Here is a 115,343-nt window from a genome sequence, read left to right on the forward strand (position 1 = left end):
CCGCGTCCAGGTGCTTGTAGCGCCCCCACGGGCACTAAAAGCGCTCGATACCAGCTATATCGCGGTCGTCGATGACGGACCGATCTACAGCTACTATCCGAAATCCGCCTGGGCGGACACGTTGCCGAATGTCGTGCAGATAAAACTCCAGGAAACGCTGCAGAATACCGGGCGGTTGCGCGGCGTCGGGCTCCCCGGTGATGGCCTTCTGATCGATTATCAGCTTCAGACAGAAATCCGCGCGTTCGAGCTTCAAGTCTCCGGGAACCGGGGTGTCGTGGAAATTTCCGCCCGTGTCGTCAACGACCGTAATGGCCGGACCGTTGCGACAAAAGTCTTCCGCGCCGAAACGCCGGCCGGCAGCTCCTCCGTCGACAAGGCTGTTGAGGCCATGAACAGCTCCGCGGACCGCGTTTTCGCCGAAATGGCCGCGTGGACGCTTCGCAACGTTTAGAACGCAACCTCAAAGCAACATCAAGGACAGCCCCGGCACCGCGATCAACAGGGCCAGGCGCAAGATGTCGGCTGCCCAGAAGGGCAGGACGCCCGCGAAAATGGTTCGAAGCGGTATGTCGGTCAGAACAGAGCGCAGAACGAACACATTGAGACCGATCGGCGGGGAGATCAGGCTGATTTCGGTGACGACGACAACGACAATGCCAAACCAGATCAACACCATGTCCGGATCGCTCAGGAGACCGGTACCGAAGTCGAGTGACGTGACCAGCGGAAAGAAGACCGGGACGGTCAAGAGGATCATCGACAGGCTTTCCAGAACGGCTCCGAGCAGGATGTAGATCAAAACCAGCACGAGCATCACGACATAGGCGTTGACGTCGAGCGATTGCACGAAGGAGAGCAGTGCATCGGGAACGCCGGCATAGCTGATGAAGTTGGAGAATACCTCCGCACCGATGATGATGGCGAAGATCATCGCGGTCGTCTTGGCGCAATTGAGACCGGCAGTGAAGAACTTCTCGAAGGTGAGGCCACCGGACAGGAGGGCGATGATCAGCGCAGTTGCTGCCCCGATTGCGGCGGCTTCCGTCGGCGTGAAGAACCCGCCGTAGATGCCGATCATGATCACGGCGAAGAGCCCTAGGACCGCAAGAACACCCCAGACATCCTTGCGGTCCAGCGCGACGTCGACGTGCTCGGACGGGGCGAGCGCGGGTTTCAAACGCACGGTCACATAGACGGCCGCAAGATAGAAAAGGACGCCGAGCAGGCCCGGAATGATCCCGGCAATGAAGAGTTTGCCGATATCGGCTTCCGTCAAGAGGCCGTAGATGATCAGGATCACGCTTGGTGGGATCAGGATGCCGAGCGTGCCGCCGGCAGCGATCGAGCCGGTTGCAAGGCTGTCCGCGTAACCGGCCTTGCGCATCGAGGGCATCGCGACCTTGGACATGGTTGCCGCCGTTGCAAGCGAGGACCCGCAGACCGCCGAAAATCCGCCGCAGGCAACGATGGAGGCCATGGCAAGGCCGCCGCGCATGCGGTGCAGCAGGCTGTGGGCGGTGCTGAAAAGCGATTGGCTGACACCGGATATGGTCAGCAGATTGCCCATCAGTATGAAAAGCGGGATCACGGAGAGCGTATAGGACAGTCCCGTGTCAAAGGCGGCGTTGCCGAGCAGGTTCAGCGCCGCATTCCAGTTGCGCAGAGCGGCAAAACCAGCTGTCCCGACAATGATCATCGCGACGGCGATCGGGACGCGCAGCAGAACGAGGCCGAAGAGGGCAACAAAACCAATCAGGGCTTCAAGCACGTGTCAGGCCTTTTCACGCCAGCGCCGCAGCGTCCAGAAGATGGCTGCAATAGCTGATATAGCGAACGACGCCGTCCCGAGCCAGCCGATCAGATAGAGCGGAATTTCGAGGGAATCGGTTACCTGCTCACGTCTCTGCAGCTTTTCTGCATGTTCGGACAGTTCCAGCGAAACAATTGCGAAGACGGCGACGGTTGCAAACCCGGCGCAGACAGCGCCGAAGACTTTCAGGATCTTGCTCTTCAGCCCGTCGAGCAACTCCACTTCGATGTGTTCGCCTGCAGCCGTTGTGAGCGGCAAGGCTAGGAAAATAAGCGATGCCAGCAGTAACTGCGTCAGTTCGTAGGCCCCGTTGACGGGACTGTTGAAGAGATAACGCGCGACAACGTCCAGGCAGGTGAGGGCGATCATGGCCACCAGGACAAGCAGGCACGCAAGACCGAGTAAAAATGCTGCCCCGCGCCGGATTCCCTGTAACCGGCGCGAAGCTGAAGTGTCGGTTCCTGACGGCATCATTAGTTGCTGATGCCGGTCTGGGAACGCATTTCGGCAAGCGCGGCGGCTCCATCAAAGCCGGTTTCCGACACAGCGTCGGCCCAAGTGGCTTCGTGCTTTGCCGCCAGTTCCCTGATCTTTTCGAGAACCGGTGCGGGTGCGTCATAAACTTCGAGATCCTTGTCGGAGACATATGTCGCACCGCGCGTGTCGGCACCGTCCCAGACGCTGCCGGCAAGCTCTGCAAGCGCAGCCCCGGAGACGTTTTCGATGGCTGCTTTGTCCTCGTCGGAAAGTCCGTCCCAGACATCTTCATTCATCACCATGAACCAGGACGTGTTGTAGATGCCACCGGGCACTCTCATTGAAGACTTGACGTAGTCTGTCAGCTTGAACGCTTGAAGCGCTTCCATCGGGAAGGTGACACCGTCAATAACGCCGCGGGAGAGCTTCTCGTAGACTTCGCCGGGACCCATGAACTGCGTGGTGATCCCGAGATCCTGCGACAGATCGGCTATGTAGCCGCCCGGTGTGCGGATCTTGAGGCCCGAGAAATCCTCCGGCGTCTCAATCTTGCGCTGATTGTTGTGGAACATGCCGGGACCATGGATCCAGAGGCCAAGCAGTTTGGTGCCCTCATGCTCATCATGCGCATTCAGCTTTCCGGCATAGACGTCCCAATAAGCCTTTGATCCGTCGGTCGCTGTGTCGGCAATGAAGGAAAACTGGCCTATGCGAGAGCGCAGGAAGCGGTCGTCGCGTGTAAAGGAGTGCAGGCCATATGTAATATCGGCAACCCCGTCGGCAGCAAGATCGTAATGCGCCGGGGGCGGTCCGAGCGGTTTGGGCAGGATCCGCACGGTGACGCGGCCATCCGTTGCCTCGGCGACCTGTTCGGCCCAGGGCTGCATGACGCCGGTTACAATTGGGTGCTTGGGCGGCAACCAGGACGACAGGACCAATTCGTCTGCATTCGATGTTGCGACAAATCCGGACAAGGCCGTCGCCGTCAGGCCAGCCAATATCGAAAGACACTTGATTTGTTTCACGGATTCCTCCTCCCGTTTGCAGACTGACCGGTGCTTTTCACCAATTTGAATAATTTTCAGCATGCGGTAATCGAAAATAGTTGCATATGAAACTAAGTCAATCCTAAAATCGATTTGCAGTCCTTTGAAAACAATTGAGCGCCCATGACCAAGCCTGAGCACCCGAAAACCGAAGTTGCCGAGCATATGTCAGGGCAGGCTCCAACGCAGGACGACCCCGGTTCCGGTTTTGTGCTCGAAAGATTTTTTCCCTACCTCGTTCGTGTTTTTTACTCCGACGTCACCAGTGCACTCTCGGCCGTTTACCAGCGCGACTATGGAATGATGCCGGCGGAATGGCGGACCATGGCGATCCTGGGTGCGGCCTCCGCCGGTCTTCAGGCGAGCGAAATCGTGGCACGATCCAGTATGGACAAGGTGGTTGTCAGCCGTGCTGTAAAACGGATGGAGGAACGCGGTCATCTCACACGCGAGACAAACTCGGAAGACGGCCGGAGTTATCTGTTGCAGCTTTCAGAAGACGGGCGCGCTGTTTACGCGGATCTGGCGCCCAAACTGCTGGCGGTCGAACGCAAAATGCTGAAGGGCCTCACGGAAGACGACATCTACGGATTTCTGGCAATCGCTCAGCGCATCCGTGACAACCTGGCCGAGGGGCAGGGGCCCAGGAGCTGACATAGGGCGCCCAGTCGCAAACAACTCGTGCTGAACACTATCGCTCTTTTCGTCTCCGGTCACGCGTGATTGGTCCGGCATGACCCACAGACGGTATTGGAAAGGCGCCGCACCTGCCTTTTGGTTATGCAGCACACAAAAAAGGCGGCTCAAGGCCGCCTTTCTGTTCGTTTGCCCCGTCTGTTAGTCCAGACGACCACTGGCGTGGGCCAGCATGGTGTAAACCTTGCCGGTATCGGAGGTCAGATAGGTCTGGCCCAGCATATTGTCGCGATCATTTCTGGACACCTGTGCCAGCAGCTGTTCGAAGTCCGAAACGTAGCGTTCCACGGCTGTGCGGAACTCCGGATCGCGAGAGTATTTCTGACGGATTTCGTCAAAGGTCTGTTGTCCCTGGAGTGTGTAGAGACGGCGGGTGAAAACATTCCGCTCCCCGTCCCGATACCGGTTCCAAAGATCAATGAACGTCTCGTGATCGATCGCACGGGCAATATCGACAGACAGCGAGTTCAGGCTTTCAACTGTCTGCAACGGTGTTCTTGCCATGCTCGTGTCGACACTTGCGTCATCGTCGCGGGAAGCTCTGCGCAGGAGATCGGCGACCCAACCTTTGCCAGCAGGATTGCCGCCTTGAGGCTGAGCCGGCTGCTGGCGCCGGGTTTCGACCGGCCGTTGTTGCGCCGGGCGCGGTTCGGCCGCGGGCGCAGCTTGCTGCGGTGCCGGCGTTGACGGGGCATAGCTTGCCGGTGCCGGTGCGACGGGCTGCGGCGCGGGCGCTGCAGCGGTTGCAGCCTGAGCCTGCGGACGCGAGATATCGAGCGAATTGGATTGCTTCGCAACGATTTCTGAAAGTTCCGTAAGCGCTCGGATCTGCTCGTTGACCACCTTGCGCAGCGCCGCGGAAGATTCTTCCGCCTCGTCCGGCAGGTTCAAGACACCCTGTTTCAGTTCGTTTCGGGTAGCCTCAAGTTCACGATGCACGTCCCGGGCTACGTCGCGCATCCGCGAAGCCGCATCATTGAAGCGATCCGAAGCATCACTGACGGTACGGGTCATCTCAGAGATGATGTCATCCTGGGCCGAGCGAATGGCATCACGGGCCTTCTGTCCTTCCATTCCAGCTGTCATGCGCATGGATTCGAACTGTTCTGCAACCTGATTGGACGCCGCTTCTGCGGCAGCACCAAGCATGTTGGCGGCTTCGCGCGCCCGGTCGTCCGCAGATTCCAGCGTGTCTGACAGGGTCTGAGTGAAGGACCGCATCAGGGTATCGACAGCTTCCGTCTTCGCCAGGAGTGTGTCCGCGACTTCCTCGATCGCCGTGCGGCGGTCGGTAACACGTGCTGCGACGGAGGCATTGGTGTCTTCCAGATGGCGAGCGGCACGTGTCAGCTCCTCGGACTGGTCGCCGAAGCGATTGGTGAGGTTCTGAATATCCGCAAGCGTGGTCTGGGTGACGTCGCGCAGGTTGGAAACCTGCTCATCGATGAGCGTGGTCGTCTGGTTGGTTTCCTGGACCGCGCGATCGACCGCTGACCGGAACTCGCCGGCGCGGCGGGCGAGGTTGCCCTCGACCTCATTGAGGTTTTCCCCGGCGGTCGTAACGATACCCTGAAGATTGGCGTTGGATTCCTCAACCTTGTTGAGAATGTCCGTGACATCGGCTTCAAGACGCCGCTTGGTATCAGTGAGCAGGTTTGCTGCCTGATCGCTGCGCTCACTGATGCTGGCGATAATCCGCTCGCCTGCTTCAACAAGCGTCCGCGTGGCGTCGAGGCCTGTGTGAGCGAAGGTCTCCGTCACATCGCGTCCTTTCACCGTAATGGCGTCAAGGATAGCTCCGTGGACCTCGGACAGCCGACCTGTGAGGTCGTTGGCCCGCGTTTCGATGGCATTGATGAGGTCGTTACCATCCGTCCCGACAATGCGGGCAAGTTCGCCGGACTGCTCGCCGAAGGCTGCGTTGAGCGCCGTCGCCTTCTCAAGCAGGTCGTTGGCAACTTCGTTACCCCGGCCAACCAGAAGTTCCGCCGCTTCCGACACAGCACTGTTGACCCGCGCACGGACCATACCGGCTTCGTTCGACATCTGGCCGCGCATTTCTTCCAGTGTGTTCGAAAGGGTCAGGCGTGCCTGTTCGCTTTCAGCAGACAGGTTCCCGGAAATCTCGGCGATGAGCCCGGAGAGATCGCCGCGGATCTTTTCGCTTTCGCCGGTGAGCGAGCCGGTGAATTCTGCAAGCGTGCCGGCATAAAGCGTGCGGGCCTTCTCGCTTTCCGCCGCCATGGCGCGCGCAGCGTCGCTGACCGCAGACAAGACGAGTTCGCGGATTTTGCCGCTTTCTCCGGACATGGCACCTGTCGCCTGGTGCATGGCACTGCTGACCGTGTCGGCGGCTTTCTGGCTTTCGCCGACAAGAACGCCGCGCGCCTCGCCAACAGAACCGAGAACGATCTGCCGCATCCGGTCGCCTTCGCCTGCCAGCTTCTCGGTGGCCTGGTTGAGGGCCGTGTCCACGATATCAACGGTTTTGGTCCGTTCATCGGAAAGAGATTGCACCGCGGCTGCGACGGCTTCCTGCACAACGTCGCGAAGACGGGTGCTTTCCGTCGACAAGGTCGCTCCGGCCTCCGAAATCACGGTCGTCAGAATGTCGCGTGCGCGCTCACTTTCTCCCGTGAGCGTACCGGAAATGCTCTCAAGCCGCTCGTTCAGGAGTGTTTCGAGTTGCGTCGCGCGGCTGTCGAGCGTTTCGGCAACCTCGAACACCTTCGCGCCGAGCGAGACATTGATTTCGGCAATGCGCTCTGAAAGGGAATCAGTGAGTTGTTCGCTTTGTTTGCCGAGCACGTCGCCGGCTTCCGACAGCCGGTTGTCGAGCGCGCTCGTCATTTCGTCCTGACCCTCGACGAACGCCTTTGCGATTTCCTTCGTTCTGGAGATCAGGGTCTCCGAAATCTGGCGTGCACGCGCATCAAGCGTCTCGTCGATGCGATCCGTGCCGCTTGTCATTGAAGCGGACAGGAGTTCGGCTTTTTCCGCCATGGATGCGGCCGCACCATCGACGCGATCAGAGAGCGTCTGGCCGATTTCCGTCGCCCGTTCGGCGAGGTTGTTGCCGGCGTTCTCAATGCGCTGACCCAGCTGCAGGGTGATGGCATCGGAGCGGTCCGCCAGGACATCGGTGATGTTGCGCGTCTTTTCTTCCAGCGCATCACTGATGCCGGTGGTCCGGTTGTCGATGGCATCTGCAAGGATCTGGGTGCGTGTTTCCAACGTTGCCTCGAAAGAGGCTGTACGCTGGTCAAGCGTCAGATCAAGAGTGTTGATATGGCTGCCAAGCGCCTGATCCATGGTCGTAATACGTTCGCTCATGGAGCGGTCCATCGAGGACACCCTGTTTTCAAGGGTTGCGTCCATCGTCGTGACCCGCGCGCCGAGCGACGTGTCCATGGAATTGAAGCGGCTTTCCAGAGTGGTGTCCATGAAGGAGATCTTCTCTCCCAGAGACATATCCATGGATGCAAAGCGCTGTTCCAGTGACGCATCCAGCGTGCTGATGCGGTCGGTAAGCGTGGCGTCCATGGACGTGAACCGGTGCTCCAGCGAAGTGTCCATGGTGCTGATACGGTCGCTCAAGGTTGCATCGATTGCGCCGTAGCGCTGATCGAGTGATGCGTCCATGGCTGAAATGCGCTCGCCGAGAGCGGTGTCGAGCGAGGCGATGCGATCGCCAAGCGAGGCGTCCAGGGCGGTGCCGCGATCGCCGATCGAGGCGTCGATTGCAGCAGCACGCTCTGCGAGTGTGGCGTCGATTGCCGCAAGCCGGTCTCCGAGAGAAGCTTCGATCTTGGCTGCGTGGCCGCCGAGTGAATTGTCCAGTTCAGCTGCGTGGCTGCCAAGCGTCGCATCGACCGCACCAAGCCGATCGCTGAGAGAGGCCTCGATTGCAGCTGCGTGATTGGTGAGGGTCGCGTCCAGTGTCGCAGCATGACCGCCGATTGCCGCGTCAAGGCGCGCCGCATGGCCGCCGATTGCCGAATCCGCTTCCGCGATCCGGTTCCCCAGTGATACATCCATCGTGTCGATGCGCGTCGCGAATGTCGTGTCGAGAGTGGAAAGACGGGTGTCCATTGCTTCAGACAACAGCAAGGTCTTCGTGCCGAAGTCCTCTATCAGCTGGCCACCGCGATCGGAAACCAATGTCTCCAGCTCGGAAAGCCGAGTTGAAAGGCCTTCGTGCAGTGCACCGCCGCGGATTTCGAGGGTCTCGGCGATCTGGCCGCTGACCTGATTGATGTCGTTGGCGACACGGTCGCCGCGGCTGCCGATAAGTTCGGCAAGCTGTGTGCCGGTTTCGGCAAGCTTGTAGGTGAGGGCATCTGTTTGCTGGCCGAGACCGTAGGCAAACTGGCTGGAGACGCTTTCCAGCGTGTCGCGGAAGCCGACCGTTTGCTGCTCGAGCATGGTCGCCATTTCGTTGCTGCGGGCCGTTAGGCGCTCGTCCAGCTCGGTGCCGTTGATCGAAATCGCGGTGTAGATACGCTCGGAGATGCTGTCCAGCTTTTCTGCGAGTTCGCCGCCTCGAACGGAAATGGTCTGGGTGAGCGACCCGGCGGTTTCGTCGAGTTTGGCAGCGATCTCTCCGCCGCGCAGCGACAGGTCGACCACGATGCTTTCGCCGGTTCCGCGCAGGATTTCGGCAACTTCTGTTGACCGGCCCGACAGTGTTTCGACGATTTCCGCGCCGCGAATGGAGATCGTGTCCGTGACGGTCTGGCCGCGCTCCGAAATGCTTTCAACGACACGCGAACCGGTGGCCGCGAGGGATTCGTCCAGATTGGTGACCCGGGTATCAACCGTGGTGACAAGTTCCTCGGTCCGTGTCGTGATCGTGTCGATAAGCCGTCCGGAGGTAAGAGACAGGTTAGCGTTGATTTCCTCACCGCGCTTGGTGATGACATCACCCACGGTAACGCCGGTGTTCTCAAGCGTTGACCGGAACTCCTCGGCCTTGCTGTTCAAGGTGGAAATAACGGACGTACTGGAAGAAGCCAGCGTCTCGTTGATCTCTGTGCCTCTGTCGGAAAGGGTTTCCACAAAGGCGTTCGCTGTTTCGGCGAACCGCTCGTTGACCTGGTTGCCGCGGGCAGAAAGAGTTTCCCACATGGTCGCGCCGGTCTCGGCGAGATTGTCGACCAGTTCGTGTCCTGTCAGTGACAGGCGGGACACATAGTCTTCCGCGCGCACGGTCAGATTGTCGACAAGCTCGTTGCCGGATGCGTTGAGGGTTGCCCCAAGGGATTCAATACGGGAATCAACGGTGGAATTCAGTTCCGCGACGCGGTTGTTGACGGCTTCGATCATGCGCTGAGAGGCCTGATCAACCGTTTCGCCAAGTTCGCCGGAAGTGCTTGAAAGCTGAGAAGAAAAGTTTTCGTGAGCACCGGCGATCGTCTCGCGGACCCGCTCTGCGTTGATCACGATGGATTCCCGCTGGCTGACCAGTTCTTCGATCAAGGCGCGGATCTTCAATTCGTTGTCGTTGTAAGACCGTTCAAGAGAGGACACTTCGTTATGGACGAGAACTTCAAGTTCACTCGCTCGGGCGATCGCGCGCTCAATGCCGTCACCCATGGCGGCGACTTCGCGCCGAATGGCCTGGCCGACACTGAGGATGGATTCCTTTGCCATGTCTTCAGGTTCGGCAAGACGCAGGGCGACTTCTGTCATGCCGCGGGCGACAATGCGCATTTCCTGCGCGCGCCATATCATCATGGCCATAACGAAGAAGAAGATGATCGGCACCAGAATGGCGACTGCAGCCAGAAGAATTTCAGGAGACGAGAGCAGGGCCTGCGGATCGCTGAAGGAGACGACCTTGTCGGAGAAAGCGGACATGAACAGGCTGCCGCCAAGCGCAGCCCAAACGATGCTCAGCGAAAGTGCTCCCCAAAACGGGGCGGAGGACGGACGGCGCTGCAGGCCGTAAATCAGATTTCCGATATTCCGGCGGTCGTCATTGGCAGCCGGCGGACGGTTGCTGCGGCCACGTCGGCGGGAGGAACGCTGCTCTTCTTTCGGGCTTGCGTTCTGGGGTGATGACTGTGGCTTTTGCTCCGGCTCCGCTTCCGCTTCCGCTTCCTTGTTTGCGGTCGCCGCGGAAGTGGTCTCATCGAAGTTGAAAGTTGCGTCTGGACCGCCAAAGTCCAGCTTAAGCGCTTCTTCAACTGCTGAAAGTGCTGCTTCCGCCGGATCTTTAGCCTTTGTCGGATTTGCCATTTAGGATCGCCTCACGTCCGTACTCATTACACGCCGGTAAACTCGCCTGCTAACACAGGCTATTGTATTCCAAACTCACCGAATGCGTCACCTCGCGGTTACCGCTGGACTTAACTCAACCGCAAAAAATCGTTCTCTGGGAGGGCCGCCGCTGACCGACCGTCCTGTTTTTTCAGACGGTGCTCTTCCCAACCTTGCCGCATCAGCAACTGTAATGGCACAATCTCTCCTAACGAACAAGAAACGGCAATGGCATGAATCACTTAGGGGGCGGTTTCGATGCCGGAATCAAAGAAAAATAACGCAGCGGAAGTTATTTCGGGCCGTGGCGATCAGCCAACCCTGAAAGTCGGAAATCTGACCGCCGCACAAAAGCGATGGTTGAGAAAAGGGTTGGAGCAACCTGGCGGCAAACTTCCTTTGTTCGATGAAAACGGACGCGAGATTCCCGCGCGCACAATCCGGGCCTGCATCGACGCGGGGTGGGCAGAGCCTTGGTTTTCCAACCCAATCAAGCCTGATTGGCTGGTTTGCAAATTGACCCCTGCCGCATTCGACGCGTTTGCCGCAAGGCGAATTCGCAAAAAAAGTTAACGCGACTTCGCATTGCAGCAACCGTTTCGTGAAGTGGAAATGGCGGAAAGACAACGTTTTTTTCTCACGCGACTGGAGCGCGCGAATTGCGTGCGTTAACCAAAAATTCAGTTTTTTGGGGACATTGGCCTGAATCGCCCGATTTGGAGGCCGGTTTAACCGGGCGTTTGGGTCTTCAGCTCACAGTTTTTGACAGTAGAAGCCGACGGCGAGGTGCCGGCCGGTGAATTGTAATCAGTATGGAGTGCCGTCATGGCCCCTTCATCCATGGCCCGCGTCAGCGGCCGCGACGGTCCGGATGCACCGATCGATCTTGTGCAGCTGGCAACAAACACCCTCGGAAACCGGGATCTCGAAGTCCAGGTCCTGCATCTTTTCAAATCGCAATCCTGTTCGACACTCGAGCGGCTTTCGAACGAAACAGACAGTGGGGTCAGGCTTGACCTCGTTCATACGCTCAAAGGATCGGCCCGTGCCATCGGGGCAGGGCGTGTTGCTGAAGTCTGTGAAAATCTGGAAGGGCGCATGAAGCAGACTTCCGACGCGGCGACCGAAGGTCTTGAGGCTGCCGTTGACGAAGCGAACACATATATAAGAGATCTGCTGACCGGCTGACTTATTGTCACATTCGAGCCGGAATTTCCCTCGAATACGTCGCAGTCCTTGACCTTTGCGGTGGAAGCTTTATGTCGGATCAGCTGAAACCCGCAATTCTAGGCTTGGACGCGACTTATGCCGAAAATCACATATGTAAGCTTCGATGGAAACCAGACCGAGGTCGATGCCGCTGAGGGCACGACGGTGATGGAAAACGCCATTAAGAACATGGTTCAGGGCATCGAAGCAGAGTGCGGCGGCGCCTGCGCCTGTGCCACGTGCCATGTCTATGTTGACGATGCCTGGAAGGACAAGACCGGCACGGCAGAGCCGATGGAAGAAGACATGCTCGATTTCGCTTATGACGTGAAACCGACTTCGCGTCTGTCATGCCAGATCAAGGTAACGCCGGAACTCGATGGACTGGTCGTTCATGTGCCAGAGCGCCAGGCTTAAGCTGCCACTTCGTTTTGAAATCCAAAACCCGCCGGTTCCGGCGGGTTTTTTAATACTTTACTCCGCAGGCTGAGTAACCCGTTTGCGGAACCAGAAATCGACCTCGCGCCCGTCTTCCGGATCGCTTGGGATCAGCGAGGCCAGCACGAGGCTGACCGCTGCCATTGCCGCGCCGGCCAGGAAGACGGCGGCAGGAGACACAAGCCAGACAAAACCGAACAGGACAGGAATGAACACCGCCGCGATATGGTTGATCGTGAAGGCAACGCCTGCTGTTGGCGCAATGTCGCGCGGATCCGCGATTTTCTGGAAATAGGTTTTCATGGCGATCGCAACGGCGAAAAACGCGTGGTCGATCACGTAGAGGCCGGCAGCAACCCAGGGGCTTGAGACGAAGGCATAGGCAACAAAGACACCGATCAGACCAATATATTCAACGATCAGCGCCTTTCGTTCCCCAAAGCGCACGATCAGCTGGCCGATTTTCGGCGCAAGGATCATGCTTAATACGCCGTTGATCAGGAAAAGGCCTGCGATTTCATGAACGTCATATCCGAAGCGCTCGACCATGAGGAAACCGGCGAACACCATGAAGATCTGGCGCCGGGCACCGCCCATGAATGTTAGCGCGTAGTAGAGCCAGTATCTTCTTCGCAAGATCAGCTTCTTGTGCTGCGGCACGCCCTCTCTGAAGTGAGGGTAGGCCATCATAAGGAACGCAAGGACAACGAGCGTCAGGCCGCCCGCAATCGCAAAGACCACCGTGAAGGAGAGATGAAAGGCCTCCCATGCAAAGTAAACGAGCCCATAAGCGATCAGGGCAGCGAAAGAACCGACTGAAATGATCTTTCCCATCGTGGCGGCAGCTGTTGCTTTGGGAAGCCATTGAAGCGACAGCGACTGAGCCATGGTTTCGTAGTAGTGAAACCCGATCGACATGATCAAAGTGGTGACGTAAAATCCGATTGTGGTTGGAAAGTAACCGGTAATGGCAACGCCAATCCCCAACAAGAGAAGAGATGCATAGGCGAGCGTTTGTTCGCGCATGGCCAGCAACAGATAGACTGCGAGAAAGCTTAGGAAGCCTGGGATCTCGCGGATCGATTGCTGAATGCCGATCTCGCGCCCGGTAAAATCGAGTTCCTGAACCGCGAAATTGTTCAACAGGTTCCACCAGGCAGCAAAAGACAGCTGCATGGCGCCAGCCATGATCATGAGAAGAACCGCTGGCGACCGCCAGCCTGTCACTTCATTCGGGAGAGCGTTTTGCGTGAAGTAGGTCATTCCGTAGCCATTCTTGAAACACATCCTGGCAGCGCTGTTGTTTGCTTCTAGACGCGATTGCAGCTTGCGTGTTAGCGCTGTTTTGTCATGATATGTCTCCCAGTCGCCAAAATCTGACATGCGACCCCGGATAATGAAGCGAACCAGAGCAAAGTCTCATGAATATCCACCCCGAACTGGCCGAGTTTCCGACAACCGAGATTGCAGCGCCGCTTATCGGCTACGCGAAGTCACAGCCACGAGGGGCACTCAATGACTGGCATGCGCATGATGCGGCGCAGCTTTTTCATGTTGTGAAAGGCTCTCTGGCGATCGACACCGAGCACGGGACATTCTTCGCGCCGCCGGAGCGCGCCGTCTGGCTGCCACCGCGTGTTGCACACCAGACGCGTTATCTGACTGACACCGACCTCAGATATGTCTATGTGCAGATGGACCACACTCACGACTTGCCGCAGACGCCACAGGTGATCCAGGTAACGACACTTCTTCGTGCGCTTATCCTGGAATTCATGTCTTATCCGCGGTCTCAGACGGAGGAGGGACCTGCGGCTCGCATTGCAGCCGTCATCCTGGACCAGCTCAAGATGCTGCCTGCCGCGCCGCTGCAATTGCCCATGCCGCAGGACACGCGGCTGAGAACCTTGTGCGAAGCAATCATTCGCTGTCCAGCCAATATCCCCTCGCTTGATGAAGCCGCGCGCCGCAGTACTCTATCAGTCCGGTCATTCGAAAGGCGCATGAAAGCTGAAACAGGACTCAGCTTCAGAACCTGGTGCCGTCAGGTAAAGCTTTTCAGGGCACTGGAGCTTCTGGCGTCGGGCCGGTCTGTATCGGATGTCTCGCACAAACTCGGCTATGAAGGCCCGAGCGCCTTTGTTGCGACATTCAAGAAAGCGTTCGGCTTGACCCCTGGCCGCTATTTCTCGGATGGTGATTCGAATTCATGATCGTGAACAAAATGAAACCGTCTGGTCCCTAGAAATCCACCTGATTTTCCGTGCTTTCACCCTTTTTAATTTTGAGAGGCCGGATGTCTTTTACTGTGATTTATTTGAAACAAGGCGCGTGTGAAAAATCTAAGTGAACGTAAGGTAAAGCTTGCGCCGCTCTAAAACTTAAATCTGGTCAGACGTTTTAAATCTAAAATTCTGCGAATATTAATTCGAAAAATTGCAATCTACGTGTATTTACGCATTGTCGCGAATTTACCTTGAGTAAGAAAAGTTTCTGTTGATTTTGATTTTGGGTTTTTCAGTCTCTTGAATGCAAATCTCGCTATGGTTGTTCAAGGTTTTCAGAGAATATTTGGCGTGTTTTTGTACTTAGTTTTTTTTAATAAGTACATTTAAGCATCGGCATCACTGTGTGGTCCTGATGAGAGAAAACTAAATGACGATTCAAAACAAGATCCTGTCCGGTGTTGTCTTGATGGCGGTCCTGGCAATTGTTTCTGGTGGTGTCGGGTTGTGGCAAGTCAAGAAGATCGAGGGGCAGATCAACGAAATCTCGGATGTTGTGACGCCTACGATCGAAACGGCCGATGACGTTGTCTACTATGCGACGGAAATGCAAAAACTGATCCTGGAAATCCTGGCGGACGAAGAGCCGGAGGATGTTGCCGAGCTGCACAAAGAATATCAGCAGGCCGTTGGCAACTTTGAACTTGCGGTCGAAGAACTGGACGGGATCATCGTCGACGAAGACCTGCAAAATACGATCGATTCGCTGATAGACGAAAAGCTCGCTCTCTTCGCAGCCGCCGACGCAATGTATGTGTCACATGTCGACGAATTGAAATTCGAAACTCTCGCGGAGTCCCAGCAGGCCGAAATGGACGAACTCGGCGACCGAATTGCAGACCGGCTTCTGAAGCTGTCAGAAAGCAACGAGCAGGAAATGGCCGCCGCTGAAGAGCAGGGCGATACGCTTGTGGCTTCCGGCGAGGCGACGGCTGAGGGCTTGAACAAGATCCTGGGAGATCTGTTTGAGCGCGAATATCCGATGGTCGAAGCTGCTTTGAAACTGCGCTCTCTCGTCAACGCGATCGAAGCCTCCGTCGGCGAAGTGATGGCAGAGGAAGACCCTGACAAGATCGACGAACAGCGCGCTGCTTTCGCTGCCGTCGCAAGCGAGGCGGATCAGTGGCTTGCCGCGCTTGCAGAATATTCCGAGACCGATGCCGATCGTGCCGATATCGCGGACCTGACAGGTGACTTCGCCGACTGGGTTGCCATGGCCACGGCAAAGGACGGGGTGTTCGACATTCACTTCAAGATGCTGACGAACGAAGGCATTGCCGATCTTAAGGCCGAGGAGGTTGACCAGTTCGGTGACGAACTCGTTACTCAGATCAACCAGATCATCGACGTTGCCGATGCTTTGGCTGACGGAGCCGACGAAAAGGCGGCGGTGCTGGTCAATACAGCGACCATGATCCTGCTGGGACTTGGCGTTATTTCGCTGGCAACGGCCGGTATTCTCACGGTAATTGTCATGCGCACGGCGATCCGTCCCCTGAAAGACCTGACGGAAATCATGTCGAAGCTCGCTCAAGGGGAACTGGACCTCTCGGTTCCCTCGCAGGGACGCCCTGATGAGGTCGGGCGTATCGCCGATACCGTTGAAGTCTTCCGCCAGAGCGGTGTGGAGCGTGTGCGGCTTGAGCAAGAAGCTTCAGAAGCCAATCAGGTGCAAAGCGACCGCCAGGCGCGGGTCGATCAGCTGATCAAGCAGTTCCGCGAGAAAATGAGTTCACTGCTTGCTATGATCACGCATGACAGTGGCGATATGAAGAGTGCCGCATTGACGCTCAACCAGATCGCGGAAACGACGGAGACCACGACACAGGACGCCTCCGCGTCTTCAAGCGAAGCCACGGCCAATGTCGAAACCGTTGCCGGTACCACGGAAGAACTGACTGCGTCCGTGCAGGAGATCAGTGGACAGGTCGCCCGCGGACTCAGCCTGGCGAACAGCGCAAGCAAGGACGCGGACAGCGTCAATGTTAAGGTGAAATCTCTGGCGGAAGCCGCGCAGCAGATTGGCCAGGTTATCGGTATGATCTCCGATATTGCGGAGCAGACCAATCTTCTTGCGCTCAACGCGACGATCGAAGCTGCGCGGGCAGGCGAGGCCGGCAAAGGTTTTGCGGTGGTTGCCTCTGAGGTCAAGTCGCTTGCCGAACAGACCGGGAAAGCTACGGAACAGATTTCTCAGCAGATCACGACCATTCAGGGCTCCACGGAAGAAGCGGTTGTCGACATTGGCGGTATCGCGACGTCCGTATCCGAGATCGACAGCTTCATGACGTCGATCGCGACAGCAATCGAAGAGCAATCCGCTGCAACGCAGGACATTGCCCGGAACGTGCAGCAAGCGGCTGAAGGCAACAAAGCTGTTAGTAGCGGCATGGAGCAGGTCAGTTCCGCCGTGGCGGAAACGAAGAGTTCTGCGGACAGTGTTCTCAGCTCATCGGAAAACCTTGCGGAGAGGTCCAACGAGATCAGCGAAGAAGTCGACACTTTCCTGCAGGCGGTGGAGGCAGCTTGACGGTCAAATCTTGACTGCACTTTTTCAATAAACGGCGCACCAATGCGCCGTTTAACGAGGCGTCGGCATTTCGCCGGCGCCTTGTTCGTTTGCACACGGTAGCTGCCGTACGATCGCCGTATCTTCGCGCGTCTCGTGTCGGTGCCCTCCGTGCTCCCCGGGGTCAGTAACTTCGATTGATCTGTCTCATGGCGTGCCCACTCTGCAGGGACCAAGACTAGGGTATGGACCCATAAATGAAGTTGATTTGGTTTGGATCGTTTTGGCCAGATGAAAGGAGCGAAAGCGCAGGAAATGTGGTTCATTTTCAAGCCTTTCGCGACGCTGCAGGTGGCCAAAACGGCCAAATCCGAAGGACGGCAAAATGGCTTCACCTCGCAGCGTCAACGTGCTTGACCGGGCACAAAGCCCGCTCTTCGCACGTTTCCTCGCGAGAATTCGCCATTTCTGCCGCCAAATCAGCTTCATTTATGGGTCCGTACCCTAGGCCAAACAGTTTTGGAGAAATGCCATGTTCAGGAAAATCCTCGTACCCGTCGATCCGGCAGAACCCGGTTTTGCGCAAGAAGCGCTTTCCAAAGCCTCACAGATGGCACGCGATTACGGCGCCAAGGTCCATCTGATGGCTGTCTCCCCGGAAGTTCAAAGCTTTGTCGCCAGCCAATTGCCGGATGGTTGGCAGAAGCGTGCGATCGATCAGACGAACGTCATGCTCGACAAGATCAAGGCGGATCTCAATTTGCCGGACGATGCGGTCGACTCGGTGGTGAAAATGGGCAGCGTTTATCATGAAGTGATCGAGGAAGCCGAAGCATCCGGGTGTGATCTTGTGCTGATGACATCACACAAACCCGGACTCAGTACCTATTTCATCGGTTCGAATGCTGCCCATATCGTGCGGCATGCTCCGTGCTCCGTGATGGTCCTGCGCGGCTGACAAACACGCTGATCAGTCTTTTCTGGTCAACAGCATTTCAATGGCGGCGTAGCGGAAGGGATACAAGTCGGGGTTTGCCCGCAAGAGCTCTTCCGCACGTGCATAGATCCGGTCGAGCAACTTGTCTTTGTCCGGGATCGCCGGCAACGCGTTTGCGAGAACGGTCTCCGTAAACGCCCTGAAAAAATCCGTGTAGGCGCTGGCATAGGCACTCAAGTTGCCGTCTTTCTTGAATTGTTCGACAAAGGGGACGGCAACTTCATATTCGTTTGTGTCTTCGATATCGAAAAGACCGGCGGTTTCAAATTGCGGAGCGACAACGGGTTCCGTCAATTCCGAAAGGCGGCGCATGTAGACCGGCTGATAGTAGTGATCGTAGGCCTCTTTCGGAAATTCGCCCGTTTCGACAAAGCTGAGCACTGCGTCGTTGAGGACGTCGTAAATGCCGTCGCTGGTACAAACGTCCTCCGTTGCACCAAAAACCAGCACGAGAAGCTTGCCGCCCGGAACGAGCTCCTTCGCCCTGACCTTCAAAAAGGCTTCAACGTCCTGTTTGGCCTGCAACGCAAAAGCGTGTCCGCTTTCGCCGGAAACGTAACCGTTGTTGCGGATTTTGCTGGGGCCGTTGGGCTGTATGTAGCCCGGTAAAGACTCCACCGGCCGGGTTGAAAGGAAGCCGATGGCATTAAATGTCATGGCGAGATGGACACTTCTGTCGGGACGGAGCTGATCGTACATGGAGCCGCCGACGGCAGAGGAGAAGACCCGCTCGTTGCCAAACACAGACTGACCGTGGGGGCGCAGGTTCAGGAAAAGCGTTGAAAAATCGTTTGTCGGCAGATCCGAATGGACGGTCTGTATCGGCAAGGAAGTGCGCGGAAGCAGCGTAGTTAGTGCCCTTTCCGTCACCGCAACGGAATTTCGCCCTTCCGAGCAGCCATAGTCGGCAAGCGTGATGACCTGCGCATTCTCGAGCGGCACAGTCTTCGCTGCCAGGTCGAGTGTCGGCAGCACTGCTTCGATCGCATTCCACTGGGTCGTTGAATTGGCGTCGTAGAAGCCATGACCGGTCATTCCCGACGTGGTCGCGTGGCTGTCAGGGTCGATTGCCGGATTGTGCGGCGAAGGGTGTTCGGATGCGCCGTCTGTCATCTTGCCAGTTCCTTCATGGCCTCGCTCAGGCCTTCCACGGTCATCGGGAACATGCGGCCTTCCATAAGTTCGTTGAGCATCTTGATGGAATGCGTGTAGTGCCAATGCTCTTCGCGCACCGGGTTCAGCCAGACAGCGCTTCTGTAAAGGCCGGTCACTCTCTGCATCCAGGCTGCTCCGGGTTCTTCGTTCCAGTGTTCCACCGACCCGCCTGCATAGGCAATTTCGTAAGGGCTCATGGATGCATCGCCGACAAAGATGATCTTGTAGTCGGACGGGTATTTGTGCAGCACATCCATCGTGTCGATGCGCTCGGTATGGCGCCGGCGGTTTTCTTTCCAGACATATTCATAAAGGCAATTGTGGAAGTAGAAGTGCTCCATCACCTTGAATTCGGATCTGGCCGCCGAAAACAGTTCCTCGCAAACGCGGATATGATCGTCCATCGACCCGCCGATATCGAAAAACAAGAGCACCTTGACCGCATTGTGCCTTTCCGGCCGCATCCTGATATCGAGAAGGCCCTTGTGCGCGGTCGAGCGGATCGTGTCGTCAAGATCGAGTTCTTCGGCAGCTCCCGTGCGGGCAAAGTTGCGCAGCCGTTTGAGGGCGACCTGTATGTTTCGTGTTCCCAGCAACTGGGTGTCGTCGAGATCCTTGAAATCCCGCTTGTCCCAGACCTTGACTGCCCGCCGGTGCCGGCTTTCCTTCTGGCCGATGCGCACGCCCTCGGGATTGTAGCCATAAGCGCCAAAGGGTGAGGTGCCGGCCGTGCCGATCCACTTATTGCCGCCCTGGTGCCGCTTTTCCTGCTCCTTGAGCCGCTCGCGCAGGGTCTCCATGAGCTTTTCGAAACCGCCAAGCGCTTCGATCTCGGCCTTTTCCTCTTCGCTCAGGTGTTTTTCAGCAAGTTTGCGCAGCCATTCGTCCGGTATGTCCGTCGCCGGAACCTCGCTCATGAGGTCCAGGCCCTTGAAGACATGACCGAATACCCTGTCGAACTTGTCGAGATTGCTTTCGTCCTTCACGAGAGACAGGCGTGCCAGATAGTAGAAATCCTCAACGCTTCGCTCCGCCAGATCTTTCTCCAGCGCGTCCATCAGGGTCAGGTATTCCCGAAGTGAGACGGGAATGCCGGCGGATTTCAACTCGGTGAAAAAGCTAATGAACATGGGGTGAAAGTAGCGACAGGGCGTGAACGTGTCGAGCGCGGATTCGACGCGGCAATCCTTCAGCCCGAGTGCCGGCAGGCCTTTGTTACGTTGCTTCCTTGTCTCCCTTTTCGGCGCGTTCGGAAGACGCAATCAGCTCTCCCATGAAGTCTTTCACATTCGGGCCACTCGTGTCGATGAAAGGAGACGGGCGGCAAACGGAAATTGCAGCAATGCCGATACGGGCGGTCAGCAAGCCGTTGATCACACCTTCGCCCAAACGGGCAGACAGGCGTGCGGCAAGACCGTGTCCCAGGAGTTCAGAGGCAAGACTGTCGCCTGCTGCCATGCCGCCGGTGACGGCGAGATGGGCAAGAACGTGCTTGGAAAGCCTGAGGAAGCCAAGCGTACCAGGCCGTCCGCCATAAAGCGTCGACAGCCGCCGGATCGTCCTTAAATTTTCAAAGAGAACCATAAGAAGATCGACGAGCGCGCGCGGGCTGACTGCGGTGACAACCGAGACGCGTTTGGCGCTGTTCATGACGATCTTGCGCGCTTCACTGTCAAGCGGCGCCAGAAGATCGCGCTCGGCGAGCTTCACCAGGTCGCGGCCATCGATGACTTCCCGCATGTGCCCCGCCAGGGCCTTTCGTCCCTGAGCGGTTTCCGGTCTGTCGCGATAAAGATCCAGCAGCGCTTTCAAGCCGGTGGTCGCCTGCCGGGCATCATCCTCGTCTGCTGCTGCCTGTATTTTCTCTCTGAGGTGATCGATCTTGCCAAGGCGCATGAGACCGGTCATCTCCCTGATCACAAGCCCCAGAAGTCCAAGTGCGGCGATGGCGGCCAGTCCGATACCAAGCCAGCCGAGCCAGTCAGTGCGCGCAAACAGATCGCGGATCAGGCTGTCGACCGCCAGGCCGATCGACAGCGAGACAAGACCTGTCAGTCCGATCATCAGCCACTTGCCAAAGCGGAAACCGGTTTTCGGTGTGCTGGCATCGCGCGGCAGTCTGGGTTCGTCTTCGTCGAGCGTTGCCCGGGTAATGATGGCTTCGTCCGCGACAGGCATCCTGACTTCGTCCTCGGACATGTGAACCTTGCGGTCGTCAAGCCGGAAGGCAGCCGGTTTTCGGTGTTCACGGGGATCGGTTCCGGTCATGCCAAACGGTCTCCAATCAGGAATTCGAGCGCTCTGTCGAGGCGGATATGGGGGAGGGACAGGGTCAGTCCTTCTGCTGTGGTGTCGAGCTCGGGCGGCCGGAAGCGCAGGAATTGCAGGTTTGATTTTCCGAGCCGGATCTTCGGTCCGGTTACTTCAGAATTTGATTCAGAATCTCGAAACAATGATTCAGGATCTTTCGGCAAGTCACCGGGAAACATGGCGATTTCGGTGTTGCCGTCATAGCGTTCACCGTGGAGTATCTCTCCTGGCAACGGTGTTCCAAGGATTGCAGGGAGCTCTTCTCCCTTGTGTTTCACAGTCGCCTCTCGGGTTGCACGAACGGCCGCCATGGCCAGAACGTCTACCTCGGCACCCTTGAAGCGCGCGCGCTCTTCTGCCCGTGCGACAAGCCGTTTCAAGATCGCCTCCAGACGATCGTGATCCGCGCTGTGCAGATGATCCGCCTTGGTCGCGGCGAACAGGATCCGGTCGATCCTGCGCGTCAGGATGGACGAAAGCCAACTGCGCCTGCCGGGCCGAAAGGCGCTCAGGACCTCGCTCAGCGCGATCTCGAGATCCGCGATCGCATGCGGTCCTGCATTGAGGGCGTTCAGAACGTCGACCAGCACGATCTGCCGGTCCAGTCGTGCAAAGTGATTTCGGAAAAACGGGCGTACAACGTGGGTCTTGTAGGCCTCGTAGCGGCGCTCCATCATCGCCCTTAACGTGCCCTTGCGTGCTGGTGCCGCATCGGCCGGAATGTCGAGCGGTGCGAAAGTCAGTGCCGGCGAGCCGTCAAGGTCACCCGGCATCAGAAAACGGCCTGGCGGCAGCATGGACAAGGCATGGGCATCGTCACGGCAGGCGGCAAGATACGTTTTGAAGTGGCCCGACAGTGTCTGTGCCGCAAGTTCGTTTTCTTCCGCCTGTGGATCTGTGTCCTTCAATGTGCTCAGGAACGGCTTCGCAATCTCAGTGCGGTTTTCCGCACGGGCCCGGGTCAGGGCTTCTGCCGAAAAGGCAGCGAAGTCCTTGCCGAGCAGGGGAAGATCCAGGAGCCATTCACCCGGATAGTCTATCAGATCGACATGCAGGCGGCCCGGCCCGAGCTTGCGGTAAAAAAACGATGCGCTTTCGTAGTCGATCGTGAGCCTGAGTTCGGAAACCTGACGGGTCGAGTCCGGCCAGATCCTCTGGCTGACCAAGGCGCTGACATGTGCCTCGTAATCAAACCGGGGGACCGCATCGTCCGGTTGGGGCTGAAGGCAGGCGGACGTCATGCGCCGTCCGGCGGACGCGCTGAACAGCGGTAGACGACCGCCATGCACGAGATTGTGCACCAGTGCCGTCAGGAAGACGGTTTTGCCGGAGCGGGCAAGTCCGGTCACACCCAGCCGTAGGCTTGGCACTGTCAGTCCGGTCGCCGCATCGGCGAGATTCGCCAGCGTCAGCCGGGTTTCCTCAGTCAGTGAAGTCAATGAATTCAAGAGCGCCTCCAGGGCGTTCATGTAGGCGAGCTTCACGCAGAGTACAATTGGAAGAACCGAATGAAGGCCAATTCGCAGGAGACATGGATAATGCACGACCTGATCGGACGTGCCCATTCCAATCAGGTCATCTTATTGCGAATATTCACCTGCTGCTGCTGTTGCGGACCGGTCGTGTTTGAGCGTCAGAACAGCAGGTCGTCGGCGAAGGCAAACGCGTTGTCACCCAGTTGCGGCAGGTCGAGCACAACCCGCTGAGAAACCTCAAGGCTTCCGACACGTGCGTTCTGGGCAAAGTCGGCAACGCCCAGAGCTGCCTTGCCACCATAGACCACATAGCTACCGCCTTTCAGGGCATCGCTTCCATAGTAGCCGTAGTAGCCGGCAACCGAGAAGTCGGCGAAGCCATCACCATTGGTATCGCCGAGCGCCTTGATGTCGCCGAATGCATCTTCGGAAAGGCCGAATTCCTTCAGGTTCAGACTTTGCAGCGCAACGTCCCGCCCGCCAAACACCAGAATTGCGTCGCCGGGTAAGTTGGGGCCGTAGTACCCGCCGCAGGCTACGGTGAAGTCCATGAAGCCGTCACCATTGATGTCGCCCAGGGCAGTTGCCCCATGGAGTGCTTCATCCGTACCTATGAATGCATTGAGGTTAGATACTTTCTGCGTTCCGTCTGGGTTGCCGAAGAGCACCAGGACATCCTCGACTTCCTGGCCGTAATAGCTGCCGTAATAACTTCCGTAGTAGCTGCCATAGTAATTTGCGGCACCGATGCCGATATCGGCAAAGCCGTCGCCATTGATATCGCCGAGCTCAAAAACGTCGATCGCGGTCCGTTCAGGTCCCGTCAGGTCACCGAGACTGACCGGTTGCTTTTCGTCGCCGCCGATGAACAGAAAAACGTCTGAGATATCAGAGCCGTAGTAGCCGTAATAACCGTAGTAGTGACCGACTTCGGCAACAAAATCAGAAATACCGTCACCGTTGATATCACCAACCGCTTCCGCTCCAACGAAGCTGGACTGCATATCGACCAGCCTGTTGAGGCTTTGTTTCTCCTGAAAGCCGTCTTCGCCGCCGAACAGAATGAACACGTCATCGGTGACGTTGCCGTAGTAGGAAACTTCGTCCGGATCCTGTCCATAATAGCCATAGTAGTTGCCGACTGTTGCAGCAAGATCGACAAAACCGTCGCCGTTCACATCGCCCAGAGCGCTCACATCAAGCACGTTGGCGGCGAAGCCGAGTGCGCCGACACTTACCGGTGAAAGCGACTTGCCGCCAAAAATAATGTAAGTGTCATCGATCGCCTTGCCGTAGTAGCTCGCATCGATGCCACGTCCATAATAGAAGCCGACGCTGGCGGCCATGTCATCGATGCCGTCGCCGTTGATGTCCCCAAGCGACTTCAGAGCGAGCACATTGCCGTCGATGCCATCAAGACTGCTGACGTTGGTCGCATTTTGGCGGGCGCCGCCAAAGGTGATGTAGACATCATCGACGAGCTTACCGTAGTAGCCGACAGGTCCCGCGTCGGGACCACCCCGTCCGTAATATCCGCCACCACCGGTGAATGTGGCAAAGTCGTCGAAACCATCACCGTTGATATCGCCGAGCGAGCGCGTTTCGATGACCGGTCCCTTGATGCCCGTGTAGCGTCCCAGATCCCTGACCTTGGGACCATCGTCTCCGCTCAATATCACGAGATCGCGCTCGATTTCCCTGTTCCAGCTGTAGGACCGGCCGAAGAAGCCTTTGAAGGTGTATTCAATGTTTTTGGTAAGCGACAAGGAATAATCGGTCTGGCCGTCGCCGTTGATATCACCAAGCGAAATCAGCTCGACATCCGCTTCAGTCAGATCCCGCTCCAGGCGTCGGTAGAACCATTTCCAGAAGAACCCGCATCCATCTAAGTCATGATTGTAAAACGCTTTTCGAAAGCCGCGTCCCATAACAAATCCCCCTGAAATTCAAGTGGAAAAGAAAAATAAGTCAAACAATGCCGTAAGGTTAACACTCTTTGTCAAAATCACCAATAGTGTCTTTTAAGACGTGCTGTGTTCCGAAGATTGTTAAAACAGCGACATTATTTGTTCTGCGGCGCGTCGCCCTGTTTTGCCGGCATCATCAGGCGCCCATCTTCTTGAGAATTCTACTGTCGAATCTGTGACTTGCGCTGAAGAACGGACCAACTCGATTGCATGAAGCAGCTGCTCAGGAGATGCATTTCCAACCAGCCCCAATCCGAGGTGACCTTTCGAGAAGGCGTGGGCCATCATGGTCTGTTCGGTATGGTTTGGCAGACCGATCTGCGGGACGCCGTTCATTGCAAAGTTGGTTGCGATGTTTGATGAAGCGTGGCTGACGCCGAGATCGCAGTCCGCGAGCAAAGGGTCCACATTGACTGGGCTCGTAAAGAGGCGCACGGAAGTATCCCGGAGGCGATCAGGCAAGCTTGCCGGTGCACCTGGTGCGGCCAGTATCGCGTCTGTTTCGGCGGGAAGTGACGCAAGCGCCTTGATGGCTGTTTCCAATCTTGTATTTCCGGGCCGCAGATAGGCGAAGATGCGGTAATCGGCGTCCGGGCGCCAGGTGACATCTTGGCCAAAGCGAATGCCGGTGATGGGCCCAAGGTAAGGCGTGTGGGTCGGCTCGATTGCGGACCGGTCGCCATAGTGATCCAATTCCGGCACGGTCACCATCAGATAGCGTTCTACATCCAAGATTTCGCGGAAGGTCTCGATACGCGGAATTCCTCTTCGTTGAAGCGCGACGTTTGCCCTGTCGACAACCGCTGCCTCGCGCTTTTCCAGCTCCTCTTGATCGCCCGGATCCCAGTGCAAGAATCGCGGCATTGGTGTTGCGCGCGGCGGAAGGTCATAGCCTCCGCCCATAGCAACGCGTGGCGTCCCGAACGCCCGCGCGGCAAGCAGTGCGGTCGGCGCCGCCTGCGTCAGCACGACATCGGCCCCGATCTCCCGGATCAGAACCTGCCAGCATTCGAGATATGCCGTCAGGACGTCTGCATCGTGCCAACCAATGAAGCGCAATACGTCAGGGTAACTTAGCCCGACAGCCTCTTTTCTGGTGACTTTGATTTCCGGCGCAAAAGGCGCTGCCATCACCTGAATGCGCGGATCGGGAATGAGCGTGCGAAAGGAAACGGGATCGCGGACGGCAGCAATAATCTGCCAATCTTCCGGAAACCACGGAAGAAGCTGCGAGATTTGTGCCGCGTGTCCGTAGTTCGCCCCGACCTCCCAGCAAATCAGGATCCGCCTGCCAGCAGTCATCCGGATTTCCCATCATGTGCGTCAAGGTCGAAAGGAGCGGGGCGAATGACAAAGCGTAGATCCGGCTGCACAAAGCCGTGGATCATAGGCCTTTTGATATCATGCAAGATCGCAACGTCGTAAAGTTCACTCACGACGCCTTCGAACAGCAGGCTGTGTTCGATTGCCCCGGTTTTCAAGTTCACGATCGCGACGTGACACATTGGTTCAAGACCGGACTGTGCCAAGGTATCCGACAGAGCCAGCCCACCGAAATGGCGTTCGTCTCTTGGTTTTGAAACCCCAATGATCGCAAAATCGCCAAGGATACTCAGTCCCCTGGCAAAGCCCTGCAGACTGCAGATTGATGTGAATTGGCCGCTCGCAAGATCAAGCGTTCCGAATTCACCGGTCCCTGACTGGATCATGTAACAATGATCGCCAACGAGGCGGGGGGAGTGGGGCATTGAGAATCCGCTGGCGACGATCTCATTGCTCTCCACGTCAATGACGATGCCACCGTCGCGCCTATGAGATCGCCACTCGCCGCCTGAATTGGTCGCGGCGACACAGGTCACCAGCTTCGGTACATCGTTTCGCGTTGCCATCCCGTTCAAGTGGCAGCGGTCCTCGGCGACAACAACATCGATGAATTTCGGCATCCAGAGGGGTTTGAAGCTGTTTTCCGCATCCAGTGTCGCAATGCAGTTGAAGCGCGACACGACGAAAAGAGGCGGCTGATCGGGTCTCGGATGGATGTCGTGAATATCAACTTCACCTACCGTGCGGCCCTCTATGGGAACATAGACCGCGTCATAAGGTTCCTTGTGCTCTTCCTGCGAGAGAAAGTCTTCGAACCGCCACAGCTGAAACTGCGACGCGAGCCACAATTGGCGCGCGTCCGGAGACGCGGCAAGGCCCATGGCTCTTGCAAATGTCCGTTCAAAAACAGAAATCCGGCCGGTTTCGCTGTTGTTGCCGACGAGGAAGATCTTGGCCGCCTGATAGGTGGAAATGGCCAGCGAGATCCGCTGGCTTTCGAGCCAATCGGAAAATCCCGCGGAAGCGGTCAGCTTCAGTTGCCCTGCGTCATTGTTGTCCACGTCCTGGAACCTGCATTAATTGCGACTGTACCGAACTCGGTGCGCATTATGTTGGTCAGTCCGTTTGCATATGTCCACCTGCATTGCGCGAGATCTGGGCAGGCACCGCAGGACGACACGTCGCGATTGGGTAGGAGGAAAAGAGGGATTGGCCGGATTTTCGCTCTCCGCTTTCACGTTTTGCCAACCCTTTCGGCAATCTCTCAATTGCCAAAACTGGTACCTTCCGGGTTTGCAACCCGGACTTAAGGATCTTCGGACCAGTTTCTCGTGTGAGATTGCCATCAGCACGAAGTGGCTGTGCAAACCTCGTAGTGCAGAAAGCGGAACAATGATGATCAACGAGATCGAAATCACCAAGACGGAAGCGTTTCGTCCCCGTTTCGACGATATCTCCAAAGATGGCGATCGGCTGATGGAGCATGTGGTTGAACTGATCCATGCCGGGCGATTGGAGAAGAAGAAGGGTGTTTCGGCGTTCGATCAATACATCAAGGCCACGAACAGGCGTCTGATGGAGGCTTATTTCGAGCGGGAGCTCTACGCAGAAATCGAGCGTCACTACAGTTACGATTTCGAAGTCGCCTTCAGCTGGCCGCACCCGGAAATGCTCCAGGATATCGACCGACTGACGATTGCGGGGCAGGGACAACGGACCGTCCGGATCTGGCGGCACTATCTGGCGCTGATGAAGCAGCACTATTGGCAGCTTATCGATGTGCGCAAACGCGGGTTCAAGAAAGCACCGCACCTTCAGGAAAGCGAAGCCTCGCAACGGGATGAGTGGGAGGCGTGGACGGGCCGCGTTCCGCAATACAAACGGGAAATCCTGGCCATGATGGACGCGGCACAGGAGTGCTTTGATCGGTCCGGTGCAACTCCGTCTCAATTTGTTCGCCTGTCGCGGGAACGCGCCGAGATTGAGAGTGAGGAGCGCAGGCGGCCAGAGGGCAAACCTGATGCGCGCAAAATCGACGAAGATGTATTTTGGGAAATCATAGGACTGCCTGGTGAGAGCGGTGGTCTCGGTGACCAGATCGATGCCCTGCCGGACAGGCTGGCAAGGTTCAAGGCAACGGCCATCAAATCTTTTGACGTTCTGCTTCACGAGATGGATGCCCGCGCGTACCGGAGCGAAATCTGGGCGCTGGCCTATCTTTTGAACGATGGCTGTTCAGACGACGAATTTGCCGGTTTCAGGAGCTGGCTCATCCTGCAGGGCCGGGAGTTTTTCGAGGAGACCCTGGCAGATCCCGACGGGTTTGACGTTTCGCTTGTCCCCGGCGGAGGCGGCAGCGCACTCTCGATCTGGAACGCGCCCTTGCTTGCGCACGAGATGCGCCAGGGAAAACCGATGAAACGCAAGACCTTCCGATTACCCGATCTGAGTGAAAAAGACCCGCAAGAAGCGGATTTTGAAGATGTTTTGCCTCGTGTCGCAGCTGCGATGAACCGCCGCTGAGCCTGTTCGATCAGCGCCTGGCAGCAAGTTGCCAAGCGCCGTCCTGTCGCAATTGCAGTTTTGGGGTTTTTCAGTGTCAGATCCCGTTGCACCGACTGTAGGCATCCATGCGGGTTCCGGCATAAACGGGATGTTCCTGCACCGCTTTCATCAGTTTTTCGCAGTGATCTCCGCTGCGGAGAATGACGCAGTGGCCAAGCATCGATCTGGCATCCACGACACGAATGGCTTCATAGTAGATGCGGCCATCCGGCGTGGTCTTGTTTTCTTCCGCCCATGTGCGGATAAAGCTCTGTCCGGCAATCAGGCGATACATGATCTGAACAATGTAGCCCGCTGCTTCGTCGGCGAGAACACGCAAGCTGTGCTGGTTCATGTCCACAATCGCGTGCGCACATTCATGCATGATGACGGCACGGGTTGAGATGGACGAAGACACGTCGTTGGCCGTCAGGCCCGGTTCATAGCCAATGACGTTGGCATTATCGTTGTAGGAGGCCGCCGCTCCTGCCGGCAGTGCGTTGTCCTCGGTCACATCGATGTCACCGTTGTCGATCGCATCGCGAATTCTGGAAAAATTCGAGCGGTTTATGCCGCTGCCATCCATGCTGAAATCGATAATTCTCAAACGATCATCGTCCAGTGCGTCCAATATTGCTTGCTTAACCATTCAACAGTCTCCTTGCAAAAGTCAGATTTGTTAAAATTTCCACTTTCGAAGTTTTTCAGTCCTTGAATGTTCGCGTTTCAATTCAGTCACACTATTTCTCTTTTCAACGTCAATCTGTGACAATTGTCACCCAATTGCTGTGTTTTAAGCTTGTATATACGTAAAATCCGGATGTGGATTGGGAAGAAATATTATTGATCCGGTTGAATAAAGCAGAACTACGGTGAGGAAACTGCGGGTGTTGCCGGCAGAGCGTTGATTCTGAACTGTCAGACAATCGGCTATGAGCGAAAATCATGCCCGGCGCCAGAAGAAGCGCCGGGCAAACTCTATCAACGGTCTTTACAACATCAGTTTTGCGCTGCGAGTTTCATGACAAGATCGACGTGATGTTCGTCAGGTGAGGCGTTCTTGAAGACATCCATCGCTATGTGAGGGCTTATGCCGCGGCCTTCCCAAAATCGGCCTTCCCTGTCGACATGAACTTCGTTCGCCAATGACAGATGCCAGCCATTCGGCAGCGTGCGATCAAGAGAGTCCGAGAGTGCGCCCCGTGTCGGCTCGCCCACATGTGTCACGTTGGGGAGGGCGCGCAGAGAGAGCGTGAGGATCTCGCCGGCATGGACCGTTATGTTGCTGGTCAGCACGAAGACGGGCCCTTCGAACCTGGTTCCGTTGCTTGGCGTCAGGGTGACGTCCGTGCGGACAGGATTTTCGGCATCAGCCGCATATTTCGTATAGGCGACAACTGGCTTCGACGCGAAGCGTTCGGCAATCGCGCGGGCAATGAACGCATATCCGTCAAGGTTGCTGTAACCGCCGTAATTCATGCTGAGATCGATGATCACAGAGTGAACGCCCGCTTCCTGGAAGGTCTGCATGATCTCTTCCATGATGGCATCCGTTGCGGCCATTTCCTCCTGAGGTGAAGCGTCCCTTTGGTCATAAAATCCGACTGTTGCGAGCGCCAGATATCCGGTATCGCCATTTAGGATGCCGTACTGGATCCGTTGGTTTCCGGCGATTTGTCCTTGACCGCCCAAGATTGTTTCTCGGATTGTCTCGAACCAAAGAGGCTGAAGGAAAGCGTCGAGCGCTTCCTGTCCGCGAATGCCCTGCTTGCCGGCTTCCAGGAGCAGCCGTTCGGGTTTTGCTCCCGGATGAGGTTCAAATCTAAGGTAATCGTTTTCGATGCGCGCTCCCAGACCAATGTGTCCGTCCCGCAATGGCGCGATCATGCCCTTGAAGAACTCGAACAGCTCACGATCCGACGTGTCCGGCCTCAATTTTTCACGTGCATTTGTCAGTGTCGTCTGCCAGTCGACACCTTGAACAGCAAAGAATGGGTAATTGTTTTCAAGAAACGCGGAAAACGCCTCGAAGTTGCTCTCAGGTGTGTTTTCGACCGGAGTTTGACAGGCATCCGGGAGTGTATCGAGCCGTTGAGCGCGGATTTCGTGTTGGGCGAACGGCAACCGCACTTTGGCAAGCTGACCGTCCTGCGCCAAAACAAGCTGGCTGTTGTCAACCAACGCGGCAAGTGCATCCGCGGTTGTCGTCTCGGCAATGCAGATTTCGCCAGCGACCTGGTAGAATTTCACCTGGCCGTTTTTAATCTCGGCCAGTGTCCCATAGCCGTCCGTTTTCCAGACGCCGTCGAACTCGGGTGCCAGGTCCGAGAATGACGGCGTCGAAAACAGTATTGCCGACAAGAAAATAATTGAACGTTTCATCTGGTTTACTCCGGTTGAAGAACCGCCGGGTAAACGATCTTTGACCCTCTGGTCGTCCGTTTCAGCTCAAACGGACAAGTTTGACGACAGTCGTTCCGATCCTGTTTCGGCTTTTCGATAGGCGGTCGGCGTCTGGCCCGTAACCTTCTTGAATGCCGTGTAAAACGACGACCGGGAATTGAAACCGGCCTCCAGTGCGATAGCCAGTATCGTCTCGTCGCTCTCGCTCAATCGGGTCTTCGCCGCTTCAATTCGATATCCGTTCACGAAATCAAAGAAATTCTGGCCAACTTCCTCGTTGAGCACCTGTGAAATGTAATTCTCGCTGACGCCTGTATGGCGGGCGAGTGCCCAAAGCGAGAGGTTTGGATCGAGATAAAGCGTGTCGCTGGCCATCGCCTTGCGCAGCTTTGCGGCAATGCGATCGGCGTCTTCATTCGTAAGGGCTGAATTGGCGTATCTTTGCCGGGAAACTGGCTGCACATCGCTTTCAGGCTGCAATCCCGGCCTTTGCCTCAGTCCCCAAACGGCGACAATTGTCTGGACAATCAGATTGAGAACGTAATGGACGATAGTCGGCAATCCGCCATAGCCCGGCATGGCATATGAAAGAAGTGACGAAATCAGGCTCAGGATCCAATACGAGGCACCGATGCCGATGACGACAGTGATCCATCGCAGCTCTTTTTTCTCGGTGCTCGCAAACAGGTCCTTCAGTCGTGACCGATAGGCAACGAGACGGATGTAGATCAGCAGAATGTAAATGCCCCACTGGAGCCTGATCGCAATGTATTCCAGGAACCAGTATGACAGGTTGATTGCCTGCGCCGCCCCGGTCAATCGGTCTTCGGCGAGCCCGAAGATGCGGAATTCGGAGATCACCTGGTAAATCGCGATTGCAAGAAGGGTCAGGATGGCGCCGCCCGGCACCAGAAGATGCGGAAGAAAGCGCCTCGGCAGCGCATCATCTTCTGCTGTGAGTATCCAGACATACAGCCAGATCAGGGGCATGACGCTTGCCATGGCCAGCGCCCAAAGCCCATCCATCAAGGGCACCGTGGCGGGGGAAAAACTAATAAAGTGCAGTGCGGTTGGCAGTTCGGTGATCGCGGCGGCGACAAAAAAGGCGGCAAGAACGCGAAACAGGGTTTGGTTGCTGTCTTGCACCAGGCAGCACAAGGCTGCGAAGAGTGGCACCGTCATTGCCATTGTCGAAATCAACACAAGCAAGTGCTGTGAAGTTTCCATTGAACGCCCTCAGTCCCGCAAATGCTTGAAAAACCGTACCGCATCGTCAATTGCCAAAGGGAAATGGCAAGATCATGTCTTGCCATTTCATAAGGTCAGCGATGACTTGCAGCCTGGATTGAAGGAGCGTTAGAGGTCAACGAGGCTGGTGATTACATCCTCATGATTCCCCGGCCATGAGCTTTTCCGCGTAATCGTCCATTGTGATCGTCCCGCCTTCTGCCTGCGTTTTTGCTCTTGCCTCGGCAGGGAGGGAGTCCTGTACCATGTCGATGCGCTTCCAGGACGGATGCGGCTGCTTGCCTTTTTCATCTGGAACGTAAGGGCTGTCGGCAACCCGCTTGTGCTTGTGAATGTAACGCGCGCAATTCAGAAAACATGCGGTCACGTCGACGCGAACGAGCATGTTCGCTCCCGGATACCGGGCAAGCTCAGGGTCGTCCTCGCTTAAGGTCGCGTTGCCCTGGACCCTTATGCGGTTCGGCGTTTCCATGTCGATGAACAACAAGCCGACTTTCGCAGCAGCCTTGATGTTGCCCATGGATTTGAACATGCCGTTGCCATCGTAACTCGGGAACACAAGCGTTTTCGGGTCAATCACCTTTACGATCCCGACTGGCCCGCCCTTGTAGCTGACCGTCGGCTCGCCGTCCGCGCTGACCGTCGATAAAAAGAAGAAATCCCTGCTTTCGATAAAGGGGATGTGAGGCTCTTCGATCTCGTCCCGCACGATTGCCGCGACGACCGTGTCGGCCAGTTTGCTGGTGCCGAAGCGTTCCTGCAATTCGCGTTGTTGACTGGTATAGAATTCGTCAGATGTCAGCATCCTTGCCTCCGCAAAAGGAGATGAGGGTGTGCGGCGATCACACACCCACAGGGCCAGATCAGCCCGTTACTCTGCCGCGTTCGCGACAACGCGCGCGTCGTCTTCCGCTTCAGGCTCGACAATCGTCCGGGCTGCTTCGTTGTCGAATGCCATCACCGGCGGGCTCGGTTTGCGGTTGAACATCAGCCTGAAGACATCCGGCCTTGAGTAGTGGCCACAAGGGTCGGCAGCTGCCTTGCCGATCGCGATCATGTTCAGATCGATATCGGCAATGACGAGGCCTTCCTGGTCCGGCGGCAGGATTTCGCCGAGCGGTGCGCCGTCAGGTCCGAAGATGCGGGCATGGCCGCCACCGGTTTTGAGCAATTGCTGCTTCACCGGCGTGTCACAGAGAAACTCGGACATTTCCTCCGAGACGGTGGCGCAGGCGGCTATCACAAAACACTGGCCTTCAACGGCATAGATCCGGCTGGCGGCCTCGTTGACTTCCGGCCCGAGGGCATAGGCACCGCCTTCATAAAGCGAAAAGCTCGGCCAGGCTGCGACGTGGATCTGTTCATTTTGCGAGAACATCGCGTATTTGTTGAGCGGCTGGATATGCTCCCAGCAGCAGAGGGCTCCGACCCGGCCCAGTTCCGTGTCATGAACAGACATGTCGCTGCCATCACCTTCGCCGAAAACCGTGCGTTCCACATGGGTGGGCTTCAGCTTGCGCCGCCGTGAAATCACATTTCCGTCGGGGCCGTAGTGCCACTGGCCCATATAAAGCGTTCCATTGACATTCCAGGAAACGCCCATGACGACGTGCATGTCGTTGTCCTTGGCCGCTTGCGCCAGGCGTTTGTCCTGCTCGCTACCCTCCTTGATGGAGTTAGCGGCGTAGCGCGGGACCAGAGGCATATACATGGCTGTCGCATCGAGCCAGATATACCAGGGATATCCCGGCAGATAGGTTTCGGGAAAGGCGATCAGCTTGACGCCCTTTGCGGCCGCTTCCTCGATCAGTCCGATGGCTTTGTCGACCGTCGCGTCGAGATCGAGAAAAACGGGGGCGGCTTGAACGGCCGCCGCCTTGAATGGTGCTGTCACGTCACATCCTCCACAGCTTGATGTCCTGTGCCAGCTTGTCATATCCGGCGTGTCGAGACTTCGCGGTACGCGCGGAAAAACCCGGCGATTTGAGCGCTTCAGCCGCAAAACTTCGCAAAATGAGCGGCCTGTGCTAGTCGTATTTCCGGAGGAGGTGTGCGCAGATGGCGATTTTGCTGAGCACGAAAAGCGTCCGGCAAGATGAGAGTTTCGCTTTCTGGCGCGAAGCGGTCTGCGACGCGTATGTTCTGCTCGATTGTCAGTGCGAGCAGTCCGAAGGTTTCGACGGAGAAATTGTCCTCAACCGGATGTCCCGCCTTTCAGCCTCTTTTGTTTCCGGCAGCCAGCAGTCGGTCTGGCGCCGGCGCAGAGATATCGCGCGTGCGGACGAAGAAAGTTTCCTGATAAGTCTTCAAATGGTCAAAGAGGGCGGCGTGCGCCAGCACGAGCGCGAAACACGCCTTCGCCCGGGTGATTTTGCGCTCTACAGCAGCGTTGACCGTTACAATCTGGAGCTTCCGGACGGTTTTCAGCAGCTCGTCGTGCAAATTCCGCGAGACATGTTGCTCAGCCGGCTTCCGAACGCAGATCTTCTCACGGGGATAGGCGTGTCCGGCAGCAGCGTGATCGGCCGGATCATTCGCGACAGCGCCGTCAGGCTCGTGAGTGCCATAGATCAATCCCCGGAAACAGCGCAATACGCGTTGCAGGACACTGTTGTCGATCTCTTCGTAACCGGTTTGGCATCGTTGCAGGACGCAAAATACGAATTGTCAAAGCCCGAGCAACAGATCCTGCTGCGTGCAGATGCTGCTATCCGGGCCAGTCTGCACAAACCGGAGTTCGACCGGCAGGCGCTTGCAGATACCATCGGCTTGTCGCTGCGCCGGCTTTCGGAAATCTATCAATCCGACGGAAGATCGATTTCCGCTACAATCCGCAATATGCGCCTGAACAGGATTGCCGCCGAGCTGAAGGATGAGCGCTTTGCCCGTCAGTCGATCGGCGAGATTGCATTTCGTGCCGGAATTGCAAGCCAGCAAAGCCTTGCAAGGCTCTTCAAGACACAATTTGGGATGACACCGAGAGAGTACCGCCGCCGCAACTGACGCGCGTCGGCTTCAAGCCAGTTACCCAAACGTCTCAGACTGTTCGGGTGCGGTCGCCCTAGCCGACCGCATCCGATATGTGCGTGATGACGGGGCACGCACGGGCCTGGTTATCTTTTGATCAGGCGTCAGCCCGGCCAGAGTTCAGTGCCGGGGTGAAACTGGGACCAGGCGAACCAGAAGGCCTGATGGCTGCCGAGGTCGGCCCCGTCGGCACTTACGGCCTTGACGCCGCCGGCATCCATCTGAAGACGAATGTTCTCAAAGGCGATCTCTTCGCCCTTGGCCAAAGCCGCGACAGCCTTGCTGCGCTGGAACGCCACCGGCTTGCCGGACGCGGTGACCACACCGATGACGTCTTCGTGGACCGGCAGCCGTGGATCGACGTCGCCGACCGGAAAGATGGGGCCGTTGGCGTCGCGCCCATTGCGGAAGTCAAAGTCTCTGCCGAGTGCCAGGCGTTCAACAAGCACCGTTGTCTCGGGGTGTTCCTTTTTCCAGGTGCCCCAGTCGGTCGTGACAACACTGGCCTGTTCCAGTTGGATGTTCTTGTCCGCAAGCGGACCGGTCACGGCCTTTCCAAGAAAGGTGTCGAAGACGGAATAGGTGTTCACGTCATACATGACCTTGTTGGACCGGATGAGCAGGCCCGAAGTGCGCAGAACAGGGCGCTCAACCCCAGCCGGGAGTTGATCGGTGAAGTATGCCTGCGCCGCACCGCATAAGGTGCAATAAGGAATGCCGAGATCCCGCCCGCCGAGCGTGTCGTTGACCATCTCGCGCACTTCCATGATGCGCCGGGGATAGGCCCTGTACTCACCGTTGACCTCAACGCCGAAGACGATGGCGTCATCTTTCAGCCAGTTGGCTTCCTCGGCGCTGCTGACTTCTGGATTATCGGCGGCGGGGATGCAGTTGCAAACCTCATCGGTCTTGTCGAAGGCGCGATTGTCGATCAGGACACCGCCCCAAGATACGTGCCTCCAGTCGATGTCACCTTCCACGAAGATCTTGTCCCAGCCCGGTACGACAGTGGTGAAGATACCGCGCTTGACCTTCAGATAATCCGGCGGGGCGGGGATATCCCAGGCAATCAGGTGGTCGGTTATTTCGCCCCAGTTGTTTTCGTTCGGAATATCTTTTCCCAGGAGCTTTGAAGCTGCGTCGGTCAAAACCGCACTCAGCTGAGACCCTGCCGTAAAGCGCATCAGATCGCTGATGATCCAGACGAGCCTTGGATCCTTGGAGTCGGCAACTTCGTCGAGGGCGATTGTCTGGTCTCTACCCCATGCCGACTGGGTCAGGCTGTCGACAAACGCGGCTTGAACGGCGGCCTGCAATTGGGGCGAGAGCGGGCCATCCGGGATCGCAGGCGGCTTGCCGTATTGTTCGGTTACGTAGTCGGGCAGGGGGGCCTTGTCCTGGGCTTGTGAAGCGCCGGACCAGAACAAGGATACCGCAACCATCGACGCCATGAGGACGTTGCGGGACTGAGAAGCAATTGCCGAAGCCATGAGCGCACCTTTCGCGTGCCTGTTTCAACTTCATTGGCACAGATCGCCCCGTCAGGACCGGACTGCACCGTCGCACTAATAAAGAGGCCTCGACCGGTTGCCTGGCCAATCACGATGCATCAGCAATTGTTGAAAAGCGTGCGAGAGGCCTTCTCGCTCAGTGTGACGTTAACGGGTGAACGCCGATTAGGGTGTTGACCCCATAACGAAAAACAAGCGCCGACATTAGTTCTCTGACAACGGAAACGCTGTCAGGAGCTGCAAGATGACCAGCAGTCAATTCGATAAGAAGACCACGTTCGCTTTGCTTGGCGAAGCGCACGTGCTTATGGCGGAAAGCCCGCTTCACAAAGACCGGAGCATATCTGAAGTCGGCGCTCTGATCCTGCCGCCTCTGATGCTCGGCCAGTTGCGTATCTGGCGCCGCGGCGGATTGCCGGTCGCCCTTGCGACTTGGGCCTGGCTTGATGAGGCGACAGAAGAAGCGGTCCTTCACCAGGATCACCTGCCGACCCCCGACCAGTGGAACAATGGATCGAATCCGGTCGTCATAGATTTCATCGCACCGTTCGGCGACGGCTTTCAGACCGCGCGGGATCTCAAGCGAACCGTCTTCCCAGACCGCGCCCTGCGGTCGGTCCGCCGCGATGGAAACGGACATGTATTGCGCATTGTCCAGCACCCCGGCCGAGACCAGCACGGCCACCCTGTAAAAGCGCGCGCCTACGCCGCGTAAAACCTGTTTTTTCTCGATTTATAAGGAACTTTCATTATGGGCTCTTCATCCAAAAGTATTCATCAGACCTACAAGCTTTATGGCCTTTATGGCACCAAGGACGCGGGTTCCGGCAACGACAAGCTGTACGGTTATTCCGCGATCAAGAACGATCTGCGTGGCGGGTCGGGCAACGATTTCGTTGGTGGCTGGGCGCCGCTCAACTATCTGCGCGGCGGATCGGGAAATGACACCGTCAAGGCATACGGCGCCAAAAACTACCTCTGGGGTGACAGCGGTCACGACAAACTCTACGGCTACGGCGCCTATAACGAGATGCGCGGTGGCACCGGCAATGACACGATTTATGGCTACGGCGCAAAGAACGTCATGCGAGGTGACAGCGGTTACGACACGCTGAAAGGTTACGGCGCCTACAACGACATGGATGGCGGCAGCTACAACGATAAGCTCTACGGCTATGGCGTCACCAACAAAATGAAGGGCGGTTCCGGCAACGACAGTCTATATGGCTACGGCGCGTCCAACACCATGTATGGCGGCACCGGTCACGACACCCTCAAGGGGTACGGCGCATCGAACGTCATGCGCGGCGAAGACGGCAACGACACACTGGAGGGCCGGGGCGCCTCGAACGTCATGTATGGCGGAGACGACCATGACACCCTTAAGGGGTATGGCGCGTCCAACGTCATGAACGGCGACAGCGGCAATGACAAATTGTACGGCTACGGCGCATCCAATGTCATGCGCGGTGGGACCGGCAACGACCACATGGAAGGTCATGGGCTCTCCAACGTGATGTATGGCGACAGCGGCAATGACACGATGGAAGGCCGTGGTGCGTCCAACGTCATGCATGGCGGAACCGGTGACGACGACATGACCGGGTACGGTGCGTCCAATGTCATGTATGGCAATGACGGAGCCGACCGCATGGAAGGTCACGGCGCTTCCAATGTCATGCGCGGCGGAGACGACAACGATGCCATCTATGGATATGGCGTCAACAATGTCATTCACGGCGAAAACGGAGACGACTACATTGAAGCCAAGGCCGGTGTCACGACCGCTTTTGGTGGTGACGGCAATGATGTGATCAAGGCCGCCGGCGGTGTAAATGTCCTGAACGGCAACGACGGCGACGACAAGATCGAAGCGATCGGTGGCGTCAACGTCGTGCACGGCGATGCGGGCGACGATGAAATGCTCGCACTCGGCGGCGTCAACACGATGTTCGGCGGAACCGGCGACGACAAGATGAAGGCGCTCGGTGTCGCCAATATCCAGTTCGGCGGTGAAGGTGAAGATCTTCTGGCGGCGGCCGGCAACGGCAACCTGCAGTTCGGCGATGCCGGCAACGACCAGCTGTACGGGCTGGGCGTGAATGTCGGCCAGTTCGGCGGCGACGGCGAAGACATACTTGTCGGCGTTGCAGGCATCAATCTGCAGCACGGCGGAGAAGGCAAGGACAAGCTCTTTGCTGTTGGCGGCGCGAACATCCAGATCGGTGGATCCGATGACGATCTTCTGGTGGCGGGCGGCGCCAACAACGTCCAGTTCGGCGACCACCTGTGGAGCGCCATTCCGTCCGACCTTGGCTTCGACGACGGCAAGTTCGCTGAAGTGATCGAAAACTTCGACGAGTATTTCGAAACGGACGGCGCCGGCACCAACGTTCTCATCGGTGGCGGCACCAACAACCTCCAGTTCGGTGGGTCCGGCAAGGACTACGCCTTCGGTGCCGGTGGCATGACCACCCAGATCATGGGTCAGGGCAACGACGTCATGGTCGGCGGCGGCATCGGTGTCGTTCAATATGCCGACGCAGGTAACGACATTCTGGTCGGCGGCGGCCAGGGCGTTGCGCAATTCGGCGGTGACGGCTCGGATGTCATGGTCGCGGCGGCCAAGGTTGTCGCGCCTCAGTACAAGGCAGCCGCGTCCTTCCAGTATGGCGGCGCAGGCACCGATGTAATGCTTGGCTTTTCCAAGGGAGAGGACGGTGCCGCAACCGTCTCGCTCAATGGCGACGGGAACAGTGACGGCAAGACCGGAATTGTCAAAGGCGCATTGCCCTCCGAACTCGTCGTGACCGCGCAGCTTGGCGGCGAAGGTGCCGACCTGATGATCGCAGAGGGGCCAGGCGCTATCGTCCACGGCGGTGCCGACAACGACGTTGCGCTCAGCCTTGCCGATGCCAACTCGCTTGTCATGGGTGGTGCCGGCGACGACCTTGTCCTCACCGCAAACGGTCTGGGTGAAATGGCCAGTGCGCTTGATATGAAGAACCAGATCGAAAACAACGAAGATGTGGGCGTCCTGTCCTTCAGCTTCGGCAATTTCTTTGCCGGCGGGTCCGGTTCCGACGTCATCATGGATGTCATGGATTTCACCAAGATCGTGATCCACGATGCGCTTACTGACGTTCCCTGGGTTCAGGACTTCCGGTCTGCGCTGACGGCAACCATCAACGCGATTGAGGGGATTACGCAGCCGATCGGCGAGTTGATTGATGCGGTCAGTTCGTTCAGCCCGGATTTCGACGTTTCCATGGGACTGGGGGCTTATGAGGTCAAGGCGAATGTCGTTATGGGTGGTATCGGAGCCGATGTTCTGTCCGGCGAAGGTTTCCTGTCAGGTGAGGCCGGAGATGACATTTACACGATCTGGGCCGATGGCGAGGCGACCATCGCCGAACGCGCAACCGACGGTGTGAAATCGTTCCTGGAAAGCTTCGGCGTTGACCTTCCCGTTCTGGACGACATCTCCCAAACGCCGGATGGCAATGACGTCATCGAGTTGCGCAGCTTCTCGCTTCAGGCAATGGATGAGGATGCCTTCCACTTCGTCAAGGCTGACGACAAGCTGCAGATTCAGCTCGACGAGAAGACCGTCGCGACTGTGCATGGCATGGACAACGAGACCACGGCGGTCGAATGGCTAAAGGTCGTTCAGGGTGCCGACAGTTTCATGTTCGATCTGAAGGCAATCTACGATGAGCCGAACGCCATGGATGATTTCAGCTTCGCCGTCGAAGACGTTTCCGCAGGACCGGACGGGCTGGCGTCCGCAAGCATCCTCGACTTGCTTGCGGGTGCCGCCGAAACGCTCGGGGCCTTTGGATCGTCAGAAGGAGATGCCGTCAGTGCTGATCTTGCTGTTGCCCTCGGTCACGGAAATGATGCGACCGGTCTGGCAACCCCCGAAACGGATTTCATCTGATCGAGCGAAGGCGCCGCCTAAAGACCGGGGCTTCGGAAAATAGCTCAGGATCCGGATAGCAAGAGGGCGGCCGAATGGCTGCCCTCGTGTTTTGAGTAGTATTGCGTGGCAGGTATGCCAGACTTATTTTTCGCTCTGCAGGTCGCGCGGCTTGATAAAGCGCTCCAAATGACCGGTTCCCGGTGCAAGTTCCGACCAATCCGTGAAATCGAAATCAATGACGGCGAGGGCGGCTGTCGGATATTTTTCCTGGAGGTCGCTCAGTGCTTCAGGTGCGCTGGTTCCGACAAGATCGAGAGCCGTATCTTCTGTCGCGGGATTGTGCCCTATCACCATGACATTCTGAGCTCTGCCGCCGTGTTTGCTGATAAGTGTGGCGTAGCTGTCTTCGCTCTGCCAATAGAGATCCGTCATCAGTTCGATATGGGCTTCCTGCGGTAGATGGGGCATCAGACGTGCGAGCGTTTCCCGTGTGCGCAGCGCGGTCGAGCACAAAATGACGTTCGGCAGGAGTTTCTGCTCGCGAAGGTAACGTGCCATGGTGACGGCAGCGCTCTTGCCGCGCGAATTGAGGGGCCTGTCAATATCGGCGAGTTCCTGGTCGCCCCAGTCCGATTTGGCATGTCTAAGCAAAAGTAGCCGCATGTCGAGGTTCCGGTTTCTACACCGTCTCAATAAATGACCGGAGTGCTTCTACGCAATTGTCATTTTCAGTTTTGCTGTGCCAGCGACTGTTGAAACAGCGCGAATGCTGGGCCGATGTCGTCTTGCTGCGTTGGCAGCGCATAAGAAAGCCACAAGGTGAAGTCCGCCTTTTCTCCGGAAAAGTGCCAGAGCGTCTCGCACAAGCTTGTCGGTGTCCAGTTGCGCGTTCGAAACGACACGCCCGAAGCAGCAGCACCGCTTAGATTGACGGGCTCAAACCCGGCGGCCTTGTAGCTCCTTGCGAACTTGAGGGCTTCCCTGCGTCCGGTTGCCTGAACGTGCTGGCGGACAACCGCGGTCATTCCGTCACGGCCGGTATAAATGCAGCCGGCCAGGCTGGAGGCGTCGCCCTCCATGACCTTGATCCTGTAGAACGGCCCGATGACATCAGGGCATCTAAGGCCAGTGAAGTGACGCAGTCCCTCGACGTCGCTTTGCCAGCCGGCTTCTTTTTCCGGCGGGACTTGCGCCGAAGCGGGCAGGGCGGCAAGTAAACACGCGGCCGGTATGATCACGTGCGCCCAACTTCGCAATCCGGTAGTCCACTTCGTCAATATGCGCTCCTGGCTGTCATGTACGCTCACGCCGGGACATGAAGGCAAGGCGTTCAAACAGATGCACGTCCTGCTCGTTTTTCAAAAGTGCCCCGTGCAACGGTGGTATCAGTTTGCTTCCATCTTGTTGACGAAGCGTTTCCGGATCGATGTCTTCATTCAGCAGCAGCTTGATCCAGTCGATCAGCTCCGACGTCGAAGGTTTCTTTTTCAAGCCTGGAACGTCCCTCACGTCGAAAAAGAGCCGAAGTGCTTCTGACAAAAGCCGCTTCTTTATGCCGGGGAAATGGACTTCGACGATTTCGGTCATTGTGTCCGCGTCGGGAAACTTGATGAAGTGGAAAAAGCAGCGGCGCAGAAATGCGTCTGGCAGATCTTTTTCGTTGTTCGACGTGATGATTAAGACCGGACGCTGTTTTGCCTTTACCGTTTCGCCGGTTTCATAGACATGAAACTCCATACGGTCGAGCTCGAGCAGGAGATCGTTCGGAAACTCAATATCCGCCTTGTCGATCTCGTCGATCAGCAGAACGGGTTTATCTGAAGCTTCGAAGGCCTCCCAGAGCTTGCCCTTGCGGATGTAGTTGTTGATGTCCTTGACCCGCTCATCACCAAGCTGACTATCGCGCAGCCTGGATACCGCGTCGTATTCGTAAAGACCCTGCTGCGCTTTGGTGGTGGACTTCACATGCCACTCGATCAGGTTTGCATCCAACGCTGCCGCTACCTGCTGCGCCAGGACAGTTTTCCCGGTTCCCGGCTCACCCTTCACGAGCAGCGGGCGTTCAAGTGCAACTGCGGCATTGACCGCGACACGCAGATCTTCCGTTGCAATATAGTCGTCAGTACCTTCAAAACGCATTTGGCCGTCCATTCTTCATTCACTGGCCGAAAACTGGCAGGCCCTGCGACAGGACGCAAGCCCGCAAAATGCGCTAGGCCTTCTTCTTCGCCCCAAGGGGACACTCTTGCCCAGCTGACAGGTAGATTTTGCCTGTCGCGACAGAATTTGCTGATTTGATGCCCTCAAGAATTGATTCCGAATTTAGATTTAAGCTACTGAAAAATAACAACTTTGTTCGTCTTCTAGTAAATTGGCACATCCTTTGCGGGTGTCTTGCCGATTATGGGCAGAAGCCCGTACGCGCAATGCCCAATTATCAAGAGGACGACACATGGGTATTTATGGGGCTATCAACTCGGCTGTTTCGGGGCTGACTGCACAGGCGATTGCCTTGGAGAATATCTCCGGTAACGTTGCCAATTCGCAGACAACCGGATTCAAGCGTCTCGACACGACATTTTCCGACCTAGTGTCCGGTGGTGGGGCGACCCAGGGATCACAGGTTTCCGGAACCACCTACGCGACATCGCGAGCTACCAACACCATCCAGGGTGATATCACCCAGGTCGATGTTGACACCTATATGGCAATCAACGGCGAAGGGTATTTTGTCGTGACCCAGGCGGCCGATGTGGTTGACGGATCGACGACCTTCGCCGACGAAACCTTCTATACCCGTGCGGGCGACTTTGAGCGCGATCAGGACGGATATCTCGTCAACAGTGCCGGCTACTACCTGCAGGGCTTTGCGCTGGATGCGGTCACCGGCAACGCGGTTGGCGATGATCCGACGGTTATTCGGATTGAAAACCAGCCGCTTGCGGCTTCGGCGACAACGACTGTCGATTATCAGGCAAACCTGCCGCGTATCCCCAGCACAAATGATTACGACGGATCAACGGCGTCGACAGCACTCCTGGCAGCGGCGGTCGGTACTGGCAACGTGGCTGTAGCAAACGAGACGGACTTTCTGAACAGTTCCATCTCCGGCGGCTCAGTGACGATTTATAACCAAAACGGTACGGCGATGAACGTCGAGGTGCGTTATGCCAAGACGGCGAACGCCGATGTCGGCCCGCCCGTGGTCAATGATACCTGGACCATGTACCTTAGCTCTGGAGGCGACGCGACGACCGCCTACTACGATGTTGGCGACGTTGAGTTCGACACAACCGGTGCATTGACCAGCATGACAGCCGGCGCGATCGGTACCGTCAATGCCACGACCGATGGATTTGATATTGCGTCGCTGACGATCAACGGAACCACAGCAGCGGGTGTCGGTGTTTCTTTCTCCAACAACTCATTGACCCAGTATTCCGACCCTGACGGAACTGCAAGCTCGGTTGCTCTGGACCAGGACGGGTATCCTGCCGGGGAATTGACAGGCGTTGCGGTTGATGAATCCGGCCGTGTGATCGCCAGCTATTCAAACAGCCAGCAGCGTGCCGTTTTTGAAATTCCGCTCGCGACCTTTGAGGCGGAGCAGAACCTGAAGCGTGTTGATGGTGCGGCGTTCGCCGCGACCACGTCGTCGGGCGAGGCGGACTTGACCGGAGGAGGTCAGATACTGGCCAACAACCTGGAACTCTCCAATGCAGACATTGCCGATGAGTTTTCCAAGCTGATCATTACGCAGCAGGCCTATTCGGCCAATTCGCGGATCGTTACCTCCGCGGATGAAATGCTCGACGATGCCCTCAACATGGTCCGGTAATGACACCCTTGCCGACGGGTCATGATCCGTCGGCAAGCCTGGTGCATTAGCGTCCGTCAAAGGAGGACCGGCCATGGGTCTTTCAAGTGCCCTGAACACTGCGGTCTTTGGAATTACCTACAACCAGCGTCAACTCGACGTTACGGCGAACAACATCGCCAACGCCGACACGGTCGGCTATTCCAAAAAGACAATTGCGGCGACCGCATATTTTGACGGCCAGGGAAACGTTGCCGGCCTAACGGCGACGGAACTTACCAGGGTCATCGACGAACAGATCCAGGCGGACTATTTCAATTCGCTCGCAGATACGAATTACGCCAGGCAGATTTCAAACTACACCGATCGTCTGGACAGTATCTTCGGTACCATTGGCGACAACAGCGGGCTGTCCAACCTTGTCGGCAACCTTTCTTCCGCTTTGTCGACGTTGATGAACGATCCGGGCAACTATACCGCCCAACAGGAAGTCATTGCGGCATCGGAAGCCTTTGCGCGCGAGCTCAACAGCGCTTATGGGCGTATCACCGATCTCAGACAGGAAGCCGACGATTCTCTGGCGCTCCAGACGCAGACAGTCAACAACCTGCTGACAAGCATCGAGGACATCGACAACGCCATCAGGGACGCGACACAGTCCAACATTTCAACGGCGGACATGGAAGACGAGCGAGACCGCCTTGTCGAGCAGCTCTCAGGTTATCTCGACATTGAAGTTTCAGACGGAACAAACAACACGCTGTTCATCCAGACCGCGGACGGGCAACAATTATACTCGGACGGTCAGGCGTCGACACTCAGTTTCACGACGACCCACCTGCTGCAGCCCGGTGTCTCCGGGCAGACCGTGACCGCGACAACGCCCGGAGGTTCGACCTTTGACGTTATCGCCGCATCCAATTCGGGCGCAATGATTGCAACGGCTGAGCTCAGGGATGAAATTCTGATCGAAGCACAGAAGCAGCTTGATACGATAGCGGCCGAGATATCGCTCGCGTTTTCAAACGTGAACGTTGAAAGCAGCGCCGTGACAGTGGGTCTTGACAACGGATTTGATCTTGATGTCTCCGCACTGCAGGCGGGGAATACGATCACACTTGAATACACTGACAACGTCGGAGCCGCGCAATCCGTCACACTGGTCGCAGTCTCAGATCCCAGTCTTCTGCCGTTGGACAATACAGCCACTGCAGACGCGAATGACACGGTTTTTGGAATTGATATTTCAAGTGGATTGCCGGCCACTTATATCACGAACATCACCGCAGCCCTGGCCGGCACAGGGCTGCAGGTGAGCAACAACGGGTCGGATGAACTTCGCGTTCTGGGAGACGTAACCGGACCGACAAGCGTTGAGAGCCTCACAGGAAATGTTACCGTCACTGCGAATTCTGACCAGGGTCTCGGTCTGGCAATCTTCGTCGATCAGCGGGCAGGGACGGAAACATTCACGGACGCCCTGGAATCCGGCGGACAGCGGGTCGGTTATGCAAGCGGGATCAGTGTGAACCCAGCCCTTTTGGCCGACAGCTCTCTTCTGGTCGACTACCAGACGACGCCGACAGCGAACACTTCGAACGATCCGGCGCGCCCTGAATTTCTGCACAATGCGTTGAATTCGGGCGCGGTCTATTTCGACCCTGGCGCCGGGATTGGCAGCACGTCCTCGCCGTTCGAAGGCACAGTGATCGACTATATCAATCACACGATCGCGTTTCAGGGGAACCAGGCGGAAGATGCCAAGACCTATGCCACGGCAAAGGAAACCCTGACGACCAATCTCGCGATCCGATACGAAGAAAGCTTCTCAGTGGATCTGGACACAGAGCTTGCCTTCATGGTGCAGCTCGAGAATGCCTATGCCGCCAATGCCCGTGTAATGCAGACCATCAAAGAGCTTTTCGATGAGCTCCTGAACATCGTTTAAGGTGCGCAATGACTTTTTCGACGATCACAACGTCCCGGTCTTATCTCACCCAGCAGCTTAGCGCGCTCAACAACCAGTTGTCCGACAAGACAACACAGCTTGCCACTGGAAAAGTCGGCACGACCTATGGAGAGATCGGGGACAGCCGGTTGCTTGATATCCAGTTGACCCAGAAGGTCAGCCTGATTGAGAGTTATCAGGAAACGATCACCATCTCGAACCTGCATCTGGAAACACTCTCTCTTTCACTGGAGCGACTTGAATCCATACGCCAGGATTCCAAGTCCGCGATGGACACCAATGACTTTATCCTTCAGAACGATGGGCAGACCCAGACACAATCGCGCGCCGAACTGTTGCTGACGGAAACGCTGAATATTCTGAACACGGAAATCGCCGGCTACTACATATTCGGCGGAACGGATGCAATTTCCGACCCGGTTGCCGCACTGGACGCAATCCTTGACGGCACCACAGGCGCTGATGGATTGCGCAGCTACATCAGTGAGTATTCGGAAGCCAATCTCGGTGCAGCCAACAACGGCAGGCTGACCATCTCCGCGTTGACGACCAACTATGCAGGCGCTGTGCCGACGGATTCGACCTTCACGATTGCGGAAGACGGGGCGCACGATTTCGGGTTCGACATTTCCGCTGTGACGTCCACGCTCACCAATGCAGCTATCACAGGTCCTCTGGCGGCAGATCCGGACAGCTTCGACGTTCAATTTACAGGGCAGCCGAACCTTGGTGAAACCATCAAGCTCGACCTGACTATGCCGCCGACCCATACGGAGACAGTGTCGATTGAGCTGACCGCTGCATCCACCAACGAAGCAGAGGGAACGTTCGCGATTGGCGCAGATCTGGAGGAAACGGCACAGAACCTTTTGACCGCGCTCACTGCGGAAATCGAGAATGAGGCGCAAACCACACTGCGTGCTGTTTCCGATGAATGGGCCGGCGACGAGTTTTTTACGACATTTTCCGGCGAGGTCCCGCTTCGTGTGAGTGGTCCCCCCTATTCGACGGCAACAACCCAAACCTCCGGTGCATCAACCACACTCGAGTGGTATGAGGGAAGGAACACTTCCACAACGGACGCGCGTGCCGACAAAAATGCTGTGATCGACTCCGATCTGACGGCGCAATACGGCGTCCGGGCAAACGAAACCCCGCTCAAGGAGCTTGTTCAAGCCCTGGCGACCTTTGTTGCGGCAGACTTTTCCGGTGGCACATCCACCGATGAAGAATACTACAACGAGCTTTCGGCAAATCTGCGCAGCATCCTGCAGCCGGTTGGTGTTGACCAGTCTGGAATTGTCGACATTGCCACGGACATAGCCATCACACACAGAACCGTTTCCCTCACGGGGGAACGTCACGTTCAGATGAAAAGTACGTTTGAGGGGACGATTGCCGACATCGAGGCCATCGATCAAAATCAAGTGGCGGCGGAAATTCTACAACTACAGAACAATATCGAGGTTTCCTATCGCGCCTCTTCAATCATCTTCAATCTGAGCCTGTCCGACTATCTCTAGTGCCTGATCGCCGTCACACCGCTGGGGGCCATTGATCAACAAAAAAGCCGGTTGCGATCAGCACCGGCCTTTTTCATTTTGAGACGTGCAGGGCCTATTCGGCTTCCGCACGGTCCCGCAAACCTTCAGCGATCGCGCGATTGATGTTGATCAGTGAATTGAGCTTTTCAGGATCATCCGTCGTGATGACGGTAATTGTTTGCTTGAAAACAAATACTGCCAACGAGGCAATGTTGTTTTTGATGTCCTGCGGGAGCTGGCTTTCTTCGCTTGTCGCTGACGTTACCAGAATGCTCCAAAGCTTGCGATTGTAGACTAGTGCATCGTCTTTTTCAGCAAGCGTTGAATCACCCCATTCATCCTTGATCAGCTGCAGCCGGGCTGCGGCTTTCATCAGCAGATTCGCTTCCAGCTCTCTCGGTGACATCGCCACCTGACTCGTTTTCTGGTAAGCTTGCGCTGCCTGCTTGTACATGACCGATCAGCGTCCCTTCATACTCAATAAGCTTGCGTGCTTCTTTCAGTGCTTTATAGAAGGCGCCGGTTAGGATGGAGTTACTGATCCTGGTAACATAGGGGATCGTACTCGGCGCAGCTTTCACTATATCGTTGACGAGAGTGAAGTAGTTCTCCTGAATTCTCTCGATATCCGTAGACAGGTACATGAGCTGAACGGCCAGATAGACGCGTTTTGCCGGTGTATCCGCTGTCGCAGGCGTGAGAATGTCTTTTTCTCGCAGAATGGGAGCCTGGCCTTCGATAAAGAGGCGGGTCCGCTGATTGTCATTCGTGATGACACTGTCGCCAATTATAATCCTCTCGCCCGGTTTTAGCTCGACCTTGAGCGCCATTCCGTGCCCTCCACGCTTGAGTATCGCTTCCAAACGTTAACGAATTGGTTAACGACGGCCTCCGATACCTTAATGCTTTTCATCCCGGGTGTTAACCGAACAGGCTCAAGACGCTCTGATCTGCCTGGTTTGCAAGGGAAAGTGCTGTCGATGACAACTGCTGGCGCGTTTGAAGTGCAAGCATGTTGGCACCTTCTTCATTCATGTCGGCAATCGTGAGCTCGCCTGCACCTACCTCAAGAGTATTGATCAGGTTCTGCGTGAAGTCCGTTCTGATTTCGACGGTTGACAGCGACGTACCCATCGACCGGGCTGCCGTTCGCAATTCATCGAGGGCAGCATTGATCGCCTGAAGCGTTCGATCAATATCAGTATCTGACTTAAACTCCGATGCCGCCGCCGTCAGCCCAACAGTTCCGCTGGCACTGCCCAGAGTTGCTCTGTTAAAGTCCGAGTTGTTGCTCGTGATGTCAAAGGAAACCTCGCCAATCAGACTGATGCTGCCGCCCGAGAACGTAGCGTCGAGCCCTTTGACATTGTTGATGAAGGAAACCAGATCACTGACAGTTGTTTCGGAATCGATTTCGATAGAGGCGGGCTCAAAACCGTTCCCATCGGTGATCGTGATGGTGTCTCCGGCCTGGAAGCCCCCTGATGAAATCAGAGTCGCGGTTGAACTTAGTGAAGAGACTGTCAGGGAGGAGGTTGTTCCGCCAGTTGCACCACCGTCGGTGGCCGTACCGCCACCGGCATTGTCTTTGGAAATATAGATCGGGTTCGCGTTACCGGTCGTGAGCGAGATAGAGTCGGTCGCTTCATCGAAATCCGTGTGTAGACCGCTCAGGTCATTGAGAGCGTCGACATAATCCTGAACGGTCGTGATATCGGTTCCCACCGTAAGTGTGGTCGTGCCGGAACTGTCGGTGATCGTTACCTGATCGCCATTCGACCAATCGGCAAGATCCGTCAAATTGGAGGACGCCTGCAGGCCGGTCAGCGAGAGGGATCCCGTCCCGCCGTAGAGGTTGAACGATGCCGTCCCTGTTCCACCGGTGTCCAGGTCGTCGAGGTTAAGGCCGTCATCAAGCGAGGTGTCGGTAAAATCAACGGGGTTAACCGTCAAATTGGACGTGCTGTCCTCGTTGAAGATAACTTCCAGCTCATTGCCGGCACCTGCGAGCAGGTTCTTGCCCTTGTAGCTGGAATCTCGTGCCATATCCTCGATCTGCTCGAGAATGTCATTGTACTGACTGGCAAATTGCTTGCGTTCGAACTCGCTGGATGTCTGGAGTGCCTGGTTGGCGATCGCCTTGGCGGATTCGACAAGTTTCGTGATCGAGGTGATGCCCTTATCGGCCGCCTTGATGGTCTGAACCGCCTGACCCATGTTGTCCAGCAGGTTCGCAAGGTCACTTGCCCTGTCGTTCAGAGACTGCGCCGTAAAGAAAGAATTCGGGTTGTCGAGCGCCGTGTTGACCTTGAGGCCTGTGGCAAGACGTGTCTGGGTAATCGATTGAAGATCTGCCGTTTGCTTGAGTGACAGAAGATTGTCCCGAACCGCGCTTGATAGAACAATATCAGACATCAGACTTCACCGCTTTCCTAAGTTCAGTGTCCGCCGAAAGTGCTTCTCAGAGGCTGCTGAAGTTGAGCGCGCACAATTGACGTAATTCTGAATGGAAAGTTAATCGGTCATGCACTGATTAACGCGATATAAATAAAAGTTACCAAAAGCTTTCTTTTAACCAATTGAAAAATATGACAGAAATCTTGGAGCTTTGGACTGTATTCAGTGTCGGAAATGAAAACGGCGGGCTTTTGGCCCGCCGTTTCTGATTGTCGATGCGTGAGTCGTGCGTACGACTGATTCTTCTATACTTAGAAGAGGGATAGCACTGTCTGGTCCGCCTGCGATGCGAAGGACAGTGAGGTTGAAGCCAGCTGCTGCCTGGTCTGAAGTGCCAGCAGGTTCGCACCTTCTTCGTTGGTATCGGCCAGTGTCAAAAGACCTGCACCTTCCTGAAGAGTATTGATCATCGTCTTTGTGTAATCTTGACGAATTTCAACAATCGAGAGGTTTGTACCGAATTCGGAAGCCTGTGAGCGAAGGTTCGAGAGTGCCGTGTTCAAACGGTCGACAACTCTGTTGATGTCGCTATCGGTCGCAAAACCGGAGTCCGAGAGCGCATCCAGGGTAATCCCGTCAGTATCCGCTACGAAATTCGAGCTGGTAAAGTCGGTATTGTCACTGGTCAACGTCAGATCCGTGTCGGATTCGATCGTCAGCAGACCTGATCCGGTGTCAAAATCAGCTGACACGCCGTTGAAATCACTGATGAAGTTTTCAAGGTCAGCGACCGTTGTTTCATCGTCGATTTCATAAGAACCGAGTTCGAAATCATTGCCGTCAGTCAAGGTCAGCGTGTCACCGACAGCAAACGAACCGGATTCGGTAAGTAGCTGAGACGTCGTTGAGAACGCGGTCGCGCCGAAGGCAAACGAGCCAAGCGTTGCCGTGACCGAACCGCCGGTGATGTGGAAGTCCTCATCGGAATAGACGGTCAGATCGCCCGTGTTGTTGTCGAACTCGGCGCGAACACCGGCAATGGCATTCAGGCCGTCGACGAGATCCTGGACGGTCGCACCTGCCGTGATGTCGCTGGCACCGGAAAGGGCAGCGGGTGCCGTTGCCGTGTCGTTGACAAACGAAAGGGTCGTTGTCGTTGAGATCGCGTTTGAGTCAGACAGCACCGAGCTGGATTTCAGGGTAGACGTACCATCGGTCAGGTTGATGGTTGTCTTGCCGCCCTGAAGCTGCAGCGTCGTTGTGTTGCCTTGCCCTTCAGCAAGATCGGACAGGTTCAATCCGGTAGAAAGGGCGGTGTCGGTGTAATCAACGGATTCAATCGTCAGTTTTGACGTCGCATCTTCATTGAAGATCGTTGTCAGGTCGTTGCCGATGCCGCCGAGCAGGTTTTTCCCCTTATAGGAGCTGTCTTTCGCAACGTCTTCAATCTGTTCGAGTAGGTCGTTGTATTGGGCGGCGAAGGTTTTGCGCTCATACTGGCTTTGCGTCTGCAATGCCTGGTTGGCTTTCGCCTTTGCGGTCTCGACCAGGTCCGTGATGGTCTGAATACCTTTGTCGGCTGCCTTGATCGTCTGCAAGGACTGACCCATGTCGTCGAGCAGGTTGCTCAGATCACCAGCGCGGGAGTTCAAGCCCGATGCGGTGAAGAACGAGTTTGGATTGTCGAGAGCCGAATTGACCTTGAGGCCAGTCGCCAGTTTGTTCTGGACGCCGGACATCAGGTCTGCGGTGGATTGAAGTGTAAGAAGGTTCTGCCGCACGGCAGCTGACAGGGTGATGTCCTTCATCTTAGATATCCCTTTCCTGGGTCAAACTGTACTGCTGCTCTTCCTGAGCAGGTTGATTAGGATCATCTCCTGTTAACCCTAATCATTGGTTAATTGGATGGCATTATACGGTTAATGAGGCGTTAACGCGTTGAGACTGCAGGGAAAATCGGCGGGAATCCGGGAAATTGCCATTTAGGCCGTCAGGGGAGGGAGCGAGCTTCGCGTCAACCGTCCCGGGAATCAGAAAAGGCGGGCCTGGGCCCGCCTTTTCGTTTCGTAGTCAGTTGCGGCGGTCTTAGAAGAGCCGCAGGACGTTCTGGTCTGCCTGAGCCGCGAAGGACAGGGACGTGGAGGCCAGGCTCTGACGGGTCTGCAGCGCCAGAAGGTTCGCACCTTCCTCGTTGGTGTCTGCAAGGGTCAGTTTGCCTGCACCTTCCTCGAGCGTGTCGATTAGGGACTTGGTGAAGTCCTGACGGTTTTCCACGATCGACAGGTTGGTACCGAACGAGGAGGCCTGGGTTCTGAGTGAGCTCAGAGCCGTGTTCAGCTTGTCGACCACCCGGTTGATGTCGCTGTCGGTCGCAAATCCGCTGTCGGAAACAGCCGAGATGTTAATCCCGTCCGTATCTGCAACGAAGTTGGACGCGGCAAAGTCAGCGTTGTCACTGGTCAGTGACAGGTCGGTATCCGACGTGATGCTCAGCTTGCCGGAAGACGTATCGAAGTCGGCCGAAACGCCCTGGAAATCGTCGGCGAAGGATTCCAGATCTGCAACCGTGGTGTCGTCTTCGATCTCGAGCGAGCCGAGTTCGTAGCCGTTGCCGTCCGTCAGGGTCAGCGTATCGCCAACTGCAAAGGAGCCGGTGTCCGACAGCAACTGGGTTGTTGCTGTCAAGGCACTTGCATCAAATGCGAAGGAGCCAAGCGTTGCCGTGACCGAACCGTCGGTGATGTGGAAGTCCTCATCGGAATAGACGGTCAGATCGCCCGTATTGTTGTCGAACTCGGCGCGAACACCGGCAATGGCGTTCAGGCCGTCGACGAGATCCTGGACGGTCGCACCTGCCGTGATGTCGCTGGCACCGGAAAGGGCGGCGGGTGCCGTTGCCGTGTCGTTGACAAACGAAAGGGTCGTCGTCGTTGAGATCGCGTTGGAGTCAGACAGGACGGAGTTGGTTTTGAGCGTAGACGTGCCATCGGTCAGGTTGATGGTTGTCTTGCCGCCCTGAAGCTGCAGCGATGTGGAAGACCCTTCACCTTCTGCCAGGTCCGACAGGTTCAGACCCGTGGACAGGCCGCTATCGGTGTAATCGACAGCGGAAATGTTCAGTTTGGACGTGGAGTCCTCATTGAAGATCGTTGTCAGGTCGTTGCCGTCACCGGCGAGGAGGTTCTTGCCTTTATAGGAAGCATCCTTGGCGATGTCCTCGATCTGCGTGAGCAGTTCGTTGTACTGAGCGGCAAATTCCTTCCGCTCATACTGGCTTTGCGTCTGCAGAGCCTGGTTAGCAATCGCCTTTGCCGATTCGGCCAGCGTCGTGATCGAGGCAATACCTTCGTCAGCTGCCTTCAGCGTCTGGACCGACTGGCCCATGTCATCAAGCAGTGTACCAAGGTCATTCGCCCTTGAGTTCAGGCCGGAAGCGGTAAAGAAGTTGCTGGGATTGTCCAGTGCAGAATTGACCTTCTTACCAGTGGCCAGTTTGTTCTGGACATCGGACAGGAGATCAGCTGTGGACTGGAGAGAATTAAGGTTCTTGCGAACCGCGCTGGACAGTGTGATGTCAGCCATTTTTGATCCTTTCTAGGAACACGAGATACGGAACCCTCCTGGGAACGCGTGTCTAGAAAGCGTCTGATGTTCGTAATATTGATTAAATAAATAGGGTTATCCGCCTTTAACCCTAACTCGAAATGAATCAAACTGTTTAACGGTTGGTAGTCATATCGTTCGTCTATTAACTATATTAGTTTTTTTGAATTCTTACTATTGTTATTCTTCTGCCTGTATACTCAGCCACGTTCATTTTTTGAAGGTATCTTGGATTGGGTTTTTCAAAGATTCAATTTTTACTTGTGGTGTTGTTTAAGGTGTGACTGAAAATTTCGAGAACTCAATTTTGTTAAATCCAATCCGGTTCGTTTTGAAAAAATGGGACGCAGACAAAAAAAGGCGGGCCCGGGCCCGCCTTTTCGTTTCGTCGTCAGTTGCGGCGGTCTTAGAAGAGCCGCAGAACGTTCTGGTCTGCCTGAGCCGCGAAGGACAGGGACGTGGAGGCCAGGCTCTGACGGGTCTGCAGCGCCAGAAGGTTCGCACCTTCCTCGTTGGTGTCTGCAAGGGTCAGTTTGCCTGCACCTTCCTCGAGCGTGTCGATGAGGTTCTTGGTGAAGTCCTGACGGTTTTCCACGATCGACAGGTTGGTACCGAACGAGGAGGCCTGGGTCCTGAGAGAACTCAGCGCAGTGTTCAGCTTGTCGACGACCCGGTTGATGTCGCTGTCGGTTGCAAATCCGCTGTCGGAAACAGCCGAGATGTTAATCCCGTCCGTATCTGCAACGAAGTTGGCCGCGGCAAAGTCAGCGTTGTCGCTGGTCAGTGACAGGTCGGTTTCCGATGTAAGTGACAGTTTGCCGGAGGTGGTGTCGAAGTCTGCCGAAACGCCCTGGAAATCGTCAGCGAAGGATTCCAGATCTCCAACCGTGGTGTCGTCTTCGATCTCGAGCGAGCCGAGTTCGTAGCCGTTGCCGTCCGTCAGGGTCAGCGTATCGCCAACTGCAAAGGAGCCGGTTTCCGACAGCAACTGGGTTGTTGCTGTCAAGGCACTTGCATCAAATGCGAAGGAGCCAAGCGTTGCCGTGACCGAACCGTCGGTGATGTGGAAGTCCTCATCGGAATAGACGGTCAGATCGCCCGTATTGTTGTCGAACTCGGCGCGAACACCGGCAATGGCGTTCAGGCCGTCGACGAGATCCTGGACGGTCGCACCTGCCGTGATGTCGCTGGCACCGGAAAGGGCAGCGGGTGCCGTTGCCGTGTCGTTGACAAACGAAAGGGTCGTCGTCGTTGAGATCGCGTTGGAGTCAGACAGGACGGAGTTGGTTTTGAGCGTAGACGTGCCATCGGTCAGGTTGATGGTTGTCTTGCCGCCCTGAAGCTGCAGCGACGTGGACGAACCTTCACCTTCTGCCAGGTCCGACAGGTTCAGACCCGTGGACAGGCCGGCGTCGGTGTAATCGACAGCGGAAATGTTCAGTTTGGACGTGGAGTCCTCATTGAAGATCGTCGTCAGGTCGTTGCCGTCACCGGCGAGGAGGTTCTTGCCTTTATAGGAAGAATCCTTGGCGATGTCCTCGATCTGCGTGAGCAGTTCGTTGTACTGAGCGGCAAATTCCTTCCGCTCATACTGGCTTTGCGTCTGCAGAGCCTGGTTAGCAATCGCCTTTGCCGATTCGGCCAGCGTCGTGATCGAGGCAATACCTTCGTCAGCTGCCTTCAGCGTCTGGACCGACTGGCCCATATCGTCAAGCAGTGTACCAAGGTCGCTCGCCCTTGAGTTCAGGCCGGAAGCGGTAAAGAAGTTGCTGGGATTGTCCAGTGCAGAATTGACCTTCTTACCAGTGGCCAGTTTGTTCTGGACATCGGACAGGAGATCAGCTGTGGACTGGAGAGAGTTCAGGTTAGCGCGCACTGCGCTGGACAGTGTGATGTCAGCCATTTTGTGATCCTTTCTAGGAACGTGATGTACAGACCCTTCCTGGGTCCAGCTGACATCAAGCAGCCGACTGATGTAACAAAACCTGAAGAAAGTTGGTTAGCGGTTTTTAACCCTAATGAATTGTAAATAATTGAAGTTATTAGGTAATCCAAAGTGGACGTTTAGACGTTTGAGCAATGATTGCCTGCCAAGTGACCAAGGCCGGTCTTTTGTCCGCGGAGTGTCTCTTGCCGGCGCGGCAGAGCACCGAACCGCAAAACCTCAAGCTTTGGTGAGTTCTGAGAAACACAGGAGGTTTGTTTCCGGCAGCTCAAGCAGTTGGCGCACGTGATCCAGGTTTTGAAATTAACGCCGAGAGCGCTTTATGAAACTGATGAGGTTCCGGGGAGGGGCAGCTTGGGTGTTTATGATCTGAAATAGCATTTATTCAAGACACCATCCCGGGCGGAATGGGTGGGCAAAAAATGTGCGGCAGGCGATTGCGATCCGATCCGCGTCTTGCACGGACGGCGAGGCAATCACTCGTGGGGAGTGTCTTTATGGGAAATGCGAGCCGGTAACTACCGGATGCGATCAAGCCATAGGTGCCGGTCAGACAACGAGCTGAACAGGTTTCGACGATTCTTCCGCTTTCTGACTTTCGACAGTATCGGAATAGGCGCGAAGCCGAAGCAGCGTTTCGCTGGGAATCTGCCGAACAACCTGTCCCGTGTCGGTGTTCGTCGCGACGTAGACGAGATTGTTGCTTTTCGGATCCACCACGTTGCGGCGTTCAATCTGCGGCGAATTCCGCTGGGCAGATTGTTGAGCCTGCTCATTGTCCGCAGCTCTGCGACTGTTCTGTGTTTCGCCAGAAGGTCTGACGGTCTCCCTTTCGGGCAACTCAGATTTTGCTGCGGGTTCGTTCTTTTCCGGTGCCCGCGTGACCGGCGTGATCGCCGTATACGTCGGCGATGGCGGCCGGGCTGCTCCCGTATCCAACATCTTTACCTCCGGGGTACTCGATACAAACACCCGTACACTCCCTAGATAGCGCAAGGGAATGAATCTTCTGTTAACGAAATGATTAGAATTTTGTTGGCGTACGATTTTTGCTTTGATTCGTTTTTGATTCGTTCTCGGGCCTCTGTTCGGCCGCGAAGGTGCAAGGCGTCCATGCAGAACAAAATGGCCCTATACGCCGGAAAAAAGGCAGGGGACTGGAAAAGGTTCGAGAAGCCGGACTCACTTTAATAATGCATGACGCCTGCGGACAGGTGTGTCCGCAGGCGTTTTCGTGTGACTTGTCAGACTGAAGCGACGTCGACTACAGCGCCTGGTTTACGGCGATGCCGCGCGCCGACTGCGGACCGGAGGGAGCCGCGCCATCACGGCCATATGTGGTCGGCGCCGAAGCATTCTTGGCACCCGCTGCCTTTGCAACCGTCGAGACCAGGTTATTCGCAACATCGCGCGCCGTGGAAAGAACTGCCAGATTGATCCTGAGAACCGGTTGAAATTCTCCGTGCTGGCGCCGCAGCGCCTGGGTGGCAGAGGAGGACAGATTGCCGAGCGCAACCGCATGTTCCTTCGCGGCCATCATGCCCCTTGTGTACTCGTGTATGAGGCGTGCCTTGTCAGGCTGAAGTTCTCCGGCTTCCTTCAGTTTGCCGGCTCTTACCAGATCGGTTTCCATCTCGATTACGGAAAGCAGTGCTTCCATGGTGCCAGACAGCGCAGAACAGAAGTTATCGGCATCCTGTTTGCTCGTCGGTCGGTCCAGCGAAAATGGAAGCGTGTTGGTGTTTGGCTGTGCGGTCATAGAGCCCCCTCCTGCAATGCAATCAGTTCACGTTCGACGCTGTCGGCAAGGCCGATCCCACCTGCTTTGGAAATGGAACGCGCATATTCGTCGATCAAAAGGTCCTGCCAGGCGTCCGAGCCGGTTCCGCCGCCCCATGTCCCGCCCTCGTTCAGCCCCGTGAACATGTTCTGAAGCATGGTGTTGAGAAACACCGCCTCGAATTCTTCGGCTGCTTCACGGACGGAACTCTTGTTCGTCGTATCGACGCCGCGGATCGCATTCAGAGGATCGGCCTGGCTGGTGAGCGGTGCAACGGACTGCAGCATCACAGCACCTCGATTTCTGCTTGCAGGGCGCCTGCCGCCTTGATCGCCTGAAGTATCGAAATCATGTCACGGGGACCGATGCCCAGAGCGTTCAACCCGTCAACAAGCTGCTTCAGCGTTATGGTCTCCGGAACGATTGCCAGTTTCGTGCCTTCCTCATCCACACCAACCTCTGATCTTGGGACCACAACAGTCTGACCATTGTCGCTGAAGGGAAGGGGCTGTGAAACCTGCGGCGATTCCGCGATTGTCACCGTCAGATTTCCCTGGGCGACAGCCACCATGGACACTTTCACGTCCTGGCCCATGACAATTATGCCCGAATTCTCGTCGATGACGATCCGTGCAGCGAGATCGGGTTCAACGATCAGCTGTTCAATATCGGTCAGCAGGTCGACAATGTTTCCGTCGTAGCTTTGCGGCAGATCGAGGCGCACAGTCCCAGGGTCGAGCGGTTCCGCGGTCGGCATTCCGATCAGTTCATTTATCGAAAGGGCAACGCGCCGCGCTGTTGTCAGATCAGGGTTTCTCAAAGCCAGACGGAGCGATGTCAGCGAGGCCAACCTGAATTCCAGTTCCCGCTCCACAAGACCGCCATTGGCAATCCGGCCGGCCGTCGGCACACCTCGGACAACCGAAGCCGCATCGGCCTGCGCTGAGAAACCACCGATTGCCACTGATCCTTGCGCAATGGAGTAAACTTCGCCATCCGCGCCGACCAGCGGTGTGACCAGCAATGTACCGCCCTGAAGTGAATCCGCGTCACCCAGTGCGCTGACGTTCACGTCGATCCGCGTACCCTGTGTTGCGAAGGGAGGAAGATTGGCGGTGACCATTACGGCGGCGACTGTGTTGGTGTTCAGCGCAATGTTGCGTGTATTGACACCAAGACGCTCCAGCATCGCTTGCAGGCTTTGCTGGGTAAATGGCGTGTTGTTGAGTGAATCACCGGTGCCGTTCAAGCCGACAACAAGACCGTAACCGATAAGCTGGTTTTCCCGGATGCCTTCAAAGTCCGCGATATCCTTGATGCGGGAGGCTGCTTGAACGGATGTGAAAGCGACGCTCGTACCGATTAATGCGAGCACGACAACGCCGAGAAAGCGTTCCAGCCGTTCGATGAAATTCCTGCCCAAATCTCGCATATTGCCCGGTCCAGTTCTGTTGCTTCGGCCAGATTGCCGGCTCACACACTTTGCTTTTGCGTTATGCGAAAGCCGTGCCATCACAGGACAGTGTCGATTACTTTAGACTAAGCATCTGAAATACTGTGCATTTCCCGGCACTTTTCGATCCAGAACAGGTCCTTAGTGTCAAATTGAGTTAATCAATCCTTATTGTCGGCAGGCAAATATTGCCTCCTTTGCACGGACTCACGTACTCTTCCCGGCAGATTCTGACAGGCTCTATGAAAGATCCGGAGAACGCTGGCCGATCTCGAGATCTGTCGGACTGGAACATGATCATGCGCATTACAGGAAGCAAACCCGTCACGGGTGTGCAGGGCAGGGGAGCGAAAAAGCAGGCCCCTTCCGGCACCGAACAGTTTACGCCGGACCTGGGAGGCGAGGTCACGCAATCCACCCAGGTCGCCGGCGGTACTGCAATTCAGGGCATGGATGCTCTGCTGGCGCTGCAGGAAGTCGACGGGCGCGAAGAGCGCCGTTCCAAGGCGGCGAGGTATGGGCATGCATTGCTCGATACGCTCGAAACAGTGCGGGCGGACCTGTTGGCAGGTGTCGTATCAGAGGACCGGCTGGAGGTCCTTTCAAGCCAGCTTACAAACCGTCAAACCAGCGGAGACGAAAGGATCGATTCGGTTCTCGAGGAGATCGAGTTGCGAGTGAAAGTTGAGCTCGCCAAGCTCGGACGTTTCACGGACAGCTGATGGCGAAAATCGTGATTAATTTGCGGTAAAATGGTACAATTGGACCTCAACAAATTGAAAGATATAACTTTTTTTTAATGATATTTTTCGGAAATGAACCGTTGTCGGCTGACAGAACCGGCTATATATTGCGCGCGGCCTAACGGTAATCCGGAGCTATCGATGACGGTTGAAATTGAGTCTGACTATCGACCCTCGGAAGACGAGCCGTTTATGAACGACAGGCAGCGCGAGTATTTTCGAGACAAGCTGCTTGCATGGAAAGACGAGATTCTGAAGGAAAGCAAAGAGACTTTGACGAACCTTCAGGAAGAGAGCCAGAACCACCCCGACTTTGCCGACCGCGCATCGTCTGAAACAGACCGCTCCATTGAGCTGCGCGCACGGGACAGACAACGCAAACTCATTTCAAAGATAGACGATGCTTTGGAACGAATTGCGGACGGGAGTTATGGATATTGCGAGGAGACCGGTGAACCGATCTCCCTGCGGCGCCTGGAAGCCAGACCGATCGCAACGCTTTCGATCGAGGCTCAGGAGGCGCATGAGCGTCGCGAGAAAGTATATCGCGACGACTGATTTCCAAAACGGCTGACCTGCCGGCTTTGTGGCAGGTTCCAGGGACTTTGAGGCCTTCCTGATCCAGGAAGGCCTTTTCTTTTTGCGGAACCTGCCCGTTAGAGCGTGATCCTGTATCTGGCGAAGCCGTCTGCGCCGTCGCCAGCCGGTTCAATACGAACGCCTTGCACCGACTTGGCGTGTTTCGTCCCTCCAGGGCCGGTTTCAAACAGGACCGTGGTGTCGGGGACCGGGCTGAACTTCCAATTCGTGTCCGCTGCAGGGTCGATCGTTCCCTTGTCGACAATGAAGCGCACCAGAACGTCACGGTTGGTATCGGGGCCCACAAACACCACGACATCGTCATTGATGCCGGGAAAATTGCCACCACCGCCTGCCCGGTAGTTGTTGGTTGCCACGACAAAGGTCTGGTCCAAATCCAAGGGCTTTCCGTCGAATTGCAAATTCACGATCCGGTTCGCATCCGGATTGATCAATTCACCTTGCGGATCGTACTTGGACGGTTGTGTCAGGTCGATTTCGTATGTGACGCCGTCCATGACGTCGAAGTTGTAGCTCGGAAACTCCGAATTGATCAGGGGCTGATCCGATTTGCCCGGTTCCACTTGCTGGAAAATGCCTGCGGACCGCTCCAGCCATTCCTTTACCGCGCTTCCTTTGATGGCGACGGCCCTTACGGTGTTCGGGTAGAGATAAAGGTCTGCAACGTTCTTGATGGCGACGTCGCCGACCGGCACGTCCGTATAGTATTCCGCGCCGCCACGGCCACCTGCCTTGAAGGGGGCAGCGGCGGACAGGATCGGGAGTTCTTCCCATTCGGTTCCTTTGAGCATTTGCTCTATGTACCAGGTCTGCGCATTTGAAACGATCTGGACACTCGGATCATCTGCAACGAGCGCGAAATAGGAATGAAGCGGTGCGGATGTCTTGCCAACCGGGCGGCGGACATAGGCAAGCGTTGCCTCGTGATCCTCGGTCACGGCGTCGAGCACATCCTGCTGGCTCTCGACCAGCGGCGTCACATCTCGCCCTTCTTTCTTGAAAATCGGGCGCGCCTCGGTGAGGAAATTTGCGATACGCCAGCCATTGCCGTCGCGTTCCAGCATCAGATCGATGACACCGAGGTGGGAACCCCAGAAACCGCCCATCGCGGCGGGTTTTCCGAACAGCGTTCCCTTTGTGCTGTCGATACCTGGCAATCCTTCATAGTCAGGGCCCGGAAATGTCAGGTGATGGTGACCGGTGAAAACCGCGTCAATGCCGCCGACTGCCGCCAAATGAAGGGAGGCGTTTTCCATGCCCTCGGCATAATCGCTGGAATCGATGCCCGAATGAGACAGGGCGATCACGAGGTCGCAACCCTGTTCACGCATTTCAGGGACGAATGCCTTTGCGGATTCAACAATATCCCGCGCGTTGGCTTTGCCTTCGAGATGCCGGCGGTCCCAGTTCATGATCTGCGGTGGAACGAAGCCAATGAAACCGATCTTGATCGGATGCATATTGCCGGCGCCATCCTTGATCTCCTTTTCGAGGATCACATACGGCTTCATGAAGAGCGAATCCTCGCGGGCATTTGCAGCAAGGGTCGTGCCCTTGACGAGATTGGCGCAAACGACCGGGAAGTTGGCGCCTGCCATGACCTTCATCATGAAGTCCAGACCGTAGTTGAATTCGTGATTGCCGAGCGCTGCGGCATCAAAGTCGAGCACATTCATACCTTTGATGACCGGGTGAATGTCTCCTTCCCGCATACCGCGTTCATATGCGATGAAGTCGCCCATGGGGTTGCCTTGCAGAAAGTCGCCATTGTCCACAAGCACGGAGTTTGTGGCTTCCTCACGGATCTGTCTGATCAAAGTCGCGGTTCTGGCGAGACCGGCGGTGTCGATTGGGCGGTCGCCGTAATAGTCGTACGGAAAAACGTGGACGTGAAGGTCGGTGGTTTCCATCAAGCGAATATGCGCCGAATTTTCTGCCGCAAGCACGGAGTAGGGGTGGAGCGCTGTCATCATTCCTGCTGCAGCCGTGCCCAGGAGGAGATTGCGCCGCGAGAGGGAAAAGTCGTTTACTTTAGACATGATTTTTCTCCAGTTCAGCTGAATGGCTTGCAAGACGCGGGCGAGGGAAGCACCCGAAGGGCCTTCCATGACTCGCACGCTCGGATGGATGTCAGGTATGTCGACTGAATTACAGTCCTGTGACAATGAGACATACAAATCCGGAAATTTTCAAGCGGCCTTTGGGCGGGGAATTGCAGGTACGGGAACACCTTAATTTTTCTGGATCTGGGGAACAGTTCGCAAATTGTCGTTTGCAAGAAATGCGTCATCCCAGACAAGAGAACGGGCACGGCACTCGGGGAGCGAGATGCCGTGCCCGTTTTCAGCCGCTACGGACAAGGTTTCTAGAACACCCTGTCCGAAGCTGGCCGGGGGACTGAAATTCGAATAAACCGGATCAGAATGGCAGCAGTATATCCAGGACCTGATTACCGACGCGCGGCTGCTGAACTGTCGTGATCTGACCTCTTCCGCCGTAGCCGATCCGTGCCTCGGCAATCTGTTCGCTGGCTACGCGGTTATTGGCGGTTATATCTTCAGGCCGGACGATACCGGCGACGATCAACTCGCGTACTTCAAAGTTCACGCGGACTTCCTGCCTGCCTTCGATCACAAGATTGCCATTCGGCAGCACCTGGGTAACAACCGCTGCGATCTGGGTCTGGAGTGTCTCTTCCCTGTCAACGCTTCCCGCGCCCTGGAAGCTTGAGTTGCTTCCGACATTTGCAAGGTCGCTGGCGGCGGTACCTGCGGGCAGGAAGATGGTGTCGATAGCCGTGCCGAGCGCGCCACCTACACCGGCGCCGTTCGATTCTGTCCGGTTCCGTTCCGTGGTGTTCTCGATCTCGGCTTCGTCGTCGATCGTCACGACAACGGTCAGGATATCACCCACCTGACTGGCGCGCTGGTCTTTGAAGAATGCGCGGCTTCCGGACTGCCAGAGCGAATTCGGATTGTAATGCACCTGCTGCGGCTCCGGCATCGGCATTTGCACCGGCCGGTAGCCGGGCGTCGTGGTCGGGTCCTGGATTGCATTCAAGGCAGGCTGCTGGCCGACTTGTGCGAGCTGGTCGGCGGTGCTGCAGCCGGCGGCAAGCGCTGCCATAGCGATACTTGCAAGCAGCTGGCGATAATGGGTTTTCAACATCAGTTGGTCTCGCTGTTCAAGCTGGCAACAACAGGATTGGTGGCGTGAACGCGCACCTGGCCGCGTGAGGTGACGGTCGCTGGAACGATGCGACGCGACTGGAGGTTCATCACGTCGATGACGTCTCCCTTGGCACCGGGATCAAGCGCCTTGGCGCGCGATGTGAGTTTCACGCCAGGCATGTTGAAAGTGATGGTGACCTTGTCGCCCCGATTGACGAGAACCGGTCTCTGGAAGCTTCTGTGCGACAGCGGGGTGTTGGCGCGAATGTTTGTTTTTGCTTCCTTGCCCACGATCTCTTCGGGTGCAAGCAGCGCTCCGGCGGGTACCTTGGACCGCATGAGGCGCATGCTCGTAAGGTCCTCCTCCTTCAGGAGATCGCCGCGGCGCAAAGGCTGGGCAAGAACGGTAACGTCAACCATCTCGTGTGCAACGCCCGACAACGTCAGACGCTCGGTACCGTGTTCGACCGCGACCGAAACCTGGATGACAAAATGTCCGTTTGTTTCGGACCAGTCGACACGATCGAACCGTATCGGGTCGGCAACCTTCGGATCCGCCAGGATGCGGTCTGGTGCCTGCAGCAGTTTGACGTCCAGAACGTCTGGGCCGAGCGCGGCGTTGCGCCCTGCGAGCGCATTGCGAACAAGACTTTCGAGCTGATCGCGATCTATTTTGGTCGCACCGCGGTGTACGACAACGCTTCTGAGACCGTCAGTTCCTGCTGTTTCAAGTCCTGCCGCCCTGGCGCGTTCGGCCACGATGCCGGCGGCAACGTTGCCGGATGTCCCCATGTCAGGAGAGCGAAAGAGCGGCTTCGACGCATGCAGACCGGCGTTTGAATAAAAGTCTCCGACGGTGACGATTTCCGACAGGGTCATGACCTGCGAGCGCAGGACCGGTGGTTCTTCAGCCAACGCGGTTCCGCTGGCGAAACCCGTTAGCAGCAAGCCAATTGCGGCTTTGTAAAGGTGTTTCATCATCTCAACGATCCTGTGTCAGCGAAGGTTGGTGGTGGTCGAGTACATCTCGTCGGCAGCCTGGATGATCTGCGAATTCATCTCATAGGCGCGCTGGGCGGCAATCAGATCAGAGATTTCCGTAACGGCGTCGACATTCGACATTTCAAGGAAATACTGCTGAAGGCTACCGAAACCGTTGTCACTTGGATTGCCTGATTCCGCTGCGCCACTTGCATCGGTTTCCAGAAAGAGGTTGTCACCGATCGCTTCCAGGCCAGCCTTGTTGACGAAACGCGCCAACTGGATCTGCCCGAGCTGCTGGGTCGTGCCCGTGTTGTCGACGCCTTGAACGGACCCATCGTTCGAGATGGTCAGATCCTGAATGTTTTCAGGGATCGTGATGCCCGGATTGACTGTGTAACCGTCGACCGTAACGAGTTGACCGTCAGCGTCGCGTTCGAAGGATCCGTCGCGGGTGTATCCGGTCGTTCCGTCCGGCAGGTCGATCTGAAAGAAGCCTTCTCCCCGAATTGCAATGTCTAGCGAGTCGTCTGTCTGTTCGAGAGAGCCTTGCGACATGATCCGTGCAGTGGAGGCGAGTTTGACACCCGAGCCGACCTGCACGCCAGTTGGTACGATCGTACCAGCGTCGGAGGTCTCCGTCCCCATTCTGCGCAGGTTCTGGTAGAGCAGGTCCTGAAAGTCCGCCCGTTGTTTCTTGAAGCCCGTGGTGCGCATGTTGGCTACGTTGTTCGAGATGACCTCGACGTTTTGTTCCTGCGCCTTCATGCCGGTAGCGGCGATCTGGAGTGCTTTCATTGTCCTAGCTCCCTAGTGCCGGTCAGGCCTGGATTCTGCCGAGCGTCGAGATGGCTTGCTGACGCAACTCGTCAGCGTCCTTCAGCATCTTCGACACGGCCTCGTAAGATCTTGTGATTTCGATCAGTCTGGTGACTTCGAACACGCCGTCCACATTCGACTGTTCCAACGCCCCCTGTACTATTCTGGTTCCCGCGGGGACCTGAGCTTCTTCGCCGACGAAGGCGGTTTCGCCGAGTTTCTGCAGCGCTTGCGGATCTTCGAAGGTCGCAATCCGGACCTGTCCCCGAACGCCGAGTTCAGTCGCGATCGTCCCGTCCGCTGAAATCTCGATGATGCCGTCTTCGCGCGTGAAAGTGACAGGACCGGCCGACGTCAGAACGGGCCTTCCCTCGGACGTGACCAGCTGCCCGTCCGCGTCCAGATGAAATGCGCCGTTCCGTGTATAGGCTTCTGTGCCATCCGCCATTTGCATGACAAAGAAACCTTCGCCTTCGAGCGCAAGGTCCAGTTCGTTGCCCGTTGTCCTGAAACTGCCGTTTGAGAAATCGGTGTGAGACGTATAGTCGAGAACGTAGGAAAGTGTCTCGTCCTGCGCCTCGAACTCGGTCGCTTCCGCGATCGGCATCATGTACTCTTCAAACAGAAGATTTTGAGCCTTGAAGCCCGAGGTGTTGATATTCGCCATGTTGTTGGCGACGACGTCGAGCTGATTCCGCAAAGCGGTTTGCCGCGACAGGCCAATAAGTAGTGCGTTCTCCATTCGAACGGTCCCTTTTGCTCCCCGAAGAGCCTGCCTGTCTCCCCAGACCGGTGGGCTCGTTAAGGTTAATGCACGCGGCGTGCCAGTTTTTAAATCGTTGGGAAATCTGGGTAAAAGCCGAAAGGCATGGGTGCGCACGGCAATAGATTCCGGCAGAAGTTAACCACTTGGCAATTTTTGCCCAGTGACTCGCGTTAATGGCCTGGTAACCATTCGTTAACCATTAACTCTTTAGTAATAAATATCGCGCGCGAGCGCTTGATATGAGCGGAGTTCGCAATGGCTGACGAAACTGCAGCTGCTGAAGATGTGGGGGAAGAAGGGGTCGAAAGTACGTCCGGTGGCGGAAAGAAAAAGCTCTTTCTTTTTGGTGGTATCGGTCTCGTCGTCCTGCTTGCTGCCGGTGGGGCTGGTTATTACTTCCTGATGGGAAGCAGCGCTCCAATGCAAATGCAGGGCGAAGGCGCGGCGCCGGTCGAGGTGCAAAAGCCGGTGGTGTTCTACGACCTGCCGGAAATGACCGTGAACCTGGCGACGGAAGGGCGGACAACTTACCTGAAGGTGCGCATTGCGCTTGAAGTCGAAAACCGGGGAATGATCGATCAGATTTCACCATTCCTGCCGCGCATTCTCGATGCTTTCCAAATCTATCTACGTGAACTACGCCCAGCCGACCTGGAAGGGTCAGCCGGTTTGTTCCGCTTGAAGGAAGAATTGCTCAGGCGGATCAACTTGTCGGTTTATCCGGCCAAAGTGGAAGGGGTTCTGTTCAAGGAAATCCTTGTTCAGTGACATGACGAATGGCTGATAGCGACGACGACGATCTGTCCGAAGAGGACATGGCGGATGCCTGGGGTGCGGCCCTTGCGGAGCAGGGTGCTGGTGGCGACGACGATGACGATCTAGCCGCGGCCTGGGGCGCTGCGCTCGAAGAGCAGGGCGCCGGCAGTTCGGACGATATGGCCGCTCAATGGGCGGCGATGATCGACGACAGCGAGCCTGATCTGGAAAATGCGACCCGGGGCGCAGACCGTGTTCTGAACCAGGAGGAAATCGACAACCTCCTCGGGTTTAATATTGAAGACACGATCGCCGGCGACCAAAGCGGGATCCGCGCGCTGATCAACTCGGCAATGGTCTCTTACGAGCGTTTGCCAATGCTCGAAATCGTCTTCGACCGGTTGGTGCGGCTGACGACGACTTCGCTTCGGAACTTCACATCGGACAACGTCGAGGTTTCTCTCGATTCCATCAGCTCCGTACGTTTTGGCGACTACCTTAATTCCATTCCCTTGCCGGCAATTCTGGGCGTTTTCAAAGCCGAGGAATGGGACGGGTTCGGCCTGATCACCGTTGAATCGAGCCTGATCTATTCCATCATCGATGTTCTCCTTGGAGGCGGGCGCGGTACGTCCGCCGTCCGCGTCGAGGGCCGTCCTTATACGACCATCGAAACCGGCCTCGTGCAGCAGATGGTCGCGCTTATTCTGCAGGATGCCGAGCAGGCGTTTGCGCCTTTGTCTCCGGTGCACTTCAATCTGGAACGGTTGGAGACCAATCCGCGTTTTGCCGCCATTTCCCGTCCGGCGAACGCCGCGATTCTCGTCGAACTGCGCATCGACATGGAAGATCGCGGCGGCTCCGTCGAGATCATGATGCCCTATGCAACACTGGAGCCGATCCGCGATCTTCTCCTGCAGATGTTCATGGGCGAGAAATTCGGCCGAGATCCGATCTGGGAGGGTCACCTGGCGAGCGAAATCTACGCCGCGGAGGTCGAAGTCGATGCCGTCTTGCATGAGACCTATCTGCCGCTGAGCCGCGTGCTCAGTCTCGATATCGGTCAAACGCTTGTCTTCGATCTCGACCCAGCCGATCCAGTGACGGTCAAGTGCGGCAACGTTCCTCTGACTGAAGGCACGCTCGGCAAGGTCGAGGATTCCATTGCTATTCGGGTCGCAAAGAATTTGCGCAAACCCAAGATGACGCTAGCGGCCTTCGAGCGCGCGATGCAAAACGAAATGGAGCAACCATGAGCACACTGCCAATCGGAATGATCATCGAGGGTCTGGTCGCAGTTCTGTTGCTTATCACCATTGGGTATTGCTGGATGCTGAACCGGCGGCTTCAGCGCCTCAGAGCCGACGAGGAAGTCCTGCGTGCGACGATCTCGGAACTCATGACCGCAACCGAGATCGCGGAACGCGCCATTCTCGGTCTGAAGACAACGGCATCGGAAGCGGACAAGGTGCTCGGGACCCGGCTTAAACAAGCGGAAACCATGTCAGGCAATCTCGCCGAACAGGTCGGCGAGGGTGAGAAAATATTTACCCGAATTACTCAGATTGCAGAGGCCGCGAGGGCAGCTTCGACTCATCAGCAAGCTGCGCCTCAAGGCGACGGTTATGCCGTGCGTTCGCCCGCCGAACCCGCCGCATATACACAGCATACAGCTGCGTATCCGGCGCAACCGGCCCAGCCCGTTCCAGAGCCTGTGACTCACGAGCCGGAACGGAAAAGGGCAAGTCGAACGGCAGACATCAGAAGTGCGGCGGCGGAAGCAACCGCACGACTTGAACAGTTCCGCAGACGAAATGGTGCTGCCGCATGAATTTGAGATTGCTGCCGTTATTGGGTGTTTCAGCGAGCGCATTGCTTGCCTTGAAGCTGCTTGGTCTGACCTTCGGGACGGACAGCGGCAATTTGCCCATTAACGGCGCGGTCGCACAGGAAACCGCTGCCTCCGATGTTGGCGGTGGTGATGAAATGACAACTGAGATAGCCGAGGGTACGGTCGATGCCGAGACACCGGCTCCAGCTTTGCCGGCTCAGCCTGTCTTGCCGGACACCCTGGAAATTGGTGGGTCCGCCGCCGAACGTGCCGTCCTGGAAAGTCTCGGACGCCGCCGCGAGACGCTGCAGGAGCAGGAAGGACAGCTCGATCTGCGCGAGAAGCTGCTTCAGGCGACGGAAGAGCGCATTCAAAAGCGTGTCGATGAACTGAAGAAACTTGAACAGCGCATTGAAGCTGTCGTCGAAAAGAAGAAACAACAGGAAGAGAACGAGGTGGCCGGGCTTGTCACCATGTATGAGACAATGAAGCCGAAAGACGCGGCGCGTATTTTCGACCGGTTGAGCCTGCCTATCTTGTTGAAAGTCGTGCGGCAAATGAAGCCGCGCAAGATGGCCGACGTCCTTGCAAAAATGTCTCCGGAGGCAGCTGAACGACTGACAGTTGCGATCGCCAGCAACAGTTCGGCCCCGGCGCCGGTTGCGCAGCCGATGCAGGCAAAGGCACCGGCGCAGGAGATGTTGCCGAAAATACCATCGAATTAGCGACTTTCCTTAGAGCGCGGAGGCAGCCGATGGGTCCAGATCACGTTCCAGACAACAGCTTGAAGCAGGTGCATGCCCGGCGCGGCACCGATCGAAATTCCTGCCCGAAAACTTTGCACTTATCCCAAGCGAATCCGACCGAACTATTCGGATTTGAGGGGCTCGCGTAAGGGCACGTTAAGAACACTTAACTAACAATAGCGTGTTGGCGGCATCCGAGGACTGAACAACTTGCAGGCATCCACCCTCAAATCGAACACAGGCGGTGAATTTATCCGCGCGGAACGCGTGCGCGGTCCGTTTCGTCTGGCTGTCTCGGTTTTTGCCTGTGTCTTTGTAGCGCTTTTCATTTTCTCCAATTCTGCCAGAGCGGAAACACTTGAACCGGTAGATCTTCAAGTGATCCCTGAAGAAGGGTACGGACGGCTCGTCCTGACCTTCAAGGACCGGACACTCTTGCCGATCTACGACGCGGTCATCACGGGCGGTGTTCTTAGAATTTCATTTGAAGATCCCGTCGATATCAAGGTCGATGACGTTCCGCTTGATCTTGGAGAGTATGTGACTATTGCACGGCGCGATCCGGACGGGAGCGCGATCCGGTTTGCACTGAAAAGCCAGTATCAGATCAACACGCTGGAAGCCGGTGAAAAACTCTTCGTCGACATCCTCCCGATGAGCTGGCAGGGATTGCCGCCGGGGCTGCCTGACGACGTCGTGCGGGAACTGGCCAAGCGTGCAGAAGCTGCAATGCGGAAGGTGCGCGCGCTTGAACAGGCCCGGCTGAAATCTCAGCAAGGACCGGAAGTCACCTTGCATGTCGGTGAACACCCGACATTTACACGGCTTGTCTTCGATTGGTCGATCAAGTTCGACACGGCCTTTGTTCGTGAAAACGATATTATCAAACTGACCTTCAATCATCCGGCGCAGCTCGATATCTCACATTTGCGGGCGCATCTCCCGCAAGGTGTCGTCGACGCAACTTCCTTTCTCGATAAGGGGAAATTGAAGTTCCTGATGCGCGTCGAACCTTCGGTCGACATTCGCGCCTTCCGTGAAGAGCAGACTTACGTCATCGACGTGACGCCGGAGAATATGGAAGTCAACGACCCGGCCAACGCGCTGATCAACAAAGAACTCTCTGTTGCCGACAATGAAAACCGGAAGAACATGATTACGGCACCGGGGCTTCGGGACACGCGTGAGGTCAGCGACCCCAGAGGATTGCCGCCGGTGATGTCCGGGAGAAGTTCTGGCGGCGCTCTCAAGGAGTCCCGTGCCGACGAATCCCCCGCATACACGGCTGTTCCGATCGGGAATGAAGCGCGCGACGAAGAAGCCAGGGCTCCATCACAGTCTTCTATTGTCCAAACAACTCAGTCTTCTCCGGGTCTCCTGGAGGTTGCGCGCTTAGGACCAGACGATAGTCTGCTCACGGGGGCTGTCGGCAGCGATGCTGATGCACAGGCGCCACGGGCAAAACCGGTTGTGCAGGCGCTGGACCCGCCGCAACAGACAAACGGGGCTCTATTTCAAGCACCTGGGGACGGGGCGCCCGAAGACACTTTTTCGATAGCGACCGCCTCGGCGGTCGAAACCGTTCCTGCGCCGGAAGCGGGCGTGACCTTACCAGAGACCGTCGTCCTTCCCGGCGGCGATCTGGATGTCTTGATCACGTCATCTATTTTGCCTGGGCAGGCTGAAAAGAATGCAGACGAGCGTATCGTTCAGAGGCCGGCGTTGCTGGCGCAGGCGTCACCAGGTGCTTTACCGCTGACGGAGACCGAACCGGTACCGGCTATCACCCAGGAAGAAGAACCTGCGCGGCAAGCGCCGATGCTTGATCTTTCAAAGCAACCGATCGGTTCAAGTCAAAATGAAGCTGCAGCTTCCAGTGGGAATGGAATACCCACCTTGAAGCCGGCAAACGAAAATACTGCCGCACAGATGTCTGAAAAGCCCGATGTCGCCGAACCGGTGCAGATGCAGGGCAGCACTTCTTTCGGCGGTAGTGGTGTACCGGCGGCAATCGAACTGCCGACCCGGCAAAATGCGTCACCTGAAGTTTGGCGCGCAAACGGGGGCAGCGAGTTTGAGGCCCAAAGGCCGTCTCCGGAGCGCCCACCGGAAAGTGTTGCCCAGGAAGTGCGGAATTTCGTCTCGGCCGAGGCACGGCGGATAGGCAATACGGTACGCGTTGTCTTCCCGTTTTCAGAGCCTGTTTCAAGCGCGGTCTTTCGTCGGAATGACAGCATCTGGCTGGTCTTCGACACTGATGCAACGATCGACACGCGCGGTATGGCGTCGGCCCTTGCCGAAACGGCCGAGACAATCGAAGTAAAGCATTTTGAAGATTACCAGATATTGCGGCTGGACATGAATGATCCCGTGCTTGCGACTGTTGGCGTCGATGGCAACGCCTGGTCGCTAGTCATCGGGGACATGATCCTTGAGCCATCCATCCCGCTCCAACTGGAGCGAAATGTTCGTGGCGATGGCGGTTCTGTTCTTCGTGTTCTTTACAGAGACCCGCAGCACATTCGGGAAGTCGTGGATCCGTTTGTAGGTGATACAATTTCTCTGGTAACGGGCTTCGGTCCTCCTCGTGGATTGCTCAAGCCGCAAAAATTCGTCGATCTGGAGGCACTTAGTTCAGCCCAGGGCATCGCAATCGTGTCCAGGTCGGATGGCATCAACATGCAGGTGCTCGGAGACGATGTGATCATTGAGCGCGAGGGCGGGCTCGCGCTTTCAAACCGGCATCTTCGTGGCGGCACCGGTGCGCTGAATAACATTATCGATCCCGAAAGTACCAATGTGGAGTTCGTTTCGCTCACCACGGAAGGGCCGGGCGCGTACCGCTCGAGACTGATCGAGCTGCAGCGGAAACTGTCTCGTTCACCAGCCGGGAAGCGTCGCAAGCCTTTGATTGAGCTGTCCAGGTTCTACTTAGCGCACCAGTTTGCCCAAGAGGCTCTTGGTTTGATGACGCTTGCATTGGAAGAAGAGCCAGCTCTTGCCGAAGACACGTCATTCAACCTCATGATGGGGGCGGCGCAGACAATGGCCGACCGGCCTGAGGAAGCCTATACGCATCTGAACCGCCCTGATCTCAAAAACAGTCCCGATGCGGCTATCTGGCAGACAATCGTTGACGTCCGTCTTGGAAACTGGACACCGGCTCGTATTGCAATGCCACGGGGACGGGCCGTTGTCGGCAACTATCCGGCTGCGATACAGACGGAATTCAAACTCGCGGCCGCGCAGGCGCTGGTCGAAGTGAACGATTTCGGGCTGGCCAACGGAGTACTGGCCGAGATCGAGCCGAGTGAAGTCACCTCCGCACAGGCCGCGCGCTACGATATCCTGCGCGGTCGTGTCGCCGACGCTTCAGGCCGCTCACAGGAAGCCCTCACAGTGTTTGACCTTGTGACGCGCTCCGACGACCGTCCGCGTGCCGCAGAAGCAGAATATCGTGCCTTGCGGATCCGATACCGGGATGGAGAAGCGAGTGTCGACGAAACGATCGACCGTCTCGCTGGACTGGCCACGTCCTGGCGCGGTGACGAAGTCGAGCTGAAAACACTTCGCTTCCTTGCCCAGCTCTTTGCCGAGCGTGGCCAGTATCGCGAAGCCTTCGAAGCCATGAAATCGGCTGTCCAGGCTGATCCGGATTCCGATACAACCCGCTTGTTACAGGAAGAAATGAACGGGTTGTTCAACGCGCTTTTCCTTGACGGCAAGGCGGATGAGATGCCGCCTGTCAAAGCGCTTGCGCTCTACTACGATTTCCGGGAGTTGACACCGATAGGACGTCAGGGTGACGAAATGGTGCGTCAGCTTGCCAAGCGTCTCGTGGAAGTTGACCTCCTGGATCAGGCAACCGAACTGTTGCGGCATCAGGTCGACAATCGCCTGAAGGGCGCCGCGCGCGCGCAGATCGCGGCCGACCTGGCAGCCATCTATCTGATGGACCGCAAGGCGGATGAAGCGCTTCGGGTTCTTAACAGATCCCGTCAAGCCAGCCTGCCATCCACGCTTGAGCGGCAGCGAAACATCGTGGAAGCGCGGGCGCTTACTGAGAGCGGGCGTCCGGATCTGGCACTTGAACTGGTCCGGAACATGCGTGGAACCGACGTTGACAGGCTTCGTGCGGACACCTTTTGGGCCGCTGAAAGCTGGCGCGACGCAGGTGAACAGCTGGAAGCGATGCACGGGTCGAGATGGTCAGACAATATCCCGCTCGACGCATTGGAGCGCCGGGATGTCCTGCGCGCCGGGATTGCCTATTCGCTGGCGGGAGATCAACTCAGTCTGGAGCGGTTGCAGACCAAGTACACCGGGAAGATGGCGCAAAGCCCCGAGGCGCTTGCTTTCGAGGTCGTGACACGACCCATCGAAACACAGGGTGTCGAATTCCTGGAAGTTGCCAACCGGTTGGCCGATACCGATTCCCTGGAGACATTCCTGCAGGAATACCGCAGGCAGTACATGTCGCCGAACCGCTCGCCGGATGATCAGGCGGCGGCTCAAACAGCCGCAGGCGATCCCGCGGGCTGACCTTTGAAGGACGACCGGTAATCTTCAGACCTCACGCGCGTGAATAGTCAGCCGACGGCGCTCAAGGCGAATGAAGTGTCCGAGTTGTATTGAGGTTTTTTGAGCTCTGCCTTGTATCGCATGACGAGTTCCGGAATGGTTCGCGTATTGCGATCGAGCCACTTGCAACGGGCTTTGAGGAAATCACGATAGGTTTTGTCGTCGATGCCCGTCTGCAGCATTAGACGCAGGATTGCGCCGTCTGCATCCGATTTCAGTGTTTCGGAAACGACTTCATCGGACAGGTTGAGTTTGCGTGCGACCAACCAGATCGCCGCATCGATGCGTTCGTCTTCGAAGAGTGTTCTCAAAATCGCGTCAAAGGACAATTCACCGTTGGCGATCTGGATGCTCGCCTCGTGGCGGGAATAGCGGACGCCATCAATTTCGATGTCACCGTCGCGTTCAAGGTCACCAATTGCGGCCGCAAGCCGCTCAAGATCGTCGTTCTCGAGCGCTGTCTTCAAAGGTGGGGGAAGGAGCGGACATTCGGTTTCGAGGATGAGTTTCAGGGTCTCCAGAAACTCTTCGTCCTTCAATGCCCGGTTCGCCATGCCGGCAAGAACTTCCACTTCGGTGTTGGCGAATATGAGCAGGGCCAGCATGCCCTTGACGGAGAAGGGGACCTTGGGATTGTTCAGGAGAATGTGAACCACCCTCCGGCTACTGCGCGCGATGAGGGTGTCGCTCATCTCCTCGGTCAGATCTTCACGCCGGCCAACTGACAGCCGTTTGTCGTTGCTTCCCGCCTTGGACAAGTGCATCAGGGCCGACTGGCTGATCATCGGCGAACATTCAATGACAGGCTCTGAAAGCGCATAGTCCTCCTGTGCCAGCCGATCCGCAAGGTCGGCAATGATCCGATCAGTTTTGGCGAGCCTGACAACCAGTTCATAACGCGCATCACGATCGAGTTGATCGAATACAGAAAGAACGATCCGCGAGAACAGCTCACGCTCAACGGGGGTTGGCTCGTGTTCTTCAGAACGTGCATACTCGCCCACAAGCGTGCGGATCAGCTTTGACCTGGCTTCCGGTTCCTTGATTCTTGCAAGTTGTTCTAGTTGTTCGCGTATCACAGATCTTCCGTAAAACTCTGGAGGCAGCCGAAGGCGCTCGGCACTGCGAATATTTACATGTTTAGATTAATTTTCTTCTACTTTTAGGGATGTTTGGCGGACGTCAGCCGCCACCGAAACTCTTTACGAGCGAACCGGCTACGAGATTCCAGCCGTCAACCAGAACGAAGAAAATGAGCTTGAAGGGCAGGGAAATGACCACCGGCGGCAACATCATCATACCCATCGACATGAGTACCGACGCAATGACCAGGTCGATGATCAGAAATGGCAGGTAGAGCAGAAATCCGATCTCGAATGCGCGTCGCAGTTCGGAAATCATGAATGCCGGAATGAGGATTGCCATCGAGAGATCTTCCGGTCCCTGAGGCTCGTCCTGTCCGGACAATTCCTGAAACAGCTCCAGATCCTTTTCACGAACCTGCGACAACATGAAGGTTCTGAATGGGTCCGATGCGCGCTCGTAGGCCTGTTCGAACTCTATGTCGCCGTCAACCAGCGGCTGAACGCCAGCGTCGTAGGCTGATTGCAGCGTTGGCATCATGATGAAAGCGGAGAGGAAGAGTGCGAGGCTCACCATCACCATATTCGGCGGGGCGGTCTGAAGTCCGATAGCCGAGCGCAAGAGTGACAGGACAACGACGATACGCACGAAGCTTGTCATCATGACAAGAATGGACGGTGCGAGCGAAAGGACGGTCAGCAGGATGACCAGCTGAACCGCACGTTCGGTCAGGCTGGCATCGTCTCCAAAACCGACAGAGATCTCCTGGGCAGACGCGGGCGCGGCAAATGCGACCATCGCGACCAGAAATGCAAGGAAAACCCTTACGAACCGGTCCTGCCACTCAACGCGACGGTCTTGGATCATTGATTTGGCTGTCCGCCCAATTCGTAGAGGATTTTGGCCATTTCGTCCTCGATCGGGTTCTTGTCGCCAAGTCCTTGAACAACCCTCGGAGCAGCTTGTCCTTGCGGCGCGCCCGGTACGATGTCAAGCAACGCTGAAGTGGTGGAAGCCTGTGCGGGCGTCTTTGTGGCCTGCACCTGCGTTTGCGCAGGCCGCCGATCCGTCTCGGCTTTCTTGTCGGGTGCGTATTCGTCCGGTTTGCTGGGCGGGACGTCCTCTTCCATGAGGTCGGCCAAATCCAGCTCCAGCTTGATTTCCTTTTGAGGCGGCGCCTCTTGTGTCTCGACTTCTTCGGCCGATGCGGTCAGCTTTTCAGCCGGTTCAGGCTCAACCGGCATGGCGCCGATTTCTTCCTGATCGTGGTCAACGACGGTTTCCGCGATTGGCTCGGCCGTTGCCTCCGAGATGCTGTGAGACAAATCGGCGTCGATCTCCGGGGTCGCCTCTGTGGTGGCGGTGCTCAGATCTTCAGCCATTGTATTGTTGATCTCTGACTTTTCCACGATCTCGTCATGGCGCTGAGCGCCGGGTTCAGCCACCAGGGTTTCGGTATCCTCTGTGATCTGCGGTGTCTCAACAGGTTTCAGTAGGGCAGTCTTTGCCCGCGCCGCAGGTCCTGATGCAGGCGGCGTGATGGTATGTCCCGGCTGGGGCGGGCGCTCCCGTCCGGCAATCGAGCGGGCGAGCTTGCGAAATGAAGACCCGGTCTCTGCCGTTCTATCGGGCGCGGATTCCGAAATCGCTTGAGGCTCCGGTTTTACCGCGGGTGCTTCGACGGGGCTGGTTTCCGCGGGAGTTGCGGCGACCGGTTCCATTTTCGGTGTCTGAGAGGTGCTCGTTGAGCGGTTGAAACCGTTCTGTGTTGCCGCACGCAGCAGACTGGCGGCCGTATTCGAGCTTCGAACAGGTTCTGCAGACGCCTGTTCCGGCTGATCTTTGCGAGGTGCTGCCTCAAAAGGCACGGGTTCGCCGCCACCTTGCGGGGGCGTGGGGCGTGCAGTCGTTTCCTGCATTACAGACTTCACCGCTGTGAGCGCGGACGAACCTGCTGAGGCCTGTCGAACGGGTGTGGATACAGACGGGCTTTTGCGGGGGGCAGTTTCCGGCTGCGGGGTGATTTCGTCAGGCCTGAGCGGGATATCCGGGCCGGGTGCCGTTGGAACCTTCAACTGAGGCTGCGCCGTTTGCGGGGCAGATGCGTTGGGCATGTGCCGGCCCCCCGCGATCGGGGCATTGCGAACAATGTTCTGCTCGACGACAACATCGCTTGGCCCGCCAATCAGCAAAAGATGTTCAATATTGTCCCTGCGGATCAATACCAGGCGCCGGCGTGTGTCGACAGTCGTGCTGTCCATCACGGCGACACGGGGTTGCCGGCTTCTGTTTAGGGGAGCATTCGAACCCATCAGCCGTTTGAGGACGAAAACAAAGAGACTGAAGAGCAGCAACACGACGACGAGCGCCAAAACCACTGCAATTGCCTGAGTTGCACCGCCGCTCACGCTGAAAGTCGATTCAATCCAGTCGTACATTTTTACCTCATGCCGCCCCGCCAGCGAACTGATCGTGTGTTCCCGTTACCGCAGGCTCCTGCCGCAATTGAGGAATTTTGCGCTTATCCCCAGTAATTCCGGCTTCTGCCGGCACTCTTGCCGCTGGCCTCTGTCTGCAGGCACACAATCTGTGCCTCTAGCGGGAAGCTGTCCTGAGTCCTTCAAGGGCTTTCCCGTATTACTTGCGGATACGCATCGAATCTCTCTAGGGGTTAAAGTTAACAGAAGCAGGCAAATATTGCCTGTTGTAGAGAGGGTCGATTTCGCGAAATGCAAAAGAAAGTCTGTCTCTTCCACTGATTTTTGAATGCCTTACCAAATATGTCCGGGAATTCGTTAACTATTCATTAACCATTTGGGCGGCAATGATTGCCTAGTTGGTTAATGGAAGGTGAATGAAATGGCCGTTACGGATTTGCCGATCTTCCAGGCACTGAAGTCGAAAATGCAATGGCATCAGACACGTCAGGGCGTTCTGGCGGAAAATATCGCGCATGCTGACACGCCCGGATACGAGTCCAGGGACCTGGAATCGTATTCTTTTGCGGACCATGTTGGTCTTCAAAATGCCTCCATATCGACAAAAGTGACAAAGGTTGGCCACATTTCAGGAGCGATTTCCGGAAATCTCCCGGCCAAGGTTGAGAAGCTGGATACCTTTGAAATCACGCCTGACGGCAACAACGTCAATCTGGAAGAGCAGATGATGAAAATCACGCAGAACCAGATGGATTTCCAGGCTGCAACGAGCCTTTACACAAAAGGGCTGGGGCTAATCCGGACGGCGCTTGCAAGAAGCGCGTAACACCCGGAACACCTTAGGAGGATCGCTTGAATGGATCTGATTAAATCACTGTTTGTCTCCGCGAGTGGATTGAAGGCACAAAACGGCCGGATGCGCATTATCGCGGAGAACATCGCCAACGCGAACTCCACGGCGCGTACGCCTGAGGAGGACCCTTACCGGCGGAAAATTCCAACCTTCAAGAGCCACTTCGACAAGGAGCTCGGAGCCGAAAAAGTGGAGCTCGGCAAAGTCGCGGAAGACACGTCGGATTTCAAATCAACATACATGCCCGGACACCCGGCGGCGGACGAGAACGGGTATGTGTTGCAGCCGAATGTGAACACTTTGATCGAGACCACTGACATGCGCGAGGCGCAGCGTTCTTACGAGGCGAATTTGAACGTTATTGAATCCACGCGGCGCATGCTGCAGCGGACCATCGATATCCTGCGAGCCTGATCGCAGGATTGAACAAACAAGGGGGCAGGAGCCGTGACCACTCCGTCTATTGCAAACAATGCCTACCAGCTGGCAGCCAAGCTGCAACAGCAGGCGCGAACTGTTGAAGAAAGTGCTCCCGACCGGACGTCGGTCGATTTCGGGCAAATGGTGAAAGAGGCGGTTGATACCGTCGTCGACAAAGGCCAGCAGGCAGATGCACAGGCCATCGGCATGATCGAGGGCAAAACAGGCGTCGTTGATGTCGTGACAGCCGTGGCGGAGACCGAGATGGCTCTTGAGACCATGGTTGCGGTGCGCGACCGTGTGATTTCCGCCTATGAGGAAATCATGCGGATGCCGATCTGATCCGGATTAGCGGGGGAGTGCATTCATGACCGGAGGTGAAGTCCTTGATCTTGCGCGTGAAGCCGTCTGGACAATGATACTCGTGGCGGCGCCAGCAATGGTGATCGGTCTGGTCGTCGGTGTTGTCATCGCCCTGTTCCAGGCGCTCACGCAGATCCAGGAAATGACGCTGGTGTTCGTTCCCAAAATCCTTGCCATTTTTGTCACGATCCTTGTCACGCTCCCGTTTATGAGTCAGCTGCTCGAAGCATTCATGGGGCGCGTGACGGAAATGATCCTGACGACCGGTTGAGGCGTCCGGCGCTGGGTGAGCAATGACCATACAGCTTGATTTCCTGCCAGAGGTTGCTGCCGCTTTCCTGCTGATGTTCGCGCGTCTCGGCACGATGCTGATGCTGCTGCCGGCATTGGGGGAAAGCTCCATTCCGATGCGCTTCCGGCTGACGATCGCGCTCGCCCTGACCCTTGTGATGTATCCTGTCGCAGCGTCGCTCTATCCGCCGAACCTGACGGCAAATCTTCCGCAGCTGATCGTGCTGCTGGGCGGCGAAATGGCGATCGGCTTTGGTATCGGTCTGTGTGCCCGGCTGATCACGTCCGTCCTGCAGATTGCCGGGATGATCATGGCAAACCAGTCAGGCCTTGCCTTCGCGCTTGGCACCGACATTGCCAATGAAGGGCAACAGGGCGCGCTCTACGGTAACTTTCTCGCGGTTCTGGGCATCACACTGGTGTTTGTGACGGACTCGCACTACCTGATCATTGCCGCCCTTTATGACAGCTTCACCGTTTTTCCGCCCGGGAATGTGCCTCCGGTCAGTGATTTCGCACAGAACGCTACGGAAACCGTTGCGCATGTGTTCACGATCGCCGTTCGTATGAGCGCACCCTTTCTGGTTGTCGGACTGGTGTTCTATTTCGGTCTCGGCCTGCTCAACAAGCTGATGCCGCAAATGCAGATCTTCTTCATCGCAATGCCCGTGAACATCGCCGTCGGGTTGTTGCTTCTTATGGTCCTGATTGCGACCCTGATGATGTTCTATCTTGATCATTTCCAGGAATCGCTCGGGAAGTTCATAGTAGGGTAAGGCATCGCCGTGGCAGACGATACCGACGACTCAGAAAAGACAGAGGACCCCACGCAAAAGCGCTTGAAAGAAGCGCATGACAAGGGGGACGTTCCCAAATCGCAGGAAGTCAGCACCTGGTTCACGCTCGCCGGCGCGACCTTGATGATTGCCATTTTCGCACCGGGTGCAGCCTCGTCGCTGGGCGAGCTGATGAAAGGCTACCTGGAGCATGCCCACCAGATCCCGGTCGACGGCTATGCGTTGAAGGCGCTTTGGCGCGACACCGGTCAATCTGTCGCTCTGATCGTCGGGCTGCCGATGGTTGCCCTGCTCGTGATGGCGATCGCCGGTAATCTTATCCAGCACCAGCCCCTGTTTACCGGTGAGACCATCAAGCCGAAGCTCTCGAAAATTTCCCCCCTGTCCGGCTTCAAGCGTCTGTTTTCGGCGGACAGCCTGGTCAACTTCGCCAAGGGAATGTTCAAGATAACCATTGTCGGTGCGGCGATGGTTGCCGTGATGTGGCCGCACCGGGATGAGGCGGAAATTATCATCTTCGCCGAGACGGGCGTCATCCTGGAAGAAGTCTGGGTGCTGGTGCTGCAGCTGCTGGCGGCAATTCTCGTGATTATGACCGTCGTGGCCGGCGCCGACTTCATCTACCAGAAGAACAAGTGGTTCAATAAGCAGAAGATGTCGCTGCGCGAGGTGAAGGAGGAATTCAAGCAGACGGAAGGTGATCCCCAGGTGAAGGGGAAAATCCGCCAGTTGAGGATGGAACGCTCACGCAAACGCATGATGGCTGCGGTTCCCCAGGCAACGGTTGTCGTCACCAACCCGACCCACTATGCCGTCGCTCTGCAATACGAGGAAGGCATGGGGGCGCCTTTGTGCCTGGCCAAGGGCACTGACGCGATCGCGCTGAAAATGCGGGAGGTCGCCAAGGAACACGAGATCCCGATCGTTGAAAATCCACCTCTTGCCAGAGCACTTCACGCAACCGTGGAGATCGATCAGGAGGTTCCTGAAGAGCACTACAAGGCGGTTGCGGAGGTCATCGGCTTCGTCTTCCGCATGCGCAAACGCGCATCATGGAGAGCCGACTGAGTGCGCGTAATCGTTCCCATGGCTGAAATTACTCTGTATGTCCGCGCCAAACGCGTGAATTTCAACAGAAGTAAGCTTCATATCAGTTGAAATTAGGGTGTAAGCACAGAATGCTTATAAACGGCCCAAGGTAAAGCGAATCGGGCCGGGAGACAGGATGTATGAGTGACATGGACGGAGCGCCGGGCGGGCCTATGATCAGCCGGCCGGAGCGGTCCGGAAATATAGGCCTGCTAATAGGCCTTGCGCTGTTGCTTCTAGGGGCAGCTGCGGCCTTTGCGGTCATGGACCGGGAAGTCGCGCAGCCGTTTATCCTTGCGCTGCTCGGCATTCTGGCCGTCGTCGGCGTGTTTTGCCTGTTTGCCGGTGCCATCGGGTTTCTGCGCCTTTCTGCTCGTCCTGGAGAAGCCAATCCACTTGCGTCTGCCTTCGTCGACAGCATGGACGACGGTGCTCTGATCACGGACATGGACGGCCGGCTTGTCTATGCCAACAAGGCGTATGCAGATCTGACCGGTGTTGACTCGGCTGCCGACATTCGTGTCGTTGAGCGGGTGTTTTCCTCTGATCCCGATGCTGCCGATGCGATTTTCCGCTTGTCGCAGGCGATGCGTGACGGGCGCAAGGCGCAAGAAGAAATCCGCATGCCATTTCCGCTGGGCCGCGTCGAGGGAACGGCACGCTGGTATCGTGTGTCGGTTCGTCCCCTGGTGCCGTCCAGCGAAAGCGGCGGCAAGAAAATGGCGATCTGGCAACTTGCCGACATTACACGGGACCGTGCCGAACAGGAAAACTCCTTCCAGGAACTGCAGCGGGTCATCAACTTCCTCGACCATGCACCAGCAGGTTTCTTCTCCTGCGATGCGCAGGGTCGCATCGTCTATCTGAACGCCACGCTTGCCGACTGGCTCGGCTATGATCTTGCCCAGTTCGATGCCGGCGATCTCGACTTGTCTGAAATTGTCCGCGGAGACGGAACGGAGCTTATCCGGTCGGTCAAAGGACAGGCAGGTGAGGTCAAGAGCGAGACCTTCGACCTCGATTTTGTGACCCGCAACGGTCGCGGGCTCGCCGTGCGCCTCTTGCATCGCGTTCCTTTCGGCGAGAACGGGCAACCGGGCGACAGCCGCACGCTGGTGCTCAACCGGTCACGAGGCGAGGAAGCCTCGGAAGCATTGCGGGCCTCCGAGGTCCGCTTTGCGCGTTTCTTCAACAACACGCCGATTTCGATTGCCTCGCTTGACAATGATGGCAGGGTTCTCAGAACAAACGCGCCGTTCCTCAAACTGTTCGGGGCGGTGGATTCCGTCGACGAATCCCCGAAGCTGGAAGCCTATGTCGCCGACAGCGGCCGCGAGGAACTGTCCAAGGCCTTGTCGGCCGCCGCGAACGGCATCGGTGAAATCGCCCCGATCGACATTCCGCTTGTGGAAGGCAATGATCCCCGCTCGGCAACCTTCTACGTTTCCGCCGTGCAGGACGGGGAAGGGGACGGTGAAACCGCAATCGTCTATGCGCTGGAAACAACTCAGCAACGGGCGTTGGAAGCACAATTCGCGCAAAGCCAGAAGATGCAGGCCATCGGCCAGCTCGCCGGCGGTGTCGCGCACGACTTCAACAATGTTCTGACAGCGATCATCGGATTTTCAGATCTGCTTTTGGCAAGCCACAGGCCGACGGATCCGTCCTTCCAGGACATCATGAATATCAAGCAGAATGCCAACCGCGCAGCTGGCCTCGTGCGTCAGCTTCTGGCCTTCTCGCGGCGGCAGACCCTGCGCCCGCAGCAACTTGAGCTGAATGACGTTCTCGGAGATCTGTCGATCCTTCTCGACAGGCTGCTTGGCGAGAAAGTCGAGCTGAAAGTGATCCACGGGCGTGACCTGTGGCCGGTCATGGCCGATCTCAATCAGCTTGAGCAGGTGATCGTCAACCTGGCGGTAAATGCGGGTGACGCGATGGCCGAGGGCGGCCGTCTCATCATCCGCACGCGCAATGTGTTGGAAAGCGAATCCACCCAGTTCGAAAATACGCGCGGGATGCCGCCGGGCGAATACACGCTGGTCGAAGTGGAAGACACGGGTCACGGCATGCCGCCGGAGATCATGGAAAAGATCTTCGATCCATTCTTCTCTACCAAGGAAGTCGGCAAGGGAACGGGGCTTGGCCTGTCGACCGTCTACGGTATCGTGAAGCAGACCGGCGGCTTCATTTTCTGCACTTCCGAAGTCGATACCGGCACGACGTTCCGCCTCTTCCTGCCGCGGCACATTCCCGAAGTTACTGAAGAGCCGAAGCCTGAGCCCAGGGAAAGCGAACCGGAAAAGGTTGCGGATCTCACGGGATCTGCCTGCATTCTGCTGGTCGAGGATGAAGAGGCGGTCCGGGCATTCGCGGCCCGTGCCCTGGCTTCCCGGGGATATACGGTTCACGAGGCAGGGTCGGGCAATGAGGCGCTCGAAGTCATGGAAGAGACCGATGGTGAGATCGACCTCGTCGTCTCCGATGTGGTGATGCCGGAAATGGATGGGCCGACGCTCCTTGTCGAGCTGCGCAAGACCCAGCCCGATCTGAAGATTATTTTCGTTTCAGGGTATGCCGAGGACGCTTTTGAGGAAAACCTTCCCGAGGGCGAACAGTTCTTCTTCCTGCCTAAACCGTTCACACTGAAGCAACTTGCGACAACTGTGAAGGATGTCCTGAACGGGTGAGTTTGGCTCTGGCCTCGTCGGTGTTCTTGACAGGTCTACTCCCTTTTGGCACTTAGGTCCCATGGGGCGAGCGAACACCCCGTGAGGCGTAAGCTGAAGTTTCGCGTCCTTGAACCCTTATTGAACGGGAGGACGCGCCATGCCGTCTCTGAACACAATTACCGTTTCCCAGCTTGCAAGGTTGATCGGAACACCGGATGCGCCGGTGATTGTCGATGCGCGCATCGACGAGGATTTCAACGATGATCCCTGCCTTATCCCCGGATCCTTCCGGCACCCGCATACAAAAATCGACGAGATTGCAACTCGTCTGCGTGGACGAAAGGTCGTCATCGCATGCTGGAAAGGGTTAAAGCTCTCCGAGGGCGCTGCTGCCCTTTTGCGGTCCAACGGTGTCGCGGCCGAAATCCTTGAAGGCGGCTGTATCGCATGGCGCGAAGCTGGCCAGCCGATGGTGCCTGCAGCCTGCCTGCCAAGACGCAACGGGGAGGGGCAAACCGTCTGGGTAACCCGCCACAGGCCCAAGATTGACCGGATCGCCTGCCCCTGGCTGATACGCCGGTTTGTGGATCCGGCAGCGCAGTTTCTGTTTGTGTCTCCGGCGCAGGTTGAAGCGGTTGCGGAAAAATTCAATGCAACGCCGTTCGACGTTGAAAATGTCTTTTGGAGCCATCGCGGAGAAATGTGCAGCTTCGACACGATGCTGGAGGAGTTCGCTCTACAAACCGAACCACTTTCGAAACTCGCCATGATCGTGCGCGGTGCGGACACCAATCGGCATGATCTCGCACCCGAGGCTGCCGGCCTGCTTGCTGCCTCGCTTGGACTGTCACGGATGTACAAGGACGACCTGCAGCAACTGGAGGCAGGCATGAGTCTCTACGACGCCTTCTACCGCTGGTCGCGCGATGCGACAGACGAAGGACATGATTGGCCGGCTCCGGGCAGGAAAGGCTGATATCATGTCGTCGCAACCAACTTTCACCGGAAAGCCGGTCGATGGCGCGCGTCTGCCGCAGAGCGGCGACGCCTCCTGGCAGCGGCTTTTTTCCGTCTTCGGCGGTATCGGCCTTCTGTCCTTTGGTGGACCGGCGGCCCAGATCGCCCTGATGCATCGCAAGCTGGTAGACGAGACCGGTTGGCTGTCAGAAAAAACCTATGTCAACGCACTCGGCTTCTGCATGTTGTTGCCAGGGCCGGAGGCCATGCAGCTGGCAACATATTGCGGCTGGAAGCTGCGCGGAATTGCGGGAGGTTTGCTGGCGGGTCTCCTGTTCGTCATTCCAGGTGCGTTGGCGATTTTCGGGCTTGCTTTCGTTTACACCGCATATGGCCATCAGCCGACCATCAGCCAGTTGTTTCTGGGTATTAAGGCAGCCGTGCTGATTGTTGTTGTCGAGGCGCTTCTCAGGCTCTCCAAACGTGCACTGACGGAGCGGCGGCAGTGGGTTGTCGCAGTCCTTGCCTTCTCGGCCATCTTTTTCCTGTCGCCGCCATTTCCGATGATCGTCTTGGCCGCTGCCCTTTACGGTGCCGCCTTCATGGATGCGACGGTACAGGCAGCGCCGGAGAAACAGGTTCCGATCAGAACCTCTTTCACCCGAACATTGGGTGTTGTTACCGTTGGGCTTGGCCTCTGGCTCGGACCGCTCGCGGCTGTTGCCTGGGCGAGCGGTGCACCGATCCTTGGCGATCTTGGCTGGTTCTTTTCCAAACTCGCGGTTGTCACGTTCGGTGGCGCTTATGCGGTTCTGGCATATATGGCGCAAGACGTTGTCGCTCTTCACGGTTGGCTCGAAGCGGGTGAAATGATGGACGGGCTTGGTCTTGCCGAAACGACGCCCGGACCGCTGATCCTTGTGACGCAATTTGTCGGGTATGTCGCCGCGTATCATGAGGGCGGAATTGCGCTCGGTTTTGCCGGTGGGGCGGTTGCTCTTTGGGCAACCTTCGTGCCGTGTTTCCTCTGGATCTTTGCAGGTGCGCCCTATATCGACTGGATTTCGTCTCAACCTCGACTGAAGTCCGCATTGTCGGCGATCATCGCCGCTGTGGTCGGCGTCGTCCTCAATCTGTCGCTCTGGTTTGCCCTTCATGTCTTATTCGAAACCGTCACGCATAGGCATCTGGGTTGGCTGACACTTTGGGTTCCGGATGTTTCAAGCCTGGACTGGCGGGTTCCGGTGCTCGCGGCGTTGTGCGCGTTGCTGCTGCTGCGCCTCCACGTGAACCTGATCTGGACACTGCTGCTGGCTGCCGTCGGCGGGTTGCTTCTGTCGCTCGTCGCGTAAAAGAGCAAGCGGGGCCGGGAAAACCGTTGCCCCGTACTTTATCAGATTTAGAGTCCGGAATTGGTTTCAAGTCTATGCATTTCAAGAGAAAAAGCAGCTTGCGACAGCGCTGTGTGTCGGTTTCCAAAGGGAGCCGCGCCATTGATGAACCCTTTTGCTCAATTGGAAAAGATCGCTTGAACGCAAATCGCCGACCATGCACTGTGGCCATGTCGCGAACGAATGCGCACTTGGAGGAGACAGTATGCAGCTTCCGGAATTCATAAAGAAATTTCCCGCATTGGACATTCCGTTTCCGGAAGATGTCGTGACCTCGCACGCAATCCGCTCGGATGCCGGTTTGGTCGTGTTTTTTGACTTTCAAAAGGACATGGAACTGCCGCCGCATTCCCATCTTGCCCAATGGGGCACTGTGCTCGACGGCGAAATCGAATTCACGATCGCTGGAGAAACCAAGACGCTCGGGCCGGGCGCGATTTACAACATTCCGAGCGGGGCAGAACACGGCGCGGTCATCAAGGCCGGGACCAAGGTGATTGATGTCTTCGAGGAAGCAGACCGCTATCCGGTCAAATCCTGAGCGAGGCGGCGTGGCACTAACCGGGATCCGCCGGGCGGCTGTCGTTTTGCCCGCGTATGAAGCCTTCATCATTGCCTTCAGCGTGCCGGTGAAAACCGCCCGCCAGCTGGGAAAGCTTGCGCGCGCTCGTGGTGCTGTTCTTGAAGTTATTTTCGAAATAATATGGTTCAAATGACGAAATAATACTGTAATTGACAGTTAATTAATCTGATATCTATCTATAAATTTGAAGCAAATCCGATTTATTTGCACCACTTTGGAGATTTTTGAATAGTATTTGTGCACAACTGATGTGAACTCAAACGAAAGTGCGCTGTTGTGCGCTCGCGTTGGATGATGCGCGTCTTAGCAGCTATTGTTAAGAAAAATCTTTTTATTCAATAGCTTATGATTGTCACATTTTCATTTTCACCAACAACCCAGGTTGCCCGTACAGCGGGACAATTTTTCTGACACATCTTTTGCCAATTGCTTCCGCAATGCGGCGTTTCTTTCGCCAGAATTCGCGCCGAGCCTCTCGCGTGAAATTTGCAGCAGGAAAGGAAACGCAATGGTCAACAATCCGGTGAACAAGCTCAGTTCCAGCGAACAGTTGATCCTGGAGCTTGTCAACAAGGAGAGGCTGGCGGCCGGGTTGGAGCCGCTTGCCTCCGCCGCGCCGATCAACGCTGCCGCGCAGAAACACTCTGAATGGATGGCATCCGGGCGCGTGCTCGATCATACGGGGGCGGGTGGATCGAGCCCCTGGGATCGCATGAAGGCAGAAGGGTGGAACGAATATCCGATGGGCGAGAATATCGCCTACAATCCCTTTAACCAGCACAAGCCGATATCCGGGGCCTATGTTCCGCAGGCAATTGTTGAAGGCATGCATACCGGCTGGATGAACTCTACCGGGCACAGGGCCAATATTCTCAATTCGGATTACACCGTGATCGGGATCGGCGATGCCGTCGGCGGCCATCCGAGCGATGCGGGGCATTCGACAAGTTACGGCACACAGAACTTTGCCGGTACGACCAAGAACTATGTCACGGGTGTCATCTTTGACGATGCAGACGGCGACAAGTTTTATGACATTGGCGAAGAACTGGGGTCGGCAACGGTCACGATCGTCAATTCTTCCGGAACGACCGTTGCAACGAAGTCGACGGATCCGGGAGGCGGATACAGCATTGCGCTTGCAAACGGGTCCTATACCGCAAAGTTCACCGGGAGCGGGATCGACGGAACCATCGAGAAGAGCTTTTCGATTTCCGGCAAGAACGTCAAGATTGACGTCAAGGACGGGTCCGAAGGAGGCGGAACGCCGCCGCCTGTTGGCGGTAACGGCGATGATACGGTCACTTATACCAACGGTGATGATTTCTGGGACAACGGTGTTCCCAGAGACATCGGCGGTGCCGGGGTCGATACGCTCGTCATCGCAAAGGGCTCGGTCTTCAATACCTCCGGTCTCTCCTGGTACGGGTTTGAGCGTTTTCTGGGGGCTGACAAGAATGACCGCGTCGTCGGCAACGAAGCAGGTGTCGATTACCGTCTGAGCGGTGGCGGCGGCAACGACATCCTCCAGGGAAACGCCGGCGACGATACCCTTCTCGGCGGTCCTGGAAACGATCGTCTCTACGGCAAGGCCGGCAACGACATCATCAAAGGGGGCGCCGGGCGTGATGTCATGTTCGGTGGTGCCGGAAACGACACGATCCACTACGGCAGTGGCGATATTTTCTGGGACAACGGGAAGCCGAGAGATATTGGCGGTTCCGGGGTCGACACGCTTGTCGTGGAGGCAGGATCCAGATTTGCAACGTCTGCATTGTCGAAATACGGATTTGAACGCTTCAAGGGCGCGGACAAGGATGACCGGGTCGTCGGAGACGATGCCAAGGTCGGCTACGTCCTGAATGGCGGAGGCGGCAACGACTTCCTGAAAGGAAGCGCAGGCAACGACACGCTGTTGGGTGGTTCCGGCAATGACAGGCTTGACCCCGGTGCGTCCTCAGGGGGGCTTCAGAAGCTTTCCGGGCAATCCGGCAACGACACCTATATGATCTCGTCGAATTCGGGCCGGGTCGACATCATCGAACTGGCCGGAAACGGCAACGACACGCTGATTTTCAAGGACCTGAAAAGATCGGACGTCGAGGTGTCGCTGAATGCCCAGGACAAGATGGTCCTGTCATGGAATGACGGTGCCGGGCAAGTGACGATCAACGACGAGGGCGCACATCTCGATCAGTTCGTCTTCATGCACGGCGCCACCTATCAACCGGACGATTTTTCCTTCGTTTAACCCTTCCCTAGGGAGCTCTGCTTCTGCAAGCGGAGCTCTCTTCCTGGCCTTGGCAAGGACCCATTGATAGCCAACGTATCGACCGGGACGAAGCCGTGAACTCGTTTCGCTGTCGTTGGCTTTGAGTCACGGGGTGAGCGCTCTGCTTGCGGCCGGACAATGTCGAGGTTCGGAGCAAAACGGCCATTGGAACATTCAGCCCCAATGGTCCTTTTCGCGTTCTATCGAAATTCGAATGCCTCGACGTGAATAGTCTTTCGCTTGACGCCTTCTCTTTTGAGGTCCTTCATCAATCCATCCACCATGGGCTTTGGCCCGCAGACAAAGTACTCGTAGTCGGTGAGTTGGCCAGGTAGCCTCTCCTTCGCAGCATCAACACGTGCAAAATCACCCTCATCTGAAAAAAGCGGATAAAGCGTTACGTTGTCCCGCTGCGCTGCTATTTCTTGAAGTTCGTCCAGGAATATCGCTTCCTCCTTGCTACGGGCCGCATACGCGAAGTGAATTTCCCGGTCGTCGTTTTCCTCCATGGCCCGGAGTTTTGAGAGGAACGGCGTCAGACCAATGCCTCCAGCGATCCAGACCTGTTGTTTGGACGCAGTCTTCGAGGCATCAAAACGTCCATACGGACCCCGGACAATGACTTCACCGCCGGGCTTGAGCTCTTCTCGAACTTTGCGTGTCCAATCTCCAAGCACTTTCATGGTGAAACGCAGCCGGTCTTCATTTGGAGCGCTGGAGATTGTAAATGGGTGCGGTTCTGACCAGCCTTTGCCCTGAACTTCCACAAAGGCAAATTGACCGGGTTTGAACTTCAGCATGTCGCCAACGGGTTTCAAGACAACTTCAGTGGCGCGTTCCAGCGAGTTTACGGTTTCGATTGTGAAACGTGTCGCGGTACGTTTGTTCATTCCAAACATCGTATAGATTAATGCAACCGTGCCGACTAAAGCTGCCAGGATCAGAACGAGGCCCGACGCACTGAGGCGTTCAAAGAAGATACCGGGCGCGTTCATGAAATGGCCGATTACCAGGATGTACACCAGCGCCATGACCTTATGTGGATTGCGCCAACGGGAATAACTGATCTTCCTATTGAGCGCGACAAACAGTCCGATAACCAAAAGGACCATGGAGGCCATGCCGATCTGGGCTGATGGAAAGGTCGAGTTGAGAACCGGATCCACACCCGCTGGAAGTTCTTTGGGAATGCTGAAGAAGTGCACCAGCGCAAAAACCGCTGTGAACGTTCCTGCCACACGGTGAACCTGATACATTCTGTCCAGTCCGCCAAACATCTCCTCAAAGACTTCCAGCCGCGTTGCCAATATCACTGAGCATGTCATCAGCAAAAAGCTGATGCCGCCCAGAAGCGTTGAAAAGGTGGTTCTGAGAGTATGCTGGTCAGGCACGAAGGCGAGATGAAGCAGGGTGAAGACCGCAATTACGGCGATGATGGCGTTGATACCTTGCAGGCGCAGCATGACCTCGCCTCCTTTCCGGACTTAGTTGTTCGTGGATTGGGGGTGAATGGCGGCTTTGGCTGCAACGACAACCGAGAAACCCGATAGATATTCAGGCTCGGTCAGCGTCCTGTCCCGATCCAGATCGGCGCGCAGGAAATCGAGATCAATCGACTCCCGGTATTCGGCTGCCGTAACTTGACCGTCCGCATTGCGATCCCAGAGCGCGAAAACGACGCGCATAGCCGTTTTGAAGGCTTCACTTTGGCCAGCGTCTTCGGCGGCGTTGTGCATGCCAAAGCCCCAGTTGTAGAATTCGTTGAGGGCCAGAGCCTTGGAGTTGTCGTTATCCATGGAAGAAAAGACAGCATCTCCAAAGCTTGAATATTCGCTGGCAGTCAGGTGTCCGTCCTCGTCCTTGTCGATGGATTGAAAGGCCAAACCGGACAACTCTTTCCAGTCATTCTCGTCTGCTGCAGCTGGCATTGCGAATGTCAGTGAAGACAACATTGCGATGCTTAGAATTGACATTTTCATTTTGAATTCCTCCAGGTTTGACGTGGTCGCGGACCACTTGGCGTGATGAACTCAGTTGGATTTTTCGGTGACGTAACCGGCGCGCACTGCACAGCAGAGGCCGAGAAACCCCATGACGGTCCGGAACCAGTGCATTTTTTGCCAAGTCGCGAGCTCGGCGATGGTGGCGCTGGCGCTCAGGGCTCCACCTGCAAGCAGTGGATTGGCGTCACCGAAATAGAGAGGGAGAGTGGCGACCATAGCGAGCGCGGCTGTGGCCGCCGCAGCGAGCCAAAGCCTGTTCGGCAGCTTCATCCAGAGAGCAAGCCCGGCCACAATCATAACGGAACCCGTACCCAGAACGGTCAGCACAGCCATAGTGCCACCGACCGGCGCCAGGTTCGCCTCGAAGACCCTCGTGAATTCAGCTGGTTTCAGAGATTGCCAATACGGCACAAGGCCAGTTGCAATCAGCAAAGAGCCACCGGCCAACAGGCCGAGCAGGATGGTTGCGAATTGTGAAAGTAACGTCAACTTGCTTCTCCTTCCGTTGCCTGCAGATTTGAATTCAGGACGCAATGGCTCACCCGTTGCTGCGCATCGGTTGGGTTTCGCCTGGATGTTTGTGATTGCCGGAACTCAGATCGTCCGATGAGTACAGATCGTCACGTTCGCTGCGGTTTATTCGATGATTTTGTTGAACTGCTTTCGAAAGTCCGAAGGCGTTTGTCCGGTCCACCGTTGAAAGGCCCTTCGAAAGGCTCTTTCATCCGAATAGCCAAGCAGAAACGCGATTGAACCTATGTCGTTGCGATTATCGCGCAGAAGCTCCGTTGCGCGGTGTTCGCGTATCTTGTCAATCAAACCCTGAACCGTCGTGCCGTTTTCTGCCGCGATCCGCTGGGCGGTGCGCACACTCATGTTGGCAGCGGCAGCAACGCTGGCGGCGTTGAACACACCCGCTCGTGCGTTTTCGGCGGCTGCCTGTCTGAGCGTTTTGAGTTCCTTTGGCTCCTTAGCAGCTTCAATTTGCTTCTTAACGCCCGAAAGATGGGTCAGGACATAATTGAAGAGGTCAATGTTCGCCTGTTTTATCGGCTCGTTGAGCTTCTCCGGCTTCAAGATAAGACTGATTTCACTGGCGTTGAATTCGACCGGCACCCCGAAGTAATCGACATAGTGCGCCACATCGCAGTGCGGCTGGTGCGAGAAAGTGATGCGCTCAAAGCAGTTCGATATTCCCAGAAACTCAGAAAACAGGCGCGGTATCGACGCGGACCCGATTTCTGCCGAACGGCCACCATCCATATGGTTCATAGGATGGCTAGACACGATCTTAGCTTCCATAGGGCCTTCCTGGAATGTCAGTTCCAACTGGTCCGAAATGATTGAGCAGTTCTTTGTCAGGAGATTAATTTCCGTGCGAAGTTCATCGGCAAATCGGGCACCCTCAGCCAAGCCTCCAAAAAACGAAAAGGGAGCGGCGCGCGCGATATCCAGGGTAATCGGCTCATTGGGAAACCGCTCGCCAAGCAGTGCCATAATTCTCGGTGTTACATCTTCGGGCGGACGAGACTCCGGATTCATCAGTATGTTGCACGGTAATCCGGCGGCATCCTGCACCTCAGATATTGTCAGCCCGCGTGAGAGCGCTGATGCAACCACGGTCATTACGGTTCCATTGCTCACGGTCGTCATGATTGAGCCTCCGCAGATCTTGTCCAGGGCAATGAGCGACGCAGCGGATACCTGCTCACATCAAAAGATGGCGCCTGGTATCCCTTCTGCACTTGAAAAAAGTGTGTCATCTCAACCTTCTGGAACTTCGTTGTTGAGATCAGAATGACGGTTCACCCCTCGAAATCACAGGACAATACCTGCCAAATGCCGGACAATTTCCGCCAAAACAGGTCATTCCTCGCCAGAAAGTCACCGATCTGAAATGATCGCGATCAGCGTTCGGTGTGAGAGATTTTGCAAACACAGCCTATGGTTCGAAACAGCTTGGCAATGGAGCTAGACGAATGCGCTTTGGGTCGAGAGAAGACATGCGTCGTTGCATATTTCCTTCGCAAGGTAAGAACTAGTTTTGCTCAACCGTTGAAAGCTCGGCTTCGAGCCGTTTTTCAGACGCGCCCGGCGGTTTTGCCCAACTGGCGATGATGCGGTAGACAGCCGGTGTCAGAAACAGCGTGAAGATCGTTGCAAGGCCGAGGCCGCCAACGACTACCCAGCCTACCGCCGTTCTGGCTTCTGCCCCGGCGCCAGTCGCAAGCACCAAAGGTATGCTTCCGGCGACCGTTGACGCCATGGTCATCATCACTGGCTTCAGCCGGATCCGCATTGCATTGCGGATCGCCGTATCCACGTCCTGTCCCTGCTGGCGGAGCTGGTTGGCGAACTCGACTATCAGAATGCCGTTCTTCGCCATGATGCCGACGAGGATAACGAGCCCGATCTGGCTGTAGTAGTTCAGGCTGCCACCGGAAACGAGGATTGCCAGCAGTGCCGTACCAAGCCCGCATGGTACGGTGATCAGGATGATGAGCGCGCTTGAAAAACTCTCGAACTGCGCTGACAGCACCAGAAAGACAATCAGGAGTGCGGCCGCGAAAACGATCAGCGTCGTTGTCTCTCCGGTTTCAAGGGTCGCCGCCTCGCCAAGAAACACCAGCCGGCCTTCGTTCCCCAGAACGTCGGGGGCGATGTCCTTCAGTCTATCCACGGCCGTGCCCAGGTCGACACCACTGCCGAGATTGGCCTGTGCCGTGACAGCCCGCTCTCTTGCTTCGCGGCTCAATGTGGATGCCGCGGCAGCAACTGACAGTCTCGCAACGGTCGAAATCGGGACGAACTGGCCGTTGCCGGCCCGTATGAACGTGTTTTCCAGGTCACCCTGGTCGTTGATCGGGCGGCCTCCAAGCTCGAGGCGGACTTCCACTGTCTCGTTGTTCAGGAAAATCTCGGAAACCTTGTTGCCCTCAATGACCGTGTTGAGCGTTTCCACCACGTCACGCGGCTCGATATCGAGGTTTGCCGCCTGATCCCGGTCAACCTCGAGCAGTAGCTGCGGCTGGTTGATCTCGTTGACAAGCTGGACGTTGGCAAAGGCCGGATCGTCCTCCATCTTCGCGATCAGGGCATTGGTCAGATCGCCCAGTTCGTCGTATTCCTTGCCGACAACGGCGAACTGGACGCCGCGCCCGGCGCCACGTATGCCCAGACTGTTGGATGCCCGCAAGGAGATGAAGGCCCCCGGGATCCGGCTGACGGGGCCTTGAATTTCCGCCGCGATCTCCTGTTGGCTGCGCGCCCGGTTCTCCCACTGATCCAGGCGGACAAATACGAGGGCAAAACTCGTCGATCTCAACCCAATGAGTGACTGAACGGCGATCACTTCTCCGGACGCGACATAGGGTTCGAGGATCTTTTCAACGCTGGCCACCTGCTGGCTTGTATATTCCAGACTGGCCGAGGAGGGCGTGCGCAGGGCAATCATGATCGTGCCCCGATCTTCGGAGGGTGTGATCTCCTGGGGCAGGTAATCGTAAAGCGCCAGGGAGCCTCCGGCAAAAACGAGAGCTGAGAGAAGAACCAGATACCTTGCTTTCAGGATAACCGCGATCAGTCGCTCGAATGCGGTCACGACGGCGCCGCTGCCTTGCTGCGGTTTCAGATCAGTGGTTTCTGTTTCGGGCTTGCCCGGATCGACGAAGGCGCAAAGCGCCGGGCTGAGCGTCAGCGCAACAAAAGACGAAAGCGCGACGGAAAATGCGAGCACAAAACCGAATTCGCCGAAAATTCCACCGGCCTGTCCCGGAAGGAAAGAGATCGGAATGAACACGGCGGCAAGCGTTGCGGTCGTTGAAATCACGGCGAAAAAGACTTCCCGCGTGCCGACTGCGGCAGCCGCGAATGCGCCGAAACCCTGTTTCCGCCGCCGCACAATATTCTCAAGCACAACGATGGCGTCATCGACGACCATGCCTGTGGCCAGAACCAGTGCAAGCAATGTGATTGTGTTGAGCGAAAATCCCGCGGCCCAGATCGCTGCAAGCGTTCCGATCAGGGCAATTGGAACGGCGACCGCCGGAATGACCACCGCGCGCAGCGAGCGCAGGAACAAAAAAATCACGGCCACCACGATGACAACCGCCAGCGCGATGCTCGTGACGACGCCGGAAATCGAGCGTTCGACAAAGACACCGTCGTCGGCAACTATGATCAGATTGGCGCCCTCGGGCAGTTCTTCCTGGAGATCGGCAACTGCAATTCGCGCAGCATTTGAGATCGAAAGCGTGTTTGCATGGGACTGGCGGATGATGTTCAGTCCGACGGACGGTTGACCGTTGATGCGGGTGATCACGGACGGGTCGTCGGAGGAGAACTGCACGAAGGCAACATCGCCGATCACGGTCTCCCGGTTGAGGCGGATCGCCGATATGGTTTCTTCGGTCGTCGTTGAAGCGACAGAGCGTACCACGAGCTCCTGAGTTGGCGTTTCCAGCGCGCCGAGCGGAATATCCAGGTTAGCGCTGGCCAGGGCTGCGCGCATATCTGCAAGGGAAATGCCCCGGCTCGCGAGCGCTACCGGAAAGAACGTGACGCGCATGATGCGGGCATAGTCGCCCGCGACCTGCACCTCCGAAACGCCGTCGATGGCCAGAAGCCGATCCGAGACGATGCCCTCCGCCAATGAAGCGAGATCTGTCAGTGGCAGGCTTCCACTGAGGGCAAGACGGACAATCGGGTCCGCATCGGCATCGCTCTTTTGCACCGTCGGGTCTTCGACATCGTCCGGCAGGTTCCGCTGCGCCCTGGACACGAGATCGCGCGCGTCATTCGCCGCCTCGGTGACATCGGTCGAGGTGTTGAGCTCCAGCGTCAGGCTGGAGCTTCCGTAAGACGATGTCGCGGAAATGTTCTCAAGACCTTCCAATCGCGCAAGGGCATCTTCAAGCACGCTGGTAACTTCTGCATCCACGGTACTGGCCGCAGCTCCCGGATATGTCGCGCGAACCGATATGACCGGATTGGAGACATTCGGAAGTTCCCGGACTTCAACACCGCTGAACGCTGTAACGCCCGCAATGATGACAAGCAGATTGAGAACGAGCGCCAGGATAGGCCGGCCGACAAATGTTGCGGCAAATCCGAGCTGGCTGCGCGAAAAGCTGCCGGGCCCGGTATCATCCATCGGTCGTCTCCGCGACGTCGACGGCGACAGTCACACCCTGGCTGACCTTGAAGGCACCGTCCCTGATCACCTCGTCGCCTTCCTTCAGATCGGCCTCAAGCCAGACATTGTCGCCGAGCCGGTGTCGCAGGACGACGTCAATTCGCTCCGGCTGGTTTTCCGAGCCGAGCTTCCAGACATAGGCTCCATTCGGGCTCCACAGGATCGAGACCGCCGGAACCATCGGCATGGGCTCGTCTTTGCTCGCAAGACTGACGCTGAAGGTCATCCCGGGCAACAGAAGGTTCTGCGGGTTCTGGACTTCCGCACGGACGCGGATTGTTCGGAATTCCTCGTCAATGGAACTGTCGAAAGAGGTGACCTCACCATTGAAGACCCGTCCGACGAGCGCGGGTGTCGTCAGGCGAACGGGTACGCCCGTCCTGATCTGGCTGATCGCTGTCTCGGGAACCGTGAACTCCACAAGAAGGCTGCTGGCGTCCACGAGCGTCACGATTTCCGCACCCTGAGGCAGATAGCTGCCGACGGTCAGGTCATTGAGGTTGATGCGGCCGGAAAACGGCGCTCTGATGATCCTGCGGTCGTATTCGTACTGAGCCTCGGCAACCTTTGCTTCGGCGACGGCCAGGGAGGCTCTTGCTTCGTCAACTTGCGCCTGGGAAACGGCATTGCTGCTCTGATCCAGGAGGGTTTGATAGCGATTGAAGGACGCTGACTGCTGGTCCAACTCCGCCTTCGCGCTTTCCAGCAGAATTTGCTGGGTCTTGCGTTCCAGCGTCACGATCGGGTCGCCTGCTTCGACATCGGTGTTCGGCTGAACGTGAATTTCCTCAACCGTGCCGGCTACGTCCGCGGTGACATGAATCAACCGGATCGCCTTTCCGGTTCCGATCGACTGGATCCGGGAACGGGGAGGGGTAAAGGCAACGGGTGTTGCCGTCACGACAATGGCGTTGGTCGGAAACGCCGATTGCGATGAAGCGTCATTTGATGCTCCATCCGCCGAGTTTTCCCGCGGTGGGCCTTCGCTTGAGAAAAACAGGCCGCTTGAGGAAACCCATACCCCAAGAGCAAAGGCGCAAACCAGCGCCAGTATCCAACCCGTCAGCCGGTTCATCCATGTTCCTCCAAGGGCTCTCAGGAATAGTTTGTCGAAGTCAAAAGATCACAGTGTTGCCGCCATTCGCAAGGTGTATGCGACCGGCGTGCAGGTCAATTTGCAAAGCAGTGCGCAGCAAAGTCTTCCTGTGAAGGTTGATTGCATCTTTTGTAATATGTATCGTAATTATACTTAAAAATTCAAAACAATTTCGAATTATAGCTTCCGTTATTTGATGCGTTAAGTTTGCGTTGTGGAAATGTATTTTAATTTTACTTGTGAGCGAATCGCATTCTTCATAGGTTGGAATCCATGAAACGTCTTCGGGTAATCGGGCATCTATCGACACCTGACGTCTGCGATGAGGTGGAGCTTTTGTGCAGTGGTGCTGCGTTTGCAGTGCGCTGCCTTTTTTGTGGCCGGCGCTTCGCCGCTATCGCGTTTCATGAGGTCTGACAAGAATAAATGAGGTAAGTACGACATGTGTGATCTCTGTGTTGCGACCGGCCGCACCTCCGAACTTCCTGTTGTCGCCGGCTTCAGCTGCGATGACGGTGTTGGCTCGGGGGCCAATGCGTTGGCGGACGGGTCCGCCGTTTCTTTGGCACCGCTACCTGTTTTTACAAACGACCAGATTGCGGATCAGCTGACGCAGGAAACATCCAACGGTTCTCCGATCTCCTTCAACGCCGGTCCGGGTGACACGATCACAGTGGACATTACCGGTCTGACCAACGACGGGAAATTCCTGGCGACAAACGCGTTGGAAGCCTGGGAGAACGTGACGGGCCTGAATTTTTCCTTCGTCACAAGCGGTGCGCAGATCACATTTGATGATGAAGATTCCGGAGCCTATGCCAGTTATTCCTGGTGGAGCAACGGTGACATGATCACCGCCGATGTCAACGTTTCGAAGGCATGGCTGAATTCCTACGGAACCAGCATCAACAGCTATTCTTTCCAGACGTATATCCACGAGATCGGGCACGCGCTCGGGCTGCGGCACGGCGGAAACTACAACGGATCGGCGACATATGGCGTCGACAATCACTATCTGAACGATTCCTGGCAAGCGACCGTGATGTCCTATTTCAGCCAGACAGAAAACACATACATCAACGCGAGCTACGCTTATGTGATCACGCCGATGGTCGCAGATATCGTCGCGATCCACGATCTTTACGGCACTCCGGCCAGTATCCGCACCGGGGCAACGGTCTACGGCAACAACTCCAATGCCGGCGGCTATCTGGAGACGTTTTTCGATTCAAATCAAACCGCTGCGATGACTATCTACGATAATGGTGGAACGGATCTGTTCGACTTTTCGCATGTCGGTTCCAATCAGCGTATCGACCTGAACCAAGAAGCCATCTCGAATGTCGGCGGTTTGACCGGGAACCTGATCGTTGGGCGCGGTACCATCATTGAAAACGCGAACGGCGGCAGCGGCAACGATGAGCTGATCGGCAACGGTGCCAACAACACGCTCCTGGGCAATGATGGCGATGACGACCTCATCGGCGGCGGTGGAAACGACATCCTGCGCGGTGGCTACGGCAAGGACAACATGTCCGGCGGCTCCGGCAATGATATCGTCTACTATACAAATGGCGATACTTTCTGGGTCAACGGGACACCGAAGGATGTCGGTGGGAGCGGGACAGATACGCTCATCATGGAGAACGGATCGGTCTTCAACACCAGCGGGCTTTCCTGGTACGGATTCGAAAAGTTCGTTGGTGCGGGGCGCGATGACCGCGTCGTCGGCAACGATGGCTCGGTGAATTATGTACTTGAAGGCGGCGGCGGCAACGACACGCTCATCGGCAATGCCGGAGATGATGAGCTGCTGGGTGGTGCCGGTAACGACTTTCTTCGGGGCGGCTGGGGCAGCGACACGTATTCTGGTGGTGCAGGCAACGACACGATCTATTATGGCAGCGGGGATAAGTTCTGGGACAACGGCACACCGCTGGATATCGGCGGCATCGGCACGGACAAGCTCATTATCGAAGCGGGGTCGAAATTCAACACGTCCGGGCTTTCCTGGTACGGGTTCGAGCAGTTTCAGGGTGCGGAGAAGGACGATCGTGTTGTCGGCAACGATGCCAGCATCGACTATTGGATGAATGGCGGTGGCGGCAACGATATCCTGAAGGGAAGCGGCGGCACCGACACGCTGATAGGCGCTGCTGGCAATGACACTCTGGATGCCGGCGGCTCTGCGGGCGGTTGGCAGAAACTGGAAGGCGGTGGCGGCGACGACACTTATGTCGTTTCATCGGACGGAGGCTGGATCGATATTGTCGAACTGATTGGAAACGGCATCGACACGCTGTTCTTTAAAGATCTTCAGGTTTCCGATGTCGAAGCTTCAACGGACAGCACCAGCAACATGCTTTTATCCTGGGCAAGTGGAGCCGGTCAGGTCCGCATCAACGATTTGGGAGCCCATGTGGACAATTTCGAGTTTTCGGATGGATCAGTGCTGCAACCGGACGACTTTGTGTTTGTCTGAAAGAGCGTCGTGAGCGGCAGGCTTCCATTTCATTTTTTGGATGCCTGCATCCGAACTCAAAGCGCTGCCTCGACCACTTTCGCGCAGGCCAGAAGCTGATTGTCGCGGCCTCCGCCCGCGACCAGCATTGCGCTCAAGGTTTTGCCACCATGCCGGTAGGGAAGGGCAATTGCGCAGGCGTCGGCGATATTGGCAAGCGACGGATTGCGAAGGGCCAGAAGATTGAACCGGTTGAAGTCCGCGTCATCGGCAAGGTCTTCAACGCGCGGCGGCAACTTGGGAGTAGTCGGCAGCAAAAGCATGGCCGATCCGAGCTCTTCGCGGAATTCTGAAATGAATTTCTCGCGCCTGTTCAGTGTCTGCCGATACTCGACCGCTGTTACTTCCTCTGCGCGTGCCATCCGGGCATGGACACGCGGGTCGAAGTCTCCGGCAGAGTTTTGGAAATAGTGTTCGTAGTGGGCGCGGGACTCCACGGACGTCATATGCCAGGGCGGAAGATGCTCATAGTGGGACAGCGCCGCAATTTCCTGTTCCACGATCTCCAGTCCGGCATCGCGAAGGGTCCGGACCACGGTATTGAACCCGTTTGCCACATCTGCATCGATCTCGTCGAAGCCGAAATTAGCCGGTATGACCAGTTTTGCTGCTGCCGGGGATGATGGATCGGTGTCATGTCCTGCCATGATCTGCCAGGCAACCTCGCATTCCGCCACCGTTTTCGCCATTGGACCGAAACTGTCCAGGCTGTCCGAGAGCGGCTTGCCGCCCGCCATCGTCACGGTGGATTGCGTCGGTTTGAAGCCTGTAATGCCCGTGAAGGCCGCCGGTATGCGCAACGAGCCGCCGGTGTCGCTGCCAATCGCGATGTCGCAGAAACCGAGTGCCACCGAAACAGCCCCGCCACTCGTGGAGCCTCCCGGTGCGCATCCGGGATAGGCGGGGTTTTGAGGGGTGCCGTAGTGCGGATTCAGTCCCAGGCCGGAATAAGCGAATTCGGACATGTTGGTCAGACCGACGAAAACGGCTCCGGCCGTGTTGAGGCGGGCAATGGCCGTCGCATCGGTGCTCGCGGGAGGATCGTTTGCCAGCACTTTCGTCGCGGCCGTTGTCGTCTCACCCTTTACGTCAAACAGTGCTTTCACGCTGATCAGTGCACCAGCGAGCGGGCTAGCCGCCTGAGCAGCGTTTCCAGCCTGCGCTTTTGCTCTCGAGGGCAGAAGTTTCAAGAACACAGATTGTGCGGAAGCATCACCGGATATTCTTTCAAGCGTTTGTTCCAGCCGGCGTTCGGCACTTTCGGGCGTCCAGGGAAAGGGTGCGCTCATCTGGTGGGTCCTGTGTTTGAAACGTCAGCGGGGAGGTTACGAGATGATCCGGAGATTAGTGGTTCGGTAGCGCCAGTCAATCGACTGGCCGTTTGTCGGATCACTCAGTGACATCCTGAAACCTGCCGATGGCCTGACACCGCCGATTGCCGGCAGCGTGCCGCACAACATGGCGCTTCCGTCGGTAAGTCCAGCACCTTCGATCAGGTGTCTGAGCGGCAGGATCGAAGCGAGCGTTCCCTCCTGATAGAGCGTCCAGCTGCCGTCTTCTTCAATCCAGGACCTCAAGACATAATCGTCGAGGTTGGGTTCAACCTCGTCGAACCGCCAGAGTGTTTCGGCCACCGGCTTGGCGCAAATCTGCTTGGACGCCGCGACAGAGTGGGCTTCCAGGGCGCGGTCCGTATGGTCCGAGGCAAGACCCAACCAGATCTGGCCGTTGAGCCGAAGAAGAAACGGTTCGGCTTCTCCGGACGTCTTGGTGCCGAGCGCATGGATTTCGCTTTCTTGGGTCAAGAGGGCAGGTGCGCACTCGTAGTAGAGCGGCACACTCGATGGCGCCGGAACCCCGAGCTCTGCCAATTCAGCGATGTGATGATCGACGGAGGAAAGGTCTCGGCCGGTCCATCCGGCCACGATGAGCCGGTCGGGAGTGCATGAAAGCACTCCGTTGCTGGTCTGAAATTTCATGAGTTCGTCTCTTAGAGGGTTGATGGCAGGAACAGGGCCAGTTGCGGCATCAGGATGAGCAGGCCGACCATTGCAAGCATGGCGAGCGCATAGGGAATGCATCCCAGCATGACATCGCTGAAACTGCCCGATTTCCGCGCTGCCTGGACGACATAGAGGTTGAGGCCGACCGGCGGTGTGATCAGCGCCATTTCGACCAGAATGATCATCAGGATGCCGAACCAGATCTTGTCGTAACCGAGCTGGACGATGATCGGCACCACGATGGGTATGGTCGCGACCATGAGAGAGAGGGTCTCGATGAAAAAGCCGAGCACGATGTAGATCAGGATGATGACGAGCAGCGTTTCAAGCGCGCCAAGGCCCAATCCGGTCAGGAGGTCCTGCAGAGCGCGGCTCACGCCTGCCGCGGTGAGTGCAAAGTTCAGCACATAAGCGCCGATCACGACAAGCATGATCATCGCGGATGTCTTGACCGAACCGCGCAGGGCGTCCTGCAGCATCTCCCAGGTCAGTGCCCGTTGATGTGCGGCGATCAGAAGCGCAATGGCAACGCCAACTGTGGCGGCTTCTGTCGGAGTGGCCCAGCCGGCATAGATCGAGCCGACGATGGCACCGAACAGCCCGAAAATAGGAAGGAGATCGGTCAAACCACCGAGCTTTTCCGCAAGCGAACTGGAGCGGCGCGGCCCACCAAGACCGGGCCTGACAACGCACATGATCACCGTGATCAGCATGAAGAGACCCGCCAGGAAGAGGCCGGGCACCAGACCGGCGAGAAACAGTTGCGGGATCGAGCTTTCGGTCAGGAAGCCGTAAACGATCAGGTTGATGGAAGGCGGGATCATGATCCCGAGCGTTCCGCCGGCAGCGATTGCCCCGGAAAAGAGCTTCTGGTTGTAGCCAAGGGTCTTGGCCTGCGGCATGGCAACGGTGGCAACGGTCGCCGCTGTTGCGACTGACGAGCCGGATGTTGCCGAAAACATCGTCGAAGTCGCGATATTGGCGTGGATCAGCCCACCAGGCATCCAGGCTACCCATTTTTCAAGGGCGGCGTAGGTCCGCTTTGCAACGCCGCTGCGCACCAGGATTTCACCCAGCAGCACAAACATGGGAATGGCGATCAGCGTCGCGCTGTTGGACGAGGACCAGACAACCTGGCCGAGGCCGCGCATCAGCGGAAAGGGGCTGAAGAATTCGTCGATGCCGAAGGCAAGAAGAAAGAGCACAATGCCGACGGGGATGGAAAGTGTCAGCAGGCCGAGAAGGCCGACGGATGTGAACGCGATCATGCTTCCCCCCTTGCACCGGCAATCGAGTCGACGGACTTGTAATCGGACGAGGCGAATTTCACGAGGACGGTCAAGAGCAGTATGCAGGCTGACACGGCAAACCAGACCCAACCGGCCCACCAGAGCAGCTGCGGTATCCAAAGCGGCGTTTCGAGCGGCGTGTTCGCTCGCGCACCGGTCGACAGTGTTTTTTCCAGAACACCCCAGCCTCTCCAGGCAACCACGATGGCCGTTCCGGAGAGGCAGAGGAGGGACAGAATGTCAAAAATGGCCCTGCCGAGCGGAACCAGGCGCTGGCGGAGCAGGTCGATGCGCACATGCGCCTGCTCCGTCAAGGCGTAACTGATGCCCCAGCTTGTGGTCACCGCCATGACATAGCCAGAGATTTCATCAACTCCCCCGAGCGAACCACCCAGGCGCCGGGCGATGATCTCCACGAGTGTGAACACGACGCAGGCAAGCAGAACCAGGCCGACCACGATTGCGAGACGGTCATTTATCCGCCTGAGCTGCGATGCCAGGGAAGTCATTGAAATCCTGCCTTAGTTGGTTTCGAGTTTGACGCCGGTAACCTTGCCGACACTGTCGCTCCAGCGGCTGGCCCAGTCACCACCGGCGCGCTCGGCCCAGTCCGGCAACACTTCGCTGATGAGCACATCCTTGGCCTTGGCCTGGTCGGCTTCGCTTGCCTCGACAAGGATCAGACCACGCGCTTCGCCGTAGGGGCACTCGCCGTTGCCGGTGAGGCAGGCGACATCATTTTCAAGCGCATTTTGAGCCGTTTCCCAGGCCTTCGCCTCCAGGTTTTCCTTCACGCCTGTTTCCAGCGTCGCTTTTTGAGCGTCCGAAAGAGTGTTCCACTTGTCCAGATTGATGGCGGTCACGACCGGGTCCCATCCGCCGAGCGGCAGCGGCATCAGGTGTGTTGAAACTTCCCACCAGCCGGCATTGTAACCGGATCCGGCTCCTGTGATGGCGCAATCGACGACACCACGCTGCAGGGCGCCCGGAACTTCACCGAAGCCGACATTGACGCCTTCTGCGCCCAGGGCTTCCAGAAACTTGGCTGTCATCCGGCCGGAGGCGCGCACTTTCTTGCCCTTGAGGTCGTCGAGAGACCCGATCTCGGCGTTGCAGAAAACGACTTGTGGCGGGTAGGGCGCAATGCCCAGAACCTTGGCATTGAAGACGTCGCGGTAGATGTCATCGACCATCGGACGTGCCGCCTCGACGGCCTTCTGCGCCGTGGATGCATCGGTGGCAATGAGCGGAACGTCCAACCCCTCGAGCGCAACACTGTCCGAAACGGCGTAGTCGGCAACGGTCATACCAACATCGAAGACACCCTGCGAGAGAAGACGGAAGACGTCACCGCCACCGATGCCCATCTGGTCGTGGGTCGTAAGAGAAGCGGTCAGATCGCCGCCGGAGAGTTCGGGCAGTTTTTCGGTCCAGAAAGGGGCTTCATACTGCTTGTGGAGCGGCAATCCGCTCCAGCTGCCGACAACGGCCAGCTCTTCAGCCTGTGCAGCGGTTCCTGCAGCGAACGCGATCAGTGAGCTCGCGGACAACAATACCAGTCTGTTCATTGCGTTCATCCTCTGTTTTTCTCAATCTTTCAGCTAGTTATCGTTATAGGGGTAGAGCGGGTCCGTGTGCTCTCCGACATCGGCGATGAGCATGGCGCCCGGGGAATGGGTCATTGAAAGTGGCGGTCTGGACCGCATGATCGCGGCCTGTGGCGTGACCCCGCAGGCCCAGAACATCGGGACTTCGTCGTCCGCGAAACTGACGGGCTCGCCCCAGTCCGGGTTATCGAGATCGGCAATGCCGATCGCCTGCGGATCGCCGACATGGACCGGCGCACCGTGAGCAAGTGGATAGCGTCTGCAGATCTCTTTGACTTCGCTAAGACGCGCTTCCGGGATCGGCCGCATCGAGACGACCATTTCGCCTTGGAAGGGGCCGCTTTTCGTTGTTTCAATTGAAGAGCGGAACATCGGCACGGTGACGTTGCTGTCGATGTGGCGCATTGCGATCCCGGCGTTGCGCAGGGCGTCCTCGAAAGTGAACGAGCATCCGATTGCAAAGGCGACAAGGTCATCGCGCCAGTGATCGTAAAGATCAGGGACCTGTGCCTCCAAAACGCCATTGCGGTAAATGTTGTAGCGGGCGGCATCGGTGCGAAGGTCGATATCAGCTCCGAGCCGTGGGAGCGTCACGTCGCCGGGCTTCGAAACACCGGCAAGCGGACATGCCTTCGGATTGAGCCGGCAAAAGGTGTGAAAATCCTCCGCCAGATCACCGGGCAAAATCGCCAGATTGCACTGAAGACGTCCCTTGGCGAGACCTGCTGTGTGGCCCGTGTAACGCCCTTCGCGGATCAGACTGCGCTGCGTGGCAGTGTCCAAGTCAAACAGGTCTGGAAGCAGGGCGTTCTGGTGCGTCATGTCCACCTCGAAATTCGGTGGCAAAATGCTGCGGCGGATCTATTATCAAGTCAAATCGTGATTTTCTGTCCAAAGTGATCAAATTTTTTTATCGCTTTTCGGGGGGTGGCAACCATGACCTTTGAGCAACTCAAGACCTTCCTGACCGTCGCACGCATGGGCGGTGTGCGCCGGGCGGCGGAGCAGATGAACGTCTCTCAACCGGCTGTTTCCACAAGGATTTCAAGCTTGGAGTCCTATCTGGGCACCGAGTTGTTCAGCCGTGTTTCGACCGGTGTGGTGCTGACCCGAAATGGCGTGCTGCTGCAGAACCATGCCGAACAGATCATGGCGATCATGGAACGGATCAAGGGAGACGTGATGGCGGAGGACAGCATCAGCAGCCTCCTGCGCCTCGGTGTCGCTGAGACTGTGGCGCAGACATGGCTGCCCGATTTCCTCCGAGAACTGCACCACAGTTTTCCCAAACTCAAGATCGAGGTGTCAGTGGATATTTCGGTCAACTTGAGGGAAATGCTTCTGGACAGATCACTTGACCTTACAATCCTGATGGGCCCGATTTCCGAATACAGCGTCGACAATCTGGACCTGCCGCCGTTCGAGCTGTCCTGGTATCGGCCCGTCGATCTTGTAGACCCCGATCTCAGCACGACGCCGGTCATCACGTATAACCGCAACTCGCGACCGCACCGGGAGCTGACACAGGAACTGCGTGACCGGTACGGCAGCACCGCACAGGTCTTTCCGACCAACTCCCTCTCAACCGGATTTGAGATGGTCGCATCCGGGATCGGCGTTGGTATCCTGCCGCATGTTCTGGGCCGGCGCCTTGTTGAGGAAAACCGGATCACAACCTTCGACCCTGGCTGGCAGGCAACCCCCTTGCACTTCACGGCAACCTATATCGGCGAACCCAGAAACGAACTGATCGCGCGTGCAGCGCGGGTCGCACAGAAGGTGGCGTGGGCGTTCGGGGAGGCGGTTTGAAAAGGTGACCCACTTGAGTGAGCGCGCCTGCAAGGCTGCGTCAAAACCTGTTGGGCGCGATAAACCTCAAGAGAATTTCCGAAGACGGACGGACGTTTTTTGCGTGCATCCGGGCACGCTGAGCCAGCTTTCGGGACAAGTGCAGGATTTGGACAAGCTGCTGAACCGTCAGCGTCGCGGTCCACAGCCAAGTCGGTAGCCGTATGCATATCATTGCAACATGATCGTGCAGTTATTCCAATTCAAGAAGGCGCGGTCGTGAACTAGGTTCGGCACGACATGTGTTGAACGCATCGATTCTGCGAAGCTCGAGCGTTTGAACGAAGACACTTTGAGGCAATCAGGTCGAAAATCAGTCTGCCGGCGGCGGAGCTTCCTGCCTTCAAGTCAATGATTCCGTCGTGCCTGGCATGTCGGAATTTTTATTATTTATGGACCGCAAAGATGTTGGAAAGAATTCAGATTGAAAGATCCGTTGGTCATATGGCGCGTAACAACATGGCCGACGTTCGAAAGGTGCAGGAGCGGCTGAATGAGTTGCTCGAGCCGAGCCGGTCCCGATTGGTGCCGGACGGTATCAATGGGCCGCAGACAAAGGATCTCATCGGAGACTTTCAGACGAAGGTTGTCGGCTTCAATGTCCCAGACAAACGCGTCGACCCTGTTGGAAAAACGATCTCCGCGCTGAATGACATTGCCTCGAAGGCAATTTGGAGAGGGCAGCCGGTCGAACCAAAACCAGTTAACCCGGGAAAACCGGATCCGGAGTCACCGGTGTCGTTCGACAAGATGCCGAAGATTGGCGTCATCGGTCCGGTGGATCAGAATGGCGGGTTTGATACCTATCCGCCGCCGGCACAAGTGCTTGGGCCGTCACAGGTCAACACAATGGTAGATCGTGACGGTGCGTGGATCATGGTTCCTGTCGGTGGTGAGCGGGAGATTTCGCTCGATCTCGATCCGGACAAACCGGTTCAGTTCCACACTCTCGGTATGGATGAAAACGGTGTCGTCAACTCGATCATGCGCGATCGGTTGCTGAGGGCGACGGTCAACGGAAGAAACCTGAAAATCAAGGGCCTGACACCGTGCAAGGATTGCAGGCTCGACATCGTCCAAAACGGCAGACACCTGAGGCTTTATGTTTCGGTCAAACCACTTCGGATCCTGCCTCTCTTTGCCTTTCGGGTCGATCACGGGCGGCGAATGAAGACCCGTGTTTCCTCGTCGGAACTGCGATCAATCGTGCAAATGGCCAACGCGGACATTTTGCGGCATCAGTGCAACATCGAGTTCGACCTCAAGGACGACAGAGAGTTGTCGACCGAGGAAATCGGGCGCCGCATCGGTCGGTCCCTAACCGTCAGCTCATTTAGCAGGGACGAATTGCAGTATCTTACGCCGTTTGCCGTCAACAGAACCCTTCCGCAGCCTCATGGTGCGGAGGAGGTGAAAACAGTCAACCTGTTTTTCGTCCGGGAAATCAGAGACCTTGCACAGAAAAGTGCGGACATCAGAGGTTTTATGAAGGACCAAGGTCTTCCCTCAGGTATCTGCGTGATTGATGACCATTCCACCCGCCATTCGACGGACGTAAAAGCGCTCGCCCGCATACTTGCGCATGAGGTTGGTCACATGCTGATCGGCGATATCTATACGCATGGTAGCGCCATCAATCAGGCCGAGGTGCACAACCCATACAGGGATGCACTGATGTTCAGCTACACAAATGGCGGCTACCGGCTGTACAGAGTTGAAATCGAGACGATGAACCCCACAAAACGTCAGCAGCCAATGATGCTATTCTAAAACCGCCAGAATGCGTTCAAGTTCGGGTTTCAGAAAACACTTTTGAAATGAGGCTCGACTTGCTTCTCACTGTATTATTGTTTGAGACATGTCTGTTTTTTGTGACCGCCTCAGCGCCTCCAGCCGGTACTTGCAGATGGGCAGGACTTTTATCAATTTTATTCGGACACAATTGTCTTTCGCCGAAGATCAAATCGCTTCGAACAAGTCCGGAAAGAGAAGCAAACAGCCAACCTTAGTGATCTCAATACCCGCCTAGTCCAGGGGCGGCAGTCTGTTTTCGAAAACGAAGGACTTCACTATGGAGGTGTTTGTTTCTGCGCGGTCATGGAACGGCAGCAGAATGTCATCCAGTTCCGCCACGTCCCTGAGAAGCAGCCTGGCAACATAACAATCGTCGCCGGTGACCCGGTCGCAAGATGTGAACCGCGGCTCTTCCTGGATCATTTTTTCGACGGTGTGAAGCTGCCCGCTGCGCGGTTTGATCCTGACGAGCGCCTGGATTGTGTAGCCGAAACGGCGCAGGTCGATCCTCGCGCCGAACCCAATGACGAAACCGCGCTCCTGCAGACCACGCAGCCTTTCACCGACCGCCGGACCTGAAAGACCCACCTCTTTGCCGATATCGGCGAGACTGGTGCGGCCATGGACATCGAGAATCTCGACAATTCGACGGTCTGTTTGATCAAGATCTTTTGACATGAAAACAATTTAAATCAGATGGAATTGATACGAAAGAGAAAACGCCGAAAAGCAATCGATGTTGCGGGGACAATCACGCTGCATGTCAACTAAGATCCAGCAACGAAAAGACAGGAGTTTCCAATGGATGTTCAACGAATTGCGGCGTTCAGCCAAGGATCTGAGGGTGGTAATCCGGCAGGTGTTGTGCTGTTGCAGAGCGCTGTCAGCGAAGATGAGATGGCGCGCGTCGCTGCCGAAGTGGGGTATTCCGAAACGGCTTTCGCCACCGAGCAAGGAGATGAAGGCAGAACGTGGCGGGTCCGTTACTTCTCGCCCGAATCCGAAGTACCGTTTTGCGGACATGCGACTATCGCCCTTGGCGCAGCATTGGGAAAACAAAACGGCGCAGGCACCTATACCCTCGTTTTGAACGACGCCACGATCACCGTGGACGCTGTATCGACGCCGGAAGGAATGATGGCGACCCTGTCATCCCCTCAAACGAAAAGCCGTGCGATGACCGAGGCGGAAGCGCAGGACGTCATGTCGCTGTTCGGATTGACTTCGGACGATCTCGACCCACGGCTGCCCGCAGCACATATCCATGGTGGCGCCAACCACGTCGTGTTGCCCGTTAACGACCGCGCGCGGCTCGCAGCAATGGACTACGACCTCGACAAAGGACGCGCCGTGATGCGCAAACATGACCTGGTAACGGTGATGCTGGTCTTTATTGAGGAGAACCAAACTTTTGTCGCTCGCAATGCTTTCGCCTCAGGGGGCGTTCTTGAAGACCCGGCAACGGGTGCCGCCGCTGCTGCTTTCGCAGGCTACCTTCGAGACAGTCGCTGGCCACACAATGGCGCCTTTACGATCCGGCAGGGTGAAGACATGGGCAGTCCGTCCCTGATCAAGGTTTCGCTGGACGACACGAAAGGCGCGTCCGTGCGGGTTTCGGGCGGTGCGCGTGACATCAAATGAACGCGCTGCCGCCTCGTAGGTGAACCATGTTGGATCAGCTCTGGGCGCTTGTCGTGTTTGCGTTGATAGCCACAGGTTCACCCGGTGGCGCAACCACGCTTGCCACGGCATCCGGCGCGCGGTTCGGCTACCGGCGCAGCATTCCCCTGATCCTGGGCATCGCGTTTGCGCTTGCCGGCCTCGTGGCTGTGTCCGGAGCCGGTCTCGCCACATCACTCCAAGCGATGCCGCTTTTGGAGCTGGGCGTGAAGGCGGTCGGCTCAATTTACCTCCTCTGGCTTGCCGCGAAGGTTGGCTTGGCTGGTCCGCCCGCACCTGCTCAGGTCGATGACGAGCAACCCATCAGTCTCTTCAGGGGAGCCATGTTGTTGACCGTAAATCCGAAAGCCTGGGCAATGGCTTTGGGCGTGGCGTCGTCCTTTGCAGAATTGGCGAATGAGCCCCTGCTACTCGGCGGCATCCTTGCGCTGGTGTTCGGTCTTTCGGCACTGGTGTCGCTGACGGTCTGGGCTCTGGCCGGTGGTCTTATTGCACGGTGCTTGAGCACCGATCAGCACTGGCATCTGTTTAACGGAACCATGGCCGTCCTGCTCAGTGCCTCGATCATCCAGTTCTGGGTTTAATTGGACAGGTAGTACCGGCAATCTAGAAAAATGAGCGGAATGACCAGTGCTATTTTTTGTGAAAGCACTCGCCACTGTTTCTTAACTGAACTGATCCCGATATTTTCAAGAAACTGCTGCGCAGCCTTTTCAAGCGTTTTGTCGCCGGTTCAAAACATCAGCAGCACAGAAAGACGCCAACGATTGCTCGTTGCACCCTCCGGCGCCAATGCCTGAGCTAACATGATGTGGCCGAAGTCATTGAAAGGTGGACAAGTTGAACAGCACTTTCATCCTTTTGACCGGCTGCTCATGTGGCGGAAAATCAACACTGCTGGAGGCATTGCGCAAACGCGGGTTTGCAACCGTTCCAGAGCCCGGGCGGCGCATCGTCTCGGAAGAAAACGCTGGCAACGGCCAAGCTTTGCCTTGGGTGAATTTGAGGGCGTTTGCGCTGCGTGCGGTCGAAATGGCGAAGTCCGACCTGACATCAGTCCGGGATGCTAAAGGCCTTGTTTTCTTTGATAGGGGCCTAATCGATGCGGCTGTCGCTTTGGAACAATCAGGCGGCCAAACGGTGAAAGAAACACTTGATGGGTGCCGGCCTTACGCGAAAAAAGTCTTCGTTGTCCCGCCCTGGAAGGAGCTCTTTGCGAAAGACGCCGAGCGCAAGCATGATTTCAAAACGGCGGTTCAGGAATATGACCGTATCAACCGGACCCTGGATGATCTGGGATACACAATTAGAGAGTTGCCGCAGGCACCGGTGTTCGAAAGGGCAAACACGATATTGCACGAGTGCGGCGCCCTTTAGCTTCAGGTGAAATCAATGCCGGTTTTCGCGACTAGGCGCTGGATCAGCGAGCGTGCGGAAAGGGACGCTGCGCAGTGGCCATTACGCTAGTGTTCGAACCCAGCCTTCGCTGTCTCCATGTCCTGCAGTTTTTCCCGTAGCTTTGTACCCGCGCCCACAAACCCATCATCCGACAGATTGCAGCGCTCGATGCGATCGATGCGGAAGTGTCTGAAATCGGACCGCAATTCACACCATGCCGCAAGTACCGCAACTCGGACGTAGTACGTAATCGAAAGGGGCAGAACTTTGCGGCTTGTTTCTATTTCGGCGAGGTCCTTATAAGAAATTTCGACCTTTCTTTCTTCCCTGACAGCTGTTCGAAGTGCGCCGATGATAGCCGGGTCGATTTCCTCGATGCCCCAGTCGGAAACGCTCAGCGTCTCGGATGATGCTTTTGTGGTGCCGATTTTTGAAAGCACCCGCTGTGCCGCCTTTTGAAGCGTCTTGTCACCGGTGCGGGACAACAGGCTCAAACCGACAACAATCGCCTCGATCTCTTCGCGGCCAAAATTCAAGGGCGGCAGGTCGTAGCCGTCGGCCATGACATACCCGACACCGACCTCTCCCTCGATGGGGATGCGCATGGACTGTAGCGTGACGATATCACGGTAGATGGTCCGTTGAGAGACTTCCAGCTGCGCAGCGAGGTAGGTGGACGGCACCGGTTCGCCCTGCCGTCTCAACAGTTGAATAAGCTCAAATAGCCTGTCTGTTCTTTGCATCGCGCTTTGCCTTTTTCGCGCATCGGCATCAGCATACTGACAGCCTGTTGTCAGTATGTCTCGTTTACAAATCCCGCAAACAGATCAACCCGGGACGGAACAGGCTCCTTTCATGGCAACTGCACATTCTCTCAATTCAACCCTGCGTTCGTTTATCGATCGCCAGCACATGTTCTTTGTCGCAACGGCAGACGTGGCCGGACGCGTCAATGTCTCACCGAAGGGCATGGACACACTCCAGATTCTTGAAGACACCCGCGTGCGATGGCTGAACCTCAGCGGAAGCGGGAATGAAACCGCCGCGCATGTTCAGGCGACAGGCCGCATGACCCTGATGTTCTGCGCGTTCGAAGGGGCGGCGATGATCCTGCGCCTTTATGGCCAGGCAAAGGTTCGGCATCCCCGCGATGAAAGCTGGCCAGTGTTGCTTGAGGATTTTCCGGAGATTGCCGGAAGCCGCCAGGTGTTTGATCTTTCGATAGATCTCGTCCAGACGTCTTGTGGAACCGGGGTTCCTTTGATGGACTTCAAGGCCAATCGTGCTGACGCCGAACTTGTTCCATTTTATGAGAACATGGGAGAAGACGGTGTACGCGACTACTGGAGGCGCAAGAACATGCTCACAATCGACGGGAAGCCGACTGGTATCTTCGATGAGCTTTGACATCCGGCTGGCAACGTGGGCCCACTTTGAGGCCGTGATGGGCGAAAAAGGTGGCTGCGGCGGCTGTTGGTGCATGTTGTGGCGGCAGACGGCCCAGGAAATGGAGGCAGGGAAGGGCGAGGGCAATCGAGTCGCGATGAAGGCCCTCTTCACCAGTGGCGAGGTCCCCGGGTTGGTTGCGATGAGCGGTGAACGAGCCGTCGGCTGGATCCAGATTGACCGGAGATCAGCCTTTCCCCGCCTTGCCGCTTCACGAATACTGAAACCGGTCGACGATCAGGATGTCTGGAGCGTTTCCTGCTTCTTTATCGACAAGGGCTTTCGACGCCAGGGGCTGTCTCTAGCCTTGTTGAATGCTGCGACAGACTGGGCGCGCGCCCAGGGTGCCTCTGTCGTTGAAGGCTATCCTATCGACACACCTAAAGAGAAGTACCCGCCTGTATACGCTTGGACCGGTTTTCTCGAAACGTTCAAACGAGCAGGTTTTTCCGAAGCCGCACGTCGCTCACCAACGCGGCCGATAATGCGAAAACATCTCTGAGAACTTAAGCAAAATGCGGTTCCTAAAGCCTGCTAAGGACTGCGTACCGTGCGATCAGCCTTGGCTATCCTGACGGGGTCAGTTCCACACGCAGATCGAAGGGGAGCTACGCTTACCTGGTACAGCGTTGACGAAGATAAATTTTTTTAAATTTCAGGCTCTAGGCTGGCCGACATAATCGCGTCACATAAGCAAACTTCTATTCAATTTTAGCGAGCTTCAAGAGCGTGACTCAACCAATGGTGAAGGAATTATGATGGCCATCAAGTCTATTTTTGCGGCAAGCACAGCGCTTTCCTTCTTGTTTGCAGGTGCAGCCTTTGGTCAGGGCATTTCAACGCAAGCCGTCATCGATGCCCAGAAAGACTGGGGCGAGGGCATCGTTGAGATAGCGAAACTGCATGAAAAAGGAGCCGACTTCAAAGCGCGAGCAGAAGAACATATCAACACACTTTATGCCTATGGCGACGCAGACGTTATGTTTAAACCAACGTTGGCCGCAGAAGATCAATTCCGAGGAACGTTTGACGAAGCGCTGAGCTACTTCATTGGAACTGAAGGGTCGGAAGACAGCGGTTTTGCAACCAAGGGGTGGACTAAGGTTCGCTGGGAAAACATCGGGATCCACACAGCGGATGATACCGCAATGGCGATGGGCAACTACTTCTTTACCGGGCCTGACGGGAAGGAAGTCAAGGTAGAGTACACTTTTGGATACGTGCAAGACGAATCAGGTGACCTGAAAATCATCCTTCATCACTCCTCTCTGCCTTACGATCCATCCAACTGAGGTGGTCGCGGGAGCCTCGGCGAGCAATAAGGCCAATACTGACTAAAGACCTTTGTGACCCGTGTCGCACAGGTCTTATTGATGTTGTGAGGTTTTGGTTCCCGGTTTTGTAAGGATCGGCGCTCTTACCGCCGGTTGGCAGATGCGAAACTTGTGAACGCTAAAAGCCGATTCAGTGTCGACACTGAAGCAAAAATCATCAGGCTCGTTAACTGCTGATGCCTGGTTTGAACCGGTACCGCCCGGTAATCTCAAATTCGAAGAGCGTGTCTTCCAGACGCGTGCCGGCGCCAATGTTGTGAATGATCAGCGGCCGCTTGCCATCCTGAGACCGGTGCTGCGTGACGATCGCCATGTGCGGCAGATTGCCGGGTAACATCTGTGAGACAACATCACCGGGAAAGTAGTCTCCGGACCGGTCACTGACCGGGAGTGATGCGCCTTTGCGCTCGAAGAATGTCCGAAGGTTCGGAACGCGCCGGTGATCAATGTTGCGGTCCGGCCGCTTGAGGCCCCAGATCTTCGGGTAGGAAGCGAAATGGCGTTTCATGTCCGCATTGACCTCTTTTTGAAGGTCAAATCCGAACGCGTCTCGATAGGCGCGCACGACCACGTCGGTACAGACACCGCGTTCCCGGGGCAGGTCACCGTTCGGAAAGCTGAGGCCGACATAGGCGGGATCATAGATCAGCGTGACACCAATCTGGTCCTCGGCTGCCGAAATCAGTTTTTCAGCCCAGGGCTCCGGTTGGAGAAGGTCCCGCTGAAAATTGATCCGGACCAGCGGATCCTTGCGGGTGTCAATGGCGCTTTGCGCCAGCTGCAATCCCGCTTCCAGTTGACCGG

Annotated in this window: 95 protein-coding genes (2 of these 95 cut by a window edge); 41 read left to right on the forward strand and 54 right to left on the reverse strand. The window is 56.6% G+C overall.

What is annotated here, in order from left to right:
* Window positions 1-454: the 3' portion of an ABC-type transport auxiliary lipoprotein family protein gene (locus Q0915_RS05195; RefSeq protein WP_299474229.1), read on the forward strand. The gene continues 149 nt to the left of window position 1, outside the view; the window shows 454 of its 603 coding nt (coding positions 150-603); the start codon falls outside the window, past its left edge; its stop codon occupies window positions 452-454.
* Window positions 455-463: 9 nt separating this feature from the next.
* Here the strand turns inward: Q0915_RS05195 and Q0915_RS05200 are convergent, their stop codons facing one another.
* The 3 genes from Q0915_RS05200 to Q0915_RS05210 are packed head-to-tail and all read right to left on the reverse strand — an operon-like array spanning window position 464 to window position 3,315.
* On the reverse strand, window positions 464-1,771 hold the full coding sequence (locus Q0915_RS05200) for a TRAP transporter large permease (RefSeq protein WP_299474232.1): 1,308 nt from the start codon (window positions 1,769-1,771) through the stop codon (window positions 464-466).
* Window positions 1,772-1,774: 3 nt separating this feature from the next.
* Window positions 1,775-2,284, reverse strand: coding sequence for a TRAP transporter small permease (locus tag Q0915_RS05205; RefSeq protein WP_299474235.1), 510 nt, complete (start codon window positions 2,282-2,284; stop codon window positions 1,775-1,777).
* Between the two features lie 2 nt (window positions 2,285-2,286).
* Entirely contained in the window at window positions 2,287-3,315 is a 1,029-nt protein-coding gene (locus Q0915_RS05210) for a TRAP transporter substrate-binding protein (protein ID WP_299474238.1), read from the reverse strand.
* Between the two features lie 144 nt (window positions 3,316-3,459).
* Here Q0915_RS05210 and Q0915_RS05215 point away from each other — a divergent pair, with 144 nt between their 5' ends.
* Window positions 3,460-3,990: a MarR family transcriptional regulator gene (locus Q0915_RS05215; RefSeq protein WP_299474241.1), complete on the forward strand. Its 531-nt coding sequence runs from the start codon at window positions 3,460-3,462 to the stop codon at window positions 3,988-3,990.
* A gap of 183 nt (window positions 3,991-4,173) precedes the next feature.
* Here Q0915_RS05215 and Q0915_RS05220 read toward each other — a convergent pair whose 3' ends face one another.
* Window positions 4,174-10,272 (reverse strand): antitoxin, encoded by a 6,099-nt coding sequence (locus tag Q0915_RS05220; protein WP_299474244.1) that lies wholly within the window; start codon window positions 10,270-10,272, stop codon window positions 4,174-4,176.
* An 846-nt stretch (window positions 10,273-11,118) separates the two neighbouring features.
* On the opposite strand from Q0915_RS05220, the gene Q0915_RS05225 reads away from it, so the two are divergent.
* Both Q0915_RS05225 and Q0915_RS05230 read left to right on the forward strand, forming a co-directional pair.
* Entirely contained in the window at window positions 11,119-11,481 is a 363-nt protein-coding gene (locus tag Q0915_RS05225; protein WP_299474247.1) for an Hpt domain-containing protein, read from the forward strand.
* Between the two features lie 117 nt (window positions 11,482-11,598).
* Window positions 11,599-11,919 (forward strand): 2Fe-2S iron-sulfur cluster-binding protein, encoded by a 321-nt coding sequence (locus tag Q0915_RS05230; protein WP_299474250.1) that lies wholly within the window; start codon window positions 11,599-11,601, stop codon window positions 11,917-11,919.
* 57 nt (window positions 11,920-11,976) lie between these two features.
* On the opposite strand, the gene Q0915_RS05235 is transcribed toward Q0915_RS05230, so the two are convergent.
* Entirely contained in the window at window positions 11,977-13,203 is a 1,227-nt protein-coding gene (locus Q0915_RS05235) for an MFS transporter (protein WP_299474253.1), read from the reverse strand.
* Window positions 13,204-13,361: 158 nt separating this feature from the next.
* Between Q0915_RS05235 and Q0915_RS05240 the strand changes: the two genes are divergently transcribed.
* From Q0915_RS05240 to Q0915_RS05250, 3 genes are all read left to right on the forward strand, one after another.
* Window positions 13,362-14,153 carry a helix-turn-helix transcriptional regulator gene (locus Q0915_RS05240; RefSeq protein WP_299474256.1) on the forward strand — a complete coding sequence of 264 codons (792 nt, stop codon included), beginning with the start codon at window positions 13,362-13,364 and terminating at the stop codon, window positions 14,151-14,153.
* 442 nt (window positions 14,154-14,595) lie between these two features.
* Entirely contained in the window at window positions 14,596-16,755 is a 2,160-nt protein-coding gene (locus Q0915_RS05245) for a methyl-accepting chemotaxis protein (protein WP_299474259.1), read from the forward strand.
* A gap of 511 nt (window positions 16,756-17,266) precedes the next feature.
* Complete coding sequence (locus Q0915_RS05250; protein ID WP_299474262.1) at window positions 17,267-17,692, forward strand: universal stress protein; 426 nt, start codon at window positions 17,267-17,269, stop codon at window positions 17,690-17,692.
* A 12-nt stretch (window positions 17,693-17,704) separates the two neighbouring features.
* Here the strand turns inward: Q0915_RS05250 and Q0915_RS05255 are convergent, their stop codons facing one another.
* The 7 genes from Q0915_RS05255 to Q0915_RS05285 form a co-directional block, all read right to left on the reverse strand.
* Complete coding sequence (locus Q0915_RS05255) at window positions 17,705-18,844, reverse strand: hypothetical protein (RefSeq protein ID WP_299474264.1); 1,140 nt, start codon at window positions 18,842-18,844, stop codon at window positions 17,705-17,707.
* Window positions 18,841-20,016: a VWA domain-containing protein gene (locus tag Q0915_RS05260; RefSeq protein WP_299474716.1), complete on the reverse strand. Its 1,176-nt coding sequence runs from the start codon at window positions 20,014-20,016 to the stop codon at window positions 18,841-18,843. The genes Q0915_RS05255 and Q0915_RS05260 overlap by 4 nt, the downstream gene beginning before the upstream one ends.
* Before the next feature lie 85 nt (window positions 20,017-20,101).
* The gene (locus Q0915_RS05265; RefSeq protein ID WP_299474267.1) at window positions 20,102-21,154 is read right to left on the reverse strand and encodes a TIGR01620 family protein; all 1,053 of its coding nucleotides are present in this window, start codon (window positions 21,152-21,154) and stop codon (window positions 20,102-20,104) included.
* A complete protein-coding gene (locus Q0915_RS05270; RefSeq protein ID WP_299474270.1) occupies window positions 21,151-22,644 on the reverse strand; it encodes a YcjX family protein in 1,494 nt (497 codons plus the stop codon). The genes Q0915_RS05265 and Q0915_RS05270 overlap by 4 nt, the downstream gene beginning before the upstream one ends.
* A 185-nt stretch (window positions 22,645-22,829) precedes the next feature.
* Window positions 22,830-24,599 carry a hypothetical protein gene (locus tag Q0915_RS05275; RefSeq protein WP_299474273.1) on the reverse strand — a complete coding sequence of 590 codons (1,770 nt, stop codon included), beginning with the start codon at window positions 24,597-24,599 and terminating at the stop codon, window positions 22,830-22,832.
* A gap of 120 nt (window positions 24,600-24,719) precedes the next feature.
* Window positions 24,720-25,940, reverse strand: coding sequence for a hypothetical protein (locus Q0915_RS05280; RefSeq protein ID WP_299474276.1), 1,221 nt, complete (start codon window positions 25,938-25,940; stop codon window positions 24,720-24,722).
* A complete protein-coding gene (locus tag Q0915_RS05285; protein WP_299474279.1) occupies window positions 25,937-27,022 on the reverse strand; it encodes a TIGR03032 family protein in 1,086 nt (361 codons plus the stop codon). Before Q0915_RS05285 ends, Q0915_RS05280 begins: the two co-directional genes overlap by 4 nt.
* 334 nt (window positions 27,023-27,356) lie before the next feature.
* Here Q0915_RS05285 and Q0915_RS05290 point away from each other — a divergent pair, with 334 nt between their 5' ends.
* Window positions 27,357-28,484, forward strand: a complete 1,128-nt coding sequence (locus Q0915_RS05290) for a DUF4240 domain-containing protein (protein WP_299544186.1) — start codon at window positions 27,357-27,359, stop codon at window positions 28,482-28,484.
* A gap of 76 nt (window positions 28,485-28,560) precedes the next feature.
* Here Q0915_RS05290 and Q0915_RS05295 read toward each other — a convergent pair whose 3' ends face one another.
* The 5 genes from Q0915_RS05295 to Q0915_RS05315 form a co-directional block, all read right to left on the reverse strand.
* Window positions 28,561-29,154: a hypothetical protein gene (locus Q0915_RS05295; protein ID WP_299474285.1), complete on the reverse strand. Its 594-nt coding sequence runs from the start codon at window positions 29,152-29,154 to the stop codon at window positions 28,561-28,563.
* A 350-nt stretch (window positions 29,155-29,504) separates the two neighbouring features.
* On the reverse strand, window positions 29,505-30,887 hold the full coding sequence (locus Q0915_RS05300) for a S41 family peptidase (protein WP_299474288.1): 1,383 nt from the start codon (window positions 30,885-30,887) through the stop codon (window positions 29,505-29,507).
* 66 nt (window positions 30,888-30,953) lie between these two features.
* Window positions 30,954-32,135, reverse strand: a complete 1,182-nt coding sequence (locus Q0915_RS05305; protein WP_299474291.1) for an AraC family transcriptional regulator — start codon at window positions 32,133-32,135, stop codon at window positions 30,954-30,956.
* Between the two features lie 160 nt (window positions 32,136-32,295).
* Complete coding sequence (locus tag Q0915_RS05310; protein ID WP_299474294.1) at window positions 32,296-32,961, reverse strand: pyridoxamine 5'-phosphate oxidase family protein; 666 nt, start codon at window positions 32,959-32,961, stop codon at window positions 32,296-32,298.
* A 66-nt stretch (window positions 32,962-33,027) separates the two neighbouring features.
* A complete protein-coding gene (locus Q0915_RS05315) occupies window positions 33,028-34,050 on the reverse strand; it encodes a carbon-nitrogen hydrolase family protein (RefSeq protein WP_299474296.1) in 1,023 nt (340 codons plus the stop codon).
* A gap of 164 nt (window positions 34,051-34,214) precedes the next feature.
* On the opposite strand from Q0915_RS05315, the gene Q0915_RS05320 reads away from it, so the two are divergent.
* Complete coding sequence (locus Q0915_RS05320; RefSeq protein WP_299474299.1) at window positions 34,215-35,159, forward strand: helix-turn-helix domain-containing protein; 945 nt, start codon at window positions 34,215-34,217, stop codon at window positions 35,157-35,159.
* A gap of 128 nt (window positions 35,160-35,287) precedes the next feature.
* On the opposite strand, the gene Q0915_RS05325 is transcribed toward Q0915_RS05320, so the two are convergent.
* Window positions 35,288-36,673 (reverse strand): DUF3179 domain-containing (seleno)protein, encoded by a 1,386-nt coding sequence (locus Q0915_RS05325; protein WP_299474302.1) that lies wholly within the window; start codon window positions 36,671-36,673, stop codon window positions 35,288-35,290.
* A 265-nt stretch (window positions 36,674-36,938) separates the two neighbouring features.
* Here Q0915_RS05325 and Q0915_RS05330 point away from each other — a divergent pair, with 265 nt between their 5' ends.
* The gene (locus Q0915_RS05330; RefSeq protein ID WP_299474305.1) at window positions 36,939-37,409 is read left to right on the forward strand and encodes a toxin-activating lysine-acyltransferase; all 471 of its coding nucleotides are present in this window, start codon (window positions 36,939-36,941) and stop codon (window positions 37,407-37,409) included.
* 36 nt (window positions 37,410-37,445) lie between these two features.
* Entirely contained in the window at window positions 37,446-40,634 is a 3,189-nt protein-coding gene (locus tag Q0915_RS05335) for a calcium-binding protein (RefSeq protein WP_299474308.1), read from the forward strand.
* 123 nt (window positions 40,635-40,757) lie between these two features.
* On the opposite strand, the gene Q0915_RS05340 is transcribed toward Q0915_RS05335, so the two are convergent.
* From Q0915_RS05340 to Q0915_RS05350, 3 genes are all read right to left on the reverse strand, one after another.
* The gene (locus Q0915_RS05340) at window positions 40,758-41,279 is read right to left on the reverse strand and encodes a histidine phosphatase family protein (RefSeq protein ID WP_299474311.1); all 522 of its coding nucleotides are present in this window, start codon (window positions 41,277-41,279) and stop codon (window positions 40,758-40,760) included.
* 65 nt (window positions 41,280-41,344) lie between these two features.
* A complete protein-coding gene (locus tag Q0915_RS05345; RefSeq protein WP_299474314.1) occupies window positions 41,345-41,893 on the reverse strand; it encodes a hypothetical protein in 549 nt (182 codons plus the stop codon).
* 16 nt (window positions 41,894-41,909) lie between these two features.
* On the reverse strand, window positions 41,910-42,755 hold the full coding sequence (locus Q0915_RS05350) for a MoxR family ATPase (protein ID WP_299474318.1): 846 nt from the start codon (window positions 42,753-42,755) through the stop codon (window positions 41,910-41,912).
* A 313-nt stretch (window positions 42,756-43,068) separates the two neighbouring features.
* On the opposite strand from Q0915_RS05350, the gene Q0915_RS05355 reads away from it, so the two are divergent.
* From Q0915_RS05355 to Q0915_RS05365, 3 genes are all read left to right on the forward strand, one after another.
* Entirely contained in the window at window positions 43,069-44,454 is a 1,386-nt protein-coding gene (locus Q0915_RS05355; RefSeq protein WP_299474321.1) for a flagellar hook-basal body complex protein, read from the forward strand.
* A 73-nt stretch (window positions 44,455-44,527) separates the two neighbouring features.
* Window positions 44,528-46,381, forward strand: a complete 1,854-nt coding sequence (gene flgK / locus Q0915_RS05360) for a flagellar hook-associated protein FlgK (RefSeq protein ID WP_299474324.1) — start codon at window positions 44,528-44,530, stop codon at window positions 46,379-46,381.
* 8 nt (window positions 46,382-46,389) lie between these two features.
* Window positions 46,390-47,925 carry a flagellar protein gene (locus tag Q0915_RS05365; protein WP_299474327.1) on the forward strand — a complete coding sequence of 512 codons (1,536 nt, stop codon included), beginning with the start codon at window positions 46,390-46,392 and terminating at the stop codon, window positions 47,923-47,925.
* Between the two features lie 94 nt (window positions 47,926-48,019).
* Here Q0915_RS05365 and flaF read toward each other — a convergent pair whose 3' ends face one another.
* The 10 genes from flaF to Q0915_RS05415 all read right to left on the reverse strand — a co-directional run bounded on the left by flaF (window position 48,020) and on the right by Q0915_RS05415 (window position 59,103).
* Window positions 48,020-48,400, reverse strand: coding sequence for a flagellar biosynthesis regulator FlaF (flaF, locus tag Q0915_RS05370; protein ID WP_366525237.1), 381 nt, complete (start codon window positions 48,398-48,400; stop codon window positions 48,020-48,022).
* Entirely contained in the window at window positions 48,282-48,776 is a 495-nt protein-coding gene (flbT, locus tag Q0915_RS05375; protein WP_299474333.1) for a flagellar biosynthesis repressor FlbT, read from the reverse strand. Before flbT ends, flaF begins: the two co-directional genes overlap by 119 nt.
* A 91-nt stretch (window positions 48,777-48,867) precedes the next feature.
* Complete coding sequence (locus Q0915_RS05380) at window positions 48,868-50,361, reverse strand: flagellin (RefSeq protein ID WP_299474336.1); 1,494 nt, start codon at window positions 50,359-50,361, stop codon at window positions 48,868-48,870.
* A gap of 293 nt (window positions 50,362-50,654) precedes the next feature.
* Window positions 50,655-52,151, reverse strand: a complete 1,497-nt coding sequence (locus tag Q0915_RS05385; RefSeq protein ID WP_299474339.1) for a flagellin — start codon at window positions 52,149-52,151, stop codon at window positions 50,655-50,657.
* A 277-nt stretch (window positions 52,152-52,428) separates the two neighbouring features.
* Complete coding sequence (locus tag Q0915_RS05390) at window positions 52,429-53,925, reverse strand: flagellin (RefSeq protein ID WP_299474342.1); 1,497 nt, start codon at window positions 53,923-53,925, stop codon at window positions 52,429-52,431.
* A 427-nt stretch (window positions 53,926-54,352) separates the two neighbouring features.
* Window positions 54,353-55,849, reverse strand: coding sequence for a flagellin (locus tag Q0915_RS05395; protein ID WP_299474345.1), 1,497 nt, complete (start codon window positions 55,847-55,849; stop codon window positions 54,353-54,355).
* A gap of 591 nt (window positions 55,850-56,440) precedes the next feature.
* Window positions 56,441-56,833, reverse strand: coding sequence for a hypothetical protein (locus tag Q0915_RS05400; protein ID WP_299474348.1), 393 nt, complete (start codon window positions 56,831-56,833; stop codon window positions 56,441-56,443).
* Between the two features lie 322 nt (window positions 56,834-57,155).
* The gene (locus Q0915_RS05405) at window positions 57,156-57,650 is read right to left on the reverse strand and encodes a flagellar protein FlgN (protein ID WP_299474351.1); all 495 of its coding nucleotides are present in this window, start codon (window positions 57,648-57,650) and stop codon (window positions 57,156-57,158) included.
* A complete protein-coding gene (locus Q0915_RS05410) occupies window positions 57,647-57,958 on the reverse strand; it encodes a rod-binding protein (protein WP_299474354.1) in 312 nt (103 codons plus the stop codon). The genes Q0915_RS05405 and Q0915_RS05410 overlap by 4 nt, the downstream gene beginning before the upstream one ends.
* Window positions 57,958-59,103, reverse strand: coding sequence for a flagellar basal body P-ring protein FlgI (locus Q0915_RS05415; protein WP_299474357.1), 1,146 nt, complete (start codon window positions 59,101-59,103; stop codon window positions 57,958-57,960). The genes Q0915_RS05410 and Q0915_RS05415 overlap by 1 nt, the downstream gene beginning before the upstream one ends.
* A gap of 320 nt (window positions 59,104-59,423) precedes the next feature.
* Here Q0915_RS05415 and Q0915_RS05420 point away from each other — a divergent pair, with 320 nt between their 5' ends.
* Window positions 59,424-59,846 (forward strand): flagellar assembly protein FliX, encoded by a 423-nt coding sequence (locus Q0915_RS05420; protein WP_299474360.1) that lies wholly within the window; start codon window positions 59,424-59,426, stop codon window positions 59,844-59,846.
* A gap of 162 nt (window positions 59,847-60,008) precedes the next feature.
* Complete coding sequence (gene dksA / locus Q0915_RS05425) at window positions 60,009-60,425, forward strand: RNA polymerase-binding protein DksA (protein ID WP_299474363.1); 417 nt, start codon at window positions 60,009-60,011, stop codon at window positions 60,423-60,425.
* A gap of 98 nt (window positions 60,426-60,523) precedes the next feature.
* Here the strand turns inward: dksA and Q0915_RS05430 are convergent, their stop codons facing one another.
* From Q0915_RS05430 to flgF, 5 genes are all read right to left on the reverse strand, one after another.
* Window positions 60,524-62,506, reverse strand: a complete 1,983-nt coding sequence (locus tag Q0915_RS05430; RefSeq protein WP_299474366.1) for a bifunctional 2',3'-cyclic-nucleotide 2'-phosphodiesterase/3'-nucleotidase — start codon at window positions 62,504-62,506, stop codon at window positions 60,524-60,526.
* 379 nt (window positions 62,507-62,885) lie between these two features.
* Complete coding sequence (flgH, locus tag Q0915_RS05435) at window positions 62,886-63,635, reverse strand: flagellar basal body L-ring protein FlgH (RefSeq protein WP_299474369.1); 750 nt, start codon at window positions 63,633-63,635, stop codon at window positions 62,886-62,888.
* Window positions 63,635-64,618: a flagellar basal body P-ring formation chaperone FlgA gene (gene flgA / locus Q0915_RS05440; RefSeq protein WP_299474372.1), complete on the reverse strand. Its 984-nt coding sequence runs from the start codon at window positions 64,616-64,618 to the stop codon at window positions 63,635-63,637. The genes flgH and flgA overlap by 1 nt, the downstream gene beginning before the upstream one ends.
* A 15-nt stretch (window positions 64,619-64,633) precedes the next feature.
* Entirely contained in the window at window positions 64,634-65,416 is a 783-nt protein-coding gene (gene flgG, locus Q0915_RS05445) for a flagellar basal-body rod protein FlgG (protein ID WP_299474375.1), read from the reverse strand.
* 22 nt (window positions 65,417-65,438) lie between these two features.
* Window positions 65,439-66,179: a flagellar basal-body rod protein FlgF gene (gene flgF / locus Q0915_RS05450; protein WP_299474378.1), complete on the reverse strand. Its 741-nt coding sequence runs from the start codon at window positions 66,177-66,179 to the stop codon at window positions 65,439-65,441.
* A gap of 279 nt (window positions 66,180-66,458) precedes the next feature.
* On the opposite strand from flgF, the gene Q0915_RS05455 reads away from it, so the two are divergent.
* From Q0915_RS05455 to Q0915_RS05475, 5 genes are all read left to right on the forward strand, one after another.
* On the forward strand, window positions 66,459-66,971 hold the full coding sequence (locus tag Q0915_RS05455) for a flagellar basal body-associated FliL family protein (protein WP_299474380.1): 513 nt from the start codon (window positions 66,459-66,461) through the stop codon (window positions 66,969-66,971).
* An 8-nt stretch (window positions 66,972-66,979) separates the two neighbouring features.
* Window positions 66,980-68,215: a flagellar motor switch protein FliM gene (fliM, locus tag Q0915_RS05460; protein ID WP_299474383.1), complete on the forward strand. Its 1,236-nt coding sequence runs from the start codon at window positions 66,980-66,982 to the stop codon at window positions 68,213-68,215.
* Complete coding sequence (locus Q0915_RS05465; RefSeq protein WP_299474386.1) at window positions 68,212-68,790, forward strand: DUF6468 domain-containing protein; 579 nt, start codon at window positions 68,212-68,214, stop codon at window positions 68,788-68,790. The genes fliM and Q0915_RS05465 overlap by 4 nt, the downstream gene beginning before the upstream one ends.
* The gene (locus tag Q0915_RS05470) at window positions 68,787-69,515 is read left to right on the forward strand and encodes a hypothetical protein (RefSeq protein ID WP_299474389.1); all 729 of its coding nucleotides are present in this window, start codon (window positions 68,787-68,789) and stop codon (window positions 69,513-69,515) included. Before Q0915_RS05465 ends, Q0915_RS05470 begins: the two co-directional genes overlap by 4 nt.
* A gap of 231 nt (window positions 69,516-69,746) precedes the next feature.
* Window positions 69,747-74,078, forward strand: a complete 4,332-nt coding sequence (locus Q0915_RS05475) for a hypothetical protein (protein WP_299474394.1) — start codon at window positions 69,747-69,749, stop codon at window positions 74,076-74,078.
* Between the two features lie 47 nt (window positions 74,079-74,125).
* Here Q0915_RS05475 and Q0915_RS05480 read toward each other — a convergent pair whose 3' ends face one another.
* The 3 genes from Q0915_RS05480 to Q0915_RS05490 form a co-directional block, all read right to left on the reverse strand.
* Complete coding sequence (locus tag Q0915_RS05480) at window positions 74,126-75,196, reverse strand: DUF2336 domain-containing protein (RefSeq protein WP_299474397.1); 1,071 nt, start codon at window positions 75,194-75,196, stop codon at window positions 74,126-74,128.
* 103 nt (window positions 75,197-75,299) lie between these two features.
* Window positions 75,300-75,998: a flagellar type III secretion system pore protein FliP gene (gene fliP / locus Q0915_RS05485; protein ID WP_299474719.1), complete on the reverse strand. Its 699-nt coding sequence runs from the start codon at window positions 75,996-75,998 to the stop codon at window positions 75,300-75,302.
* 65 nt (window positions 75,999-76,063) lie between these two features.
* Window positions 76,064-77,638: a flagellar biosynthetic protein FliO gene (locus Q0915_RS05490; protein ID WP_299474400.1), complete on the reverse strand. Its 1,575-nt coding sequence runs from the start codon at window positions 77,636-77,638 to the stop codon at window positions 76,064-76,066.
* 421 nt (window positions 77,639-78,059) lie between these two features.
* On the opposite strand from Q0915_RS05490, the gene flgB reads away from it, so the two are divergent.
* The 11 genes from flgB to Q0915_RS05545 all read left to right on the forward strand — a co-directional run bounded on the left by flgB (window position 78,060) and on the right by Q0915_RS05545 (window position 89,305).
* Window positions 78,060-78,464 (forward strand): flagellar basal body rod protein FlgB, encoded by a 405-nt coding sequence (gene flgB / locus Q0915_RS05495; protein WP_299474403.1) that lies wholly within the window; start codon window positions 78,060-78,062, stop codon window positions 78,462-78,464.
* Between the two features lie 30 nt (window positions 78,465-78,494).
* A complete protein-coding gene (flgC, locus tag Q0915_RS05500; protein ID WP_299474406.1) occupies window positions 78,495-78,905 on the forward strand; it encodes a flagellar basal body rod protein FlgC in 411 nt (136 codons plus the stop codon).
* A gap of 33 nt (window positions 78,906-78,938) precedes the next feature.
* Window positions 78,939-79,253 (forward strand): flagellar hook-basal body complex protein FliE, encoded by a 315-nt coding sequence (fliE, locus tag Q0915_RS05505; RefSeq protein ID WP_299474409.1) that lies wholly within the window; start codon window positions 78,939-78,941, stop codon window positions 79,251-79,253.
* 25 nt (window positions 79,254-79,278) lie between these two features.
* Window positions 79,279-79,545, forward strand: coding sequence for a flagellar biosynthesis protein FliQ (gene fliQ, locus Q0915_RS05510; RefSeq protein ID WP_299474412.1), 267 nt, complete (start codon window positions 79,279-79,281; stop codon window positions 79,543-79,545).
* A gap of 22 nt (window positions 79,546-79,567) precedes the next feature.
* Window positions 79,568-80,341 carry a flagellar biosynthetic protein FliR gene (fliR, locus tag Q0915_RS05515; RefSeq protein ID WP_299474415.1) on the forward strand — a complete coding sequence of 258 codons (774 nt, stop codon included), beginning with the start codon at window positions 79,568-79,570 and terminating at the stop codon, window positions 80,339-80,341.
* 9 nt (window positions 80,342-80,350) lie between these two features.
* A complete protein-coding gene (flhB, locus tag Q0915_RS05520; protein WP_299474418.1) occupies window positions 80,351-81,430 on the forward strand; it encodes a flagellar biosynthesis protein FlhB in 1,080 nt (359 codons plus the stop codon).
* A 161-nt stretch (window positions 81,431-81,591) separates the two neighbouring features.
* Window positions 81,592-84,141 carry a cell cycle histidine kinase CckA gene (cckA, locus tag Q0915_RS05525; RefSeq protein ID WP_299474421.1) on the forward strand — a complete coding sequence of 850 codons (2,550 nt, stop codon included), beginning with the start codon at window positions 81,592-81,594 and terminating at the stop codon, window positions 84,139-84,141.
* A gap of 139 nt (window positions 84,142-84,280) precedes the next feature.
* The gene (locus Q0915_RS05530) at window positions 84,281-85,099 is read left to right on the forward strand and encodes a sulfurtransferase/chromate resistance protein (protein ID WP_299474424.1); all 819 of its coding nucleotides are present in this window, start codon (window positions 84,281-84,283) and stop codon (window positions 85,097-85,099) included.
* Between the two features lie 4 nt (window positions 85,100-85,103).
* Window positions 85,104-86,432 (forward strand): chromate efflux transporter, encoded by a 1,329-nt coding sequence (gene chrA / locus Q0915_RS05535; protein ID WP_299474427.1) that lies wholly within the window; start codon window positions 85,104-85,106, stop codon window positions 86,430-86,432.
* A 244-nt stretch (window positions 86,433-86,676) separates the two neighbouring features.
* Window positions 86,677-87,012 carry a cupin domain-containing protein gene (locus Q0915_RS05540; RefSeq protein ID WP_299474430.1) on the forward strand — a complete coding sequence of 112 codons (336 nt, stop codon included), beginning with the start codon at window positions 86,677-86,679 and terminating at the stop codon, window positions 87,010-87,012.
* 550 nt (window positions 87,013-87,562) lie between these two features.
* Entirely contained in the window at window positions 87,563-89,305 is a 1,743-nt protein-coding gene (locus Q0915_RS05545) for a CAP domain-containing protein (protein WP_299474433.1), read from the forward strand.
* Window positions 89,306-89,526: 221 nt separating this feature from the next.
* On the opposite strand, the gene Q0915_RS05550 is transcribed toward Q0915_RS05545, so the two are convergent.
* From Q0915_RS05550 to Q0915_RS05575, 6 genes are all read right to left on the reverse strand, one after another.
* Window positions 89,527-90,789, reverse strand: coding sequence for a ferric reductase-like transmembrane domain-containing protein (locus Q0915_RS05550; RefSeq protein WP_299474436.1), 1,263 nt, complete (start codon window positions 90,787-90,789; stop codon window positions 89,527-89,529).
* A 21-nt stretch (window positions 90,790-90,810) separates the two neighbouring features.
* Window positions 90,811-91,305 (reverse strand): hypothetical protein, encoded by a 495-nt coding sequence (locus Q0915_RS05555; RefSeq protein WP_299474439.1) that lies wholly within the window; start codon window positions 91,303-91,305, stop codon window positions 90,811-90,813.
* A 51-nt stretch (window positions 91,306-91,356) separates the two neighbouring features.
* Window positions 91,357-91,818 (reverse strand): hypothetical protein, encoded by a 462-nt coding sequence (locus tag Q0915_RS05560; protein ID WP_299474442.1) that lies wholly within the window; start codon window positions 91,816-91,818, stop codon window positions 91,357-91,359.
* A gap of 147 nt (window positions 91,819-91,965) precedes the next feature.
* Entirely contained in the window at window positions 91,966-92,982 is a 1,017-nt protein-coding gene (locus tag Q0915_RS05565) for an AraC family transcriptional regulator (protein WP_299474445.1), read from the reverse strand.
* A 385-nt stretch (window positions 92,983-93,367) separates the two neighbouring features.
* Window positions 93,368-96,481, reverse strand: a complete 3,114-nt coding sequence (locus tag Q0915_RS05570; protein WP_299474447.1) for an efflux RND transporter permease subunit — start codon at window positions 96,479-96,481, stop codon at window positions 93,368-93,370.
* Entirely contained in the window at window positions 96,474-97,598 is a 1,125-nt protein-coding gene (locus tag Q0915_RS05575) for an efflux RND transporter periplasmic adaptor subunit (protein WP_299474449.1), read from the reverse strand. Before Q0915_RS05575 ends, Q0915_RS05570 begins: the two co-directional genes overlap by 8 nt.
* A 463-nt stretch (window positions 97,599-98,061) precedes the next feature.
* Between Q0915_RS05575 and Q0915_RS05580 the strand changes: the two genes are divergently transcribed.
* Window positions 98,062-100,101, forward strand: coding sequence for a M10 family metallopeptidase (locus tag Q0915_RS05580; protein ID WP_299474452.1), 2,040 nt, complete (start codon window positions 98,062-98,064; stop codon window positions 100,099-100,101).
* Window positions 100,102-100,157: 56 nt separating this feature from the next.
* On the opposite strand, the gene Q0915_RS05585 is transcribed toward Q0915_RS05580, so the two are convergent.
* From Q0915_RS05585 to Q0915_RS05610, 6 genes are read right to left on the reverse strand one after another with little or no spacing between them, the layout of a single operon-like run.
* Window positions 100,158-101,429 (reverse strand): amidase family protein, encoded by a 1,272-nt coding sequence (locus tag Q0915_RS05585; protein ID WP_299474455.1) that lies wholly within the window; start codon window positions 101,427-101,429, stop codon window positions 100,158-100,160.
* 36 nt (window positions 101,430-101,465) lie between these two features.
* Window positions 101,466-102,119: a DUF2848 domain-containing protein gene (locus tag Q0915_RS05590; protein WP_299474457.1), complete on the reverse strand. Its 654-nt coding sequence runs from the start codon at window positions 102,117-102,119 to the stop codon at window positions 101,466-101,468.
* Between the two features lie 11 nt (window positions 102,120-102,130).
* Window positions 102,131-103,411: a TRAP transporter large permease gene (locus Q0915_RS05595; RefSeq protein ID WP_299474459.1), complete on the reverse strand. Its 1,281-nt coding sequence runs from the start codon at window positions 103,409-103,411 to the stop codon at window positions 102,131-102,133.
* Entirely contained in the window at window positions 103,408-103,941 is a 534-nt protein-coding gene (locus Q0915_RS05600) for a TRAP transporter small permease (protein WP_299474462.1), read from the reverse strand. The genes Q0915_RS05595 and Q0915_RS05600 overlap by 4 nt, the downstream gene beginning before the upstream one ends.
* Before the next feature lie 12 nt (window positions 103,942-103,953).
* Window positions 103,954-105,000, reverse strand: a complete 1,047-nt coding sequence (locus tag Q0915_RS05605) for a TRAP transporter substrate-binding protein (protein WP_299474465.1) — start codon at window positions 104,998-105,000, stop codon at window positions 103,954-103,956.
* A 33-nt stretch (window positions 105,001-105,033) separates the two neighbouring features.
* Entirely contained in the window at window positions 105,034-105,861 is an 828-nt protein-coding gene (locus Q0915_RS05610; protein ID WP_299474468.1) for a putative hydro-lyase, read from the reverse strand.
* 114 nt (window positions 105,862-105,975) lie between these two features.
* Between Q0915_RS05610 and Q0915_RS05615 the strand changes: the two genes are divergently transcribed.
* Window positions 105,976-106,848 carry a LysR family transcriptional regulator gene (locus Q0915_RS05615; protein WP_299474471.1) on the forward strand — a complete coding sequence of 291 codons (873 nt, stop codon included), beginning with the start codon at window positions 105,976-105,978 and terminating at the stop codon, window positions 106,846-106,848.
* Window positions 106,849-107,292: 444 nt separating this feature from the next.
* Window positions 107,293-108,657 (forward strand): hypothetical protein, encoded by a 1,365-nt coding sequence (locus Q0915_RS05620; protein WP_299474474.1) that lies wholly within the window; start codon window positions 107,293-107,295, stop codon window positions 108,655-108,657.
* Window positions 108,658-108,912: 255 nt separating this feature from the next.
* On the opposite strand, the gene Q0915_RS05625 is transcribed toward Q0915_RS05620, so the two are convergent.
* Window positions 108,913-109,359: an Lrp/AsnC family transcriptional regulator gene (locus Q0915_RS05625; protein WP_299474477.1), complete on the reverse strand. Its 447-nt coding sequence runs from the start codon at window positions 109,357-109,359 to the stop codon at window positions 108,913-108,915.
* Window positions 109,360-109,482: 123 nt separating this feature from the next.
* Here Q0915_RS05625 and Q0915_RS05630 point away from each other — a divergent pair, with 123 nt between their 5' ends.
* From Q0915_RS05630 to Q0915_RS05640, 3 genes are all read left to right on the forward strand, one after another.
* Window positions 109,483-110,322, forward strand: coding sequence for a PhzF family phenazine biosynthesis protein (locus Q0915_RS05630; protein WP_299474480.1), 840 nt, complete (start codon window positions 109,483-109,485; stop codon window positions 110,320-110,322).
* Between the two features lie 26 nt (window positions 110,323-110,348).
* Complete coding sequence (locus Q0915_RS05635) at window positions 110,349-110,945, forward strand: LysE family translocator (RefSeq protein WP_299474483.1); 597 nt, start codon at window positions 110,349-110,351, stop codon at window positions 110,943-110,945.
* A gap of 256 nt (window positions 110,946-111,201) precedes the next feature.
* On the forward strand, window positions 111,202-111,738 hold the full coding sequence (locus tag Q0915_RS05640; protein ID WP_299474486.1) for an AAA family ATPase: 537 nt from the start codon (window positions 111,202-111,204) through the stop codon (window positions 111,736-111,738).
* A gap of 86 nt (window positions 111,739-111,824) precedes the next feature.
* On the opposite strand, the gene Q0915_RS05645 is transcribed toward Q0915_RS05640, so the two are convergent.
* A complete protein-coding gene (locus Q0915_RS05645; RefSeq protein ID WP_299474489.1) occupies window positions 111,825-112,502 on the reverse strand; it encodes a YafY family protein in 678 nt (225 codons plus the stop codon).
* Window positions 112,503-112,614: 112 nt separating this feature from the next.
* On the opposite strand from Q0915_RS05645, the gene Q0915_RS05650 reads away from it, so the two are divergent.
* The 3 genes from Q0915_RS05650 to Q0915_RS05660 all read left to right on the forward strand — a co-directional run bounded on the left by Q0915_RS05650 (window position 112,615) and on the right by Q0915_RS05660 (window position 114,497).
* On the forward strand, window positions 112,615-113,166 hold the full coding sequence (locus tag Q0915_RS05650) for a pyridoxamine 5'-phosphate oxidase family protein (protein ID WP_299474492.1): 552 nt from the start codon (window positions 112,615-112,617) through the stop codon (window positions 113,164-113,166).
* Entirely contained in the window at window positions 113,156-113,707 is a 552-nt protein-coding gene (locus Q0915_RS05655) for a GNAT family N-acetyltransferase (RefSeq protein ID WP_299474495.1), read from the forward strand. The genes Q0915_RS05650 and Q0915_RS05655 overlap by 11 nt, the downstream gene beginning before the upstream one ends.
* A 256-nt stretch (window positions 113,708-113,963) precedes the next feature.
* Window positions 113,964-114,497, forward strand: a complete 534-nt coding sequence (locus Q0915_RS05660; protein WP_299474498.1) for a phosphoribosyl-AMP cyclohydrolase — start codon at window positions 113,964-113,966, stop codon at window positions 114,495-114,497.
* A gap of 208 nt (window positions 114,498-114,705) precedes the next feature.
* Here the strand turns inward: Q0915_RS05660 and Q0915_RS05665 are convergent, their stop codons facing one another.
* Window positions 114,706-115,343, reverse strand: partial view of a DUF1287 domain-containing protein gene (locus Q0915_RS05665; RefSeq protein WP_299474501.1) — the 3' portion only. 73 nt of this gene lie beyond the right edge of the window; only the last 638 of its 711 coding nucleotides appear in the window; its start codon lies off the right edge, out of view; the stop codon is at window positions 114,706-114,708.

The organism is uncultured Roseibium sp. (genome assembly GCF_947494555.1).
Classification (GTDB): domain Bacteria; phylum Pseudomonadota; class Alphaproteobacteria; order Rhizobiales; family Stappiaceae; genus Roseibium.

Excerpts from the sequence above, each read along its gene's own strand:
- Q0915_RS05645 (WP_299474489.1), bottom strand. The coding sequence starts at position 112,502 with ATGCAAAGAACAGACAGGCTATTTGAGCTTATTCAACTGTTGAGACGG.
- Q0915_RS05380 (WP_299474336.1), bottom strand. The coding sequence starts at position 50,361 with ATGTCTGATATTGTTCTATCAAGCGCGGTTCGGGACAATCTTCTGTCA.
- cckA (WP_299474421.1), top strand. The coding sequence starts at position 81,592 with ATGAGTGACATGGACGGAGCGCCGGGCGGGCCTATGATCAGCCGGCCG.
- flgA (WP_299474372.1), bottom strand. The coding sequence starts at position 64,618 with ATGATGAAACACCTTTACAAAGCCGCAATTGGCTTGCTGCTAACGGGT.
- Q0915_RS05555 (WP_299474439.1), bottom strand. The coding sequence starts at position 91,305 with ATGAAAATGTCAATTCTAAGCATCGCAATGTTGTCTTCACTGACATTC.
- Q0915_RS05650 (WP_299474492.1), top strand. The coding sequence starts at position 112,615 with ATGGCAACTGCACATTCTCTCAATTCAACCCTGCGTTCGTTTATCGAT.
- fliR (WP_299474415.1), top strand. The coding sequence starts at position 79,568 with ATGACCATACAGCTTGATTTCCTGCCAGAGGTTGCTGCCGCTTTCCTG.
- Q0915_RS05655 (WP_299474495.1), top strand. The coding sequence starts at position 113,156 with ATGAGCTTTGACATCCGGCTGGCAACGTGGGCCCACTTTGAGGCCGTG.
- Q0915_RS05410 (WP_299474354.1), bottom strand. The coding sequence starts at position 57,958 with ATGCTGCAGTCCGTTGCACCGCTCACCAGCCAGGCCGATCCTCTGAAT.
- Q0915_RS05240 (WP_299474256.1), top strand. The coding sequence starts at position 13,362 with ATGAATATCCACCCCGAACTGGCCGAGTTTCCGACAACCGAGATTGCA.
- flgH (WP_299474369.1), bottom strand. The coding sequence starts at position 63,635 with ATGTTGAAAACCCATTATCGCCAGCTGCTTGCAAGTATCGCTATGGCA.
- Q0915_RS05295 (WP_299474285.1), bottom strand. The coding sequence starts at position 29,154 with ATGGTTAAGCAAGCAATATTGGACGCACTGGACGATGATCGTTTGAGA.
- Q0915_RS05290 (WP_299544186.1), top strand. The coding sequence starts at position 27,357 with ATGATCAACGAGATCGAAATCACCAAGACGGAAGCGTTTCGTCCCCGT.
- Q0915_RS05595 (WP_299474459.1), bottom strand. The coding sequence starts at position 103,411 with ATGATCGCGTTCACATCCGTCGGCCTTCTCGGCCTGCTGACACTTTCC.
- flgG (WP_299474375.1), bottom strand. The coding sequence starts at position 65,416 with ATGAAAGCACTCCAGATCGCCGCTACCGGCATGAAGGCGCAGGAACAA.
- Q0915_RS05610 (WP_299474468.1), bottom strand. The coding sequence starts at position 105,861 with ATGACGCACCAGAACGCCCTGCTTCCAGACCTGTTTGACTTGGACACT.
- Q0915_RS05430 (WP_299474366.1), bottom strand. The coding sequence starts at position 62,506 with ATGTCTAAAGTAAACGACTTTTCCCTCTCGCGGCGCAATCTCCTCCTG.
- Q0915_RS05280 (WP_299474276.1), bottom strand. The coding sequence starts at position 25,940 with ATGACTGCTGGCAGGCGGATCCTGATTTGCTGGGAGGTCGGGGCGAAC.
- Q0915_RS05205 (WP_299474235.1), bottom strand. The coding sequence starts at position 2,284 with ATGCCGTCAGGAACCGACACTTCAGCTTCGCGCCGGTTACAGGGAATC.
- dksA (WP_299474363.1), top strand. The coding sequence starts at position 60,009 with ATGACGGTTGAAATTGAGTCTGACTATCGACCCTCGGAAGACGAGCCG.
- Q0915_RS05420 (WP_299474360.1), top strand. The coding sequence starts at position 59,424 with ATGCGCATTACAGGAAGCAAACCCGTCACGGGTGTGCAGGGCAGGGGA.
- Q0915_RS05660 (WP_299474498.1), top strand. The coding sequence starts at position 113,964 with ATGGCCATCAAGTCTATTTTTGCGGCAAGCACAGCGCTTTCCTTCTTG.
- flgB (WP_299474403.1), top strand. The coding sequence starts at position 78,060 with ATGGCCGTTACGGATTTGCCGATCTTCCAGGCACTGAAGTCGAAAATG.
- Q0915_RS05585 (WP_299474455.1), bottom strand. The coding sequence starts at position 101,429 with ATGAGCGCACCCTTTCCCTGGACGCCCGAAAGTGCCGAACGCCGGCTG.
- Q0915_RS05385 (WP_299474339.1), bottom strand. The coding sequence starts at position 52,151 with ATGAAGGACATCACCCTGTCAGCTGCCGTGCGGCAGAACCTTCTTACA.
- Q0915_RS05320 (WP_299474299.1), top strand. The coding sequence starts at position 34,215 with ATGGCGATTTTGCTGAGCACGAAAAGCGTCCGGCAAGATGAGAGTTTC.
- Q0915_RS05335 (WP_299474308.1), top strand. The coding sequence starts at position 37,446 with ATGGGCTCTTCATCCAAAAGTATTCATCAGACCTACAAGCTTTATGGC.
- Q0915_RS05625 (WP_299474477.1), bottom strand. The coding sequence starts at position 109,359 with ATGTCAAAAGATCTTGATCAAACAGACCGTCGAATTGTCGAGATTCTC.
- Q0915_RS05415 (WP_299474357.1), bottom strand. The coding sequence starts at position 59,103 with ATGCGAGATTTGGGCAGGAATTTCATCGAACGGCTGGAACGCTTTCTC.
- Q0915_RS05590 (WP_299474457.1), bottom strand. The coding sequence starts at position 102,119 with ATGAAATTTCAGACCAGCAACGGAGTGCTTTCATGCACTCCCGACCGG.
- flgF (WP_299474378.1), bottom strand. The coding sequence starts at position 66,179 with ATGGAGAACGCACTACTTATTGGCCTGTCGCGGCAAACCGCTTTGCGG.
- Q0915_RS05230 (WP_299474250.1), top strand. The coding sequence starts at position 11,599 with ATGCCGAAAATCACATATGTAAGCTTCGATGGAAACCAGACCGAGGTC.
- Q0915_RS05530 (WP_299474424.1), top strand. The coding sequence starts at position 84,281 with ATGCCGTCTCTGAACACAATTACCGTTTCCCAGCTTGCAAGGTTGATC.
- Q0915_RS05390 (WP_299474342.1), bottom strand. The coding sequence starts at position 53,925 with ATGGCTGACATCACACTGTCCAGCGCGGTTCGCAAGAACCTTAATTCT.
- Q0915_RS05580 (WP_299474452.1), top strand. The coding sequence starts at position 98,062 with ATGTGTGATCTCTGTGTTGCGACCGGCCGCACCTCCGAACTTCCTGTT.
- Q0915_RS05465 (WP_299474386.1), top strand. The coding sequence starts at position 68,212 with ATGAGCACACTGCCAATCGGAATGATCATCGAGGGTCTGGTCGCAGTT.
- Q0915_RS05305 (WP_299474291.1), bottom strand. The coding sequence starts at position 32,135 with ATGGAAACTTCACAGCACTTGCTTGTGTTGATTTCGACAATGGCAATG.
- Q0915_RS05325 (WP_299474302.1), bottom strand. The coding sequence starts at position 36,673 with ATGGCTTCGGCAATTGCTTCTCAGTCCCGCAACGTCCTCATGGCGTCG.
- Q0915_RS05575 (WP_299474449.1), bottom strand. The coding sequence starts at position 97,598 with ATGAACCGGCTGACGGGTTGGATACTGGCGCTGGTTTGCGCCTTTGCT.
- Q0915_RS05570 (WP_299474447.1), bottom strand. The coding sequence starts at position 96,481 with ATGGATGATACCGGGCCCGGCAGCTTTTCGCGCAGCCAGCTCGGATTT.
- Q0915_RS05605 (WP_299474465.1), bottom strand. The coding sequence starts at position 105,000 with ATGAACAGACTGGTATTGTTGTCCGCGAGCTCACTGATCGCGTTCGCT.
- Q0915_RS05330 (WP_299474305.1), top strand. The coding sequence starts at position 36,939 with ATGACCAGCAGTCAATTCGATAAGAAGACCACGTTCGCTTTGCTTGGC.
- Q0915_RS05275 (WP_299474273.1), bottom strand. The coding sequence starts at position 24,599 with ATGGGACGCGGCTTTCGAAAAGCGTTTTACAATCATGACTTAGATGGA.
- Q0915_RS05255 (WP_299474264.1), bottom strand. The coding sequence starts at position 18,844 with ATGACAGACGGCGCATCCGAACACCCTTCGCCGCACAATCCGGCAATC.
- Q0915_RS05245 (WP_299474259.1), top strand. The coding sequence starts at position 14,596 with ATGACGATTCAAAACAAGATCCTGTCCGGTGTTGTCTTGATGGCGGTC.
- Q0915_RS05225 (WP_299474247.1), top strand. The coding sequence starts at position 11,119 with ATGGCCCCTTCATCCATGGCCCGCGTCAGCGGCCGCGACGGTCCGGAT.
- flaF (WP_366525237.1), bottom strand. The coding sequence starts at position 48,400 with ATGTACAAGCAGGCAGCGCAAGCTTACCAGAAAACGAGTCAGGTGGCG.
- Q0915_RS05355 (WP_299474321.1), top strand. The coding sequence starts at position 43,069 with ATGGGTATTTATGGGGCTATCAACTCGGCTGTTTCGGGGCTGACTGCA.
- Q0915_RS05340 (WP_299474311.1), bottom strand. The coding sequence starts at position 41,279 with ATGCGGCTACTTTTGCTTAGACATGCCAAATCGGACTGGGGCGACCAG.
- Q0915_RS05400 (WP_299474348.1), bottom strand. The coding sequence starts at position 56,833 with ATGTTGGATACGGGAGCAGCCCGGCCGCCATCGCCGACGTATACGGCG.
- flbT (WP_299474333.1), bottom strand. The coding sequence starts at position 48,776 with ATGGCGCTCAAGGTCGAGCTAAAACCGGGCGAGAGGATTATAATTGGC.
- Q0915_RS05540 (WP_299474430.1), top strand. The coding sequence starts at position 86,677 with ATGCAGCTTCCGGAATTCATAAAGAAATTTCCCGCATTGGACATTCCG.
- Q0915_RS05620 (WP_299474474.1), top strand. The coding sequence starts at position 107,293 with ATGTTGGAAAGAATTCAGATTGAAAGATCCGTTGGTCATATGGCGCGT.
- Q0915_RS05565 (WP_299474445.1), bottom strand. The coding sequence starts at position 92,982 with ATGACGACCGTGAGCAATGGAACCGTAATGACCGTGGTTGCATCAGCG.
- Q0915_RS05365 (WP_299474327.1), top strand. The coding sequence starts at position 46,390 with ATGACTTTTTCGACGATCACAACGTCCCGGTCTTATCTCACCCAGCAG.
- Q0915_RS05405 (WP_299474351.1), bottom strand. The coding sequence starts at position 57,650 with ATGACCGCACAGCCAAACACCAACACGCTTCCATTTTCGCTGGACCGA.
- Q0915_RS05635 (WP_299474483.1), top strand. The coding sequence starts at position 110,349 with ATGTTGGATCAGCTCTGGGCGCTTGTCGTGTTTGCGTTGATAGCCACA.
- Q0915_RS05350 (WP_299474318.1), bottom strand. The coding sequence starts at position 42,755 with ATGCGTTTTGAAGGTACTGACGACTATATTGCAACGGAAGATCTGCGT.
- Q0915_RS05490 (WP_299474400.1), bottom strand. The coding sequence starts at position 77,638 with ATGTACGACTGGATTGAATCGACTTTCAGCGTGAGCGGCGGTGCAACT.
- Q0915_RS05265 (WP_299474267.1), bottom strand. The coding sequence starts at position 21,154 with ATGACCGGAACCGATCCCCGTGAACACCGAAAACCGGCTGCCTTCCGG.
- flgC (WP_299474406.1), top strand. The coding sequence starts at position 78,495 with ATGGATCTGATTAAATCACTGTTTGTCTCCGCGAGTGGATTGAAGGCA.
- Q0915_RS05615 (WP_299474471.1), top strand. The coding sequence starts at position 105,976 with ATGACCTTTGAGCAACTCAAGACCTTCCTGACCGTCGCACGCATGGGC.
- fliQ (WP_299474412.1), top strand. The coding sequence starts at position 79,279 with ATGACCGGAGGTGAAGTCCTTGATCTTGCGCGTGAAGCCGTCTGGACA.
- Q0915_RS05250 (WP_299474262.1), top strand. The coding sequence starts at position 17,267 with ATGTTCAGGAAAATCCTCGTACCCGTCGATCCGGCAGAACCCGGTTTT.
- Q0915_RS05630 (WP_299474480.1), top strand. The coding sequence starts at position 109,483 with ATGGATGTTCAACGAATTGCGGCGTTCAGCCAAGGATCTGAGGGTGGT.
- Q0915_RS05455 (WP_299474380.1), top strand. The coding sequence starts at position 66,459 with ATGGCTGACGAAACTGCAGCTGCTGAAGATGTGGGGGAAGAAGGGGTC.
- Q0915_RS05215 (WP_299474241.1), top strand. The coding sequence starts at position 3,460 with ATGACCAAGCCTGAGCACCCGAAAACCGAAGTTGCCGAGCATATGTCA.
- Q0915_RS05545 (WP_299474433.1), top strand. The coding sequence starts at position 87,563 with ATGGTCAACAATCCGGTGAACAAGCTCAGTTCCAGCGAACAGTTGATC.
- Q0915_RS05220 (WP_299474244.1), bottom strand. The coding sequence starts at position 10,272 with ATGGCAAATCCGACAAAGGCTAAAGATCCGGCGGAAGCAGCACTTTCA.
- Q0915_RS05300 (WP_299474288.1), bottom strand. The coding sequence starts at position 30,887 with ATGAAACGTTCAATTATTTTCTTGTCGGCAATACTGTTTTCGACGCCG.
- Q0915_RS05550 (WP_299474436.1), bottom strand. The coding sequence starts at position 90,789 with ATGCTGCGCCTGCAAGGTATCAACGCCATCATCGCCGTAATTGCGGTC.
- Q0915_RS05235 (WP_299474253.1), bottom strand. The coding sequence starts at position 13,203 with ATGACCTACTTCACGCAAAACGCTCTCCCGAATGAAGTGACAGGCTGG.
- fliP (WP_299474719.1), bottom strand. The coding sequence starts at position 75,998 with ATGGTCGCATTTGCCGCGCCCGCGTCTGCCCAGGAGATCTCTGTCGGT.
- Q0915_RS05310 (WP_299474294.1), bottom strand. The coding sequence starts at position 32,961 with ATGCTGACATCTGACGAATTCTATACCAGTCAACAACGCGAATTGCAG.
- chrA (WP_299474427.1), top strand. The coding sequence starts at position 85,104 with ATGTCGTCGCAACCAACTTTCACCGGAAAGCCGGTCGATGGCGCGCGT.
- flgK (WP_299474324.1), top strand. The coding sequence starts at position 44,528 with ATGGGTCTTTCAAGTGCCCTGAACACTGCGGTCTTTGGAATTACCTAC.
- Q0915_RS05600 (WP_299474462.1), bottom strand. The coding sequence starts at position 103,941 with ATGACTTCCCTGGCATCGCAGCTCAGGCGGATAAATGACCGTCTCGCA.
- Q0915_RS05260 (WP_299474716.1), bottom strand. The coding sequence starts at position 20,016 with ATGTTCATTAGCTTTTTCACCGAGTTGAAATCCGCCGGCATTCCCGTC.
- Q0915_RS05470 (WP_299474389.1), top strand. The coding sequence starts at position 68,787 with ATGAATTTGAGATTGCTGCCGTTATTGGGTGTTTCAGCGAGCGCATTG.
- Q0915_RS05395 (WP_299474345.1), bottom strand. The coding sequence starts at position 55,849 with ATGGCTGACATCACACTGTCCAGCGCAGTGCGCGCTAACCTGAACTCT.
- fliM (WP_299474383.1), top strand. The coding sequence starts at position 66,980 with ATGGCTGATAGCGACGACGACGATCTGTCCGAAGAGGACATGGCGGAT.